Genomic DNA, 108,534 nt, shown 5'->3' on the forward strand with positions numbered 1-108,534 from the left:
AAAAAACCCTTTCCCCCCCCCCCCCCCCCTCCCTTCGGCGGGGGGCGGGGGGGGGGGGGGGGGGGCGGGGCCCGCGGCGCGCCCCCCCCCCCCCCCCCCGGGGGGGGGGGGGGCCCCCCGCGCCGGGTCAGACGAAGATGTCGAGGACCATCACGCAGGCGAAGCCGACCACCGAGATCACCGTCTCCATCACCGACCACGTCTTGATGGTCTGCCCGACGGTCATCCCGAAGTACTCCTTGACCAGCCAGAACCCGGCGTCGTTGACGTGCGAGAAGAACAGCGAGCCGCATCCGATCGCCAGCGCCAGCAGCGACACCTCGGGCTTGTCGAGCGTGGCCGCGAGCGGGGCCACGATGCCGGCGGCGGTGATCGTCGCGACGGTGGCCGAGCCGGTGGCGACCCGGATACCGACGGCGACCAGGAAGCCGAGCAGCAGCGCCGAGATGTTGGCGTCCTTGGCGGCGTCCGCCACCACGTTGCCGACCCCGGCGTCCACCAGGACCTGCTTGAACCCGCCGCCGGCGGCCACGATGAGCAGGATGCCGGCGATCGGCGGCAGCGACCCGCCGATGACCGACGAGGTCTGCACCCGGTCGAAGCCGGCCCGCTTGCCCAGCGTCCACATCGCCAGCAGGACGCCGAAGAGCAGCGCCACGACCGGCTCGCCGAGCACCTCGAAGGTGGTCCGCAGGCGGGTGCCCTCGTCGAGGACCAGCTCGGCGACCGCCCGCAGCAGCATCAGCACGATGGGCAGCAGCACGGTGAGCACCGCGGGCCAGAAGCCGGGGTTGCGCCGCCCGGCGGGCAGGCGGCGGTCGACGAGCTCGTCCGGTTCCCCGGTGCCCGCGTTGGCGAGGTCGTCACGGTCGACGAAGTCCTGACCGCCGGCCGGCCCCGCACCCGGGCGGTCGGCCACGGCGGTCCGCTCCCGGGCGGCGGCCGCGCGGGCGGGAAGCGCGACCGGCACCCGCTTGGCGATGAAGTTCCCGAAGACCGGGCCCGCGACGATCACCGTCGGGATGGCGCAGATCAGCCCGAACGCCAGCGTCAGGCCGAGGTCCGCGCCCAGGCTGGAGATCGCCACCAGCGGGCCGGGGTGCGGAGGGACGAGGCCGTGCAGCACCGACAGGCCGGCCAGGGCCGGGATGCCGATCTTCAGCAGCGGTACGTCGGTGCGCTGCGCGACCAGGAGCACGATCGGCACCAGCAGCACGACGCCGACCTCGAAGAACAGGGGCAGACCCACGAGCGCCGCGACGCCCGCCATGGCCCACGGCAGCGCCGAGCCCGAGACCTTGCGGACGATCGTGGCGACGATGCCGTCGGCACCGCCGGACTCGGCGAGCAGGGCGCCGATCATGGAACCGAGCGCGATCAGCAGCCCGACGTTGCCGGCGGTGCTGCCGACGCCGGTGGTGAACGACTTGACGGTGGCGCCGGGCGCGGCGCCGGCGACGATCCCCAGCACAGCCGCGCCGAGGATGAGGGCGAGGAACGGATGCCACTTTGCCCAGGCGATGAGCAGAATGACGACCGCGATACCGAGCACCGCGGCGAGGATCAGTTGGCCGGTACCGGCGGAGGTGATGGCCTCCGCCGCCAGCACGGGAGCGGCGTGCGCTGTCATGGGCGAGCCGTACCCTGATCGAAGGAAATCGAATCAGCCCCGGGGCGCCGAGGACAGGTTCCGCTTGACCGTACGCGTGAACTCGTCGGCCACGATCTCCGGCTGACCCTTCGCCACCGCGTCCAGCGCCAGCTCGGCCACGACCGCCGGGTCCGTCTTCTGCTCGGCCGGAATGGAGGACGCCATGTCCGTGTCCATCCACCCCACATGCAGGGCGGAGACCTGGACGCCGCGCGGGGCGAGGTGTTCGCGTACGGCGTCGGTGAGCGCCCACTCGGCCGCCTTGGCCGACGAGTACGCCCCCAGGCCCGCGGGGTGCGCCCAGGACAGCACGGACAGCACGTTGAGGAACGCCCCGCCCCCGTTGCGCTCGATGACCGGCGCGAAGGCCCGCGTGACGGCGAGCGTGCCGAAGTAGTGAGTCTCCATCTCCAGGCGGATCTGGTCGAGGTCGCCGTCGAGCAGCGTGGCGCCGGTGCTCGTACCGGCGTTGTTGACCACGAGGGTGGCGTCCGCGGCGATCTCGGCGGCTCGCGCGACCGACGCGGCGTCGGTGATGTCCAGCTGCACCGGGATCACGCCCGGCAGGTCGATCGTGTCGGGACGCCGGGCGGCGGCGTAGACCTTGGCGCCGCGCTCGACGAGCTGGGCGGCGAAGCGGCGGCCGAGGCCGCGGTTGGCGCCGGTGACGAGGGCGACGGAGTTCTCGATGTCCATGCCGATAGATTATGAACGTAATCTTATCCCGGCAAGGTTAGATGACGGACGTCATACAATGGTTCCCATGGCACGGGTCTCACAGGCACAGGCACAGGAGAACCGCGAGCGCGTGGTGCGTACGGCCGCCCACCTGTTCCGCGAGCGCGGCGTCCAAGGGGTCAGCGTGGCCGACCTCATGGGCGCGGCCGGGCTGACACACGGCGGCTTCTACAAGCAGTTCGCCTCGAAGGAGGCCCTTGTCGCCGAGGCCACCAGCCGTGCGTTCGCGGACCACGGCGAGCGTCTGACCGGCCTCGACGACGAGCATGCCGGCGACCATGACGCGGCGCGCCGCGACCTGGTCGAGCGCTATCTCTCCCCCGAGCACCGCGACGACGCCGGCAGCGGCTGCCCGGCGACCGGCCTCGGCCCCGACCTGGCCCGCGAGGATCCCTCGAGCCCGGCCCGGCAGCCGTACGCCCGAGGCGTCGAGGCGTTCGCCCGCTGGATGGCCCGCGAGAACGGCGACGAGGACCTGGCCGCGGTCGCCACGATGGTCGGCGCCCTGCTGCTCGCCCGTGCCACGGCCGGCACGCCGATCTCCGACCGCATCCTGGCCGCGGCCCGGCAGTCCCTGGCCTAGGAGCCCAGCGGTAGTCCCGCCTGCAGCAGGTCGAGGGCACGGTCCAGGGCGGCGAAGTCGTCGTCCTCGAAGACCCCGCTCGCGGGCAGGGCCGCCAGGCCCGCGCCCATGACCGCGCCGGCGAAGACCCGGACGGAGAAGTCGTCCGCCGGCAGGCCGGCCCATTCCGCGACCGCGGTGGCGAGCATCCCGAGCGTGTCCGTGTACTGGCGCAGCGCCCGGGCGCGAAGGTCGTCGACCGACTGCAGGATCTGCTGCCGGCGCCGCTCCGCGGCCCACTCCTCGGCGCTCATGCCGCCGAAGACCTGCCGGATGCTGCGCTTCACCGCTTCCACCGGGTGCAGGTCGGCCGGTTGCTCGCGCAGCGCGGCCAGCAGCAGGGGGTCGACGTCGTCGGTGAGGACGACGTCCTCCTTGGTGGGGAAGTACCGGAAGAAGGTGCTCGGGGAGACCTCCGCCGCCTCGGCGATCTGGTCGACCGTCGTGGCGGCGTAGCCCCGTTCCTCGAAGAGCCGCAGGGCGTGCTCGCGGATGGCGGCGCGCGTCCTGGCCTTCTTGCGTTCCCGTAGTCCCGGCGAGGTCATACCGTCGATTCTGCCGCCGGCTGGGGCGGAACCGGCGCGAGGGGGACCTCCTCCTGCGAGCGAGCCGGGCGCCCGGGGAGGAAGAGAGCCGCGAGGACCGCTCCGGCGACCGCCACCACGCCGGCCACCAGCAGCGCCGTACCCATGCCGTCGGTGAACGCGGACCGCACCGCCTCGAGGGCGCCCGGGTCACCGAGCCGGGACGCCACCGCCACGCCGGTGGAGACGCTGTCGCGGGCGGCGTCGGGCAGCCCGGCGTGGTCGATGCCGTCGCGGTACGCGGCGTTGAGCACCGTGCCGAGCACCGCCACCCCGATCGCGCTGCCGACCTGGCGCATGGCCTGGATCAGGCCCGAGCCGACGCCGCTGCGCTCCCGCGACAACGCGCCGAGGGCCGCGTTCATCGCCGGGGGCATGGCGAAGCCGAGGCCGATGCCGGTGAGGGTCACCCAGCAGGCGATGAAGGCGTACCCGGTGCCGGGGCCGGTGGCCGTACCGGTGAGCAGCCCGGCTGCCAGCAGCGCCATGCCGGTGGTGACGACCGGTTTCGCGCCGAGCCGCGGTTCGAGACGACCGGCGATCCGGGCGCCGGCCATCAGGCCGCCGATGACCGGCAGCAGGCGCAGGCCGGTGCCGAACGCGTCGTTGCCCTGGACCGCCTGGAACAGCAGCGGGAGCGCGAAGAGCAGGCCGAACATGCCGAAGCTGGCCAGGGTCGCGAGGACCGTGCCCCAGGTGAAGCCGCGGGAGCGGAACAGGTCCAGGTCCACCAGCGGCGCCGTCGAGCGCCGTTGCCAGAGCACGAAGGCGGCCATGAGGGCCGCGCCGGCGGCGACGGTGACCAGCGAGCGGGGTTCGGTCCAGCCGCGTTCGCCGACCTCGATGATCCCGTACGTGAGGGCGACCAGGCCGGCCGCCGACAGGGCGATCCCGGGGACGTCGATGCGCCGGGTGCGGTCGCCGTGCGACTCGGGCACCCACAGCGCGACGGCGACGATTCCGGCCACGACCAGCGGCAGGTTGATGAGGAAGACCGAGCCCCACCAGAAGTGGTCGAGCAGCCAGCCGCCGACCAGCGGGCCGAGCGGGATGCCGAGGGTGTTGGCGGTGATCCAGACGGTCAGCGCCCGGGTCCGCTCGGCCGGCTCGAAGATCACCGTGAGGACGGCGGAGCTGAGCGGCATGATCACCGCCGCGCCGAGGCCGAGCCCCGCGCGGGCGGCGATGAGCTGGCCGGAGCTGGTCGCGTACGAGCAGGCGGCCGAGGCCAGGCCGAAGAGGGCGAGCGCGCCGAGCAGCATGCGCTTGCGCCCGAAGCGGTCGCCGAGCATCCCGGCGGGGAGCAGCGCGGCCGCCAGGACCAGGAGGTAGGAGGTCGTGAACCACTGCAGGTCCCCGGTGGACGCTTGCAGGTCACCGGCGAGCGTGGGCAGCGCCACGGACAGCACCGTGCCGTCCAGGCCGATGGCGATCGTGCTGAGGGAGAGCGCTCCGAGCGCCCACCAACGCGAAGTGGAGGTAGCCATGAAATGAGAGTAACTGTCAAAAGCCAGAGTCAGTCAGAATGTGAGATGCGTCATCATCGGGACGTGACCGACTTCGCTGCGGCGCTCGGCCTCCCGGGCCTGGCCGACGTGCACACCCACTTCCTGCCCGAGCGGATGCAGCGGCGCGTCTGGGCACACTTCGACGAGGCGGGACCGCTGATCGGCCGCGACTGGCCGATCCGCTACCGCGGCACCGAGGCCGAGCGCGTCGCCGAGCTGGGCCGGCTCGGCGTCCGGGTCTTCTCCGCTCTCGCGTACGCCCACCGCCCCGGCATGGCGGCGGACCTCAACGCCTGGACGCTGGACTTCGCCGCGCGCACCCCGGGCTGCCTGCCCAGCGCCACGTTCTTCCCCGAGGCCTCGGCGGGCCGCGACGTCCGGTCGGCGCTGGACCGCGGCGCGCGGATCTTCAAGCTGCACCTTCAGGTCGGCGGCTTCGACCCCCGCGACGACGCCCTGCACGAGGCGTGGGGGCTGCTGGCCGAGTCCGGTACGCCGGTCATCGTGCACGCCGGCTCGGGTCCGGTGGCGCACGGCTTCACCGGACCCGGCCCGATCGGCGAGGTCCTGGCCCAGCACCCGCGCCTGACGATGATCGCCGCCCACCTGGGCGCCCCCGAGTACGCCGGCTTCCTCGAGCTCGCCGAGCGCTACGAGCGGGCGGGGCTGGACACCACGATGGCGTTCACCCGCTTCTTCGAGGACCTCGCGCCCTTCCCCCGCGACCTGCTGCCCCGCCTGCGCGACCTCGGCCTGGCCGGCAAGGTCCTGCTGGGCAGCGACTTCCCCAACATCCCCTACCCGTACGCCCACCAACTCGAGTCGCTGGCCGCCCTCGGCCTCGGCGACGCGTGGACCGCGGCGGTGTGCTGGCACAACGCGGCCCGGCTCCTCGGCCTCTGACGGCGCGTTGCGGCAGGCCGGGCGTGCGCGGCTGTGTCACGATGCCCTTCGACCGCGCCGGAGACCGGCGCGCCCGCACAGGAGGTGACCGGCGACGATGAAGAAGGCCGTCGGCTGGATCGTGCTCATCCTGGTCATCTTCTACATCGGCACCAACCCCGGCCCCGCCGCGGACATCGCGCAGGGCATCGGCAACGGCGTGGCGCAGGTGTTCCGCAACATCGGCGTCTTCTTCTCCGACCTGGCGTCCTGACCGCCGTGCGGGTGGTCTGCGCCGGGCTCGCCACGGTGGACCTCGTGCAGCGCGTGGAGCGGCTACCCGGCCTCGACGAGAAGGCGGAGGCGCTCTCCGCGGAGGTCGCCGCGGGCGGCCCGGCCACGAACGCGGCGGTCACCGCGGCGGCCCTCGGCGCCGACGTCACCCTGGTCACCGCCGTGGGGGCCCACCCGCTCGGCGACCTCGTCCGCGCCGACCTGGCCGCCTGCGGCGTGACGCTGCTGGACGCCACGCCGCACGCCACCGCGCCCCCGCCGGTCTCCGCGGTCACCGTTCTGGAGGGCACCGGTCAGCGCACGATCGTCAGCCGCAACGCCCGGGGCGCGGCTGTGGGCGTACCGGAGGGTCTCGAGGAGGCGCTGGCCACCGCGGACGCCGTGCTGGCCGACGGGCATCACCCGGCACTGGCCCGGGCCGCCGCGCGCAGCGGGCGGCCGCTCGTGCTGGATGCGGGCAGCTGGCGGCCGATCTTCGCCGAGCTGCTCCCCCGTGCCGCGTTCGCCGCCTGCTCGGCCGCTTTCCGCCCGCCCGGCGACTCGCCCGTGGAGGACTCGCTACGGGCGATGGGCGTGCACCGCGGCGCGATCACGCGCGGACCGGAACCGGTGCGGTGGTGGTCGGGCGACGCCGCCGGCGAGATCGAGGTGCCGCTGGTGGAGGCCGTCGACACGGCCGGCGCCGGAGACGCGTTCCACGGTGCCCTGACGGTCGCCGTCGCGCGCGGTGCCGACACCCCCGAGGCCCTGCGGTACGCCGTGACGATCGCCGGCATCCGTGTCCGCCACCGCGGCCCGCGCTCGTGGCTGGCGGCCTTAAACCGCTCGTGACCACACCCCGCACGCGCCTACCATCGGCGGCATGCACGCCAGGATGGTGACGACGACGCCGGGACACCCCGGCGTACGTTCGCGCTGATCCATTCTCGAGCGACGACACGGCCCCGGGCGAGATGCCCGGGGCCGTCGTGCGTCCCGGCCTCTCCCCGGCCACGAGACCAGGGGGACATCATGGCCATCGACCATCGCAGGCTCGGGCGCGAGCTCGACGTCTTCGACTCCGACCCGCTCATCGGCGCCGGGCTGCCGTTCTGGCTGCCGGAGGGCGCCGCGGCCCGGCATGAGGTGGAGGCGTACGTCCGCGACCTCGAGCGCCGCGCCGGCTACCGGCACGTGTACTCGCCGGCGCTCGGAAAACAGGAGCTGTACGAGCTCTCGGGCCATTGGGCCCACTTCGCCGGCGACATGTTCCCGCCGCTGCACCTCGGCGGGGGCGACGACGCGCTGATGCTGCGGCCCAGCCTGTGCCCGCACCACGCGCTGGTGTTCAGGTCCCGGCAGCGCTCGTACCGGGACCTGCCGCTGCGCATCGCCGAGCTCGGCACCATGTACCGCGCGGAACGCTCCGGCGTGCTGGGCGGCCTGGCCCGGGTCCGGTCCATCTCGCTCAACGACGGTCACGTCTTCTGCGCCGCCGAGCAGGCCGGCGCGGAGGTCGCCGGAGCGCTGCGGCTGCTGCGCCAGGCGCACGAGGCACTGGGCCTGCGCGCCTCGTCCTACCGCTTGTCGCTGCGCGGCGACGGCGGGAAGTACGCCGGGGACGACGAGTCCTGGGAGCGCGCCGAGCGCCTGCTGCGGGAGGCGCTCGACGAGGCGGCCGTGCCGTACGCGGTGGCGGCGGGCGAGGCGGCGTTCTACGGGCCGAAGATCGACGTGCAGGTCGCCGACCCGGCCGGCCGCGAGTCCACCCTGTCCACCGTCCAGGTCGACTTTCACCAGCCGGCCCGCTTCGGCCTGGCCTACTCGGACGCGTCGGGCGGGCGGTCCCGGCCGGTGCTGGTGCACCGCAGCCTCGTCGGCTCGTTCGAGCGGTTGTTCGCGCACCTCCTCGAGATCCACGCCGGCGCCTTCCCGGTGTGGTTCTCCCCCGTGCAGATCGCCGTCCTGCCGGTGGGCTCCGCCCAGCTGCCCGCCGCCGAGGGGTTCGCCCGCGACGCGGTAGCCGCCGGCCTGCGTGCCGAGGTGTGCGCCGACGGCACCGTCGGAGCCCGGATCCGGGATGCGGCCCGGCGCCGGATCCCGTACGCCGCGGTCATCGGCGACCGAGAGGAGCCCCGGGGTGCGGTGGCGCTGCGGCTGCGCGACGGCCGGCAGCTACCCGCCCGGCCCGGGGCGGAGGCGATCGCCATGGTCGCGGGCCTGGTGGCAGCGCGCAGCCCCGGGCTCCTGCCACCCGACGTGTCCGGCACCTGACGTCAGGCCGCCAGTGCGTCCAGGATGCGCTTGTGGTTCGCGTCCAGCTCCTCGGCGCTGACGTCGGCGTCCGCCCGGGCGAAGTCGAAGTCCGCCATGTCGCGGGCCGGGAAGACGTGGACGTGCGCATGCGGCACCTCGAACCCGGCGACGACCAGCCCGATCCGGGGCGCGTCGAAGGCCCGCTTGAGGGCGGCGCCGATCGTCCGGCTCACGGTCATCAGGTGCGCGACCAGCTCCGGTTCGAGATCCGTCCACTCGTCCACCTCGGCGCGCGGCACGACGAGGGTGTGCCCGGGCGTCAGCGGCGCGATGGTGAGGAACGCGGCCACCCGGTCGTCGGACCAGACGATCCGGCCGGGCAGCTCACCGTTGATGATTCTGGAGAAGATCGTCGGCATACGCCCATCACATCACGCCGCCCGGGCCCGGCGCCGGGCCCGGGCGGCGAGGTTCATGCTCAGACGGTACGGGCCAGCCGATCGGCGAGGAGCTTCGCGAACCGGGCGGGGTCGGTGAGGTCACCACCCTCGGCGAGCAGGGCGGTGCCGTACAGCAGCTCCGCCGTCTCGGGCAGGGCCGGGTCGTCGGCGCGCCGGCCGTACGCGTCCCGCAGGCCGGTGACCAGCGGGTGCTCGGGGTTGAGCTCGAGGATGCGCTTGACCGGCGGCACCTGCTGCCCCATCGCCCGGTACATCTTCTCCAGCGTCGGGGTGATGTCGGCGGCGTCGCTGACCAGGCAGGCCGGGGAGGTGGTCAGCCGGGTCGACAGGCGCACCTCCTTGACCTCGTCGAGGGTCTCGCCCAGCCAGGTCAGCAGCGGCGCGAACTCGCCGGTCGTCTCCTCGGAGGGCTTCTCGTCCGACGGCAGGTCGACGGTGCCGCGCGCGATCGACTGCAGCTTCCTGCCGTCGTACTCGGGCACGGCCTCGACCCAGATCTCGTCCACGGGGTCGGTGAGCAGCAGGACCTCGTACCCCTGGGCCTTGAACGCCTCCATGTGCGGGGAGTTCTCGACCTGGGCGCGGCTCTCGCCGGTCATGAAGTAGATCGCGTCCTGGCCCTCCTTCATCCGCGAGACGTAGTCGGCCAGGGTGGTCGGCTCGTCGCCGGCGGTGGAGGCGAAGGACGCGACGTCCAGGATGGCCTTCTGGTCGTCGGCCTCGCCGAGCAGGCCCTCCTTGACCGCGCGGCCGAACTCGCGCCAGAAGGTGCGGTACTTCTCCTGGTCCTTGGTCATCAGGTCCTTGACGGTGGAGAGGACCTTCTTGGCGAGCCGGCGCCGGATCAGCTGGATGTGCCGGTCCTGCTGGAGGATCTCGCGGGAGATGTTGAGCGACAGGTCCGCCGCGTCCACGACGCCCTTGACGAAGCGCAGGTAGTCGGGGATCAGCTCACGGCTGTCGTCCATGATGAACACGCGCTTGACGTAGAGCTGGATGCCCCGGCGCCCGTCGCGCTGGAACAGGTCGTGCGGCGCCCGCGACGGGATGAACAGCAGGGCCTCGTACTCGAAGGTGCCCTCCGCCTTGAGGTTGATGATCTCGAGCGGGTCGGTCCAGTCGTGGCTGATGTGCCGGTAGAACTCGGCGTACTCCTCGTCCTTGACCTCGGCGCGGGGCCGGGCCCACAGGGCCTTCATGGAGTTGAGGGTCTCCGGCTCGCCCTCGCTCTTGACCAGGCGGATCGGGAACGAGATGAAGTCCGAGTACCGCTTGACGATCTCCCGGATCTTCCACTCGTCGGCGTAGTCGTAGAGCGCGTCCTCCTCGTCCTTGGGGCGCAGGTGGACGGTGACCGCGGTGCCCACGGGCGCGTCCGGGACCTCCGCGATCGTGTACGTGCCCTCGCCGGCCGACTCCCAGCGCGTACCCGTGTCCTCGCCGGCCTTGCGGGTGACCAGGGTGACGTTGTCGGCCACCATGAAGGTGGAGTAGAACCCGACGCCGAACTGACCGATCAGCTCGGCGGACTCCTTGTTCTCCTTGAGCTGGCGCAGCATCTCGGCGGTGCCGGAGCGGGCGATCGTGCCGATGAGGCCGACCACCTCGTCGCGCGACATGCCGATGCCGTTGTCGCGCACGGTCAGCGTGCGGGCGTCCTTGTCGGCCTGGATCTCGATGTGCAGGTCCTCGCCGCGCAGCGCCTCGTCGTGCAGGCCGGCGAGGCGCCGCTTGTCCAGGGCGTCGGAGGCGTTGGAGATCAGCTCGCGCAGGAAGATGTCCTTGTTCGAGTAGATCGAGTGGACCATCAGCTGCAGGAGCTGGCGCGCTTCGGCTTGGAACTCCAGCGTCTCGGTGCTCATGTCATCCCTCCGTGCGTGCGGTGTCTTCCCGCTGCTGATCGTAGGACCCGCCGCGGACCTATCCGAAGGGGTTCCCGTCGGGCATCGCGGGCGGCCAGCTGACCGAGTCGGGTCCGGGCAGTCCGCCGGCGCCCGGCTCCCACGGGAAGTCCTGTCCGCCGTCCGCACCCTGCGGCTCCGACTTGGCCGGTTCCGGTTCGGCCGGCGGGGCCGGCTCCTCAGTGGCCGGTGTCGTCGCGGGAGTGGTCGCCGGGTCGGTCGCGGGGGTGGTCGCCGGGTCGGCCGCGGGGGTGGTCGCCGGGGTCGTGGGCTCGTGAGTGGCCGGCGTCGTGGCGGCCGGGGTGGTGGGCCGATGCGGCGCCGGGCGAGTGGTGGCCCGGGTCGGGGTCGGCACCGGTGGCTGCATCACGACCGGCGGCCGGGGCGCCGCGGTGGTGTCCTGCGGCGCGGCGGTGACCGGTGCCGGGGCCGGCCCGGTGGTCGCACCGGCCGTGGCGGCCGCCGTCGCGGCGGCCACTGCCGCGGTGCCGGCCACCACGTTCGCCGCGGGGGTCCAGGGGGTCAGGGTGCGGATCCGGGACGGGGCTCCGGTCTGCGGTGCGGGCAGCCCCGGGGCCGCGGTGCGCGTCGGCGCCGCACCGCCCGGCCGGGCCGCCGAGCCCAGCGCCTCCTCGGCACCCGCCACCACGGTCCGGTCCCGGGTCGCCGGTACGCCCTCCCGCTCATCCACCGCCCCGAGCACGACCGCGCTCGTTCCGGACACCAGGCACACCAGCGCCATGCACCCGATGATCTGCTTTTCCCGCCTCGTCAGTTCGACCATGAATCCGTCATACAGGCATGAACAGGACTTACGAGGCGGTTCGGTCGTATTTCCCTCCGTGTCGCCGCACCACCGTTTCCGCGACTTCACTACGCAGTGTGACAAATGTAGGTCTTGTCGGACTGCCGCTACTCTCTGTATCGTGCTTCACGTCCCGGCCGAGATGATGATGGAGTACGAGTGAAACTCAGCGAACTCGCCATGGCCGCGGCAATCACTGTGAGTGTTGTTGGCGTTTCTTACGCTACGTTGAACGTCGGCGGGACGAAGACCTCGGCCGTCAAGGTCGCGCAGCAGGTCTCCTGCCGCACGGTGGACGACGCGATCGTCGCGTACGTCGCCCAGCACAACCGGACCCCGGCGCGGACGGCCGACCTCAAGCCGTACGTGAAGGGCGACATCTCCGCGTACCGGATCGTCCGCGGCCAGGCTTCGGGACCCGGCTGCCGCTGACCCGCCGGGGCGCCGTCACGCCGCGGCCCGCGGCGCGTTGATCGGCTGATGAACAGACGCACCCTGCTGACCGGCGCGGCAGCCGCGACGGCCGTGGTCGCCGCCGGCGGCTACGCACGGTCCTGGTCCGCCGCCGAGCCGGTCGTCCCGGACGTGCCCGTGGGCGACGAGCGCCTGGAGCAGCGGCACTCGCGGGCCAGGGGCCGCACCGTCGACTTCTACACCGCGGTCCCGGCCGGGCACGGCGACGGCCGCGGCCTGCCGGTCTGCCTCGTCCTGCACGGCGCCTCGAAGACCGCTGCCGACTTCCCCGCGCTGGGGCTGGGCAGGTTCGTCACGGACTCGGCCCGCCGGGGCAACCCGCCGTTCGTCCTGGCCGGGGCCACCGGGGACCGGCTGGCATGGCGGCCCTCCGGCGCCGACGACCCGCAGCGGATGGTGCACGAGGAGATCCCGGCCTGGTGCGCCGAGCGGGGCTTCGACACCACGAAACTCACGGTGGCCGGCTGGTCGATGGGCGGCTACGGGTCCCTGCTGCTGGCCGAGACCTTCCCAAGGTTCGTGCGGGCGGTCGCCGCCCTCTCACCCGCCGTGCCGCTGGGGGATGAGGTGCTCACTCACGCGGCGGCGCTGCGCGGCGTCCCGGTCGGGTTGTGGTGCGGCACCGAGGACGGGCTGCTGCCCCGCGTACGGGAGCTGGAGCGCGCGTTGCCGCAGCCCAAGGCCGCAGGGAGCTTCAGCCGTGGCCGGCACAACTTCGCCTACTGGAGCACCTGCCTCCCCGCGGCCTTCGACCTCGTCGCGCGAGTGAATGCCTAGAGGCCTTTACCCGGGGAGGCCGGGATCCGTAGCGTCATTACTCAGTGCAACGGTTCCACAACGCTCGGAGGAAGCCATGCGTCGTGCCACCGTCCTCGTCGGATCCGTCCTCGCCGCGCTCTGGGTCGCCGCGCCCGCGCAGGCCTTCGCCCACAACGCCGTTCACAACGCGAACCTGCACGCCCTGCTCGACGGGCTGACCCTCGCCGTGGTCTCCGCGCCGGCCTGGACCGCCCTGCTGTGGCGTGGCCCCCGGCGGGTGCTGCTGGCCGCGCTCGTCGCGGTCGTCCAGGTGCCGGTGGCGGTCATCGGGTTCGTGCCGGCGGTGAACCCGTACGTGCACCTCACGCTCTTCGTCCTCGCACTGGCCCTGACCGGCGCCTCCCTGCGCCTGGCCCGCCGCGGGGTCAGCGTGCCGGCACCGGCCCCCGACCGGCGGTGACCCACTCGCCGGACGGCGCCCGGACGGCCAGTCCCGACACCGGGGCGTCCGGGCCCGGGCCGGCCCGCAGCACCCGCACCACCGGGCAGCCCGCCGTCTCCGGATGCCAGGAGCCGGCCGGGTCCCCGCACCGCCGACCAGCGGCAGTGCTCCTCGTCGGTCCAGCCCCAGGCGATCAGCAGCTCCCGGCCGCCCATCGAGTAGCGTCCTGCCGAGGCGACCCGCTCGCCCTCGCGGCGGCGGAAGAACTCGGCACGCAGTCCCGGGACCGCAACGCCCTCGAACTCGGCGTCCGTGACGGTCCGGTGCGGCGTGTAGGTGTCAAGATCAGGCATCGGCACGGGCCGACCCTGCCACGCCCGCCGGACCTGCACCGCGCGAGACACGCCGCCGGCGTGCGGCAGACTCCGTGGCTATGCGCCTGGTCTCCCTGCTCCCCTCCGCCACCGAGATCGTGTACGCCCTCGGCCTCGGCGACGACCTGGTCGGCGTCACGTTCGAGTGCGACGAGCCGCCGCACGCCCGGCGCGACAAGACGGTGGTGGTCGGGGGCCGGGACACCCGCGGCCTGTCCCCCGCGGAGATCGACGCCTATGTGAAGGCTCAGATGGCGGCGGGCGCCGACCTCTACACCCTGCACGCCGGCGCGCTGTCCGAGCTGGATCCCGAGCTGATCCTGACCCAGGACCTGTGCCGGGTGTGCGCGCTGCCGTCCGACCACGTGTCGGACGCGCTCGACCATCTCGGGTGTCGTGCCGACGTGGTGTCGCTCGATCCGTACTCCCTCGAGGAGGTCCTGGAAACGTTCCTCGAGGTGGGCGACCGCGCGGGAGTGCCCCAGCGCGCCGCGGCGCTGGTGGCGGGGTTGCGCGCCCGGCTGGACGCCGTGGCGGCGGCGGTGGCCGGGCGGCCCCGACCCCGGGTCGCGGTCGTCGAGTGGGTGGATCCGCCGTTCACCGCCGGCCACTGGGTGCCCGACCTGGTGACCGCCGCCGGCGGCGAGCCGGTGGCCGCCCGGCCCGGCCGGCGTTCGGTGGAGACGACGTGGGCCGAGCTGGCCGCCGCCCGCCCGGAGGTCGTGCTCGTCACACCGTGCGGCTTCCACCTGGCCGGTGCGGCCGAGCAGGCCGCCCGGGTGGTGCCGCACTTCCCCGATGCGCAGGTGTGGGCGATCGACGGCGACGGCCTGGTGGTGCGCCCCGGCCCGCGGCTGGTCGCCGGCGTCGAGGCGATCACGGCGATCCTGCACCCGGACGCGGTGCCCGCCGCGCCGCCGGACGCGATCGCCCGGATCGCCTGACGGACCTCAGGCGCTGACCGGTTCCGCCCGGCGAATCCGGCGGGCCGAACGGGTGCGGGCCCTGCGCGCGGCGGCTGCGACGGTCAGGCGGCGTTCCTGCTCCGCGCGCCACAACCAGGCGATGTCCAGGCCGAAGGACCAGATCAGCGAGAGCGTGACGGCGGCCACCGCGACGAGCATGACGGCGTCCGGCAGCAGCCGTGTGGTGGCGACCACGAGAACCACGCCCTGCACCGCGGCGACCGTCTTGCGGGAGAAGCGCGGCGGAAGGGCGCCGTTGAGCCACGGCGCCGCCCAGGACGCCACGACGAAGGCGTAGCGGAAGGCGCCGAGAGCCACCGCCCACCACCCGAAGACCCCGGCGACGAAGACGCTGAGCACGAGGGCGAGGAAGGAGTCGACCTCCATGTCGAAGCGGGCACCCAGGGCCGTCGTGCTGTTGGTGCGGCGCGCCACCTGACCGTCGACCGCGTCCAGGGCGAGCGCCACGGCGACCAGCGTGACGAGGACCGGCAGGTTCACCGCGCCCTCGAGGGAGGTGACCACCAGGGCGGTCACGGCGCCGACGAGGGTGGCGCGGGTCAGAGTCACCGTGTTGGCCGGGCCGAGCGCGCGCATCCCGGCGCGGCGGAGCCCGGTGCGCAGCAGGACGCAGAGCACGATGGCGTACGCCGTACCGGCGAGCCAGCCGGCGAGGCTGAGCCCGGTCGTGGCGGCCAGGACGGCCATGAGCGCGACCTGCACGGCCACGCCCACGAGCGGCCCCCGTCCCGAACGAGCCGTCATCGTGCCGATACTCATAGTCACCCTGCCTCCGGATCCGCAAGATCGGGTCCCGCGTATGGTTGCCGCAGTCCCTCCTGAACACGCGTCTTCGCCACGTTCGGTTCACCGGTCCGAGGAGAAAACCACCGCATGACACGTACGGCGGAAGCGTTCTGGGTGGCCGCACCCGGTTCCGGCGAGATCCGGCCGGTGACCCTGAGCGAGCCCGGACCCGACGAGGTGCTGGTCCGCGCGCTGCACTCCGGGGTGAGCCGCGGCACCGAGACGCTCGTGTTCCGCGGCGGCGTGCCGGAGAGCCAGCACGCCGCCATGCGGGCCCCGTTCCAGGAGGGCGACTTCCCCGCCCCCGTCAAGTACGGCTACCTCAGCGTCGGCGTCGTCGAACAGGGCCCCGAGCACCTGCTCGGCCGCACGGTGTTCTGCCTGTACCCCCACCAGACGCACTACGTCGTCCCCGCCGAGGCGGTCACCGTCGTGCCGGAGTCCGTACCGGCGTCGCGGGCGGTGCTCGCCGGCACTGTGGAGACCGCGCTGAACGCCCTGTGGGACGCGGCGCCCCTGGTCGGAGACCGGATCGCCGTGGTGGGCGCCGGCATGGTGGGCGCGAGCGTCGCGGCGGTGCTGTCACGCTTCCCCGCGGCGAAGGTGCAGCTCGTCGACGCGGACCCGGCGCGGGCCGAGGTGGCCCGGGCGCTGGGCGTGGGCTTCGCGCTGCCCGCCGACGCCACCGGCGACTGCGACCTGGTCGTGCACGCCAGCGCCTCCTCGGCCGGCCTGACCCGCTCCCTCGAGCTGCTCGCGCCGGAAGGTACGGTCATCGAGCTGAGCTGGTACGGCGACCGCCAGGTGGAGGTCCCGCTCGGCGAGTTCTTCCACTCCCGGCGCCTGACGATCCGCAGCAGCCAGGTCGGCGGCATCGCCCCGGCCCGGCGCGGACGCCGCTCGTACGCCGACCGCCTCGCCGTTGCCCTCGACCTGCTCGCCGACCCGGTGTTCGACACCCTGCTCACCGGCGAGTCGGGCTTCGCCGAGCTACCTGCCGTCATGCCCCGGCTGACCGGCGGGGAGCTGCCGGCCCTGTGCCACCTCATCACCTATCCGACAGGAGAGTGAATGTTCAGCGTCACCGTCCGTGATCACATCATGATCGCCCACAGCTTCTCCGGCGAGGTCTTCGGACCCGCCCAGAAGCTGCACGGCGCTACGTTCGTCGTCGACGCGACGTTCAAGCGCCCCGAGCTGGACGCGGACAACATCGTCGTCGACATCGGCCTGGCGAGCCAGGAGCTGCACGCGATCTGCGGCGCCCTGAGCTACCGCAACCTCGACGAGGAGCCGGACTTCCGCGGCGTCAACACGTCCACGGAGTTCCTCGCCAAGGTCATCGCCGACCGGCTCGCGGACAAGGCGGCGGGCGGCGGGCTGGGCGCCGGGGCGAGCGGGCTCACCGGCATCGCCGTGACGCTGCACGAGTCGCACATCGCGTGGGCGAGCTACGAGCGGGACCTGTGACCCGACCGCTGCATGTGGTGCTGCCGGGCGACATCGACGACCCGGCGGCACCCAGCGGCGGCAACACGTACGACCGCAGGGTCCTGACCGGCCTGGCCGCCACCCGCGAGGTGCACGAGATCGCGGTCGCGGGGCGGTGGCCGTACCCGTCGGCGCCGGACACCGCCCACCTGACCACCCGGCTGCAGGAGCTGCCGGATCGTTCCACCGTCCTGCTGGACGGGCTGGTCGCCTGCGCGGTCCCCGAGGTGGTCGAGGCCGAGGCCGGCCGGCTGGACCTCGTCGTGCTGGTGCATCTCCCGCTCGGCGACGAGACCGGCGCGCCGCCGGAGCTGCCCGCACGGGAAGGCCGGACGCTGCACGCGGCCCGGGCCGTTGTCGCGACCAGCACCGGCGCCGCCCGGCGCCTCGAGTTCCTGCACGGCCTGCCGGCCGGAAGCGTCCACGTGGCCCCGCCGGGTGTGGACCCCGCGCCGCTCGCCCCGGGTACCCCGGCCGGCGGGCGGCTGCTGTGCGTGGCCGCGGTGACGCCCCGCAAGGCCCAGGACGTGCTCGCCGAGGCGCTGCGGACCCTCGACGACCTGGAGTGGGAGTGCGTCTGCGTGGGCGCCCTGGACCGCGACCCGGAGTTCACCGCCCGCGTACGCGCCCGCGCCGGTGACCGGATCCACCTCGCCGGGACCCGGACCGGCGCCGCCCTGGACAGCTCGTACGCCGCCGCCGACCTGCTGGTCCTCCCGTCGCTCGCCGAGACGTACGGGATGGTCGTCACCGAGGCGCTGGCCCGCGGCATCCCGGTGCTCGGCACCCGGGTCCAGGGCGTACCCGAGGCGCTCGGCGAGGCGCCGGACGGCACCATGCCGGGTGGGCTGGTGCCGCCCGGCGACGTACAGTCCCTGGCCACGGCCCTGCGGCAGTGGCTGACCGACCCCGGCCTGCGCCGGTCCTGGCGGGCCGCCGCCCGGGCCCGCCGCACCGGACTGCGCGGCTGGGACGAGACGACCCGACGACTGAGCGAGGTACTGCACGTATGACCGGAGAGTTCAGCACCGACTGGCTGACCCTGCGCGAGCCGGCCGACGCGGCCGCCCGCGCCACCGACCTGCCCGGCCTGCTGCGCACCGACGGGACCCTGGTGGTGCGCGACCTCGGGTGCGGCACCGGGTCGATGGCGCGGTGGCTCGCCCCGCGGCTCCCCGGCCCCCAGCGGTGGGTCCTGCAGGACCGGGATCCGGCGCTGCTGGCGTACGCGGCCTCGCACGCACCCGTGGCCGCGGCCGACGGCAGCCCGGTGACCGTGGAGACCGTCGAGGGCGACGTGACGGCGCTCACCACGGAGGACCTGGCGGACGTGTCGCTGGTCACCTGCTCGGCGCTGCTCGACCTGTTCACCGCCGACGAGGTCATGGCCCTCGCCGACGTGTGCGTCTCGGCCGGCACCCCCGCCCTGTTCACCCTCACCGTCGTCGGGGAGGTGACGCTCGACCCGCCGCACCCGCTGGACGCCGCGGTGGCCGCCGCGTTCAACGAGCACCAGCGCCGGGAGATCGGCGGCCGCTGGCTGCTCGGCCCCGAGGCGGTCGGCGCCGCGGCCGAGGCCTTCGCCAAGGCGGGCGCCTCGGTCACCACCCGGCCCAGCCCGTGGCGCCTCGGCCCGGAGCACGCCGAGCTGGCCGCCGAGTGGCTGCGCGGCTGGGTCGCCGCGGCCGTCGAGCAGCGCCCTGACCTGCCGGTCGAGGACTATCTCGCGGACCGGCTGCGGGACGCGGCGGCCGGGACGCTGAAGGTCACGGTCGGGCATCAAGATCTTCTCGCGCAGAAAGACTGAACCGCCTCGCGCCGCCCGGACGTATTAGTCGCAGAAGGGTGACGGAGGGGACTGGGGAATGAATCGATCGATCTGGGCGTGGGTGCGGCTGCTCGGCGGGGTGGGGATCCTCGCCGTGCTGCTCTGGCGCCTGGGGACCGGGGCCTTCCTCGACGGGCTGCGGGTGATCGACGCGAGCGCGCTCGGCACCGCCTTCGCGATCGGCGTGGCGACCACCGTGCTCAGCGCCTGGCGCTGGTGCCTGGTGGCCCGCGGCCTGGGCCTGCGGCTCTCGCTGCGCGGCGCGGTCGCCGACTACTACAAGGCGCTGTTCATCAACGCGGCCCTGCCGGGCGGGGTGCTCGGGGACGTCGACCGGGCCGTCCAGCACGGCCGGGAGGAGGGCGACGTCGGCCGCAGCGTCCGGGCCGTGGTGCTCGAACGCACGGCGGGACAGATCGTGCTGCTGTCCGTGGGGCTCGGGGTGCTGGTGACCGTACCGTCGCCCGTCCTGGCGCAGCTGCGCGAGCACGGCCGCGCGGTCGCCGTGGCCGCGGCCGTCCTCGCGGGCGTCGCGGTCCTGCTGGTCGCCGCGGTGGGCCGGCTGCGCAGCGGAGCCTCCCGCTGGGCCCGCGCCGCCCGGACCGCGCTCGCCGAGATCCGCGCCGGCCTCCTGGCCCGCCGCAACTGGCCCGGAATCGTGCTCGCCTCCACCCTCGTGCTGGCCGGGCACCTGGCGACGTTCGTCGTGGCGGCCCGTGCCGCCGGCTCGCACGCGCCGGTGCTGCGCCTGATCCCGCTGATGCTGCTGGCGCTGCTGGCGATGACGCTGCCGGTGAGCATCGGCGGCTGGGGACCCCGCGAGGGCGTGACCGCGTGGGCGTTCGGCGCGGCCGGCCTCAGCGCCGCCCAGGGCCTCACCATCGCGGTCGTCTACGGGCTCTTCGCCTTCGTCGCCGCCCTGCCCGGCCTGGTCGTCATCGTGTCCCGGGCCGCCCGCGGACGCGCGAAGGCCCAGGCCCCGGGCGAGCCGGCCGCGGTGCCCGCGGAGCTGGTGACCGTACGCCCTCAGCCCGCGCCGCCCGTGCGGGAGCTGGTCGGCAGCGGTGCGTGAGGCTGCCGCCACGCTGCCCGCGCATTATGTTGGGACGGTGGAAGATCGCCCGTACGTGCTGCTCAGTTGCGGCATGTCCATCGACGGGTACGTCGACAGCGCGGACGACGAGCGGCTGCTGCTCTCCAACGACGCCGACTTCGACCGCGTCGACGAGGTCCGGGCCGGCTGCGACGCGATCCTCGTGGGCGCGGGCACGGTACGCCAGGACAACCCGCGGCTGCTGGTGCGCGACGAGGCGCGGCGGCGGGCCCGCGTCGCCCGGGGGCAGCGGCCCGACCCGGTCAAGGTGACCGTGACGGCGACCTGCGACCTCGACCCGCAGGCGCGGTTCTTCACCCTCGGGGAGTCGGAGAAGCTCGTCTACTGCACCACCCGGTCGATGCCCTCGGCCCGGCGCAAGCTCGCCGGGGTCGCCACCGTCGTCGACGGCGGCGAGCCGGTGGACCTGGTCCGGGTGACCCGCGACCTCGCCGACCGCGGCATCGGGCGGCTCATGGTCGAGGGCGGCGGCACCATCCACACCCAGTTCCTGACCGCCGGGCTCGCCGACGAGCTGCAACTGGTGGTCGCGCCGTTCTTCGTGGGCGACTCGAAGGCGCCCCGCTTCGTCGGCGACGGCGCGTTCCCGTGGGGGCCGCACCGGCGCGCCGACCTCATCGAGGTGCGCCAGATCGGCGACGTGGTGCTGCTGCGCTACGCGCTGTCCGACCGGTTCAGGGGTGACCGGTGACTCCGAAGGGGGAATCAATGCCGGAAGCGCCGGGCTGGAGAGACGTTCCGGAAGCCACGGTACGGACCCGCGTCACGGTCCCGCTGCGCTTCGCCGACGGCTACACGACGACCGCGCGCGTGCTGACCTTCGACGGCCTCGTCGACGGCCGCGAGCATCTCGCCCTGGGCCTCGGCGACTGGGAGCGCGCGATCGGCGACGCTCCCCTGGTCCGGCCGCACAGCGAGTGCCTCACCGGCGACGTGTTCGGCAGCCAGCGCTGTGACTGCGGCCCGCAGCTGCGCGAGGCCGTCGAGCGCATCACCGCCAGCGGCGGCCTGCTGCTCTACCTGCGCCAGGAGGGTCGCGGCATCGGCCTGTACGCGAAGCTCGACGCGTACGCGCTGCAGGAGGTGGGGCTCGACACGTACGAGGCCAACGTGGCGCTGGGCCGGGGCGAGGACGAGCGCGACTACACCGCCGCCGCGCAGATGCTGCTGGCCCTCGGCGCGGACAAGATCCGGCTGCTCAGCAACAACCCCGACAAGGCCGCCCAGCTGCAGGCGTGCGGCGTCGAGGTCAAGGAGCGGATCCCGACGGGCGTGCACCTGTCCGAGGCCAACCTGCGCTACCTCGCCACCAAGGCCACGCACACGGCCCACACCCTCGACCTCCCGGGGCTGTGAGGTCCCCACCGGAGGTGATTCCGCCCGCCGCGGGATGCGGCCGGGGCGCCGGGGCACCATGATGGCTGGCGGGCCGACGGGAAGCGCGGGTGGGATGGACGACGAACGGGCCGGCGATCCGGAGGTGATCACCTCCGCGGCCGAGCAGATGCCGTTCATCGTCATCGTGTGCGACGGGCCCGAGCTGCGGATCGCGTACGTCAACGCGGCGACCAGGGCCCTGCTGGGTGGCCGCGAGGCGGTGGGCCTGCCGCTCGGCGAGGCGCTCGCCGACGTCAGCGGCCAGCAGTGGATCGAGATGTACGCCGGCGTCTACGCCTCCGGCGTCCCGGTCACCGGCGCCGAGTGGCGGGCGACCCTCGACCAGCCGGACGGCTCGGTGCACGAGCTCTACGCCACCTTCACGATCTCGCCCTGGCGCCGGGCCGACGGCACGATCCGCGGCGTCATCGGCGCGGGCTTCGACGTGACCGACTCAGTACGCGCCCGGATGGCCGCCGAGAGCCGGACGGCCGAGCTGGAGGAGCGCTACCAGCAGACCCGCGACGTCGTCCTCGCCCTGCAGCGCGAGCTGCTGCCCAGCGGCCTGCCCGTGCTGCCCGGCGCGCAGATCTCGGCCAGCTACCTGCTGGCCGACGACGACCGGGCGGCGGGCGGCGACTGGTTCGACGCCGTGGTCCGCCCCGACGGCACCGTGGGCCTGGTGGTCGGCGACGTCGTCGGCCACGGCGTGACGGCCTCCGGGGTGATGGGCCAGCTGCGGGCGGTGCTGCGCGACCGGCTGGAGGACGGCGCGGACCTCGGTGAGGCGCTGGCCGCCGCCGACCGGTTCGCCCGGCGGCTGCCGGCGGCGCACGCCACCACGGTCTGCCTGGCGCTGCTCGACCCGGACGAGGGCACTCTGCGCTACTGCACGGCCGGACACCCACCCCCGCTGCTCGTCACCGCCGACGGTGGCTCCCGCTTCCTCGACGTGACCGGCGGGACGCCGCTCGGTACAGGCGGTGTCCTCCCGACCGGCACCGCCCATGTCGGCGTCGGCGACGTCGTGCTGCTCTACAGCGACGGCATCCTCGAACGCCCCGGGATGACGTTGCCGGAGAGCAGCGCCGAACTGGCCCGCACCGCCGCGAACGCCGCCGCCGGGCGGGCGCTGCACGCGCCGGCCGCGACGGCGGCCGAACGGGTGTGTACCCAGACCGTGGAGCTGATGGTCCGCGCCACCGGCCACCGCGACGACATCACCCTCCTGGCCGCTCAGCGGGTCACCGCCCCGGCCGACCTGGTCCTCGAGCTCCCGGCCGAGCTCGCCTCCCTGCGCACCGCCCGCGTGGTGCTCGCCGACTGGCTGGCTGCCGCGGGCGCTGCCGAGGAGGACGTCTTCCTGCTCCAGCACGCCCTGGGCGAGCTGGTCACCAACGCGATCGAGCACGCTTTCGACGGCGCGCTCGGCAAGGACGTCGTACGCCTGGCCGTGCGCCTGTCCCCCACCGGCCGGGTCGAGGCGGAGGTGACCGACCACGGGACCTGGCGGGAGCCGGCCCGGCAGTCGCTGCGCGGCCGCGGGCTCGCCCTGACCGCCCAGCTCGTCGGCGGGCTGCGGGTCGTGCCCGGCCCCGCGGGAACCGTGGCGACGATCCAGCACCCGCTGCTGCGCCCGGCACAGACACCCGGCCGGCCGGACCCGACGCCCCACGAACCGGTGGACGACATGCCGCTGCGCATCGACGAGGTGACCCCCTCGGAGATCCGGGTCAGCGGCACGGCCGACGCCGCCTCCGCCTCGATGCTGCGGCAGGACCTGCTGCGCCGTACGCGCGGCGGCCACCTCCCGGTCACCGTCGACCTCACCGGCGTCACGCACCTGGCCAGCGCCGGCGTCTCGGCCCTCCACCACGTCGCCGAACAGCACCGGGAGCAGGGCGCGGAGCTGGACCTGCACGCGGCCCGGGGCAGCGCCGCCCAGGCCGTGCTCGACCTGGTCGGGCTGCCCCACCGGGTGGATCAGGCCGGGCAGACGCTGCCCTCCTGAGGGACGACCAGGTCGACCAGGTACGCGTCGACCGCCGCCGTCATGCACGCCGAGCTGTTGTACGAGCCGTGCCCGGCACCGGCGTACGTCAGGAGCACCCCCGAACGCCCCAGCTGCCGCGCGACCGACAGCGCCCAGTTGTAGCCGCTGGCCGGGTCGTGCCGGGAGTTGATCTGCAGCACCGGGACCGGGGTGTGCACGTGCAGGCGGTGCTGAGGGTTCGAGACGCCGTAGGGCCACCCGAGGCACAGGCTCACGGCCATGGCACCGGCGGAGTAGCGCAGGTCACGGGTCTGCGCCCGCTTCATGAGGCGGGCGTACTGGCCGTAGTCGCGGACCTGCAGCGCCCAGTCGGCGCAGACGACCGGGGTCACCGGCAGCGGCACGGCCGCCGGTGTGAACGGTTCCCCGTCGAGCAGGGCCTTCAGCTGGCCGGCGAGAGCCTCGTACCTCGGCCCGTAGAGCATCGCGTGCAAGGTGGTGGTCAACGCCCAGAGCTGATCGGGCCCCGCCTTCGCCGTCAGCCGGTGCCACGCCTCGCGTGCACCCACGTCGTGCACGGCACAGGCCTGCCCCGCCTGCTCGCACCAGGCGGCGAACGCGTCGAACGAGTCCTGCAACGCCCAGCCCTGCGTCCGCAGGAACCCCGCCACGTCCTGACTGTGGTCGACCGCGCTCTCCAGCACGAGGGCACGGACGCGGTGCGGATAGCGCTCGGCGTACTGCTCACCCAGGAGCGTGCCGTACGAGCTGCCGTGGAAGGTCAGCCGTTCCTCGCCGAGGGCGGCTCGCAGGGCGTCGAGGTCACGGACCGTCTGGTCGGTGCCCGCGTGGCGGAACACATCGCTTCGGCAGGACGCCCAGTGCTCCCGGTTCGCCGCGACCCGCCGGTCGAACTCCGCGGGCCCGGTGATGATCGGGTTCGGGTTCGCCGGAACGCCGCAGACCACCGGGCTGCTCCGGCCCACCCCGCGCGGGTCGAAGCTGACGATGTCGAAACGACGCTTCAGGTCGGCGCTGAAGCGGCCCATGCCCGTCATGATCCGCTGGGTGCCGGAGTCACCGGGACCGCCGGGGCCGAAGACCAACGTGCCCACGCGCGCGGCCGGATCGGTGGCCGTACGGCGGGCGATCGACAGGTGGAACCGCTCGCCGTCCGGACGGTCCCAGTCGACGGGCAGCTCCAGCGAGGCGCACTGCGCCCCGGACGGATCGGTCGCCGCGCAGGGTTGCCAGTCGATCGGTGGCGGACCGGGCGAGGCCGATGCCGGTACGGCCACAGCAGCCACGGCGGCCACGGCCAGGACGAGTGCTCGAGAGATCAGCATGCCTCGATCCTGGTGCGACGCACGCCACAGGGACATCGGGCGCTTCCCGGAGCGGACCCGTAAGGAGTACGCCTATCGTCGGTGATATGACGACCGTCGACTTCTACTTCGATCCCGCGTGCCCGTTCGCCTGGATCACCTCCCGCTGGATCCTCGAGGTCGAGCAGCAGCGCGACCTCGACCTGCGCTGGCACGTGATGAGCCTGTACGTCCTCAACGAGAACCGCGACCTCCCGCCGTCCTACCGCGAGCTGATCGACCGGTCCCTGGGCACCGTACGGGTCGTCACCGCCGCCGCCCAGCAGCACGGCGATGAGATCCTCGGCCCGCTGTACACGGCGCTCGGCACCCGCATCCACAACCAGGGCAACAAGGACTTCGACGTGGTCGTCCGCGAGGCCCTCGCCGAGCTGGGACTGCCCGCCGAGCTGGCCGCGGCGGCGCAGACCGACGAGTACGACGCCGCCCTGCGCAAGAGCCACCACGAGGGCATGGACCCGGTCGGCGACGACGTCGGCACGCCCACGATCCACATCGACGGCGTGGCGTTCTTCGGCCCGGTGCTCAGCAGCATCCCCCGCGGCGAGCAGGCGGCCAAGGTCTTCGACGGTGCGGTGGCGCTGGCGAGCTACCCGGACTTCTTCGAGCTCAAGCGCACCCGTACGGGTGGCCTGAACTTCGACTGACGACCGCGGCGCCGGCTCCGGACGACGGACCCGGCGCCGCTGCGGTCGTCCGTGGCATCCGGGGAGCCGCCATGTCCCGGCGCCCGCGCCTTGTCCACAGGGTCCGGCCGCCCGTCGAGGGAGTCACTAAACTCGCGGGGTGACTTCCGCTCCCCCGCTCGCCGGCCCCGCCTACGACGTGCTCAGCCGGGTCTTCGGCTACTCCGGCTTCCGTGGCGGGCAACGCGAGATCATCGAGCACGTCATCGGCGGCGGCGATGCGCTCGTGCTCATGCCCACCGGCGGCGGCAAGTCGCTGTGCTACCAGATTCCCGCCCTGCTGCGCGACGGCACCGGGGTGGTCATCTCCCCGCTGATCGCGCTCATGCAGGACCAGGTCGACGCGCTGCGCACCCTCGGGGTGCGGGCCGGCTTCCTCAACTCGACCCAGGACCCGGACGAGCGGCGGCTCACCGAGCAGCTGTTCCTCGCCGGCGAGCTCGACCTGCTCTACATCGCTCCCGAAGGGCTCGGCGTCCCGGCCACCCAGCGGCTGCTCGACCGGGGCCGGATCGCCCTGTTCGCGATCGACGAGGCGCACTGTGTGTCGCAGTGGGGCCACGACTTCCGCCCCGACTACCTCAACCTGTCGATGCTGCACGAACGCTGGCCCGACGTGCCGCGCATCGCCCTGACCGCGACGGCGACGAGCGCCACCCGCGAGGAGATCGCGGTCCGGCTCGACCTGACCGGCGCCCGGCACTTCACCGCGAGCTTCGACCGCCCCAACATCCAGTACCGCATCGTCGCGAAGAACGAGCCCCGCCGCCAGCTGCTCGACCTGCTGCGCACCGAGCACCCCGGCGACGCCGGCATCGTCTACTGCCTGTCGCGAGCGTCTGTGGAGAAGACCGCCGAGTTCCTCACCCAGAACGGCATCGACGCGCTGCCCTACCACGCCGGCCTCGACGCGGGCACCCGCGCCGCCAACCAGAGCCGGTTCCTGCGCGAGGACGGCCTGGTCATGGTCGCCACGATCGCCTTCGGCATGGGCATCGACAAGCCGGACGTACGGTTCGTGGCCCACCTGGACCTGCCCAAGTCGGTCGAGGGCTACTACCAGGAGACCGGCCGGGCAGGCCGCGACGGGCTGCCGTCGACCGCCTGGCTGGCGTACGGGCTGCAGGACGTGGTGCAGCAGCGCAAGATGATCGAGACCTCCGAGGGCGACCTCGCGCACCGCCGCAACCTCGCCGGCCACCTCGACGCGATGCTGGCCCTGTGCGAGACGGTCGAGTGCCGGCGCGCCCAGCTGCTGGCCTATTTCGGTCAGCCCGCCGACCCGAAGTGCGGCAACTGCGACACGTGCCTGACCCCGCCCGAGTCCTGGGACGGCACGGTGGCCGCCCAGAAGCTGCTGTCCACGGTGCTGCGCCTGCAGCGCGAGCGCGGCCAGAAGTTCGGCGCCGGCCAGTCGATCGACATCCTGCTGGGCAAGACCACCGAGAAGGTGCTGCAGTTCCGCCACCAGGAGCTGTCGGTCTTCGGCATCGGCACCGACCTGCGCGAGCAGGAATGGCGCGGCGTCGTCCGTCAGCTCCTCGCCCAGGGCCTGCTCGCGGTCGAGGGCGACTACGGCACCCTCGTCCTCACCGACGCCAGCAGCGCCGTCCTGCGCAAGGAACGCCAGGTCATGATGCGCCGCGAGCCCGAACGCACCCGAGCACCGAAGGCCCGCCGCGCATCGTCCGCCGCGGCCACCCCGACGGCCGACCTCGACCCAGCCGCCGCCCCGGTCTTCGAGCGCCTCCGTGCGTGGCGCGCCTCGGCAGCCAAGGAGGCCGGCGTCCCGGCGTACGTGATCTTCCACGACGCAACCCTGCGCCAGATCGCGGCGCTGCGACCCGGCTCGCTGTCGGAACTGTCCACGGTGGGCGGCGTGGGCGAGACCAAACTGGCCCGCTTCGGCCAGCAGGTCCTGGACACCCTCGCCGCCGAGTGACCGTCAGTCCGGGTGGTACCGGGCCTTCACGCGGAACGAAACGACGTGGCGGTGATGCTCGTACGCCTGCCGGTAGACGCCCCCCTTGTCCACGGGCCGCTCGGCGAGGGTGACCTCGTCCCCGTACACCGGTCCGCGACGGCCCCGCTCGAACTCCGTGTACACCGGCGGCGCCGTCGGTCTCCTCCCGCTGCGGTCAGCGCCGGCCCACCGAGGCGGTCGTGCCTCGCGGAGCTCGACGGCGGCCAACCACGCGCTTCGTGTCCGTGTTGAGCTGCCGGAAATGCGATGCCGCATCCTCCGTGAGGTGTCATGCTTCGCGCTCACACCCGATCAGCAAAGGATCACCGCATGGATTTCGCCACAGCCCTCGAGCAGCATCTGGCCACGATCACCGCCCGCGACGCCGATGCGTTCCTCGCCACCGTGCACGACGACGTCGCGGTCATCGCGCCGAACGGGCGAATGCTGGCGGGCCGGGAAGAGGTCGGCGCCTTCCACCGGAGCTGGTTCGACGACCCGGACTGGAGTTGGAAGCTCGAACCGCTGCGGCACACGGAGGCCGGGGACACGGGTGTGGCGACTTACGCGGTCACCTACGACGATGTCGACGCCGAAGGCCGGCCGTATTCGATGAGCTATCTCCTGACATTGATCTTCGCCCGCATCGGCGGAACGTGGCTTCTGGTGCATGACCAGAACACGCCACGATAAGGCCGAATTCTGTCAGAAGAACGTAAGGAGTTGATCTCTTCCGGTCACGCAGCTCTCCCGGTTTACTCGAAGGCGTGATCCAGGCTCTCCTGACCTATCCCGTTTCCATGGCCGACGCTCGCCATTCTTGGCGTGATTTCCGGCGTCGGGGCGTTCCGGCTCGAGCCGTGACACCGGCGCCGGCCGCGGGCTCGGAACGTCGGCCTCCGCCGGCCTGTCTCGCGCAGAGCGCGGGGCGCCTCCTCCCGGCACCGGGTTCCTCGGCCCGGGCCCGCACGCCTCAGCCGGATCGTCCCCACCGGCGCTCCGGCCGGCTCTTACCGCCGGTCAGCATCCGCACTGCCGTCGACAGCCCGCACCAGCCGGCACCAGAACTCCACTTCACAGCGCTCACCAGACCGGGCCCGAACTCCAGTCCACAGCCCCCACCGGTCCTCAGTTCCCACCAGGCCGGACCGGCACTCCCGTGCACAACTCCGGTCCTCCGCGCGTTGCTGCTCGGGGCGCTGGCCGCCCGAATCGGCGCCCATTCCCGCCAAGCACTCCCGCGCACAGCCCCCACCAAAACCCCGGCCCTCAGCTCCCGCCAGGCCACACCGGCACTCCCGTGCACGGCCCCCACCAGAACTCCGGCCGTCGGTTTCCGCCAGGCCACACCGGCACTCCCGCGCACAGCCCCCACCAGAACTCCGGCCCTCAGCTCCCGCCAGGCCACACCGGCACTCCCCCGCACAGCCCCCACCAGAACTCCGGCCCTCAGCTCCCGCCAGGCCACACCGGCACTCCCCCGCACAGCTCTCACCGGCGCTTCCGTCGACGGTTCCCACCGGCGTCGCTCTGCCGGATGGCGGGCTGCCGGGCCGACCGGCGCCGGCCCTGCGCGGGATGGCCCGTCTCACGCGTCAAGCCGGCCCAGGCACGACCGCACATATGCCGTCTCATGATCGCGATCCTTCGTGACGTCGTTAGCGTCAGTATTTGGCGCAAACGATTTTTCTGTGCCTTTCGGTGCGGCGCTGCTTCGATGACCGCCCAAGCCGATGCACGACCCGCCGATATGGGTGCGATTGAGACACACGACACGTTGTCATTTTTCCGGCACTTTCCGTAATAAGAGGTGCCTAGGGTTGTGGACCCGCTGTCCGAACACCGTCACAGGGATCCGGAGGTGCCGCAGCTGTTCGATGATGAGGCCGAGACGCCGTACGAAGTCTTTGTCTTCACGGACGAGACCTACGAGAATCTCCTCGCCGCCGGAGTGAACCCGTTGTCGGTCATCGAGGTTTTGCACGCTCACGGGGTGGTACGCCGGCACATCGGGCCGGCGATGCAGGTGGCCGGGCCCGATCGCAAGGGAACGTGGCTGGTGGTGGCACTGATCGAGGACAGCGATGACACGTACACGGTCGCCTCGGCACGGTACCTCGACGACGTGGAGGTCGAAGCGATCGCGCGGATCAAGGGAGACACCCCATGAGCAGGTTCGACGATGCCGCTGCCTCCGTCAACGACCGGGACTGGGCCACCGCCCAGCGTGACAACCGCCCCCGGGCGAGCGGCGTGGTGCACGCGGTGACCATGTCGTACGAGATGACGGAGCGGCTCGTCACCTTGGCGCAGCGGCGGGGCATCAGCCCCAACGACCAGATCCGGGAGATCGTCGAGGACTATCTGGACGACGGTGTCGACGAGGTGGTCAGCATCCGCCGTTCCGACCTGCACCGGGCCATCGATCTTGCCGTGAAGAACGCCACCTGACCCGGCGCCTCCGGGGCCGCCGTGCAGATCCGGTCCGCCCCGGACGGCGCGACATGCCCCGCTCCTTCCTTGCGAGAGAGCAACGAGCTGACGGGGCCCGGTGGTCCCACAGGTATCAGGGACCTCCCGAGCCAGGACGGCTGCCGGCGACCGCACCGAAAGTGCCACTGACTTACGCCCCGCTCGCAGAAAGCTCAAGCGCAGCGGCGGGCGGCCGATCAGTCACGGCGTGAACCCCATGGTGCCGTTCCCGCTGCCGGGCACACAGCTCGTGCACGTCGGCCGGCAGCCGATCTTCGACGTGACGGGCGATGTCGTCGCGTACGAGCTGCTGTTCCGGGGCAGCATGGACTCGGTCTCCGCGGTTCGCCGGGACACCTATGCCACCAGCCAGGTGATCGTCAACACGTTCACCGAGTTCGGCATCGACGAGGTCGTCGGGGACCGGACCTGCTTCATCAACATGACGCGGGAGTTCCTCACCGGGGTGCTGGACCTGCCGTTCGGGCCCGAGCACGTGGTGCTCGAGGTGCTCGAGACCGTCGACGTCGACGACGAGGTGGTCGCCGGGGTCACCGCGCTCGTGGCTCAGGGCTATCGGATCGCGCTCGACGACTTCGTGTGGGGTTCCGGGCACGAACGGCTGCTGCCGCTGGCCGACTTCGTCAAGCTGGACCTGCTCACCACCGACCCCGGCCGCCTGGACGACATCGTCCAAGCCTGCCGGGCGTTCCCCCAGATCAAGATCGTCGCCGAGGGGCTGGAGACCGGTGAGCAGCTGGCGCTGAGCAACCGGTACGGCTTCGAGCTGCGCCAGGGCTACGTGCTCAGCCGACCGCAGGTGCTGACCGCGGCCAGCCTGACCCCGTCGAAGCTGCGCCGCCTGGAGCTGATCGGCGCGCTGAGTGCCACCGACGCCGACCTCGAGCAGATCCTGGCGATCATCGCCGGGGACCCGGCCCTGACACTGCGGGTGCTGCGGGCCAGCAACTCCGTCGCCGCCGGCGCCACGAGCCGTGTGTCGTCCGTACGCCAGGCCGTCGTCATGCTGGGCCTGGCGCACATCCGGCAGTGGGCGATGCTCATGGTCGTCGGCGACGTCGCCGAGGCCACCGAGTCGCAGATGGCGGACGCGCTGACCCGTGCCCGGCTGTGCGAGAACGTGGCCACGGCGTTCGGCGCCAAATCCGACGCCGCCTTCATGGCCGGGCTGATCACCGCCGTGGCCCAGATGATCGGGCTGAGCCCGGCGGCGATCGCCCACCAGCTGCCGCTGGACACCGAGATCTCCTCGGCGCTGGAGCGCGGGATCGGGCCGCTGGGCCAGGTCCTGCGGGTGGTCAACGCCTACGAGCGTGGCGACCTGGGCGAGGTCGCGGCCGCCTACGCGGGCGAGGACCTCTCCGGCACGGTCATGGCCGCGATGCGCTGGTCCACGATGGCGGTGGCGGCCACCCAGACCGCGGCCTGACAACTCCTTGCCGATATCCCACCATCTCTATAGGCTTTGCGAATGGTGAAGCTGTCGCAAGCCACCCGCCTCGCAAGCCCCGTCGACACTGCCACCTACGGCGAGTACCGCACCCCCCAGACCCCCGGCGAACCCCTCCTGCGCTTCACCGGACGCATCACCGCGGAGGGCGACTTCACCCCCCGCCCGTTCCGCTACCACCTCTACGGCGGCTGGTTCTGTCCGTGGTCCCATCGCGTCGCCATCACGCGTGTCCTCGCCGGGCTCGAGGACATCGTGACCATGTCCTTCGTCGACGGCGACCGTGACGGGCGCGGCTGGGCGTTCCGGGAACAGCACGGCCCCGACCCCGTCAACGGCTTCACCCTTCTCCGCGAGGTGTACGAGGCGACCGAGGAGGACTTCGACGGCCACGTCTGCGTGCCCGCCCTCTGGGACCGCGCGACCGCTCGCCTGGTCAGCAACGACTGCCACGGCATCGGCATCGACCTGGCCACCCGCTTCGGGCATCTCGCGACGCCGCTGGTCCGCACCTATCCCGACCATCTGCGCGAGGGCATCGAGGAGCTGGACCGGTGGCTCGGGCCGGCGGTGAACCACGGCGTCCGCGCGGCCGGGCGGCCGGGTGCCGCCCGCGATGCTCTGCTGGAGGCGTTCGAGCAGCTGGACGGGCGGCTGTCGGCGTCGCGCCACCTGCTCGGCGACGACCTCACCGAGGCGGACATCCGGCTGTGGGTCACTCTCGTCCGCTACGACGTCGGCCCCAACGCCGGGCGCACCATCAATCCCGGCCTGCACGTGTATCCGCATCTGTGGTCGTACGCCCGCGACCTGTACACGATTCCCGCCTTCCGCGACACGACGGACTTCGCGGCCTTCAGCCGCCCGGGCGCGGTGCTTCCCGACTGGTCGGCTCCGGCCGATCGCTAGCCGAGGTGCGCGCGGGCCTCGTCGATCCGCGCGCTGAGGAACGCGCGTTCCACGTCGTTCGCCGTCAGGATCAAAGCCTCCTCGTACGCGGTGAGCGCCTCGTCCCACCGCTGCAGCCGCCGCAGGAAGTCGGCGCGGGCGGCGCTGAGGTAGCCGTACGCGGCGAGCGCAGGCTCGTCGAGGAGCGGGTCCAGCGCCGCCAGGCCCGCACCGGGGCCGTCACGCATGCCCACCGCCACGGCTCGGTTGAGGTCCACGACCGGGCTCGGCCACAGGTCCCGCAGCACGTCGTAGAGGCCGCAGATCTCCGTCCAGTCGGTGTCCTGCCAGGTGCGCGCCTCGGCGTGGACCGCGGCGATGGCGGCCTGGACGGCGTACCGGGAGGGCGGCCGTCCGCTGAGCGCCTCGGTGAGCAGGGCCGTGCCTTCGGCGATCCGGGTGCGGTCCCAGCGGGAGCGGTCCTGCTCCTCCATCAGCGCGAGGCGGCCGTCCGTCGTCGTGCGGGTCTCGCGGCGGGCGTCGGTGAGCAGCAGCAGGGCGAGCAGGCCGGCCACGTCACCGTCACCGGGCACGAGCTCGTGCAGCATCCGGGCGAGGCGGATGGCGCTGTCGCCGAGGTCGTGGCGGGCGAGCCCGGCACCGACCGGCGCGGTGTGCCCGGTGGTGTAGACGAGGTGCACGACCTCGAGCACCGCGCCGACGCGCTCCGGCAGGTCGGCCGCGGCGGGCACCCGGTACGGGATCCGGGCCGCCGCGATCTTCTTCTTGGCCCGGGTGATCCGGGCGGCCATGGTCGGCTCCGGTACGAGGAACGCGCGCGCCACCTCGGCGGTCGACAGGCCGCACAGCAGCCGGAGGGTGAGGGCCACCTGCGCCTCGCGGGCCAGGGCCGGATGGCAGCAGGTGAAGATCAGCCGCAGCCGGTCGTCGGCCACCGCGCTCGGCGCGGGACAGTCCTCCGGCCCGGCCGTCACGTCGTCGGTCACGAGCAGCGGCAGGGTCCGGCGCAGCACGGTCTCGCGGCGCAGCAGGTCCGTCGCCCGGTTGCGGGCGACGGTGGTGAGCCAGGCCCCGGGACGGTCGGGGACGCCGTCGCGCTCCCACGCACCCAAGGCCTTGGCGTACGCGTCCTGGGCGCACTCCTCGGCGAGGTCGAGGTCGCGGGTGACGCGTACCGTCGCGGCGAGGACCCGGCCCCACTCGCGGCGGTACGCGTCGGCCACCGCCTCGGCGACGCCGGTCAGTTCCGCTCCACCAGGGGACGGATCTCGACACCGCCGAGGCCGGCGGTCGCCTCGCGCAGCCGGCTCGCCAGGGCGATGGCCGCGTCCAGGTCGGGGGCCTCGACGACGTAGTAGCCGCCGAGCACCTCCTTGGTCTCCAGGAACGGCCCGTCGGTCGGGGCGGGCCGTCCGTCGGCACCGACCCGCAGGCTGGTCGCCGTGCCGGCGGGCTGCAGCTGCGCTCCGCCCAGGATGGCGGGCCCGGCCGATGCGGCGAACGCCACGTGGGCGGCGTGGCGGGCCTCGAGCTCCTCCGGCGGCAGCGCGTCCCATGCCTGCTCGTCGCCGTAGATGAGGATCAGGTACCTGGCCATGTCGTGTCCGATCTCGTCGGGGCCCCTGCGGCCCGTTCCTCCCTGCGACGAACGGGCGGGACGCGGATCGACACTATCGCCGGAAGAAGCTCCCGCGGGTCAGGCGGCGTACCAGCGCAGCAGGGCCGCGCCGACCGACATGCCGCCGCCGAAGCCGGCGAGCAGGACCAGGTCGCCGGACCCGAGCGCCCCGGAGCGGGCGGCGGTGTCGAGCGCGACCGCCGCGGAGGCGCTGCCGGTGTTGCCGTAACGGTCCAGGACCAGATGGGTACGCGCGCTCGTGAGCCCGGCCGCGTCCACCAGCTCCTGGATCATGACGCCGTTGGCCTGGTGCGGCACGAAGTGGTCGACCTGCCCGGCGGCGACCCCGGCGCGCTTGAGCAGGGCCTCGAGCACCGGCGGGACCCCGGCCATGACGAAGTCGCGGACGCCGCGGCCGTCCATGCGGAAGAAGTGGTCCCCGTCGGCGACCGTCTCCATCGAGGCGGGCAGGCGGCTGCCGCCGGCCTTGATGTGGATCAGCTCGTGGGCGTCACCCCGGGTGACCAGCTCGACGTCGACCAGCCCGTACGGCGCGGGCACCGCACCGACGACGGCGGCGCCGGCCCCGTCGCCGAACAGGATCGCGGTGCGGCGGTCGCCGAAGTCGAGGATGCGCGAGTAGATGTCGGCGGCCACGACCAGCACCACGGCGTCCGGACGGACCGCCACGAGGCTGTTGGCCAGCGCGAGACCGAACACGAAGCCGGCGCAGACGACGTTGATGTCGAAGCAGGCGGCCCGGTGCGCGCCGATGGCGTGCTGCACCAGCGAGGCGGTCGGCGGCTGCGGCGAGTCGCCGGTCGACGTCGAGACGATGAGGTAGTCGACCCGGTCGGCGGCGATGCCGGCGTTCTCCAGGGCGGCGGCCGCGGCCCTGGTCGCAAGGTCGGAGGTGGCCTCCTCGGGGCCGGCGAAGCGGCGGGCCTCGATCAGGGTCTTGCGCGAGATCCACTCCGGGGTGGTGTCGGTCACCCGCTCCACCAGGGCCTCGTTGGTGACCTCGTGCTCGGGCACGTACGAGCCCGTGCCGAGGATCCCGACGCGCGGTATCGACTGCATGTCCGCACAGATCGGCTCCCGCGCCCCGGGGTTGAGGAGTCGGTGGCGCCCGCCCCTGTGGCATGTGACCCATATTTGTCACCGAAAAGCCTTCCCATTGTGCAAGATATTAATCAGGCTCTATCTCAACCCGGCCCCACCCCGGCCGGGAGGAGAGGAGAAACGGTGCGCACCAGAGCCATCGTCACGGCCACCACGCTCGCCGCGTCCGCGGCGTTCGCCGCCCCCGCGGCGGCCCAGGCCGCCGAGCCGCAACCGGTCACGCCCGCGCTCGCCGTGAGCCGCGCCACCGAGGCGATCGGCGCCCACGGTGCCGCCTTCGCCGCCGCCGGTTCCGACACGTTCGCCCAGCGCGGCGTGCTGGTCGAGAAGAGCGGCGCGAGCCACGTCCACCTGGACCGGGCGTACCGCGGCCTGCCGGTGATCGGCGGCGACGTCATCGCCCACCTCGGCAGCTCAGGCGCGCTCAGCGCCGTGACGAAGACCCAGCGGGCCCCCTTGACCCTGTCGGCGGTGCCGACCCTGAGCGCGGCCAAGGCGGCCGGTGCGGCGGCCCGGGCGCTGGGCGGCACCGCCACCCCGGGCGCCTCCACCACCCTGGCCGTCGACGCACTGCCGGCGACCCCGGTGCTGGTGTGGCGCACGGTGGTCACGGTGCCCGACCCGGCCGGCGGCGACGGCGTCACCCATGTGCTGGTCGACGCGCACACCGGCAAGGTCGTCGACAAGTGGGCCGACGTGCACACGGTCGAGGGTTCCGGCACCGGCTACAACGTGGGCACCGTGCCGCTGGACACCACGAAGTCCGGCTCGACGTACCAGCTGAAGGACCCGGTGCGCGGCGGCACGTACACCACCGACATGAACAACCGGCGGATCGGGCAGGGCACCCTCTTCACCGACGCCGACAACGTCTGGGGCACCGGCACGCTGAGCAACGACCAGACGGTGGCCGTGGACGCGCAGTACAGCGTCGCCGAGACCTGGGACTTCTACCTCGAGAAGTTCGGGCGCTCCGGCATCGCGGGCGACGGCAAGGGCAGCTACAACAAGGTGCACTACGGCAACCGGTACAACAACGCCGGCTGGTCGGACACCTGCTTCTGCATGATCTACGGCGACGGTGACGGCACCACCTTCGGCCCCTTCACCTCGCTCGACGTCGGCGGCCACGAGATGACCCACGGCGTCACCTCGCGCACCGCGGGCCTGGTCTACAGCGGCGAGTCCGGCGGGCTCAACGAGTCGATGAGCGACATCTTCGGCACCCTCGTCGAGTTCCACTCGAACAACACCAAGGACGTCGGCGACTACCTGATCGGCGAGAACATCGCGCTGGACCACACGCCGCTGCGCTTCATGGACGACCCGTCCAAGGACGGCTCTTCGGCGAAGTGCTGGAGCAGCAACGTCGGCAACCTCAACGTGCACTACTCCTCCGGCGTCGGCAACCACGCCTTCTTCCTGCTCGCCGTCGGCAGCGGGGCGCACACCGTCAACGGCGTCGCGTACGACAGCCCGACGTGCAACGGCAGCACCGTCACGGGCATCGGAAACGACAAGGCGGGTGCGATCTTCTACAAGGCGCTCACCACGTACATGAGCTCCGGCACCAACTACGCCCAGGCCCGTACGGCGACCCTGAACGCCGCGCGCGACCTGTACGGCACCGGCAGCACCGAGTACAACGCCACCGCGGCCGCCTGGTCCGCGGTCAGCGTCGGCTGACCGGACGACACCTCAGCGGGGCCGTACACCACGGTGTGCGGCCCCGCGTCGCGCAGAGATAATCATGAACGTGACCAACTGGGAGTACGCACGCCTCGAGTACCGCGCCGCCGGGACGTTCGGCGCCGACCGCTTCATGGACTGGACGGCCACGTTCCACCACCCGGGCGGGGTGCTGCGCTGGGGCACCGACGAGCGCTTCGACGACCTGCGGCACCTCAACCGGGCCGGCGCCGCGGGGTGGCAGGCCTACGACCGGGCCGCCATCCACGTGATCAACGAGCCGCACCGGCTGCACGGCGTCACGTACTCCATGCGCCGTCCGATCCCGTAGACCTAGACGTAGTCCTCGAGCAGGGCGGGGGTGAGGCCGGCCTTCTTGATGGCGCGCAGCGCGGCGAGGAAGTCCTTCACGAAGGCCTTCCGGAAGTGCATCAGGATGATGTCGCCGGGCTGCACCCGTTTGCCCTCCTGGAAGCGGACCTTGCCCTTGTGGACGGTCTCCTTCCACATGAAGCCCGCCTTCAGGCCGCAGTCGTGCGCCGCCCGCAGCGTGGTCGCGTCCTTGTTGCCGAACGGCGGGCGGAACAGCACCGGGCGACGCTGGTACAGGCTCGCGAGCTTGTCGGCCGAGCCGCAGAGCTCCCGCTTCTGGAACGCGTACGGCCGGCCGCGCAGGTTGGAGTGGGTGATCGTGTGGGCCTCCACCACCGCGCCGGCGTCGATCATCGGCCGGAAGTAGTCCGGGTCGTCCGCGATCGCGTCCGTGGTCAGGAAGAGCGTCACCGGTACGCGCGCCGCCGCGATCAGCTTCGGTGCCTCGGGATGCTTGACGAAGCCGTCGTCGATGGTCAGGAACGCCACCTTCTGCGTGGTCGGGATCCGCAGCAGGTACGGCGCGCTGCCCCCGGGCGGCACCGTGATCTTCTGCGGCGCCGGAGCCGGGCCGAAGGTGGGGATGTCGGAGTCCCGCCACCCGGCGTGCTGCCGGTCAGGCCGGCCACCGGCGGGCGCCGCGGCGGACGGGACGGCGGCGGGGCCGGACGACGCCGCGGAAGGCGCCTTCCGGTCGGGGCCGTCGGCGGCGGAACACCCCGCCAGCACCAGCACCGCCGTCACCGCCGTCACCGCACGCAAGATCGACATGGTCGGTCATCGTCGTCCTCACCGTGTCAGACCCCGGTGAAGTGCCCCTGGGCGCTCGGACCGGCACGGAAAGTGATCATCAGGAGTAACGCCATGTGACACTAGGCTCGCAGGATGACCACCGACGCTGCCGGCGTACGCATAGGGTTCATGTTCGACCGGGACCGCGCCCCTGAGGAGCTGCCGGGGTTCGCGCGCGACCTCGAGGCCGCCGGGGCCGACGACCTGTGGGTGGTCGAGGACCTGGGCTGGGCCGGTTCGGTCAGCGCGGCGGCGCTGGCGCTGGCCGCGACCGGCCGGCTGCGGGTGGGCATCGGGATCGCGCCGGTGCCGCTGCGCAATCCGGCGCTGCTGGCGATGGAGCTGGCGACGCTGGCCCGGGTGCATCCCGGCCGGCTGGTCGCCGGGCTCGGCCACGGCGTGCCGGAATGGATGCGCAAGGTGGGCGCCGAGACCTCCGGCAAGCTCGCGCTCCTGGAGGAGTCGATCCGGACGGTACGCGGCCTGCTCGGCGGCGAGAACGTCACGGAGCACGGCCGGGAGGTGACCGTCGACGGCCTGGCGCTGGTGCACCCGCCGGCCGAGCCGCCGCCGCTGGTCACCGGGGTGGTCCGCCCTCGGTCGCTGGAGCTGTCCGGGCGGCTCGCCGACGGCACCATCCTGGCCGAGGGAACCGGTCCGGCGGAGATCGCCGCCGCCCTCGGTCCCATCGGCCGGGGCCGAGCGGCGGGCGACCGCCCCGGGCACGAGCTGATCGTGTTCGCGTTCCTGCACGTCGGCAACGACCCCGCGGCAGCGGCAGCGGCGACCGGCGACCTGGTCGCCGGCCAGGCGGCCTGGCTGGGAGTGCCACCCGAGGAGGTGTTCACGCTGGTCGGCCCGGCCGCGACCGTACCGCAACGGGTCGCCGCCCTCCGCGAGGCCGGTGCCGACACGGTGGTCCTGCGCCCGCTCGGCGAAGACCCCGTCGGCCAGGCCCGGGCGGCGCTGACCGCGCTGGGCCGCTGAGGGGTACGCGGCCACGCGAGCCGCGTACCCCTCAAGCGGTCAGCTGCTGAACACCTGGAACTCCGCCGCGACCGCCGAGCCCGCAGCCGTCGAGCTCGTCGCGCAGTCCGTGCTCGAGCGCGGGTCGTTCTCCTGCTCACCCGCGTAGAGCGGGTTGCCCGTGCACTGGTTGCTGAGCACCCGCAGCCGGACGTGCGTGGCCAGGGTCGGGCGCACGGCGAAGGACTTCAGCACGAGGTTCGGCACCTTGGGGCGGAACCGCCCGGTGTCGAAGGCGTTCGCCGGGCTGGTGTACGCCACCTTGTAGCCGGCGTCGCTCGCGCAGTCCGCACCCGTCGTCGCGTTGCAGGTGAGGACCTCGAACTGGCGCACGGTGCTGTACATGACCGAGGTCGACGCGCCCGCGCCGGGGAAGGCGCTGAGCTGGACGCGGGACACCAGCTTGGCGGTGTCGGCCGGCAGGTCGACGGTGACCTGCCGGCCGGCGGCGCCGCCGCTCGCCGTCCACGCCGTGCCCTCGGCGTCGTCGGTGAGGCGGCCCGGGTTCGTGCCGTCGCCGGTGATCGTCGCGCCCGACGCCGCCGAGGCGAGGTTCGCCGGCATGACCACGCCGATCTGGCTCGTGACGCCCGGGTGGACGGTCTGGGTGAAGCGCTTGTGGCCGAATCCCGCACCGATCGCCAGGAACCGGTAGGTGCCCGGGGCCAGCGTCACCGTGTCCGGCAGCTCGGTGGCCGGGTCGGTGTCGGCGACGGGGACCGCGCCGTAGTCGTAGTCGCCGATGTAGAGGCGGACCGGCTTGCCGGCGGCCTCGCCCAGGGCCTTGAACGTCACCTCGGAGTTCTCCGCGTACGGCGACGCGAAGCTGGGCACCGGGTCGGCGTCGGACGGGCCGCTGGAGGCACCGGCGCCCATGCCGCGGGCGGCGAACGCGTTCCACAGCAGGTCTGCGTTCGCGCCGTCGAAGCGCAGCGCGTCGGCCGTGATCATGTTGTCGCGCATGTCCAGCATGCTGATCGACCCGGTGGCCGCGAGCAGGTACGAGTCGAAGACCAGCTGCATCCACCGCCGGTTGCCCGGGCACTCGGTCGCCGGGGTGGTGCCGGCCGCGCAGCTCTCCTGCTGCGTGCGGGTTCCGGAGCCGTACCGGGCGATGAAGGCGCGACGGACGTCGAAGTTCGTCGCGCTCCAGATCTCGCCGTCGGAGTGGACGGCCGAGCCGCGGTCGTAGCCGTAGTCGGAGTAGTTGAGCGGGCTGGCGCTCATGTCGTAGTTGCGGATGCCGGTCGCGAGGTCACCGGTCACGTAGCCGCCGGTGACCGAGTACGTGTTGCCGCGCGGGCTGTAGCCGCTCTCGAACAGGTACTCCATCGCCGTGAGGTCGGACCAGCTCTCCCCCATCGCGCCGCCCTGGGTGGAGCTGATGCCGGCGTCCGGGCCGGCGATCATGCGGTTGCTGATCGCGTGGGTGTACTCGTGGCCGATGACGGTCATGTCGAAGTCGCCGTCGACGCAGGGCGGGTACGCGGCCCCGGCGAACGGCTGCCACATGTACATGTTGGTGACCGGCTGCATCCCGTCCGGCGGGGTGTTCTGGTTCGCGTTGTTGCGGGTGGTCGCCGTGGCCGCGCCCTGCTGGGCGTTGCCGTGCTCGGCGTCGCCACCCCGGCCGTACGGCAGCGTGTTGACCTTCTGCAGGTTCCAGGTCGCCTCGGTGAACCCGAGCTTGTACGACCAGTCGTGCATCCGGTTGTGCATGGCGAACAGGTTGGCGGTGGCCGCGTCGACGTCCGCCTGCTCGGGCGAGGTGAGCGTCGCCGGGTCGCACTTGCTGGTGTTCCACTGGTTGGTGAACGGGTAGACGTACTCCCGGTCGGGCTTGGTGGTGGCGGGCACCGCCGGGGTGCCGTTGCCCCACAGCCGTACGGACTCCGCCGAGTTGCCGGTGGTGGTGAACGTCGGGGTGCCGGTGGTGGCGTCGACGTCCCACGGCTTGCCGGTCGCGGGGTCCAGCACCTGCCGGGAGCAGCCGGCCGCGGTCGTGGTGCACCACGTCTGCCGCGTGTCGGCGCCGTTGGCCGGCGGTGTGGCGGGGAAGACCTTCCAGTGCGGGTCGTCCCCGGCGAAGTTCACGAGGTTCTCCCGCAGCAGCACCTTGCCGTCGACCGCGTCGACGTAGGTGGTGTAGCCGAGCGGGTGGTCGACGTCCTTGGACAGGACCACGACCTGGTACGCGGCGCGCGGGTCGGCACCCGGCATCGGCACGGCCACGAGCCGGACGCGCGAGTCGGCGAGGTCGCCCCGGGCGATGCCCGCATCGGCGAGCGCGGCGGCGAGCGCGTCATCCGCCTGCAGGCGTGCGGCCTCGGGCGCGGCGGTCCGCGGGCTCAGCGAGGACGTGACGCGCAGGACGTCGCCGCCCTTGACCGCGACCGCGACGAGCCCGTCGTACGCCGCGGGCAGGCCACCGTACCGCTGGCGCAGCAGCACGACGGTGCCCTGGCCGACCTTCGTCTGGGCGACGGTCTCGAGGTCGTCGACGGCGGCCGTCCGCAGGGCGAACAGGCCGGTGCTCCTCTTCAGGTAGGCCCGGGCGACGGTCTGCGCGTCGCCCCGGAGCCCGGTCGCGAGCCGGCCCTTCGCGGGCGTGACCGAGGCCGGCGTGCCCAGCTTGTTCCAGCGGGTCACTTTGTCGTCGCGGCCCAGGGAGCGCTGGGCGGAGGACGGCGCGGCGGCCTTGCCGCGGTTGTCGACGAAGGCGTAGTCGTCATCGAGGTGCTCGCCGGTCAGCGGCGTGGCCGCGGCGGGCGAAGGGTTCGCGGGCGACGCGCTCGCGCCGATGGGCGCGCTCGCGATGATCGTGGTGACGGCAAGGATTCCGGCGACGGCGGACCGTCTGCGTATGCGCACGCAAGCCTCCTGAGATCGTCCTGGAGGGTCTCCCCAGACGATCGAGACCTTACGGGAGCATAGACGGCCATAGATGACGATTCTGTTGCAACAATGACGGAGATCAATGAGGCTCGACTCCCGGCGACGGCACCGCTAAGTTGGCGTTCAGGGAGGTCGCCGATGACTCCGCTGCAGGAGCTGGCCGCCACGCTGCGGGCCGCGCTGGGTGCCGACCGGATCGTCGACGACCGCCAGGAGCTGCGGACGTACGAGTGCGACGGCCTGGCCCACTACAAGGTCACCCCGGGGCTGGTCGTCCTGCCCCGCGACGCCGAGGAGTGCGCCCTCACCGTGCGGGCCTGCACCGCGCTCGGGGTGCCGTTCGTCGCCCGCGGGTCGGGCACCGGGCTGTCCGGCGGAGCCCTGCCGCACGCCGAGGGCGTGCTGGTGGTGACCTCGCGGATGCGGGAGATCGTCGAGATCGCGCCCGCCGACGAACGCGCCGTCGTCGAGCCCGGCGTGATCAACCTGCAGGTCACCAAGGCCGCCACCCCGCACGGCTACTACTACGCTCCCGATCCGTCCAGCCAGCAGATCTGCTCGATCGGAGGCAACGTCGCGGAGAACTCCGGCGGCGCGCACTGCCTCAAGTACGGGTTCACCACCAACCACGTGCTCGGCGCGCAGATCGTCACCCCGGACGGCGCCCTCGTCGAGCTGGGCGGGGCGGCTCCCGACACCCCGGGCTACGACCTGCTCGGCGCCTTCGTCGGCTCCGAGGGCACGCTCGGCATCGCCACGCGCGTCACCGTACGCCTGACGCGGCTGCCGGAGTCCGTGCGTACGCTGCTCGCCGCCTTCGCGACCACCGACGAGGCCGGCGCCGCCACCTCGGCCATCATCGCCGCCGGGGTCGTCCCGGCGGCGATCGAGATGATGGACGCGCTCGCCATCGAGGCCGCCGAGGCGGCCGTGGCGTGCGGATATCCCGCGGGCGCCGGCGCGGTGCTCATCGTCGAGCTGGACGGGCCCGCCGCCGAGGTCGCCGCCCAGTTCGGCGAGGTGCGGGAGCTGTGCGAGCGGAACGGCGCGTTCGAGCTGCGGATCGCCGCCGACGAGGCCGAGCGGGCGCTGTTCTGGAAGGGCCGCAAGTCGGCGTTCGCCGCGGTCGGCCGGATCAGCCCCGACTACATCGTGCAGGACGGCGTGATCCCGCGGACCGCGCTGCCCGAGGTGCTGCACCGCATCGGCGAGGTGGCCGCGGCGCACGGTGTCCGCGTGGCCAACGTCTTCCACGCCGGCGACGGCAACCTGCACCCGCTCGTGCTGTTCGACGCCGCCACCGAGGGCGAGGCCGAGCGCGCGGAGACGGTCTCCGGCGCGATCATCGACCTCTGCATCGAGTACGGCGGCTCGATCACCGGCGAGCACGGCGTAGGGATGGACAAGGCCAAGTACATGCCCCGCATGTTCACCGGCGACGACCTGGAGACCATGCACCTGCTGCGCTGCGCGTTCGACCCGGCCGGGCTGGCCAACCCCGGCAAGGTGTTCCCCACCCCGCGGCTCTGCGGCGAGGTTCCCCGGCAGCATTCCGCCACCGACGCTCCAGCCCCCGCGGAGATCTTCTGATGCGCTGGAGCAAGGCCGGCAGCGACGACCACGTCGGCGGCGTCCCGGCGCGCTACCTCGCCGCGCCCGCCTCCACCGAGGAGGCGGCCGAGGCTCTGCGCGCTGCCGCGGCCGACGAACTGGCCGTGGTGGTCCGCGGCGGCGGCACCAAGCTGCACTGGGGCCTCCCGCCGCGCCGGCTCGACCTGATCCTCGACACGCACCGGCTCACCGGCGTCGTCGAGCACGCGGCCGGCGACCTCATCACGGTCGTCCGCGCCGGCACCCGGCTGTCCGAGCTGGACTTCGGCACCCAGCAGCTGGCCCTCGAGTCGCCGCTGCCCGGCGCCACCGTCGGAGGAGCGCTCGCCGCGAACACCAGCGGCCCGCGCCGACTGCTCTACGGCACCGCGCGCGACCTGGTCATCGGCATGACGGTGGTCCGGACCGACGGCACGGTCACCCGCTCGGGCGGCAAGGTCGTGAAGAACGTCGCCGGGTACGACCTGGGCAAGCTCTTCACCGGCTCGTACGGCACCCTCGGGCTGATCACCGAATGCGCCTTCCGCCTGCACCCGGTGCCCCCGGCGCGGGCCGTGGCGCTGTGCGAGGCGGAGCCGGCCGAGGTGGGCCGGCTGCTGGCGGCGGTCCGCGCCGAGCAGGTCGTACCGTCCGCGGTGGAGGTCGACCGGACGGAATCCGGACCGGTCAGCCTCGCGGTGCTGCTCGAGGGGACGGCCGAGGGGGTCCGGGAGCGGGCGGCCCGCCTGGAGAAGGTGCTCGGCGGCACGACGGGTGACCTCCCGCCCTGGTGGGGCACCTACCCATGGCCGCCGGACGGCGTGGGAATGAAGCTCACCGCGCGCCTGTCCCGGGTCCCCGACCTGCTCGACACCCCGCCCGGCACCACCGTCCGCGGCTCGGCGGGCACCGGCGTCCTCTACGCGCACGTCACCGGGGACGTGGGCGGCGCGGTCGAGCGGTTGCGGGCCACGGCCGTCCGCGCCGGCGGGCACGCGGTCGTGCTGACCGCACCCGGCGAGGTCCGGCGGGCCGTGGACATGTGGGGACCGGTGCCCGGCCTGGAGCTCATGCGCCGCGTCAAGGACCGCTTCGATCCGCAGCACCGCTTCGCGCCCGGCCGCTTCGTGGGAGGCATCTGATGGTCGACGCCACCTGGGGTACGCACGACGCCCCGCGCGACGTGCTCGGCCCGGTCGCCGGCACACCGGCGTTCGACGAGCACCGCCCGCCCCGCACCGACCTGATCAGCGACTGCGTGCACTGCGGCTTCTGCCTCACCACGTGCCCCACGTACGCGCTGTGGGGCGAGGAGATGGACTCGCCCCGGGGCCGGATCTACCTGATGAAGACGGGGCTGGACGGCGAGCCGATGAGCGACTCGATGGTCCAGCACTACGACCGCTGCCTCGGCTGCATGGCGTGCGTGACGGCCTGCCCGTCGGGCGTCCGCTACGACCGGCTCATCGAGGACACCCGGGCCCAGGTCGAGCGGCGCTTCGAGCGGCCACCGCGGCAACGGGCCCTGCGGGCGGCCATCTTCGCCCTGTTCCCGTACCCGCGGCGGTTGCGGTTGCTGCGCGGGCCGCTGCGGGCGTACCAGGCTAGCGGTCTGCAGCAGCTCGTGGCGCGCAGCGCGCTGCTGACCCGGCTCGGGCCGACGCTGGCCACGCTCGAGTCGCTGGCCCCGCGGCTGAGCGCGGTCCCCCGGCCGCCCCGGCTCGTCCCCGCGGCCGGCTCCCGGCGGGCGGTCGTCGGCGTGCTGACCGGCTGCGTGCAGAGCGCGTTCTTCCCCGACGTCAACTCCGCGACGATCCGGATCCTCGCCGCGGAGGGGTGCGACGTCGTGGTCCCGCCGGCGCAGGGGTGCTGCGGCGCGCTCAGCGTCCACAACGGACGCGAGGCGGAGGCGCAGCGCTTCGCCCGGCGGCTCATCGACACCTTCGACCGCGCGGGCGTCGACCACGTCGTGGTCAACGCGGCCGGCTGCGGCTCTTCGATGAAGGAGTACGCGGACCTGCTGCGCGACGACCCCGCGTACGCCGACCGCGCCGCCGCCTTCGCCGCGAAGGTCCGCGACCTGTCGGAGATCCTGGTCGAGCTCGGCCCGGCGGCGAAGCGGCACCCCTTGCCGCTGACCGTCGCTTACCACGACGCGTGCCACCTCGGGCACGCCCAGGGGGTCCGCGCGCAGCCCCGCGCGCTGCTGGCGGGCATTCCCGGGCTGACCGTGAAGGAGATCGCCGACCCGGAGATCTGCTGCGGCTCGGCCGGCATCTGGAACGTCCTCAACCCGGAGCCCGCGGCCGAGCTGGGCGCCCGCAAGGCCCGGACGGTCCTCGACACGGGCGCCGAGCTGCTCGTCACGGCCAACCCGGGCTGCCTGATGCAGGTGGCGGCATCCGTGCGGCGCCTCGGCGGGGACATCGCCCTGGCCCACACGGCCGCGGTGCTGGACGCCTCGATCCGCAACCTGGGCACCGATCAGCTGCTGGCCCGCCGCTCCTGACTAGCGTGTGGGCGTGAGTGAACCCCTGGCCGCGACGATCGACTCCCTGTACGCCACGTTCGCCCCGGTGCCTCGGCCGACTGCCGTGGACTACTGCGACTGCTGCTTCACCGTCGAGGAGGAACGGGCTCTGCTCGCAGACGTCCCGCTACGCCAGCTGCCGGCGGACGCGCTGCGGCCCTACGCCGCGAACGTCATGTTCACCGTCGGCGGTGTCGACGACTTCCGCCACTTCCTGCCACGCCTGCTGGAGATCGCCTGCGGCGAGGGCTTCAGCTGGCCGGACCTGGAGTCGGTCGTCGGCAGGCTCCGCTTCGCCCGGTGGGACGGGTGGCCCGACGATCAGCGCAACGCGGTCCGGGACTTCCTCACCGCTCTCTGGAACCACGCCCTGACCAGTGAGCCGGAGGCGGAGGACGTCGACGCCGTCCTCTGCGCCATCGGGAACGCCGAGGTCGACCTCGAGCCGTACCTCACCGCGTGGACGTCGACCCTCAGCCGACCGGCGGCGGCGCAGCTGCGGTCCTTGCTCGAGGACGGCTGCCGGTCGGACCGTACCGGGCGAAGGCTCACCAACGCCTTCTGGCGGGACCGGGACGGCCAGGCCCGGCAGGTCCTCGGCTGGCTGTCGAGCACCGACCTGCATCTGGCGCTGGTTGCCGCGATCGAGGTCACCGACAGCGAGGAGACGCTCTCAGCGATCCTCGCTTCGCTGTGACGGATGGACCGTCACTCGACGGCGAGCTCGCCCAGCTCGGACCAGTCGTCCTGGTCCACGGTCTGGCTGATGATGCGCGGGGTGGACCGCAGGTGCGGCGGCAGGTCCTGCTGCGCCTGCTTGAAATGGTCCGAGCCGACGTGCGCGGCGCCCGCGTCGCCGTCGCGGAAGGCCTCGACCAGGACGTACTCGTTCGGGTCGTCGAGGCTGCGCGACCAGTCGAACCATAGGCATCCCGGTTCGGCCCGGGTGGCCCGGGTGAACGGGCCGGCGATCTCCGGCCACCGCTCCGCGGACTCGGGCTTGATCGCGAACTTCGCCGTAATGAAGATCATTTCTCATCCTTCCGTGCAATCCGGTGCAATGCTTCTCCCCGCCCGCGCGGCGGCCGATGCTGGGCCGATGAGCGGCCACCCCCACACCGGTCTGCTGCAGTCCGTCACGCGGGCCCTGCGCGTGCTCGACCACGTCGCCGCGGCACCCGGCCCGCTGCCCGCCCGGGAGATCTCCCGGGCCCTCGGCCTCACCCTTCCGACCACCTACCATCTGCTCAGCACCCTGGTGAACGGCGGTTACCTCGTCCATCTTGCCGACGAGAAGGCGTACGCGCTCGGTCACCGGGTGGACGACCTCGCCCGCGGGCTGCACCGGCAGATCGCGGTGCCGCCGGAGATCCGGCGGGTCGCGGCCGTCACGCATCGCCAGGCCCGCGCGGCGGCGTACTACGCGATGCTGCGCGACACCGAGATGATCGTGGCGCACGTCGCCGAGTGCCCGGAGCATCCCCGCATCCGGCCGCTGGACGTCGGCTTTCACCATGCTCCGCACGCCACCGCCTTCGGCAAGCTCATGCTCGCGATGCTCGAGCCCGGCGCGGCCGACGACGTGCTCGACGCTACGGGTACGCCGCGGGTCACCGCCGCCACCGTCACCGACCGGCGGATGCTGCGCCGCCAGCTGGACCAGATCCGCGCCACCGGGCTCGCCGTCGAGGTCGACGAGTTCCAGGCCGACCTCTCCTGCATGGCGGCGCCGGTCACCGACGCGACCGGCCGGTTCGTCGGCGCGGTGGCGATCTCCCTGCCCACCCGGGACCTGCGCGACCACCGCTGGGCGGCCGAGCGCGCGGTGCGCATCGGCGCGGTCCGGGCGACCAGGGCGGTGGCGCTCACCACGGCCGTCCGGACCGGCCGGTGTCAGGCGGACCGTGCCAGGCCGTAGCGCGTCTCCAGCAGGCCGCGGCAGAACACGGCATTGCCGTCGATGCTGACGCGTACGGTCCGGGCGAGCCGCAGCCAGCCGGGCAGCCGCTCGGCCGGGAACGGCTGCCCGGCGTCGTCGCACAGGGCGTAGGTGCTGGTGATCCCCAGGGCTGCCCGGCGGCGGCCGACCGCGGCGGCCGGTGACGGCGCGATCCGCAGGGCCTCCTCCATCGCAAGCCCGCCCAGGTCCTCGGCTCCGGCCGCCGCGAGGGCCCGGGCCAGCCGCTCCTGCGCGGCTGTGTGGGCCTTGCGCTCGAACGTCAGGCGCAGCTCGGCGAGGGCTGGATCGAGGCCGTCGCTGCGGAACGAGGCGGCGAAGTCGCCGGCCGCAGCGACGCCCGCGTTGATCTCCGCCGCCACGAAGTGCTCGAGCAGCACCACCTCGGCGACCCGCACGCCCGGTACCGCGGCGACCGCGTCCCGCGCATCGGCCACCATGAGCCAGGCGAAGTTCGGGGCGCAGAAGTACGTGGGCAGCCGCAGCTCCACGCGTACCCGATCGGTCGTGATCTCGATCGCCGCCACGAAGCCCAGCTCGGTGATCGGGCGGTCCAGCTCCGGATCCCGCACCGTGGCCAGGGCTGCCTGCACCGCGGACGCGTTCATGCGCTGGACGCCAGAGGTTCGGGGGCGGCGCCGACGGCCGGGCCGCTGTCCTGCGGGGCGGCGCTGACCTGGAACTCCGGCTTGACGTCGAGGTCGTAGAGGGCCGCGGCGTTGAGGCCCAGGATCTTCTTCTTGACGTCGGTGGTCAGCACGCCGTACTCGCCCTGCAGGTCCTCGGGGATCTGGAAGTCGACGAACTTCTCGACCAGCCACTTGGGCTGCCAGATCGCGTAGTCGCTGCCGAACAGGATGCGGTTCTCGTCGAGCCAGTACAGCAGCTCGCCGATGATCTGGGCGAAGTAGCGCGGCCGGCTGTGGATGAACGGCATCGCCACCGCGAGGCCGCCGTACACGTTGGGCTCCTGGGTGGCGATCCAGCAGAAGTCCTCGAGCCGCGGCAGGCCGACGTGCTCGACGATGAAGCGCAGGCCGGGGAACGCCGTCGCCGCGTCGTCCACGTCCGCCACGTCGAAGGCGTCGCGGTTCATCGGGTAGACCGTCGGCCCCTTGTGCACGTGGATGTTGCGGATTCCCAGCTCCAGGCACTTCTCCAGATACCGGTACGCCCACGGGTCGGACAGTTTCCAGCCCTTCGAGTCGCCCTTCCACTCGGCGGTGTAGACCTTGACGCCCTTGAGGTGCCAGCGCTCGTGCAGGCGCTCGAGCTTCTCCAGGCCGGCCTCGCCGTCGCGCGGGTCGAAGCGGCCGTTGACGATGAACCGGCCCGGGTGGCGCTCGGCCATCTCCCCGTTCTGCTCGGTGGTGTTGAAGCCGTTGACGTACCAGTCCGTCAGGTACGTCGACTGCAGGATCGCCACGTCGTCGTAGCCCACCTCGAACAGGTCGTGGATCATCCGCTCCTCGGGGTAGCGCTCGAACTCCTCGAGCGACCACCGGTACTCCTCCGGCGAGAGGTTGCTGTGGTAGTCGTAGAAGCACTTGATGAAGCCCTCGCCGTACCGGTTGATCTGGTTGGCGGGGCTGCCGTCCCAGAAGTGGGTGTGGCCGTCGACGATGTAGTAGCTCTGGCCGTCCTTGCTGTACACGTACGCCTCCTACGGCACGAGGATCCCGCGGCCCTGGAGCCGGCCGGCCTCCAGGTCGTCCATGGCTTCGTTGACCGCCGCCAGCGGGTACGTGCGCGTGTGCAGGCGTACCTTGCCCGCGGCGGCGAGGATCATCAGCTCGTCGAGGTCGGTGTACGAGCCCACGAGGTTGCCGATGATGTTGCGCTCGGTGGAGATCAGGTCGATGGTGGGGATGTCGACGCTGCCGCCGTACCCGATGACGAAGTAGCTGCCGGCCCGCCGCGTGACCGCCAGGCCGGTACGTTCGGCGCCCTGCTCCCCCACGAAGTCGAGGACCACGTGGGCGGTGTCGGTGAGCCCGTCCGCGGCCTCGACGACCTCGTGCGCGCCCAGGTCCCGGGCGAGCCGCCGGGCGCCCTCGCTCGGGTCGACCACGATCACCCGGGTCGCGGTCATGGCGAGCAGGCACTGGACGCCGATGTGCCCCAGCCCGCCGGCGCCGATCACCACGCAGGTCGTGCCCGGGTGCAGCAACGGCACCGCCTTGCGCACCGCGTGGTACGCCGTCAGCCCCGCGTCGGCGAGCGCGGCGACGTCGGCGGGTTCCAGCCCCTCGGCGAGCTTCACGCAGGCGCGGGCGTTGGTCAGCAGCAGCTCCGCCATCCCCCCCGTCGGAGTCGATGCCGGGGAAGCGCGAGTTCTCGCAGTGCACGTCGTCGCCGGACCGGCACGGCCGGCACAGCCCGCAGGTCGCCAGTGGATGCAGGATGACCGCATCGCCGGGAGCGACGTTGGTGACGGCGCTGCCCACCTCGCGCACCCAGCCCGCGTTCTCGTGCCCGATCGTGTACGGCAGCGCCACCCCCGACTTCTGCGCCCACTGCCCCTCGACGATGTGCAGGTCGGTGCGGCACAGCCCGGCGGCGCCGACCTCGACGAGCACGTCGAGCGGCCCGGCGACCGCGGGCTCGGGCACCTCGTCGAGCGACGGGCGTTTGCCGTAGGCGTGCACTCGGACGGCTTTCATCGGCCTCAGCTCCTCGGTCCGGCGTCTCCCCGCACTCTGGACCCGGGCCGGATGCCTTCGGCAAGGTGCCGTTCAGATGCTGACAACGCCGTGTTGACACCGCCTACCGGTGCGCGGAGGCTACGAGCAAGCCCGCTGGAATGCCTGCCATGGACCTCGCCAGAGCCGCGCAGATCACGCTGATCATGTTGTCGCCCACCCTCGCCGTGGGCGCGGCGATCTATGCCTCGCGCCTCGCCCGGGCCGTGTGGGAGAGGACCCGGCGGACCGACGAGCTGCAGTCCCGGTCCGCGCCGATCGAGCAGCTGGCCACGGATTTGAGGCGGCTGCTGCACCAGCACGACGCGCTGCGCGCCGGCACCGGACCCGGCCTGCGCCACGTGCGGCTGCGGGCGCTCGAGGCCGCCATCACCGACCTGGCCGTGCAGGCGGCGCGGGCGCTGGGCGTACCGGCCACCGCGCCACCCGGGCACGCCGGCCTGCGTCCCGCCGAGCTCAGCCGGCTGCTGCACGACCTGAGCGACGCGGGCCTGATGCTGCCCGCCGTCGGTCTGCTGGCGGACTAGAGACGTAGGCTCGCAAGGTCACGTGCGGCGCCTGGCGGGTCCGGGCCGAGGTGAGGAGACGGCCACGCCCAGGGAGACCGGTCGCAGGGTCATCGCGTCCAACAAGAAGGCGCGGCACGACTACGCGGTCCTCAAGACGTACGAGGCCGGCATCGTGCTCGCGGGCACCGAGGTGAAGTCGCTGCGCGCCGGGTACGCGTCGATCGCCGACGCCTTCGCCCAGGAGCACGAGGGCGAGATCATGCTCTACAACCTGCACATCGCCGAGTACGGCTTCGGATCCTGGACCAACCACGCGCCGCGGCGCACCCGCAAGCTGCTGCTGCACCGGGTGGAGATCGCGCGCATCCTCGACAAGCTGCGCGAGCCCGGCATCGCCCTGGTGCCGCTGTCCCTCTACTTCAACGACGGCTGGGCCAAGGTCGAGCTCGCCCTCGCCCGGGGCAAGAAGGAGTACGACAAACGGCAGGCGATCGCCGAGCGCGACGCCAACCGTGAGATCGCCCGCGCCCTCGGCCGCCATCTCAAGGGCCGTTCCCGGTCCTAAATGGTTTTTGCGCCGCAAAACCGGCGCGCGACGTGGAGAAATCTTTTTCGAGCCGGTTCTCGTCTCGCGGATCACTGCGTTATCTGACAGTCTCGATGAGTGACTTTGTGATCTGCGCCATATTTGGCGACTGTCTCTCCGGACGGAGGATCGCTGATGATTCCACGGCGGACGGGGGCGGCTCGGCGGCCGTCACGATGGGTGGCACTGGTCGGCGTGGCGGCGCTGGTGACACCGGTCGCGGCCTGCTCCAGCGGCCCCAAGGGCACGGTGGTGAACCTCTACGGCGGCGCCAGCGGCGTCGGCTTCGACAAGATCATCAATGACTGCAACCAGCGGGCGGCGGGCCGGTACACCATCGTAGGCAACCTGCTGCCCAGTGACGCCGACGGCCAGCGCGACCAGTTCGTCCGGCGGCTCGCCGCCCACGACGACGGCATGGACCTGCTCGGCATGGACGTCACCTGGACGGCCGAGTTCGCCGAGGCCAAGTGGATCCGGGAACTGACCGGCGACCAGAAGGCGCAGGCCATCAAGGACACCCTGCAGCCGCCGATCGACACGGCCACCTGGAAGGACAAGCTCTACGGCGTCCCGCGGACGACCAACGTCCAGCTCCTGTGGTACCGCAAGTCGCTCGTACCCACTCCGCCCAAGACGTTCGACGAGATGATCACGATGGCCCAGCAGCTCAAGGCCGCGGGCAAGCCGTACGAGATCGGCTTCACCGCGGCCCAGTACGAGGGCTACGTGGTCAACGTCAACAACCTGATCACCGCCGAGGGCGGCACCCTCGTCAACGAGGACAGCTCGGCCCCCACCATCGACGACAAGACCGTGCAGGCGCTGACCCTCCTCAAGCGGCTCTCCACCTCCGGCGTCACGAGTGCGTCGCTGTCGAACGCCCAGGAGCCCGAGGTGTTCGCGGACCTGCAGGCCGGCCGCTCGGCGTTCTCGCTCAACTGGCCGTACGTCCTCAGCGCCATGCGCGACGCGAACCCGGAGCTGGTCGACGACCTCGGCTACGCGCCGTACCCGTCGGTGGACGGGAGCCCGCCGAAGGTGACGCTGGGCGGGATGAACTACGCCATCAGCAGCTTCAGCAAGCACCCGCAGGAGGCGTTCGAGGCGGCGATGTGCCTGCGCGACCAGAAGAACGCCCTGAGCGCCGCCCTCGACGCCGGTGACGTCCCGGCCCTCGCCACGGTGTTCCAGCTGCCGGAGTTCCAGAAGGCGTACCCGATGGCCGACGTCATGAAGGCCGAACTGCAGGCAGCCGTCCCCCGGCCGGTGTCGCCGGTCTACCAGAACATCTCGACGCTCGTCTCGACGACGTTGTCACCCCCGCAGAAGATCGACCCGCAGAAGGCGGCCGACAAGCTACGGGACTCCATCCAGGATGCGATCGACGGCAAGGGGATCGTGCCATGACCGCCACACCGACGTCGGCGGCCGCGCAGGCGGCCGAGGACCGCATGGACGACGGCACCACCGAGATTGCGCGCCAGCGCTACACCGACGCGAAACGGGCAGAACGCAAGCTGGGTCTGATGCTGGTGGCTCCGGCCGTGGTGATCATGCTCGCCGTGGCCGCCTATCCGATCCTGTACGCGTTCTGGCTCTCGCTGAACAAGGCCGACCTGCGGCAGCCGGACGCCAACAAGTTCATCTGGTTCGACAACTACGTCACCGTCCTGTCCAGCCCGATCTGGTGGACCGCCTTCGGCGTCACGATGCTGATCACCGTGGTCGGGGCGACCCTCGAGCTGGTGCTCGGCATGTGTCTCGCGCTCGTCATGCACCGCACCTTGGTGGGACGCGGACTGGTGCGCACGTCGGCGCTGGTGCCCTACGCGATCGTGACCGTGGTCGCGGCGTTCTCCTGGCGCTTCGCCTGGACCCAGGGCATCGGCTGGCTCGCGCCGCCGGACTCGGCGCCGCTCACCCAGTTCTGGCCGTCGCTCTGGATCATCATCCTGGCCGAGGTCTGGAAGACCGTCCCGTTCATGGCCCTGCTGCTGATGGCGGGCCTGGCCCTGGTGCCCGAGGACCTGCTCAAGGCCGCATCGATGGACGGCGCGAGCTCGTGGAAACGGTTCTGGACGGTGACCGTACCGTTGATCAAGCCGGCCATCCTGGTCGCGCTGCTGTTCCGCACCCTGGACGCGTTCCGGGTGTTCGACAACATCTTCGTGCTGACCAGCGGCTCCAACAAGACCAGCTCGGTGTCGATGGTGGCGTACAGCAACCTGATCCGGGGTCTCAACCTCGGCATCGGGTCGGCGATGTCGGTGCTGATCTTCGTGACCACCGGGATCATCGCCTTCCTGTTCATCAAGTTCTTCGGGACGGCAGCGCCCGGGTCGGACGTCGAAGGGAGGCGGTAGTCATGCAGCCGGAGACCACCAACCGCAAGCTGATGTGGTGGGGCGTCAACATCCTCGTCCTGCTGTACGCGTTCATCCCGGTGGCCTGGATCCTCTCCCTGTCGCTCAAGGACGAGGCCACCCTGAACGACGGCAAGTACTTCCCGACGGAGCCCACCGACGACAGCTACTCGGCGATCTTCTCGAACTCGGACTTCCTCCGGGCGCTGATGAACTCGATCGGCATCTGCATCATCGCCACCCTCATCGCCATCGTCTTCGGCACGATGGCCGCGTACGCCATCGCCCGGCTCCAGTTCCCCGGCAAGCGGGCCATCGTGGCCACGGCGCTGCTCGTCTCGATGTTCCCCCAGATCGCGCTGGTGACGCCGCTGTTCAAGATCGAGACGGCGATCGGGCTCTTCGACACCTGGGGCGGCCTGATCATCCCGTACATCGCCTTCGCGCTGCCGCTGGCGATCTACACGTTGTCGGCGTTCTTCCGCGAGATCCCCTGGGACCTGGAGAAGGCGGCGAAGATGGACGGCGCCACGCCGTACCAGGCGTTCCGCCGGGTGATCACCCCGCTGGCGATGCCGGGCGTCTTCACGACCGCCATCCTGGTCTTCATCGCCTGCTGGAACGACTTCCTGTTCGCCCTGTCGCTGACCTCGACGTCGCGGGCCCGCACCGTGCCGGCCGCCATGAGCTACTTCACCGGCGCCACCACGTTCGAGAAGCCCACCGGCCCGATCGCGGCCGCCGCCGTGGTCATCACCATCCCGATCGTGCTCTTCGTGCTGGTCTTCCAGCGGCGCATCGTCGCCGGCCTCACCTCGGGCGCCGTCAAGGGCTGACCCACCCACCCACCGGACCTCGACACAGCAGAGGAGCTGAAGTGGCCGAGATCGTTCTGGACCATGTCGTGAAGCGCTACCCCGACGGCGCCCTGGCCGTGGACGACTTCAACCTCGACATCGCCGACGGCGAGTTCATCATCCTGGTGGGCCCGTCCGGGTGCGGGAAGTCAACCACGCTCAACATGGTGGCCGGCCTGGAGGACATCACCGCCGGCAAGCTCATCATCGACGGCCAGGTCGTCAACGACAAAGCGCCCAAGGACCGCGACATCGCCATGGTGTTCCAGTCGTACGCGCTCTACCCGCACATGACCGTCGGCGAGAACATGGGCTTCCCGCTGCGCCTCGCCGGCATGGACAAGGCCACCATCCGCCAGAAGGTGGCGGAGGCGGCCGAGATGCTGGAGCTGTCGCAGCACCTGGACCGCAAGCCGTCGAACCTGTCCGGCGGCCAGCGCCAGCGGGTGGCCATGGGCCGGGCCATCGTCCGCCAGCCCAAGGCGTTCCTCATGGACGAGCCGTTGTCGAACCTGGACGCCAAGCTGCGGGTGCAGATGCGCACCCAGATCTCCCGCATCCAGAAGACGCTGGGCACCACGACCCTCTACGTCACGCACGACCAGACCGAGGCGATGACCCTCGGCGACCGGGTCGTGGTCATGCGCGGCGGCGTCGTCCAGCAGGTCGGCTCGCCCGCCCACCTGTACGCCCACCCGGCGAACCTCTTCGTGGCCGGGTTCATCGGCAGCCCGTCGATGAACTTCCTGCCGGGACAGCTCAAGGGCCAGGGCACCGTGGTGACCGCGCTCGGCGAGGCGCAGCTGCCGGACCGGGTACGCCAGGCCCTCGACAACGCCAAGACGAACGGGCGCGACGTCATCATCGGCATCCGCCCCGAGCACTTCGAGGACGCGTCGCTCGTCGGGGACAAGCCGGGTGCGACGTTCGACGCCCCGATCGACATCGTGGAGGCGATGGGGTCGGACGTGTACGCCTACTTCGCGATGAAGGGCGACCAGGCCCACTCGGCCGACCTCGACGACCTGGCCAAGGACACCGGCAACGACCTGCACGGCGAGGGCGTCCTCATCACCGCCCGGCTGGACGCGGCGGCGGACGTGCGGCGCGGGCGCAGCGCCCGGCTCTGGTACGACACCGCCAAGATGCAGGTGTTCGACCCGGCCAGCGGCAAGAGCCTGGTGGCAGCCGACTAGCCGGCCGGCGGCAGCTCCGCCGCCTCGTCGGCCAGCGGCAGCTCCGCCGCCTCACCGGTCAGGGGCGGCGGAGAGTGCTCGGGTGCCGGCAGGTCGTGGTGCGAATACCGGCCCTGGTGGCGGGTGACCCGTAGCGGCACGACGTGGATCGGCGCGGGCGCCTCCGCGATGCGCCCGGGCCCCCACCGCACCCAGAACGGTATCCGGCCCTCCTCCGCCTCGGCCAGCAGCTTCTCGACCGTCCGCCGCCGGTCGGTGTGGTCGACCTCCACCACGATCGGCGGCGCGCCGGGCCGCGCGAGAGCCACGTCCAGCACGGAATGCTGCCGGTCCATCGGTGGCGGCAGCCGCATCACGCTGGGCGCCCGCCGGTAGACCCGCCACCCCTGGCCGGTGCCCCACGCGGCGACGGTGTCGATGATCAGCGCGGTCACCTGCTCCTGGGTCAGATCCCGGAACGTCAGCGCCGCGAGCCGTTCGCCCAGATCCTCCACCCGCGCAAGCTTAGAGCCTGCCCTTGACGCCTTGACTCACCAGCGGCGGGAACGTCGAGGATGCTGCACTGGCCGGCGACGGCCCTGCGAACAGGTGGCTAGGGCCGGGCCGAACCAGCGGCGCAGCGCCTCCTCCAGCCCTGCGCCCGTCGTTCCCTGCCACGCCACGTACGTGTCGGGACGCAGCAGCAGCGCCGACTCCAGCCCGGGAACCACCACCACGTCGACGCGGTCCTTCCACGCCCCCACGGTCAGGTCGCCGGTCGGGTCGAGCAGGAGCGGCCGGCCGGATCGGGTCAGCTCGCGCAGGCCAGGTGCGTCCGGAGCGGGCCGGCCGACGAACGCGCCGGTGTCCGTACCCATCGGATAGCGGACGTCGGATCCGGCCAGCAGGTCCGCCAGATGCTTGCGGGTCCCCGGCAGGTCCATCAGCTCCCCGAAGAGCGCGCGCAGCGCGGTGATCTCGCTGCCCGGCCCGATGAGGGCCGACTGCGCCTGGGTGTGCATGGTCACCCTCTCCGCGACCGGCCGGCGTTCCTTCTCGTACGTGTCCAGCAGCCCCTCCGAAGCCTGACCGTGCACCTCGGCGGCGAGTTTCCAGCCGAGGTTCATCGCGTCCTGCAGTCCGAGGTTGAGCCCCGGACCGCCGATCGCGGAGTGCACGTGGGCGGCGTCGCCGAGCAGCAGGACCCGCCCGGCGCGGTACCGCTCGGCGAGGCGGGTGTTGCCGCCGGCGAGGCGCCGCATCAGGTGGGGTCCCGCGCCGGTCGGTGGGGCAAGGGGAAGCGGCGCGGCGAGAACCCGGCTCGCGCTGGCCGCCAGCTCCTGCAGGGAGGCCTCCCCCTCGGCCGGCTGATCCCATTCCATCGTGCTCAGCAGCGGGTCCCGGCCGGGAACGACCGCCCACGTGATCACGCCGTGCTCGGTGCGGGTGTGCTGGAACGGCGGCACCTCGCCGTACCCGGGCACGACCAGTCCCCCGGTGTCGCTGATCATGCCGCCGGGCACGCTGACGTGCCCGGTACGCGACACCGACCGGCTGGTGGTCACGCCCGGGAAGCCGATGCCGGCCAGCTTGCGGACGACACTGTGCCCACCGTCGGCACCGACCACATAGGAGGCCCGAACGGGAGGGCGCCCCTCAAGCTGGACGGTCACCGACTCGTCGTCCTGGGTGAGCCCGACGACCTCATGCCCGCGCCGGATGTCGACACCGAGCTCGGTGGCGCGCCGCACGAGCATGGCCTCGATCTCCCGCTGCGGCACGAGCAGGGTGAACAGGGCGTTGCCCGGCACCTCGCGCAGGTCGAGCGGAAAGGCACCGAAGACGAAACCGTCCGCGGGTCGCGGCTCCTCGGAGCCCCCGGTGAGCCGTTCGTAGAGTCCGCGACGGTCGAGCATGCGGACCACCTGGCCGACGAGGCCATTGGCGCGCTGCTCGGTCGTCGGTGCGGTGAGGCGTTCCAGCAGGACCGGGCGGACGCCGGCGAGAGCGAGCTCGCAGGCGAGCATGAGGCCGTTGGGACCGGCGCCGGCGATGACGACGTCGTCCATGACGATCACCCTTTCTCGGGTACGGAGCACCGGCCCGGCGGCGCCGGGCGGACCGCCGGTGGTGATCAGGAAGGAGCCGGGAGGCCGGCAGCGACGAGGGCGAAGGCCTCGGTGAGCAGCCGGTTCACGGGTACGGGCGGGTCGGTGCGCAGGAAGTGGGCGGTAGCGGTGCTCGAGGCGGCCAGCACGGCGGCCGCCACCAGGTGGGGATAGAGGTCACGGGCGAGGTCGGTGCCGGTGCGCTCGGCGACCGCGGCCGCGAGCTCCGCCTCGGCGACGGCTCCCGCGCGCAGCACCTCGCCCTGCAGGACCGGCTCGGCGAGCATGATCCGCAGTCCGGCGGCCCATTCGGCCTGGTCGGTGACGGGGTGCTCGACGACCTCCGGCCCCGGCACCCACTGGGCCAGCACCGCCTGGGAGAGCGCCTCCCACAGAGGCTCGGCGGGCGGACGGCGGCGCAGTTCGGCGGCGATCCGCACCAGCCGGTCGAGGTGCCGCGCGGCGATCGCCTCGCCCTTGCTGGCGAAGTAGTTGTTGAACGTGCGGGGTGACACACCGGCCGCCTCGGCGATGTCCTCGACCCGGACCCGGTCGAACCCGCGCTCCACGGTGAGCCGGATCGCCGCCCAGCTGAGGGCGGCCCGCGTCTCGGCCTTCTTCCGTTCCCGCAGCCCCATGAGCCTCACCGTACAGGAACTTGCGCGCTCCGCAAAGATGCGTGGCACGCAACTTTGGTGCGGTGGGCAGTCCGTCCGGACCCGGCATACGTACCGCTTTCCGGCATCGACAGGAGGGAACATCATGCAGGGACCCACGTCACCGCCCGACTGGCCCGAGCCCGACGCCCCGCGCCCCGAGGAGGAGCCGACCGTCGAGCTGCCGGTGGTCACCGGAGCTCCGCCCCTCGCCCGCGCCGCCCTGTCCCTCGCCCTCACCAGGCGAGAACCACCGTCCGAGCCCGCGCCGCCCGAGCCTCCGCCGCCACTTCCCGAGAAGCCCCGGCCGGTCGAGACCCCTCCCCCGCCGGCCGCGGCCGAACCCGGCCGGCGTTGGCTGGTCGGCGCCGCGATCGCCGCCGCGGCCCTGATCCTGACCGGCGTCACGGTTGTCGCTCTCGGCCGCGACCGCGACGAGCCGGACGGTCGGCAGTGGACACCACCGGCGGCCGCCGGGGGGTCGGCGCCGTCCACGGATCCCGCGCCGGCGCCTGCGGGGCACACCGCGACGGGCGCGCGCGACGGGCGTACGGCGGCAGCCCTCGACCTGATCGACGGCGCCCGCACGATCAGCCTGCGCACCTCCGACCTCGGCGACGACCTGTACCGGATCAGCACCCCGGCGGGCGAGCCGCGCGCGGACGAGCAGGCCGGCCGGATCCGGGTACGCCTCGACGGCCGCCCCGACGCCGTCGACGTCGCGCTGAGCACGCGGGTGCGGTGGGACCTGCGGATCTCCGGGGGCGCCGACCTGAGCACCATCAATCTGACCGGCGGGCGCGTCGGCGGGGTGGACCTCACCGGCGGCGCCAGCCGGATCGACCTCACGCTGCCCGAGCCGGACGGCACCCTGAGCGTCCGCATGTCCGGCGGGGCGAGCCTGCTCGACGTGCGTACCGCCGGGTCGGCCCCGGTGCGTGTACGGGTCGGCAGTGGCGCCTCGGAGGTCGTTCTGGACGGGCGTACCCACCGGGGCGTGGCCGCGGGCCGGACGTTCACGCCCCGGTCCTGGGACGCCACGACCGACCGCGTGGATGTCGAGACCGTCGCCGGGCTGTCGGCACTCACCGTCGCGCCTACCGGCGGGTAATGACAGGATGCGGGCATGACGACACTCGATCCGGCGGCTGCCCGCGAAGCCTGGCGGCTGGCCGAGCCGCTGCACGCGATGGTCTACTTCGTGCCGGAGGCCACCGAACGCTTCGAGGCGCTGGGGATCTCCGCCCGGGCCGGCTACTTCGCCGCCCGCGGCGGCGTCTTCGGGCCGGTCGGGCCCGCCCCGGTCGTGGCGACCTTCTACAACTTCCGCCCCGACCTGGTCGCCCGGTTCCTCCCGTCCACCTGGGAGATCGTCAGCCCGGCCGCGGCGATCGAGGCGCGCCTCGCCGCGGCCGACGCCGCCCTCGAGCGCGGCCTGGGCGACACGCTACGCAGCGACGAGGTGGCCGAGGCGGCGTCCCTGGCCCGGCGCGCCGCCGAGTCCGCCACCGCGCACCTGGCCGGCCGTCCTCTGTACGCCGCCCACACCGAGCTCGAGTGGCCGAAGGAACCGCACCTCGTGCTGTGGCACGCCCAGACGCTGCTGCGCGAGTTCCGCGGCGACGGTCACGTGGCGGCGCTGCTGCTCGCCGGGCTCAGCGGCCTGCAATCGATGATCCTGCACACCGCATCGGGCCAGGCGAGTGGCGGGTTCCTGCGCGCCAGCCGCGGCTGGAGCAAGGAGGAGTGGGCCGCGGAGACGGAGACGCTGCGGTCGCAGGGCCTGATGACGGGCGACGAGCTGAGCGACGAGGGCCGGGAGCTGCGCGCCCGCATCGAGGCGGAGACCGACCGCCTCGCGGCTCCGGCCTACGAGGTGCTCGGGACCGACGGATGCGTACGCCTGGCCGAACTCGTCCGCCCCCTGAGCCGGACCCTGGTGAAGGCGGGTTTCCTGGCGAGCGTCGCCCCGGCACGCCCGAAGCAGTGAGCGGCCGCCGAGGGCAGGTCGACGCTGTGATGGGATCGACGGCGGTTCGTGTACGACCCGGGCGGAGGTCTCCCCTATGATGCGCGCTACATCTGCACCTGAAGCCGTCCGGAGGCAAGTCGTGGCATCGTTCCTCTTCCTCGTGGCCGGGCTCGTGGTCGGTGTCCTCGCCGGCTGGCTGCTGCGGGGACGCCAAGTCGCCGCCGGCCGGCCCGCCGGGGCGAGCACCGCCACGCCCGTCACCCCCGAACCCGCCGTACCCGACCAGCGCACGGAGGAGGCCGCGGAGCCCGTCGCGGCGCCGGCCGACGAGCCCGAGCCCGAGCACGAGCTTCCGGTCGCCGAGCCGGCGCCGGCCGCGGTGGAGGAGCCGCGCGAGGCGCCGGTCCCGGTGGCTCCCGCCCGCCCGGAGCCGACGCCGGTCGCGGTCGCCGCGGAGCCGGTCGCCGTCACGACCGAGCCGGTCGCCCCCGAGCCGCTCACGCCCGCACCCACGGCTCCTGCCGCCAACGGCTCGGCTCCCGCGACCATCGAAGAGCCGGTTCCCGCCGCGGCCGCCGAGCCCGAGCCCGTCGCCGCCGCGCCTGCCGCGGTCGCGCCTGCCGTTGCGGAACCCGAGCCGGTTCCGGCCGCGGTCGCCGTCGCGGAACCCGAGCCGGTTCCCGCAGCCGTCGCGGCGGACGAACCGGTGGCGACGATTCCCGTGCAGGGCGGCGAGCCGGCCGTCGCGCCGGTGCACGAGCCCGACGACCTGACGAAGATCGCCGGCATCGGGCCGAAGATGGCGATGGCTTTGGCCGCCGGCGGCATCACCACCTTCGAGCAGCTCGCCGCCGCCGACGAGGCCACCCTGCGGGCCGCGATCACCGGGGCCGGCATGCGGCTCGCGCCCAGCCTGTCCACCTGGCCGGACCGCGCCCGGGCGCTCGCCGCCCGCTGACCGCCCGGCTCGATTTCGCGCCGCACCCGCATGCCCGTCCGGTTCGCCGGGCGGGCATGACGCCGTTCGCCGGATCCCCTGAATCGACGACCACCTACCCGGTTCACCGCTGTGACCTAGTTGCCAATACTATGCAACAGCATCACGTGCCCAATATGCTGGCCGCGTTGCAGCCGTATGGGGAGGCACGATGGAGACAGTGGCGATGCACATCGCCAACGGGATCGTGGACGGCCCGGTGTCGGCGCTGTTCGCCGTGCTCGCCGCGCTCGCTCTGGCGTTCTGCGTCTGGCGGGCGCGCGCCGACCTCGACGACCGGCTGGCGCCGATGGCCGGCCTGGTGGCCGCGTTCATCTTCGCCGTGCAGATGCTCAACTTCCAGGTGCTGCCGGGCGTCTCCGGCCACCTGCTCGGCGGCACCCTCGCCGTGGTCCTGGTCGGACCGTGGGTCGGCGCCCTGTGCGTGTCGACCGTGCTGATCGTGCAGTGCCTGCTCTTCGCCGACGGCGGCCTCACCGCCCTGGGCCTGAACATCACCAACATGGCGCTGCTCGGCACCGCGGCGGGCTATCTGCTGGTCGCGGCACTGATGCGGGTCCTGCCGAAGACTCCGGCCGGGGTGGGTGCCACCGCCTTCATCGCCTCGGTCGTCGGGGTCGTGGTGGCCTCGCAGGGCTTCGTCCTCGAGTACTGGCTCGGCGGCACGACCGAGCTGTCCCTGTCCACGGTGGCCGGGACGATGGCCGGCGTGCACACCCTCATCGGCATCGGCGAGGGCCTGATCGCCGCCACGACGGTCGCGACCGTCGCCCGCGTACGCCCGGACCTGGTCTATGCCCTGCGCCGGTTCCGCCGGGCGCCGGTGGCCGAGCCGGTGACCGTCTCCGGAGGTGTCGGATGACCAAGCGACTCGGATGGTTCCTCGCCGGCGGCCTGCTGGTGGCGCTGCTGCTGGCCGGGGTGGTCAGCAGCTTCGCCTCGAGCAGCCCCGACGGTCTCGACGCCGCCGCGCGCCAGGGATGCACGTTCAACGCCGACGACGAGATCACCGGCGGCACGTGCATGGCGCAGAAGGAGCGGGAGCACCAGCTGGCCGGGAGCCCGCTGGCCGACTACGGCGTCCGCGGCCTGGGCGACGGCGCATTGTCGACGGGGGTCTCCGGCGTGCTCGGCGTCCTGGTCACTTTCGCCCTCGGCGGCGGCCTCTTCTGGCTGGCCCGGCGCCGTCCCGCCGGCACGACCCTCGCGCGCGACCGTGCGGAAGCCGAGGTCTAGTGGGGGCCGGTCACGCCCATCCCCTGTACCTCGACCGGCCGAGCGCGGTGCACCGCCTGGCTCCCGAGGTGAAGATCCTCGCGACCCTGCTCTTCACGATCGTGGTGGTGGCGACCCCCCGCGAGGAGCTCGGGGCCTTCGCCGGCTACGCGCTCCTGCTCGCCGGGGTCACCGCCCTCGCGCGGGTGCCGGCGTCGTGGCTCGCCAAGCGGGCCACCATCGAGCTGCCCTTCGTGCTGCTGGCCGTCGCCCTGCCGTTCGCCGGGCACGGTCCGCGGGTCGACTGGCTGGGGTTGTCGCTCTCGGTCGACGGCCTCTACGGCGCGTGGAACATCGTCGCCAAGGGCACGCTCGGGGTGCTGGCCTCGCTGCTGCTGGCCGCGTCCACCACGATGCGCGACCTCATCCTGGGGCTGGACCGGCTGCGCTGCCCGGCGGTGTTCACCCAGATCGCCACGTTCATGCTGCGCTACCTCGACATCCTGGCCGACGACGCGCGGCGGATGCGGATCGCCCGGCTGTCACGCGGCTACGATCCGAGGTTCCTGTGGCAGGTCAAGGCGTTCGCGGTCAGCGTGGGGTCGTTGTTCCTGCGGGCGTACGAGCGCGGCGAGAGGGTGTATCTGGCGATGGTCTCGCGCGGCTACGACGGGCGGCTGCCGCGGCCCGAGGCGGGCGGTGCGACCGCGGCGCAGTGGGCCCAGTCGGCAGTGCTGCCCGCGTCGGCGGCCGTGATCGCGCTGGCGGCGGTGCTGGGATGAGTCTGCGGATCACGGGGCTGACGTACGCGTACCCGGACGGAAGTGTCGCCCTCCGGGGCGTCGACCTGAGCGTCGCGGAGGGTGAGCGGGTCGCCCTGCTGGGGCCCAACGGCGCCGGCAAGACGACGCTGGTCCTGCACCTCAACGGGGTGCTGCACGGCGGCGCGGGCACGGTCGAGGTCGGCGGCCTGCGGGTCGACGCCGGTGACCGGTCGCGGCTCGCCGAGATCCGCCGCCGCGTGGGAGTCGTCTTCCAGGACCCGGACGACCAGCTGTTCATGCCGACGGTCGCCGAGGACGTCGCCTTCGGTCCGGCCAACCTGGGCCTGCGCGGCGCCGAGCTGGCGGCGCGGGTGGACGAGGCGCTGGCGGCGGTCGGCATGGGCGAGCACCGCGACCAGGTGCCGCACCACCTGTCGTTCGGGCAGCGCCGCCGCGTCGCGGTGGCCACGGTGCTCGCGATGCGCCCGGAGCTGCTGGTCCTGGACGAGCCGTCGTCCAACCTGGACCCCGCGAGCCGGCGGGAGCTGGCGGAGATCCTCGAGCGCCTGCCGGTGACCGTGCTGATGGTCACGCACGACCTGCCGTACGCGATGCAGCTCTGCCCCCGCTCGGTGATCCTCGACGGCGGCCGGATCGCGGCCGACGGGCCGACCGCCGACATCCTCGCGGACGACGGCCTGCTGCGTGCGCACCGGCTGGAGCTTCCCTACGGTTTCCACCCGGTACGGCCGTAGGACCGGACCTCAGGCCTTGGCGGCGCAGGCGCCCGGGGGCAGCTCCGCCTCGCCGAGGATGCCGAGCGACTGCTTGACCTCGGTGGTGGTGCCGAGCTGGCGGTAGCGCGCCCCGATCACGACGTCGACCACCTCGCCCTTGCGCTTGGGGTCGTAGGCGCGCTCGGCGTCGCCGAGGAAGTACGCCTGGAGCAGCTGAGCGTCGCCGACCGCCTCCGGCCCGTAGCGCAGGAGCGCGACACCGTCGAAGCGCTTCCTGTTCTCCCCGGGCTTCCTGACCTTGAACTCGCGGTTGGCGAACTCGGCGCTGACGCCCTTGGCCAGCCCCTGCGTCGCGGTGCCGTTGAGCACCTTCACCGTCACGTCCTTCGGCCCCGTGGGCAGCCGCAGGTGGGCGATCGGCGCCCCTGCGGGACAGCCGGCGGCGACGGCATCGGCCTGGGTGTCGCGGAGCACCGCCGTCACGACGACGACGATCGCCGCCACGGCGAGGACACCGACAAGGAGGAAAGCGCGGACGCGAGTGAAGCTCACGGTCCGCGAGAGTAGTGCCCGGCCGCAACGGTCACGCCGTCGGACGCCCCGCGGCAGTGGCAGCCTCGGGGTACGCCGCCTCCGGCTCGAACGGGTGCCGCAGCCGGTGCATGACCTCGTCGCTGGACCGGGCGGTGAAGGCCGCGGCCGCGCCCTCGTCGGTGGACTCGGCGCGGAACTGCGGGACGGCGAGAGCGTCGGGGATCATGCGGGTCCTGTCTGGTCGGTGATCGGGAGACCGCTGGCCTCTACCCGGCCGGGGCGCCGGTCAATCCGCCGGGAGCGGTCGCCCGATCGGGGGAACCGACGGCGCCCCATTGGTACAAAGGTGGCCATGCGCCCCGAGCACTTCCGCATCACCCGCGTCATGATCGACGGCGGCCGGGAGGTCTGCCTCCGCCTCTCCGGCGACCTCGACGGCGATGCCCGCGACGAGCTGCGACAGGAGCTCTTCGATGCCGCGCACGACAACGACGCGCCGCTTCTGGTCGTGGACCTGCACAAGACGCTCTTCCTCGACTCCGAGGCGATCGGGGCACTGCTGGACGGGTTGTTGCGGGCGCAGGAGGCCGGGAAGGCGGCCCAGATCGTCAACGCGCGCGGGGTGGTGCGGACGGTGCTGCAGGTCACCGGGGTGCTGGACCTCTTCGGGGCGACCGCCGAGTCGTCGGTCGGGCTCGGCGGCCCGGGCGGGGCGACGATCCTGCCGCTGCGCGCGCCGCGCGGCCGGCCGGATGCGGCGGCACGGCGGCGGCGCGTCACATAGGAGGGTCAGCCGCGAACGGCGGCGACGATGGCCTCCGGCGTGGTCCGGACGGCCGGGCCGGGACTCACCTCCACGAACCGCACGATGCCCTTGCGGTCCGCCACCACGACGGTGGGGTGCGGCAGGGTGGAGCGGCCGGTGCCGAGCATCTCGGTCGTCTCGGGGCTGCTGAAACCGATGCCGAACGCGTCGATGAGGGCGTGCCGGCCGTCGGAGGCGACGAGGTAGCTCAGCTCGTGCCGCCGCTTGACCGGGGCCAGCCGGTCGGCGCGCTGCGGACTGACCGCCACCAGGTGGGCGTCCAGGCCGGTCAGCACGGGGGCGAGCCGTTTCTCGTACGCGGCCAGCGCCGCATCGCACTCCGGGGACGCGGCGTGGCGGAAGAACACCAGCACCAGCGGGCCGGTGTCGAGGAGGCGGTGCAGGTGGACCGGGCCGAGGTCGGCCTCGACGAGCGCCAGGTCGGGAACCCGGCCCCCGGGGGCGATCATGCGGGTCCACACCGCGTCGCGCTCCAGCTGCCGCCGGAACGCGAGATCGGTGGCCGGCGACCGGTACGCGGAGGTGATGGTCATGTCCCGATATTACCTATCCAATTGATAGGTATTGGTTACAAGGTCACGACCGGCGGATGTGGTCCCGGTGTCGCCGACCCGCCCTCCCCAGCGTCAAAATGCTCATATCATGGCATTTCGTACAAGAGCGAGGGTCGGGATGAGCGCCATGACGCATGCAGTGCCGGATCCGCCGGTGCCGGAGGAGCTGGAATGGGCGCTGGACGAGGCGAACAAGGAGGTCGTCGCCATCGCGCCCGGCTGGTTCCGGGCATGGCCGACCGGTGACGAGAAGTGGTCGGCCGTCAACGTCCGCGCCGCCACGCAGGTGATCGTCAACCACAGCCGCGAGGACGACCGGCACCCGGACAGCTGGACCGTCCGTGCCCTGTTCGGCGACAAGGCGGTCGAGCTGCGCGTCGGGCCGTACGACAACAAGGCCCAGGCCATCTGGGTGGCGCACGCCATCCTCAGCATCGCCTTCGGCAACGACGGCCACTGATCGGTCCGGGGCCCGCCGCGGGGGTACGGTGGTCTGATCGCGGACCACGGAGGTGACGTCGTGGCCGACCCCGACGAGTCCCACCGCTTCGACGACATCGTCGCGCATCTGCACGAGGACGATCCCGGGTTCACCGCCGCCTTCGAGGAGACCAGGACGCCCGGCCGGCTGCCGTTGGCCATCGGCGCGGTGCTGTGCGCCGGGGCGCTGGCGCTGCTGATGTTCGGCGGGGTGACGGGTGCCGTGCTCGCCGTCCTCCCCTGGCTCGCCGGCATGGCGCTCGCCCTCAAGGGCCGCGGCTGACCCGCCGTCAGCCCGGACCGTACGCGGTCAGGCCGCACCAGGCGACATACTCCTCGGGACCGCCCCCGGCCAGCGCCTGCCGCGCATGCCACACCGCCGAGGCCAGCGAGTCACCCCGGCTGATCCGCTCGTGCAGCACCGCCATGCACCCCGCGCAGGCGCCGTCCGGGATCGGCAGGTCGGTGGCGGTGATGCCCGCGCTGCCGTTGGACATCATGGCGCCGACGAAGCCGAGGACCTCGCCGCCGCCGTACGACCGCTGCGCCCCCGAGTTGCAGGAGGCGAGGATGGTCCGGTGCGGCGCCACGCCCCTGGCCAGCATCTCGTAGAGGGTGAGCCGGCCGTCGCTGAGCTCCAGGGCCGAGAACAGCGGGCTGTCCGAGCGGAACAGCCCGTGGCAGGCAAGGTGCGCCAGGTCGGCGTCCTTGACCAGGGCGATCGTCGCGTCCACCGTGCTCTCCGGCGGCACCAGGGTGCGAGCGCCCGGGTGCGCCGCCGCCACTGCCCGCGCCTCGGCCAGCGCGCCCGCCAGGTCCGGGCCGGCCACCACGGCGACCCGGGTGCGCCCGTCGTCGTCCGGCGGCCCTTTCGCAGGCGTCCGGCGGGCCCGGGCCCACAGCGCGGCCGACGGCGACACCGAGATCGGCGCCGGGTGCAGTGCGGACCACGGCATGCCGAGGAACTGGGCGGACGGCACCACCACGAGCGGCACGTCCGCCGGTACGCCGACCGGCGTGATCAGCAGCCGGGTCAGCGCCTCCACGGCGTCGCGAGCCGCGCCGTGGGCGACCGCCGAGAACCGGGTGCCGTGCAGCAGCCGCCGCAGGCCGAACATCAGCGCCCCGGCCTCCTGACGGACGGGCTCCAGGGTGCCGAGCTCGACGATCCGGGTGCGCCTGGGCTCCAGCACGACGGCCAGCACGCGCTCGCCCACGACGGCGTACTCGACGAGCCACTCCCCGTCGAGAGCCCGCCGCAGCCCCGCGGTGCCGGCCGGGTCGGTCTCGCCGGCGGGGTCCTCGCCGGTCCAGGACCGGCGCCGGATCCGGGCCTCGAGCATGCTCTGCCGGGCCAGCAGGACGGCCGGCTCCTCGCCGCGCTCCAGCCGGGCGACGCGCAGTTCCTGGGCGATGCCGCGCAGCGCGATGACGTCGTCGTCCACTCCGGCCGGGGGTGGCTGCACGCGCAGCAACGCCGCCGCCCGCGTCCGTTCGAGCCATTCGAAGATGGCGGCGGGCGAGCCGGAGGGCAGCAGGCGGCGCAGCCCGACCTCGCCCAGCTCGGCGCCGTGACCGGAGGCGAGCACGCGCAGCTCCAGCGACGGCAGGGCGGCGCGGTGCCGGGCCAGGTCCCGCAGCCCGCGGACGCACTCGCGCAGCACGTCACCGGACCGGTCCGCCTCGGCGAGCAGCGCCCGGGCGAGGCGCCCGCGCAGACGCACCAGCAGGGCCTGGCCCTCGGCCAGCTCGCCCACCGCGGTCAGCTCGGCTCGGGCGACCGCCCGGCGGTCCAGGGCGAGGGCGGCCCGGCCCGCTGCGAGATGGCCGTACGCCGCCTCGGCACGCAGGCCCAGGCTCTCCAGCGTCGCCGCGGCCCTGCGCAGCCGGCGCAGCACCAGCGGTGAGTAGCCGTCGCGGCAGGCCAGGGCCTCCGCCTCCGCGACGGTCGCCCGGGCCGCCCAGGCCGGACGCCGCTGCCGCCGGAAGTCCTGCACGGCCGTGGTGGCCTCCGTGAGGGCGGTCGCCGCGTCCCCGAGCTCGAGGGCGAGCAGCGCCACCCGGAGCCGGGCCTCGGCCGCCATGAGCTTGGCGCCGTGCCGGTCGAAGTCGGCCGCCGCCGAGCGGGCCGCGGCCATGGCCTCGTCGAGCAGGCGCAGGTCCCGCAGGACGTCCGCGTACTCGAGGTGGTGCTCGCCCAGCGGCAGGCCGGCGGCGGCGTGCAGGCGCCCCGCCTCCTCGAAGCGGCGGACGCTCTCGGCCAGCCGTCCGGCGTGGAAGCTGGACCAGGCCCGGCTGTTGGCGATGACCGCCGGCAGCTGCGGCCCGAGGTCGTCGGCGAGGACCGCGGCCCGGTCGAGGTGCACCAGCGCCTCGTGCGGGCGGCCCAGCAGGGTCTGCGCGTTGGCCAGGTTGTTGGCCGCCTTCACCAGCACGATCGGCGGACAGTCCGGGTCCTCGAGCAGGTCCCTGTACGCCTGCGCGGCGGCGACGACCCGCCCCCGGTTGTGGTCCAGGACCGCGAGCTGGAAGCGCAGCTCGGGCCGGTCGGCGGGATCGATGAGCGGCTCGGCGTGGCGCAGGTCACGGGCGGCGGCGTCGTAACGGCCCAGCTCGTGCAGCGCCACCGACCGGGTGACCAGGACCTCGCCGAGCCGGCGCGACAGGCCGTGCCGGCGGGCGAGGCGGACGGCCTGGTCCAGCAGGCTCCGCGCGCCCTCGTTGTCCAGGGCGGCGTGCCGGGCCCAGGCCGCGGCGCGCAGTGCGGCCACCAGAGCCTCGACGTCCGTACCGGACCGGGCCCGCCGGAGGGTCACTTCTGCCGCCCCGGCGTATCTGAACGGATCGAGCGTGACTCTTCTGTAAGCGGCGTCGGCCTCCTCCCGAAGGCCCACCTCTGTGTCCACCTGGCACCACCCGGGGATCCGGCGGGAAGGTCGTCGTCAGCGTACCGACGAAAAGGGGGACATATCCATGACCATCGAGTCACATTGGCCGCTGGAGGACCGGCGTTCGGCCGAACAGCTGGCAAACGACCAGCGGGACGTCCGCCGCCAGGTCGAGGTGCTCAGGACCGCGCAGCACGACATCGTGGAACGCATCCGCGCCCGCCGCCGCACCGTGGGCCGGCCCATCGTGAGCTACGCGCCGGACGGCGGCGACCGCCGGATCCTCCTGGCCGAGAACCAGCTCGTGGTCGACACCGCACGGGCGGCGGACGGCCCGGTGCGGGAGGTACTGGACCGCTACCGCGGGGAGCAGGAGCACGAGGGGCCCGGCTGGCGGCGCCGGACCCGGGTCTTCACCAGCCGGGACCCGCGGCGGCTCGATCTTCTCCGCGCCGACGCCGACACGTTGCGCCGCCACGGCATCCCGGCCGGCGTCAACGTGATCGTCCCGCTCGGCTACGTGATCAAAGGCAACTCCTACCCGGGCGTCAGCACGGCCCCGGGTCCCTTCGCGACCAACGGCGCGACCGCACCCGTACGGGTCGCGATCGTGGACACCGGCCTGACCGACCAGCCCCGCACCGACGACTGGATGCACGAGGTGCGCAACGAGGGCACGGACCCGCTGGACGAGGTGGCCCCGTCGACGCGCATCGACTGGTTCGGCGGGCACGGCACCTTCGCGGCCGGGATCGTCCGGCAGATCGCCCCGGACTGCGAGGTCTGGGTCTACCGCTTCACCGGCCCCGACGGCCTGGGCTCCGACGAGGCGGCGGCCGACATGCTCGTCCGGGCCGCCGACGACGCCGCGGGACACCGGCTCATCATCAACGCCTCGTTCGGCGCACCCGCCGTGGACGGCATCCCGCCGCTGGCGATGAAGGAGGCCGTCGACCACATCCATGACACGTACGAGAACGCCCTGATCGTGGCCAGCGCCGGCAACGACGGCCTGGACGTGGAGCACTATCCGGCGGCCTTCCCGGGGGTGAAGGCGGTGGGCGCGCTGAACAGCGACCTGACCCCGGCGGCGTTCTCCAACCACGGGTCCTGGCTGGACTGCTCCGCGGTGGGCGTCGGCATCGTTTCCACGTTCGTCAAGGGTCTTCTGCCGCCCGAGCTGGACCTCTCCCCCACTATCGAGTTCGGTCCGGACTCCTGGGCGACGTGGAGCGGCACCTCGTTCACGGCGCCGCAGATCAGCGCCGCGGTGGCGGCCCTGTGCGGCGAGGACGCCGGCCTCAGCCCCCGGCAGGCGTTCGAGCAGCTCGTCGCCGGCCGGCCGGACCGGCCCGACTACGGCAAGGTGGTCCACCTGCTGCCCGGCACCCCGCTCTGACCGGGTGCTGGGCTCACACCAGGGTCCACTGTGTCGCGATGGCGGGCGCCCCGGCGCGGCGGCAGGTGAGGCTCATCGGTCCCGGAAGCACGTCGTCGATGACGAACAGGCCCCGGCCGTCGGCGTCGACGCGGCGGGCTTCCGGGGCGGCGGGCTGGCGTACCTCGATGCGGGCGGGGCCCTGGGGCGCGAGGTGGCCGGTGAGCCGGCGCCGCGTACCCACGGCCTCCACCTGCACCGCGATGATGACCTCGTCGGCGCCGTGCGGGCCGACGACCTGGAAGGTCAGCTGGCGCGGCTGGGGCGCCGTCCCGGGATCCCGGACGGCGACGGCCTGCCGGTGCACCGCGGCGTCACCGGTGGCCGCCTCGGAGTCCTCGACGAGCTCCGCGAGCTCGGCATCGAGGCCGCGCAGGCCGAAGCTCTGCCGGGCGAGCTCGACGGCGTCGGCGGGGGGCGGGTCGGCCTCCCGGAAGAGCTGACCGAGCCGGGCGAGGAGGCTGTCGTCGTGCGCGTCGTTCACGGTGTCTCCTCGGGCCGGTGGGAAAACCAGTTGCGTAGCGCGTCCATCACTGTCAGGAATTGCCACCGGCGCCGTGGATACCTTCTGTCAGGAATCGGCGGAGCTGGGTCAGGCACCGGCCCCGGGTCGGCCCCAGACTGCCGATCGGCATGCCCAGCGCAGCCGCGGCGAGCTCGTACGAGGGCCGGCCGTCCTCCGCCTCGACGACCAGCACCCGCAGCACGTCCCGGCACCGGCGACCGAGCCGCCGGAACGCCTGCCAGAGCTCGGCGTCGCGGTCGGCGACCAGGAACGGCAGCTCGGGGTCGTCCTCCTCCGGATCGCCGGGCCGGTCGACCAGCCACGCCTCGTCGACGGGCTGGGCGCGGCGGGCCCGCCGGATGGCGGCGAGCGCCTCGTTGCGGCAGGTGGTGCCGATCCAGCCGCCGAACTTCGCCGGGTCCCGCAGGGAGTCCAGGTTCTCCAGCACCCGCAGCCACGTCTGCTGGAAGACGTCCGCCGCGTCGGCCGGGGCCAGCCGGTGGACGCGGCAGATCGCCCAGACCCGGGCGCTGTAGCGCCGGACGAGCTCGTCCCACGCCGTCTGGTCCCCGCCCGCCGCCTTGCCCACGAGCGCCGCGTCGTCGACCGGTCCGCTGTCGCTCATCTCGCCTCCGATCGCCGAATCACCATGGACCACGGTGGAGCGCGTCACGGGTGCACGAGCAGCGCGTACGGATCGTCGGGATCCTCGTCCACCTTGAACCCGGCCGCGGTCAGGATCTCCGCGTAGCGCAGGATGCGCTCGGCGGGCGGGTCGAAGCCGCAGTACAGCACCCGCAGCGGCCGGCTGTTGCCACCGCCCGTGCCGAGATCCTGCACGACGAAGCCGTGCGGATGCCGGGCGGCGTTGAAATCCCGCAGGCGGGCCTTGCGCAACGCGGTGCGAACGGCCTCCGCATCGCGATCCCGGGCCGTGTGCAACGGCCGGCCGAACTTTCCATACCCGTACGCGGGGGAAGCGCCATTGCTCTCCATACCTGGATAATCGCGCTGCCGTCACCCGTTGGCTACAGCGTGTACGCACAGACTCGCTCATGCGCCCGGTTCGTGGGGTTTCCGCCGCTCCCCGATCTGCCGTTCGTCGAGGTAGGCCTCGCGTCGGTCGAGCCGCCGTTCCCGCTCGTCCGCCGCGCGCTGCCTGCGGTCGGCCGCCGTATCGCGCTGGTCGGCCAGCAGCCGGCGCCGGAACTGCCGCTCGTCCTGCAGGATCTCCCGCTGCTCCTGCAGGATCTCCCGATCGGTCAGGTCCGTCTCGCGCTCGTCGAGCAGCTCCTCCTGCTCGGACATGAGCTGTTCGCGCTGCGACAGCGCCGCCTCGCGCTCGGCCGTGGATCGCATCTCGTGCGCGGCGGTGTGGTCGTCGCCGAAGCGGAGCGTCGTCGCCGCCGGCGTCTCGTCCCGCCATACCCGCCACCATAGGCGCCTCACGACGATGATCGATACGGTGCCCGATCTTTGACGAGCACGTTATGCGGCGGCGGGCACACTTCCCCGCGTGCGAGTGCTGGTGGCGGACGACGAACGGCTCCTGGCGGACACCGTGGCACAGGGGCTCCGGCGCCTGTCGATGGCCGTGGACGTCTGCTACGACGGCGACACCGCGTTCGAGCGGATCACCGTCCACCGCTACGACGTGGCGGTGCTCGACCGTGACATGCCCGGGCGCACCGGCGACGACGTCTGCCGCTGGGTGGCGGGTACCGACGACGTGGAGACCCGGGTCCTGCTGCTCACCGCCGCGGCCGGGCTGCGCGACCGCGTCGAGGGCCTCGGCCTGGGCGCGGACGACTATCTGACCAAGCCGTTCGCCTTCGCCGAGCTGGCCGCGCGGGTCCAGGCGCTCGGCCGGCGATCGACGCCCGCCGTGCCGCCCGTCCTGGAGCAGGAGGGCATCGTCCTCGACGTGGCCCGGCACGTCGCCACCCGCGACGGCAAGGTGCTGAACCTGACGAACAAGGAGTTCGCAGTCCTGCACGTGCTGCTCGCCGCCCGCGGCCGGGTGGTCAGCGCCGAGGAGCTGCTCGAGCGGGCCTGGGACGAGAACACCGACCCGTTCACCCACGTCGTGCGGGTCACCGTCATGAACCTGCGCAAGAAGCTCGGGGAGCCGGGTGTCGTCCACACCGTCCACCGCTCCGGCTACCGGATCGGCGGCAGCTTCTGAGGCTTGTCCAGCACGTCGCGGAAGAGGTCGCCGCGTTCCCGCAGCCGCGGCAGGATGCTGCGCACGGTGAAGCCGTCCGGGCGCAGCGCCGGATCGTCCAGCTCGTCCCAGTCGATCGGCGCCGACACCGGGGCCCCGGCGGCCGGACGCGGACTGTACGGCGCGACGAGGGTCTTGTTGATCGCGTTCTGGGTGTAGTCGAGGCGGGCCAGACCGTTGCGGTCGCTCTTCTGCCACTTCCAGCTGACGAGGTCGGGTAGCACGGCGCCGACCGTCCGCGACAGCTGCTCGACCCACGCGCGGGTCTCGTCGAAGCTCGGCCCGGGCACGATCGGCACCCAGATCTGGATGCCGCGCCGGCCGGTGACCTTGGGGCGGGCGGTGACGCCGAGGTGCTCGAACGCGGTGCGGTGCAGCCGCGCCAGCGCCAGCAGGTCGTCCCAGCCCGTCGTGCCGCCAGGATCAAGATCGATGAGGGCGTACGTCGGCAGCCGCGGCGCCTCGGTCCGCGAGGTCCACGGGTGCCACTCGAGCGCACCGAAGTTCGCCGCCCAGACGAGGGCCGCGGGCTCGTCGACGACCAGGTAGGTGCGGGTCTCGCCGGGGTCCGCGTCGGGGTTGTCCCAGCGCGGCAGCCACTGCGGCGCGTGGTCCGGCACCTCCTTCTGCCAGAAGCCCTTGGTGCCCGCGCCGTCCGGGTAGCGGTGCAGGTTGAGCGCCCGGCGCCCCAGGTACGGCAGCAGCGTCGGCGCGACGGTGGCGGTGTAGCGCAGGAAATCCCGCTTGGTGACGGGCTCCTCGCCGGGCCGGGCCGGGAACAGCACCTTGTCCAGGTTCGTCACCCGCAGCCGGCGGCCGAAGATCGTCCAGGTGCCGGTGGAGCGGAAGCCGTCGAGCTCGGCCAGCTCGTCGTCCGTGACGGGCGCCGCCCTCAGCGTCACGGCGGCGCGCGCGGCGGGTTCGCCCGAGCGCCAGAGCCGGTCGGGATCGGCCTTCACCTCGTCGTTGGTGCGACCGCTGAGCACCGAGTGCGGATGGTCCTCGGCGTCCCAGCCGCTGACCGCGTACGCGTCCCGCTTGTGCAGCAGCAGCCACTCCTCCTTGCCCGACGCCGCGGTCCGGGTGCGGACCAGCACGAACCGGCCGTGCAGCTTCTCGCCGTCGAGGTCGAAGTGCAGCTCACCGGCGGCCACCTCGCGAACCGGGTCCACGCTGCGCCCGGCCCGGCGGGCGTGCGGCTCCCAGGTGCCCGCGTCCCAGACGATCACGTCGCCACCGCCGTACTGACCGGCCGGGATGACCCCCTCGAAGTCGAAGTACTCGAGCGGGTGGTCCTCGACGTGGAAAGCCGCCCGGCGGACCGCCGGGTCCAGGGTGGGCCCCTTCGGCACCGCCCAGCTGACCAGCACCCCGTCGATCTCGAGCCGGAAGTCGTAGTGCAGCCGGGTCGCCCGGTGCCGCTGCACCACGAAACGCCGGACCCCCTCCGCAGCGGTGGGCAGCGGGCGTCCCGCGGGCTCCGGGGTCCGGGCGAAGTCCCGCTTGCGCCGGTACGTCGTGAGCGGATCGGGCGGCACGGTCAGGAGGCGCGCTTCCTCGCGGTGGTCTTCTTGGCGGTCGTGGTCTTCTTCGCGGTCGTGGTCTTCTTCGCGGCCGTGGTCTTCTTCGCGGTCGCGGTCTTCTTCTTCGGCGCCGCCTTCTTGGCGGCCTTCTTGGCGGGCGCCTTCGCCGACTTCTTGGCGGCCTCCACGCTGCGGCGCAGCACCTCGAGCAGGTCGGTGACGTTCGTCGGCTCCGGCGCCTCGGCCGCGACGGTGACCTCCTTGCCCTTCTTCTTGGCCTCGATCAGCTCGTTGACCCGGTCGGTGTAGGTGTCGCGGTACTCCGCCGGCTTCCACGGGCCCGACATCGAGTCGATGAGCTGCGCCGCCATGCTCAGCTCGGCGGGCTTGGCCTTCGCCTTGCCGGGGATCCGGTCCAGCTCCGCCTTCGGGTCGCGGACCTCGTCGGCGAAGTACATCGTCTGCAGCACGAGCAGGTCGCCGTCCGGGCGGATCGCGGCCAGGTACTCCTTGCTCCGCATCACCAGCGTGCCGATCGCCGCGCGGTTCGCGTCGCTCATCGCGTCCCGCAGCAGCGCGTACGTCTTCATGGTCTCGTCGCTGCCCGGGGCCAGGTAGTAGGTCTTCTGGTAGTAGATCGGGTCGATCTCGTCCAGGTCGACGAACTGGTGGATCTCCAGGCTGCGGGACCGGCCGGGCGCCACCGAGTCGAGCTCGTCCGGCTCGAGCATGACCAGCTTCCCGCCGCCCACGTCGGTGCCCTTGACGATGTCGTCGAACTCCACCTCGTCGCCGGTGCGCTCGTTGACCCGCTTGTAGCGGATCCGGTCCGCCGTGCCCTTCTCGAACTGGTGGAAGGACACCTCGTGCTCGTGGGTGGCCGAGTACAGCCCGACCGGCACGGAGACCAGGCCGAAGGTGATCGAGCCGGTCCAGATCGGGCGCGCCATGACCCGTGCCCGCTCAGCGGCGCCCGAGCCGGCGCTCGCCCGACGCGCCCGGCTGGTACGTGAGGTTGTAGTGCGCGTACACGGCCGGCTCGTCGGCGGCGGTCAGCTCGCCGTCGAGGTCGATGGAGGGGGCCTCGCCGACCAGCTTCTTGTCGTAGCGCACCCGCACCGCGGACGGGCTGACCGTCGCGCCGCCCAGCGGCACGAACGCCAGCTTGTGGCGGCCGATGAAGCCGACCTTGACCGTCGCGAAGGCGGGTTCGTCGGTGGCGGTGTCCACGTACACCGCCTCCAGCTCGCCGATCTTGTCGCCGGCCGGGTCGATGACCTTCTCGCCGCGCCAGTCGCGCAGGTTCTCAGCGGGGAACATGCCCCTGTATCTTCCCGCACGCCGCGGGTCGAAACGGCCGCGGTTTGTGACCCGTGAGGCCGGGCAATCCCCGCCTATGTCGACCGGCCTCGATGATCCGCCGCTCCCCCGCCACCTGCAGCTCGAGATCACCTCGGCGTGCAACCTGCGCTGCATGATGTGCCTGGTGCGCTACCGGCCCCCGGTCAACAAGCTCGCCGGGGCGATGCGCCCGGAGTTGTTCCACCGGCTGGTGGCCGAGGTCCCGGGGCTGCGGCGACTGACCTTGCAGGGCCTGGGCGAGCCGCTGCTGTCGCCGTACCTGCCGGAGATGATCCGCACGGCGGTCGAACGGCACATCACGGTCGGCTTCAACACCAACGCCACCCTGCTCACCGCCCGCCGCGCCGCCGAGCTCGTCGAGAGCCGGGTGGACTGGGTGCACGTGTCGCTCGACGGCGCGCACGCGACGGCGTACGAAGCCATCCGCGACGGCGCCGACTTCGCCACCGTGGTGAGGAACCTGGCCGGCCTGGTCGCGGCGAAACGGGAAGCCGGCAGCGCGACGCCGTGGATCCGCGTCGTCTTCGTGGCCATGCGCGACACCATCGGCGAGCTGCCCGACCTGGTCCGATTGCTCGCCGACCTCGGCGTGGACGAGCTGCACGTGCAGAACCTCTCGCACAGCTTCTCCGACACCGACCCGGCCGGAGGTTACGAGGGCATCCGCCGGTTCACCGCGGACCAGGCCCTGTGGACCGGCGCCGACGATGACCGCGCCCGCCACGCGTTCGCGGCCGCGACCGAGGCGGCGAGGGAACGCGGCCTGAAGGTACGCCTGCCCGCCCTCGGCGTACCGGAGGCGGGCCCCGGGCCGGACCGGCGAGGCTGCTCGTGGCCATGGGAGGCCGCGTACGTCACGAGCGCCGGCGTGGTCCAGCCGTGCTGCATGGTCATGGGCGACGACCGGGTGTCGCTCGGGAACCTGACCGAGCAGACGTTCCCGGAGATCTGGCGCGGGCCGGCGTACCGTGACTTCCGCCGCCGCTTGGCGGGCGACGACCCGCCGGAGGTCTGCCGGGGGTGCTCGCTCTACCACCGCACGTTCTGACCGGTCAGCTCTCTGCGAGACCGAACAGATCCTCGAGGACCGCCTGCGACCTGGGCGGCAGAGGTTCGGCGGGAAAGAATCGTTCGCACAAGTCGAGGGCGGCCGCGAGAGTGCTGATGCCCATGATGGTGGCCAGCGTCCGCAGGTCCTCTTCGTCACGACTCCTGGCCGCGAACGCCTTCATCGCGGTTCGCGTCGTACGCGAGCGCCATGGCGGCACCGCCGACCACGAAGAGATCCGCCACGACACCTCTACGGACCAGACGTTCTCCGAGGGCGGTGAAGGCGCGTTCCAGCTCCGCGCGCCCCAGCAGGCCGTCGTCGCTCATGCGGCCTCGAGGTCACGCGAGGACAGGAAGACACCGTGCTTGCGAAGAGCTGCAGGCGCCCAGACGAGCGCCTCCATCCTCTTGGACGGAAGGTGCGAAGGGAACCACGGCGTAGCCAGGACACGCGAGCGTGACCAGGACGGCGGCGCAAGATCGAGCTGAGCGGCGAGGTGTTCCGCCAACGCGGCCAGCAGAGCGTCCCACTGCTCACCGACTCTGTCAGGCTCGTCGCGAAACAACCGGGGCTTGGCGTCGACCGGCTCCCAGCGATACTCCTCGAGGAACTCCCACACGTACTTCCATCGAACCTTGTCGTCGTGCTGACCGGCCAGCCGGACAGCCAGGTCAGCCATCGTCATTGCCTTATATTCCATGGTCACCGAACCGTCAACTCGCCGCGCGAAGACTCGGCACCCAGGATCTCACAGCACCCTCCGCACGGCAGGTAGGTGCCCCTGCCCCCAAGACCGGTCAGCGCACGAGCCGGTAGCGGCCGGGCTGGTAGGTGACGGTGCCGGCGTCGTCCAGCTCGTAGGTGCACGCCGGGTCGTCGCCGGTGACGCGGAGCCGGTGGGTGCCGAGCAGCTGGAACGTCGACACGCCGGGGAGCACGGCCAGCGACGGGAGCTGGACCCGTACGGTCGGCGCGGTGACCGGGCCGGAGTCCGCGCCGAGTCCCAGCCGGCGCACGGCCCAGCCGACGGAGGCGGGCGAGTCGCCGAGCCGGATCACGGCGTCCGGGCCGAGGCGCAGCGGGTCGTCGATGCCCGGCGGGGGCCCGTCCGCGGACGGGGTGCCGCTCTCCTCGGTGCGGCACGACCACTGGTCGTCCTGCCTGCTCAGGTGCAGGGTGCGGCGCCATCCGGCGCCGCTGCACGTGACCGTCAGCCGCTGGACCGTCCCGGCCTCGTCGATCTCCGCCCTCCACTGCGAGGCGTACGGGTGGGGGCCGGCGACCACAGAGCTGCCCTCCACCGACCCCGCGGACGGGAACACCAGCTCGGTGCCGACGGTGTCGGTGCGCTGCCACGCCAGGTGGGTGACCTGCGCCGGCGCGGCCGTGCGCGGTGCCAGCAGGTCCGTCGACGACGGGGTCACCGAGGTCCTCCCTCGTCGCCGGCCGGCCGCCGGCGCCGGCGGCCCTGGGTCAGCCCGGCCGCGATGGCCTCGACGGTCTGCTCCAGGTAGTTGAAGTCGGGGACGGCGACCGCCTCCGCCCGGGCGTGCAGCGTGCCCGGGGTGATGGTGTCGTCGATGCGAGCGACATGGTGTTCACCGTTGCTGTCCATTGCTACCCCCTTCGTGACTCCAAGGCATACAACCATCTTTGCACTATGCAAGGTTCTTGGCCAGGATGCGGCCTGCCGTCATGGGAGATCACGCGGAGGCCGGCTCGCCGGGGTCGCGGTCCTCGGCGTCCTCCTCGCGGTGCGCCGCCCAGCCGAGCCACCAGTCCGGCTCCGACGCCTCGCCCGCGGCGTCGGCGAAGGCGCTGAGCGCGTCGATCACCGCCGGCTGCCACAACTCCTCGGTGGCGGCGACCAGCCGTTCGAGCTCCGCCCGCCGCCGGACGAGCACCCGCTCCACCACGTCGTGACCGGCCGGCGTCAGGCGTACGCGCACCACCCGGCGGTCGGACGGCGATCGCATCCGGCGCACCAGCCCCTTGCGGATCAGCCGGTCCAGCATCCGCGTGCCGGTCGACGGGTTGACTCCCAGCTCCTCGGCGATGTCGATGCTGCGCTGCGTTCCCCGTACGGCCAGCACCACCAGCGCCCGGAACTGGGGCAGCGTGACGTCACCCTCGACGGCCGCGAGCGAGCGCGCGGTCATCCCCACGAACGCGCGGCTGGCCCGCATCAGCGCCTGGACCGTGGCGCTCGCGGCCCCTTCCGCAGATGCTTGCATAGGGACATGATTGCACGTTCGTACGGTGCGCCTACTCCTCCGTGGCGCCGACGTCCCGGTACGTGCGGCGCAGCACCTGGGCGGCGGTCCGGCCGTGCAGCGGCTTGCAGAAGTGGAAACCCTGGCCGAAGCCGCAGCCCATGGCGGCGAGGATGCGGGCCTGGTCGGCGGTCTCGATGCCCTCGGCCACGACGCTCATCCGGAACGCCATGCCCAGCCGCACGACCGCCTCGGCGACCGTACGAGCCTGCGGGTCGTCCGCGATGCCGGTGACGAACGAGCGGTCGATCTTGAGGATGTCCACCGGCAGGCGACGCAGGTAGCTCAGCGCCGAGTAGCCCGTACCGAAGTCGTCGACCGCGATGCTCACGCCCAGCCGGCGCAGGCTCTCGAGACGGGCGACGACGTGCGAGTCGGGTTCCAGGATGACGCCCTCGGTGAGCTCCAGGACCAGGCGGTTCGCCGGGAAGCCGGTCTCGGTGAGGATGGTGCGGATCGTGTCGACCAGGGCCGGCTGCTGCACCTGCGCCGGTGACACGTTGACGCTGAGCCGCATGTGCTCCGTGCCCGGGACGGTGTCACGCCAGCGGGCCGCCTCGCGGCAGGCCTCCCGCAGCACCCACTCGCCGAGCGGCACGATGGCGCCGGTCTCCTCGGCGAGCTCGATGAACTCGGCCGGCATCAGCAGGCCGCGCTCCGGGTGACGCCAGCGCACCAGCGCCTCCACGGCGACGACCGAGCCGTTGGACAGGTCGACGGCCGGCTGGAAGAGCACGACGAGGTCGCCGTCGTCGATCGCCTGCCGCAGCTCGGCGTCGCGGCCGCGGGTGTCCAGCTCCGAGGTGAAGAACTCGTAGCGGTTGCGGCCGGCACGCTTGGCCGCACCCATGGCCGCGTCGGCGTGCTGCAGGAGCAGCTCGCCTTCCCCGGTGAGCTCGTCGCGGACGGCCACGCCGATGCTGGCGCCGGTCGTGAGCAGGAACTCGCCGTGGATGACCGGCGTGTTCAGGGCCTCGACGAGGCGCTCGGCGATGCGGGCGGCGGCGGCCCGGTCGGGCAGGTTGGGCAGGATGACGGCGAACTCGTCGTCGCCGAGGCGCCCGGCGGTGTCGCCGGCGCGCAGCTCCGAGCGCAGGGCGCCGGCGACCGCGGCCAGCACGGCGTCGCCGGCGTCCTGGCCGTACCGGTCGTTGAGGGCCCGGAAGTGGTCCAGGTCGATGACCATGACGGCGGCGTGCCGGCCGTCCTGCACCGGCTGGGTGGACAGCTCCGCCAGGCGCTCGCTCACCAGGGTCCGGTTGGCCAGCCCGGTGAGCGCGTCGGTGAACGCCAGCTGCCGGTTCTCGCGCAGCGCGTACATCTGCCGGGCCACGACCAGGGCAGTGAGCAGCACGGCACCGACGATCATGCCGCCGAACGGGTACATCCCCTGCTCGCGGGCGAGGACGCCGAGCAGGCCGTAGGCCAGCCCGATGGCGCCGTACGGCAGCCAGTTGATCGTCGCCCGCCGCTCGGGCACCCCGTCGCGGGCGGCGCGGGACCGCCGGCACTGCCGGTGCGCGGAGAGTGTGAACAGGTAGCAGCCGGACAGCCAGAACAGGTCCGGCCAGGAGCCGCCGACGAAGCCGGCGTGCAGCTGGACGTAGCTGTAGTAGACGTCCGCGACGACGTAGACCGCGACACCGCCGGCCAGCAGCCGGATGGGGGCCTGCGTGATCTCCGTGCGCCGCAGCAGCACCGCCGCCAGGGCCACCACCAGCACCAGGTCCCCGACCGGCAGGGCGGCAGAGTAGAAGAGCCCGGCCGGCGAGGCGCCCTCGGTGACCACCAGCGGGCCGAGCACGAGGTACCACAGCACCATGAACGAGCTGGCCCCGACGATCAGCGCGTCGAGCGCCAGCTTGATCTTGTCGCGCCGGCTCCGGTGCACGCCGGGAAGCAGGACGAGCCCGATGAGCAGGAACGGCACGAAGGCCAGGAACCAGTAGTCCGCGAACGACGGGTACGCGTCGGTGTGCAGCACCGCGTCCTCGACGAACCACGACGTGTGCGCGACGAGCTGGCAGAAGAACGCGGCCGTGATGAAGCCCCAGGCCCGGCGCGCCCTCGGCTCGAGGCCGCCACGCCGGACCACCCGCACGCCCAGCACGGTGAACAGCAGCGCGATCGGCGGGTAGATGCCGTCGGTGACGTACGCCCGCAGCGTCTCGCCGCCCCACCCGCCGGCGTACCAGACGAGGAACGCCGCCAGCAGCAACCCACTGCCCGCCACGGCCGCATCGGCCGCGCGGTCCCCGAGCTCACGCCAGTTCTTCACGCCGGACCATCGACCGTGACGCAGGTCGCTTAAGAATAGAGACGTTTATCGATCCGGACGTGGTGGTAGTTCCGGGGCATGACGACGCAGCAGGCCCTCCGCCCGGAGAAGACGTTCTTCGGCCAGCCGCCCGTACTGGCCAACCTCTTCGGTGTCGAGCTGTGGGAACGGTTCTCCTTCTACGGCATGCAGGGCATCCTGCTGATCTACCTCTACTACAGCGCCGCCGACGGGGGCCTGGGACTGTCCGAGGCCACCGCCACCAGCATCGTCGGCGCGTACGGCGGAGCGGTCTACCTCTCCACCATCCTCGGCGCCTGGGTGGCCGACCGGCTGCTCGGCCCCGAACGGGTGCTCTTCCTCAGCGCGATCCTGGTGATGGCCGGGCACGTGAGCCTCGCGGTGCTGCCCGGCCTCACCGGAGTCACGACGGGGCTGATCCTCATCGCCGTCGGCAGCGGCGGCGTGAAGGCCAACGCCACCTCGCTGGTCGGCTCGCTCTACGACGAGCACGACGAGCGCCGCGACGCCGGCTTCTCCCTCTTCTACCTCGGCATCAACCTGGGTGCGCTGGTCGGCCCGCTGCTCACCGGCCTGCTGCAGAAGAACTGGGGCTTCCACTGGGGCTTCGGCCTCGCCGCGCTGGGCATGGCCGCCGGCCTCACGCAGTACGCCCTCGGCCGCAAGCACCTCACCGGCGCCGCCCGCGTCGTGCCCAACCCGCTGCCCCGCGGACGTCTCCTGCCGATCGCCGGGGTCGCCGCCGCGGTGGGCCTGCTCGTCGTCGTGCTGGCCGCGACCGGTGTGCTGCGCGCCGCGTACCTGTCGACGGTGGTGGTCGTGCTGAGCGCCCTCGCCGCTCTCGCCTACTTCGTGGTGATCCTGACCAGTCACAAGATCACCGGCGTGGAGCGCCGCCGGGTGTACGCGTTCATCCCCATGTTCGTCACCAGCGCCGTCTTCTGGTCGCTGTACCAGCAGCAGTTCACCGTCGTCACGATCTACTCCGACCAGCGCCTGGACCGCGACCTGTTCGGCTGGGAGATGCCGGTCTCCTGGGTGCAGTCGATCAACCCGGTCTTCATCATCGTGCTGTCCGGTGTCTTCGCCGCCCTCTGGACCCGCCTGGGCCCGCGCCAGCCGTCCACGCCGGTCAAGTTCGCCGCGGGCACCGTGATCATGGGCGTGGCCTTCCTGCTCTTCCTTCCCCTCGCCGGCGGCGGCCCGAACAGTGCGCCCCTGCTCGCCCTCGCCGGCATCCTGCTGGTCTTCACGGTGGCCGAGCTGCTGCTGTCGCCGGTCGGCCTGTCGCTGGCGACCAAGCTCGCCCCCGCCGCCTTCCACACCCAGATGGTGGCGCTCTTCTTCCTCTCGGTCGCCCTGGGCACCGCCGCCTCCGGCACGCTGGCGAACTACTACAGCGAGCAGCACGAGACGGCGTACTTCGGCATCCTCGGCCTGATCGCCATCGTCGTCGGCGCCGCCCTCGCGCTCGCGGCCAAACCGATCAGCCGGCTCATGAGCGGCGTGCGCTGACCCGGGCTCAGCGGCCCCGGACCGATCCGCGAAAATGGGGGTGAGCGTACGAGAACGGAAGTTGGGGATCGTGGCAGAAGCAGCAGGAGCCGTCGACTGGGTCAGCCGGTTCGCCGACGAGGTGATCGCCGAGGCGCAGCGCCGCTCGCCGGGGCAACCTGTGGTGTGCGCGTCCGGGCTCAGCCCGTCCGGGCCGATCCACCTCGGCAACCTGCGTGAGGTGATGACCCCGCACCTGGTCGCGGACGAGATCCGCCGGCGCGGCCACGAGGTGGTGCACCTCATCTCGTGGGACGACTACGACCGGTTCCGCAAGGTGCCGGCCGGCATCGACGCGTCGTGGGCCGAGCACATCGGCAAGCCGCTGACCGCCGTGCCCGCGCCGCCCGGCAGCCGCTTCCCCAACTGGGCCGAGCACTTCAAGGCCGCGATGATCGACTCGCTGGCCGAGCTCGGCATCGAGTACCGCGGCATCTCCCAGACGGAGATGTACACCTCGGGGGCGTACCGGGACCAGATCCTCCTGGCCATGCGCGAGCGGGAACGGATCGACGCCATCCTCGACCGCTACCGCACCAAGGGCCGCACCGCCGCACCGAAGGCGAACGCCAAGCTCGACGAGGCCGACGCCGCCGCTGCCGCCGAGGCGGCCGAGGGCTCCGGCGCCGCCGACGAGGACGACGGCCAGGCGAGCACGGGGTACTACCCCTACCGGCCGTACTGCGCCCAGTGCGGCAAGGACACGACGACGGTCACCGCGTACGACGAGACGACGACCGAGATGACGTACGAGTGCGCCGACGGGTTCACCGAGACCGTGCTGCTCAGCGAGTTCCACCGCGGCAAGCTCGTGTGGAAGGTCGACTGGCCGATGCGGTGGGCGTACGAGGGCGTGCACTTCGAGCCCTCCGGCGTCGACCACTCCTCGCCGGGCTCCTCCTTCGTGGTCGGCGGCCAGATCGTCCAGGAGATCTTCGGCGGCGCCCAGCCGATCGGCCCCATGTACGCCTTCGTCGGCATCAGCGGCATGGCCAAGATGTCCAGCTCCCGCGGCGCGGTGCCCACCCCGGCGGACGCCCTCGCCATCATGGAGGCGCCGCTGCTGCGCTGGATGTACGCCCGCCGCCGCCCCAACCAGGCGTTCAAGGTCGCCTTCGACGCGGAGATCCAGCGCCTCTACGACGAGTGGGACGCCCTGGAGGCCAAGATCGAGGCGGGCACGGCGGCACCGGCCGACGATGCCGCGCACGACCGCGCGGTGCGGACGGCCACGGTCACGCTGCCGGCGACGCCGGTGCCGGTCGCGTACCGCACTCTCGCCTCGATCGTCGACATCACCACCGGCCACGACGAGCAGACCCTGCGCATCCTGCGCGACCTCGACCCGCGGCGCCCGGTGACCGACCTGGACCAGGTCCGGCCCCGCCTCGACCGGGCTCAGACCTGGGTCACCACCCAGCTGCCCCCGGAGGCGCGCACCCAGGTCCTGGCCGAGCCCGACAAGGAGCTGCTGGCGTCCCTCGACGACGACCAGCGCGAGTCGCTGCGGTTGCTCGCGGCGGGGCTCGACGAGAGCTGGTCGCTGGACGGGCTGACGACGCTCGTGTACGGCGTACCGAAGGTCATGGCCGGCCTGCCGCCGGACACCAAGCCGACCCCGGAGCTGAAGGTCGCGCAGCGGTCGTTCTTCGTCCTGGTCTACCGCCTGCTGATCGGCAAGGAGACCGGCCCCCGCCTGCCCACGCTGCTGCTGGCGGTGGGCGCCGACCGCATCCGCAGCCTGATCGGCGCCTGACCCACGAACCCGCCCGGGCGAACCGCCGCGCCCGGGCGGCTGTCAGGAGTCCTGGCTGGCCAGGAACGCGATCAGGATGATCAGGGCGAAGGGGATCGCCAGCCCGATGATCGTCATGGGCCGCTGCAGCAGCCGCGGCCCGGGATCCATCGGCGGGCGGCTGGGACCGAACGGGTTCGGCTGCGGCGCGGCGAGGTTCGCGACCTTGCCGCGGCGGAACAGGTTCAGCAGCACGGTGATCGGCGTGATGATGAACGACGCCCAGCCGTACCACCCCTGCACCAGGGTGCGCGAGGTCATCGCACGGAAGGTGCCAAGCCCGCAGTCGCGGCAGAATGGCCCGTCCAGGCTCAGGAACCGCATGACGATGACGAATCCCTGATGACCACGGAACTTGGCCGGCGCGGCGGGCACACTGCCGCACAACCGGCAGGCGACCACGGCGAACTGCCCCGCCTGACCCGCCGTCACGCCGGCCGGCTGCACCGGACCGCTGTACGGCGCCGGCGCCGGCTCGCCGTAGGAGGCCTGAGCCGGCGGGGCGTAGGGCGCCCCGGGCTGCGGCGGCGCGCCGAACGAGGCCGGCGCCCCGTAGGGCAGCTCAGCGGGCTGCGGGCTGGAACCGGGCTGCTGCGGGTACGACACGACGGGATCCACCTCGGTGCTGGGAACGACGAGCCGCGTCAGGGTACTGGTCCGGTGATGATCTCCGCAGCCCCGCGGGTGCCGCAGCTTTAGCATGTGGCGCATGCGGGACATCGACCAGTCATCGGCCCACGCCCGGATCGAGGCCGCGCGCGCCGCGCAGTCACCGACCCTCGACCTGTCCCGGTGCGGGCTGCACGAGGTGCCGGACGCCGTCCGCGACCTCACCCACCTCGAGTCCCTCCATCTGCAGTTCAACAACCTCGACGACCTGCCCGACTGGCTGAGCGGCCTCGACCGGCTGGTGGACCTCAACGTGCAGAGGAACATCCTGGAACACGTCCCCGAGGTGGTCGGCTCGCTCACCGGCCTTCGCAAGCTCGACCTGAGCGAGAACAACCTCGAGGGCGAACCGCTCGACCTCCTCGGCCGCCTGACGAACCTGCGCGAGCTCGCCCTGATCGACACCAGGTCGGACCGGCTCCCGGAGAGCATCGGCAACCTGACCCACCTCACGGACCTCGACCTGTACCTGGGCTGGTTCCACAACTCGCCGGAGAGCCTGCCGGACACCCTGGGACAGCTCACGGGCCTGACCCGCCTGGAGCTGTCCCGTAACGGCCTGACCGAGGTGCCGGGCTGGGTCCGTCACCTGACCAACCTGCGGGTGCTCGGCCTCTGGATGAACGACATCCTGGAGATCCCCGAGTGGATCGGCGAGCTGACCGAGCTCCGGGAGATCTCGCTCCCCGGCGAGCCGGAGGAGCGGACCCTGGCCCTGCTGCGCAGGCTTCCGCACCTCCGGAAGCTCAGTTCCGACGAGGGGGACGTGGACCTCGGATGAGGCCGGGCGTCAGAACTTGATCGCCTTGCCGCCCACCCCGGTGAAGGCCAGGATCGCCGTACCCGGGGCACCCTGCACCGCGTCGTCGCGGCGGCCGGGCTGACCCAGCGAGTACGCCTCCGCCTTGACCGCCTTGAGCGCCGCGAAAGCGCTCGCCTCGTCGGTTGCCGCGCCGTAGAAGAGACGGAACCCGGCCGACTTCCCCTTGCCGAGCTTGCCGAGGGCGATGTCGACCAGTGCGCCGTGGTCCGCCGGGCCGTTGCGGACCGCCTCACCGGTGAACGACACGCTGCCACCCGCCGACAGGGGATCGGCCGACGCGAAGCCGTTGTCGCTGCTGAACCGGATCTTCTCCGCCGTGCCACGCTGGAGCGTCACGTACTCGCTGAAGGCGGTGGGCTCCATGTCCCAGTCGACCAGCCGGCGATAGACCACGTCCGGCAGCGTGTCCTTGCCGATGTTCTTGACCGTGACGTCGACCTGGAACAGCGCCTTCGTCTTCCTCACCGTGTGGAACTCGTGAGTGACCTGTAGCTTGTCGTCCACGGTCACCACCGACAGGGCCTTGTCGGGCCCGTGCGTGAACTTCGCCGCGGCCAGGTGGTCGGTGCCGCTGGCCTCGTCCGCGTACCCGGTCAGGCCGGTCCTGGTGTCGGCCACTCCCCAGCCCTCGCAGGCACAGCCCGGCGAGACGTAGTCGAAGTTGGGCTTGAGGAGCCGCAGGCCGTAGGTCGTTCCGCCCTCGGCGTCGGCGCGCTGGCCGGCGAGGTTGAGGTCGGCCAGCTGGTTGACGCCCAGGCCCACAGTGCCGTTGGTGATGATCGCTCCGTGCCGCAGCGCGGCCCGTGCCGCCGCCATGTCGAGCCGGGGGTACGCGACACCGGTCCGCGCGTCGGTGACCGGATGGCCGGTGGCGGCGAGCGTGGCGGCGATGGTCGACGCCGAGTCGGCAGGGTCCCCCGAGGCCAGCGCCGCGATCGCCCCGGACACGTGCGGCGCCGCCTGCGAGGTGCCGCTCATCTCCTCGATGCCCTTGCCCCCGGACTCCTTGCTTCCCGGGGCGAGCAGGTCGACGAGCGCTCCGCCCTGGCTGAAGCAGGTCACCTGGTCGGGAACGGTCCTGCTGTCCGTACAGGGCTCGAACGCCTGGTTCTTGAACTTGCCGTCGTAGACGGCGCCGACCACGAAGGCGCCGGGTACGCAGGCCGGCTCCCCCACCCCGTCGACGTACTTCCCGTCCACGGTGCCGTCGTTGCCGGCCGACACGACCGGCTGGACGCCGAGGTCGATGAGGGTCTGGAAGATCGGGGTGAAGGGCGACCCGGTGCATTCCGCCGTCTCGTGGGTGGCCTTGCCGAGACTGAGGTTGAGCGCCTTGACGTTGTGCTCCGCGGCGTGGTCGGCGACGTACTGGATGCCCTGGATCACCGTCTCGTCCGTGGCGCCTTTCCCGTCGAAGACGTCACCGGCGATGATCTTCGTCTTGGGCGCCACGCGCAGGACGAGGCTCGCGACGTTGGTGCCGTGACCGCCGTCGTCGCGCTTGTGGTCGTCGGGGGCGAACTCGTGCTCGTCGACGACGGCACACCCGGCACCCGGGCACTTGCCGAACACCGACTTCGACCTGGTGTAGTCGACGCCGCTGTCCAGCACGGCCACCGCGGTGCCCTCGCCGTCGTCGCCCTTCTTCACCACCTCCGGTTGCTTGATCAGCTTCAGGTCGTCCTTCCCGGTGTCCGTGTAGGAGCGCGGGCTCGAGACACTGGCCACGTCCGGATCGGCGGCGAGCTTCCGCAGGTCGTCCTTGCTGGACAGACGAACCAGCTCGACGGGGAACGCACCGAAGTCGTGCGTCACGGAAACACCGGAGGCGGACCGGTTCACGCCGGCCTTGCGCTCGGCGTATCCGGCTCGCGCCGTCCGCAGATAGGCCCGGTTCGCGGCATTGCGCTGGACCGTCAGGTCCGTCTCCGGATCCGGGCTCTGCGTGCCGGCGGACGCGTCGCCGCGCGCGTCGGCGGCGGAGTCCCGGGCCGCCGCCGTGAGGTCGTCGTGCCGGATCACCACGATCGCGTCGGCCGCGCCGTTCTCCACGGCCGCGGCGAGGACGGGGTCGATCGTCGCGGCCGGGGATTCCGAAGCCGGCATGACATCCGCGTCGGCGTGCACACCGGACACCAGCGCGACGGCGAGAATCAGACCTCCACCTGCCGTGGATATCCGAAATAGGCGAGTTCTCTTCATACGAAAACCATCGCAGCCGCCACCATGGACGGCCATCGTCCGGCACAGCACTGATGACGCGCCGCCCGAGCCGGCCCGGCAGCGATCGACCGACCCCGTTCGAGTGGAGATCGGACCGAGCGAACCGTACGCCAGCCCAGGGCCCCGTCTAGGCTCGTCCATGATGACGACTCTCGGTGTGGTCTTCCGCCCGCAGAACCCGCCCGAACGCCTGCGGTCCGTCGCGCGCGCCGCCGACGAGGCCGGCCTCGAGGAGCTGTGGCTCTGGGAGGACTGCTTCCGCGAAAGCGGTATCGCCTCCGCGGCCGCCGCCCTCGCCTGGACCGATCGCCTGACGGTGGGAATCGGTCTGTTGCCGGTGCCGTTTCGCAACGTCGCGGTGCTCGGCATGGAGGCCGCCACGCTGCACCGGCTCTTCCCCGGCCGGACGATCCTCACCCTCGGCCACGGCGTCCAGGACTGGATGGGCCAGGTCGGCGCGCGGGTCGGGTCGCCACTGACCCTGCTCCGCGAGCACATCGAGGCGCTGAGGGCGCTGCTGGCCGGCGAGACGGTCAGCACCTCGGGCCGCTACGTCAAGCTCGACAAGGTGAAACTGGACTACCCGCCGGCGGTTACCGCCCGGATCTACGCCGGAGCGACCGGAACCAAGACCCGCGCACTCGCCTGCGAGGTCGCCGACGGGATCCTGCTGACGGCCGGCACGTCACCGGAGGAAGTCGCCGCCGCCAGGCCCGCGGCCAGAGCCATCACGGTCTACGTGCACGCGGCCACCGGCCCCGACGCCGAGAAGCGCATGGCCCGTGAACTCGAGTTCTGGGGCGAGTCAGACAGAGCACACACGACGGCCGTCGGCGGCGCCGCGGACATCGCTTCCATGGTCAACCGCTACGCGGACGCCGGAGCCGACGCCGTGATCCTGCAACCGACCGCCGACGAACCCGACATCGAGGGCTTCACGCGCTTCACCGCACAGGACGTCCGCGCCCTGGTGCCGTGATGGCGTCGGGGCATCGCCCGCCTCAAGCACCAGGCGCCGTCGCCTCCGTCGCGACAGGCTCGCGGCGGAGGCGAATCCCGGCTCTTGCCGGTTGCTACTCGTAGCAGCCGGTCCGGTCGCTTTCCAGCTGTACGTCGGTGACCTTCTTCTTCTCGATGCTGATCCGGTAGTGCGCGCCGTCGCCCTTGACGGCATCCACCAAAGCGTCACCGCCGGTCCGCCGGGCGGCAGGGGTGTCATCGCCGTCAACGCGCCACGTGAGGTGAGGATAGGCGCGGCGCACCGCGGCCAGCGTGCTGCCGGGCTTGATGCCCTCGGGCGTCTTCTGGTCGCCGAACGAGTCGACGGCGCGCAGCCCGTACTTGCCGTTGAAGACCATCCAGACGTCCTTGGACTGGCCCTTCCAGTGCGCACTGACGCAGCCGTCAGGCCCGGCAGCGTCCTGGTCGGTGTTGACCACGATCAAGCCGGTCGCCTTGGCCGCCCGCAGACTCATGCCGATCTTCAACGGCCCGATCCGGTCCGGGCGAATGGTCAGGCGGGCCGAATCGGTGTGGTTCGTCTTGACCAGCTCAGGCGCCGGCGCCGTGCTCGACGACGACGGCCGGGGCGTCGCTGCGGCTTCCGCAGCATCACCGGCCGAGGCGGCGGGTACGGCCGAGGCGGCGGGTACGGCCGAGGCGGCGGGTGCGGCCGCGGAGGAAGCGGCACCGCCCGGTACGGCGGCGGCGTCCTCATGCCCGGTCGCGGTGTTGCTGCAGGCGGCAACCAGAGCCACCAGCGTGGTCGCACCCAAGACCTGGACGAGACGATGCATTGCAGTGTTCCTTCCCCGTGTGAGTTCATGCGGCGCGATGCGCCTTCCCCGGCGTCCCATGACCGTGACGCCCGGGCAGAAGTCAGCATCGCGGCTCCGCCGCCCCGGCAACTCACGGAAACGTGCCAACGGTGCTACGTCGAGTTGAACGGCACGACTGCGGTCGAGACGTTGCTGAAGGCCGGAATGACGTTCGAGGGAATGGCGGACAAGTACGAGGCAGATGGATCAGCCGCTGCGGTCTTCTCCAGCAGCGGCTGATCGTTGCCCGGCGAGGACGTCAGAACGAGTCCACCGCCGGGAATCACGGCATGAGAGTGAGGCGGGCCGCGCCCACGGACGGCGGCGTGACAGTGCGGTCGCTGCGGCGTCAAACTGCGCTAGCGGAGGCGTTCATCCACCGACTCCCCGTGCTGGCTGACACACTCGCGACATGAGCTCTTTGCCGGAGGCCTGCATTGCGGACTGGACCAAGTTGTGGCGCCTGGCCCAGCGGCTGGCTCTGGAAGAACGCGATGAACCGGCCTCCGTTTTCGAGCGGATCGGATTGTTCTTGGAAGATCCTGCTGAACAGCGCAGGTGCGACTACGACGTCACTCCGGCCAATAGCATCATGATCGCGTCTACCGGCGGAGACGGGGTCCACTTCTCCGCTTTGGTCACCGGCAGCGGCGGATCCGCACCGATTGTCATGACCGTCCCGATGGCCTTCGATACTCCTAACCACGTCCTGGGCAGCGATCTGCGCGAGTTCCTCGCCCTCGGTCGCGCACGCGGCTACTTCGGCCTGGAGCGGTTGGCCTACCAATGGGAGCGCCCAGAAGCGATCGCTCAACTACAAGCCGACTACGAGCCCACGGGGTCGCGACAAGCGGAGATGCTGCAGCTCCTCATCGAGGAATTCGACCTGCAGCCGTGGCGCGATGTCGGGGAACGCTTGGATGAGCTCGCTTCCGCGCACAGCGCACAGCTGTAGAAGCTCATCACCTTCACCCCTGATCCGCAAGATCCGTCATGGAGGCGGGACTGGGCCCCGGCGGACGCGCAATCGCGTCCGACCCCGTTCGAAGACCTGCCTCAGTCGGCGTTCATGGACGAACTTCCGCGTCAGCATCGTCTTCCAGCTCGGTGGAGTCGATTTCAGCCAGACCATGACCAACGGGCCGGTGAGCATCCTCGACTTCGTCCTGATGCTGCAGGCAGCGCGGACGACAATGCGGCGCGGGGGCACCTCGGAGATCGAACTGTCCGACCGGGGTGACCAGTGGTCGTTTTCGAGACAGCGCGGGACGGTGTGGTTGCGTATCCGAGGTGGACACGACGGCCGCGGCATCAACGGCTCGTGCCCCGCGGAGGAGTTCGACCAGCTCGTGGACCAAGCCCTGGCTGACGCCCTGAGACTGTTGTTCTGGCAACAGCCGGCGCTGAGGCGAAACAAGTACCTTCAGTCGCTGACCAGCCAAGCAGCCGGCACCTGAAGGGAAGGCCGACGACCGCAACCGGCGCGGTACGTCCGCCTGACCACCGACGAAGCCGGGCCTGCAGAACAACCCGACCCACCGCAACCACAACGCGGAAGCCAGACCACCCACCGCAAGGTGACCGCAAGCTGAAGTACGCACGAAGCAGCGAGCAACCCCTCACCCACCCGCCGCATGCCCCCACGCAAGGTCGGGGGCCGGGGTGACCAAGAACGGCGTAGAAACGCCCCACCAGCCGTCTTGGTCACCCCGGCCCCCGACCGTCCCACCGCAAGCAGAACCCTCAAGCATGCGACAACCCGAAAGCGACGAGAAACCCGGCCACAGTGACAAGCCCGATCAACAGATGAGCGTTCTCAAACGCCTCGGGAATCATCGTGTCGGCCACCATGGCAAGAATCGCCCCGGCGGCCACAGCGGTCACCCCGGCCAGCACGGCATCCCCAGCCCCACCCAACAGGCTGTACCCGGCCAACGCCGCCAACCCACTGACCAGAGCGATCCCGCCCCACAGCCCGAAGACATACCGCCGACCCCGCTCGGCACGACGCATACCGGCCGCACTGGACAACCCCTCTGGCACATTGCTGATGAACACCGCCGCGACGGTGACCGCCCCGACCGCACCCCCGCCGAGCAGACTCGCCCCGATCACGATCGACTCGGGGATGCCGTCGAGCAGGGCGCCGAGGGCGATGGCCGTACCGGATCCGGAGTCCTCGCTCTCGGAGGGCTGCTGGTCCCCGGAGCGTTTGCGATGCCGGGCCCCGTGCCGCGCCAGCAGGATGTTGCAGGCGGTGTAGACAACGGCACCGCTGACGGCGCCGATCACCGTCGGGGTCAGGCCGCCGCGCTCGTCGGCCTCCTCGATGAGCTCGAACGCGACCGCGGAGAGCAGAACGCCGGCGCCGAAGCCCATGACGGCCGCCACGACGTGCCGGGGTACGGGCGCGAGGTAACCCACGGCTGCCCCGATGAGCAGGGCGGAGCCCGCCAGCAGTCCCCATCCTCCGGCTTGCAACCACTCTGGCATGGGCTTCTTGTGCCCAGTTTTCCGTGGATCACCCCTTCACGGCGCCGGCGGTGAGGCCGGTGACGATGTAGCGCTGCAGGATCTGGAAGACGAGGACGGTCGGTACGGCGGTCAGCAGCGTCCCCGCGCAGAACATGCCGAAGTTGTTGTTGCGTTCGCCGGCCACCAGGCCGTACATGCCGACCGAGAGGGTTTTGGCGCCAGTGTCGGTGAGGAAGACGTTGGCGATCAGGAACTCGTTGATGGTGCCGATGAACGCGAGCAGGGCCGTGACCGCCAGGATCGGCGCCACCAGCGGCAGCAGGATCCGGAAGAAGGTCTGGGCGTGCGAGGCGCCGTCCATGGTGGCCGACTCGTCCAGTTCCCGGGGCACGGTGTCGAAGAAGCCTTTCATCAGCCAGGTGTTCACGCCGAGCGCGCCACCGAGGTACAGCAGGATCAGGCCCGACGCCTGGTTGAAGCCGATCGCCGGCCACAGGTCGGTGATGGTGGAGAACATCAGGAAGATAGCCACGATCGCCAGGAACTGCGGGAACATCTGAATGAGCAGCAGGGCCAGGAGGCCGGTCCGGCGGCCGCGGAAACGCATGCGGCTGAACGCGTACGCGGCCAGCGCCGACAGGAACACCGACGCCGCCGCCGACACACCGGCCACCAGCACGGAGTTGAGGAACCAGCGCGGGAAGCGGGTCTCGGTGAGCAGCCGCGTGACGTTGTCGAGGGACGCGCCGGTCGGCACCACCGACGTCGACGACAGGGTGCCGAGGGGGTTGAGGGCGGCCGACACCACGAAGACGATCGGGAACAGCGAGAAGATGAGGGCGAGGACGGCCACCGCGTGCCGCCACCCCACCCGCGTCAGCCACGTCATGCGTAGACCTCTTCCTGGCGGCGGGTACGGCGGAAGCTGACCGCCGAGATCACCGCGACGATGACGAAGATGAAGATGGACACCGCGGCGGCGAAGCCGTACTGGGCGCCGGAGCCACCGAAGGCCAGCCGGTAGGTGTAGGTGATGAGCAGGTCGGTGGCCCCGTTCGCGGGGTTGTCGGCGGCGAACGGCGCCCCGTCGGTGGTCAGGTAGATCGCGTTGAAGTTGTTGAAGTTGAACGCGAACGACGAGATCAGCAGCGGGGTGAGGGCGACGAGCAGCAGCGGCAGGGTGACCCGGCGCAGCGACTGCCACGCCGATGCGCCGTCGAGCCGGGACGCCTCGGTGAGCTCGGCCGGGATCGCCTGCAGCGCTCCCGTCGCGACGAGGAACATGTACGGGTAGCCCAGCCACAGCTGCACCAGGATCACCGCGATCCTCGCGGTGGTGGCGCCGCCGAACCAGTCGACGTCGAGCCCGAACAGGTTGTTGATCAGGCCGAAGTCGGTGTTGAACATGTCGCGCCAGACCAGCAGCATGGCGAAGGACGGCATCGCGTACGGCAGCACCAGCAGCGTGCGGTAGAGCCGCCGCCCCCGGACCCGCGGCGAGTGCAGGGCGAGCGCGCAGACGAGGCCGAGCACGAACGTGCCGCCGGTCGAGGCGAGGGCGAAGAGCAGGTTCCAGACGAGGGTACGGGCGAACGGCCCGGAGATCGCCGGATCGGTGACGAGCCGGGTGAAGTTGGCGAGCCCCACGCCGACCTTCCAGCCCTGCGCCAGCCGTTCGCCGTCCGCGGCGACGAACGCGCCCGCGGACTCGTCGGCGGTCCAGGTCTTCCCGGTGGCCGCCTCGCGGATGCAGTCGCACCCGGCGTCGTACGCGCGCCCGGCCTTCCCTTCGTACGCGCGCGACAGCCCCTGGGAGCGGATCGCGCCGCCCGGGGTGGGCACGGCCAGGTCGGTGATCTCGCGGCTGCGGGCGCTGGCCTGGCCGCCGTTGAGGATCGTGTAGCCGGCGGCGGCGGTCACCCGTCCGGCGGCGTTCACGGACGCGCCGCCGGAGGGCAGGTCCTTGAGCCCGTCGGTGGTGCCGGCGGAGACCTTACCGGTGGCGGGGTCGGTGACGAGGAAGGTGAGCGGGCCGGTGGCCGGGTCGCCGGTGGTGGCGACGGTCAGCGCGTACTCGGCGGATCCGGGCACCCGGGTGACCGAGGCGGTCTGGATGGCCACGACGGCGTCCTGCTTGTCGCCGCGGTGCCCGTCGCTGAAGTTCGTGAACGCGGTCGAGGCCGTGTAGAGGACCGGGAACAGCTGGAACACGACGAGGAACAGGGTGCCGGGCACGAGGTACTTGGCGGGTATGTGCCGCGGTCCGGCGTACAGGTAGAACAGCCCGGCCGTGGCCGCGACGAGGATCGCGAGGCCGGCCCACTGCCGCTGCTCGACCAGGGGGAAGGCCGCCCACAGCGCGATGGCGGCGGTGAGGCCGAGCAGCAGGATGGTGAGGAGCCGGCCGCGGGAGCCGCTCCGGCCGGGCCGGGGGGCCTGGGCCGGAGCGGTCTCCCGTTCGAGGAGCGCGGTCATTACTTGATCTGTCCGGAGATGGTCTTCGCGGCCGCGGTCAGGGCGGTCTTCGGGTCGGCGCCGCCGACGACGGCGGACTCGGCCTTGCCGAACGGGTCCCAGATGGTCGCCATCTCGGGGATCGCGGGCAGCGGGACGGCGTTCTTGCCGGCATCGAGGAACTTGGCGAGGTCCGGGTCGGCGCCCTTGACCTGGTCGAAGGCGGCGGTCAGCGCCGGCGGCCGGGGTTCGGCCTGGTAGAGGGCGACGGCGAGCTCGGGCGTGGTGACGTAGTTGGTGACGAACTCCTGGGCCAGGGCCTTGTTCTTGCCCTTGGCGGCCACGTAGAAGGTCTGCACACCGAGGAACGGCTGGGCGGGCTTGCCGCCCGCGAAGCCGGGTACGGGCGAGATGTCGTACGCGATCTTGGCCTTCTTGGCGTCGGTGATCGCCCACGGTCCGGAGACCAGGAAGGCGCACTTGCCGGCGGTGAACGTGGCGATGGAGTTCTCGACGGTGATGGAGCGCTTGAGCGCGCCGTCGCCCTTCTCGCCCAGTCCGGCGATCTTCTGGAACGCCGCGATCGACTCGGGCTTGCCGACGCCGAGGTCCTTCTTGTCGTAGTCGCCGTTGGCGGCGCGGCCGAACAGGTAGCCGCCGGCCGAGGTGAAGAACGGGTAGAGGTGGTACGCGTCGCCGTTCTGGCCGACCTGCAGGCAGAGGATCTCGCTCGCCTTCTTCTCCGCCTTGAGCTTCTGCCCGGTCTTGACGAGGTCCTCGACGGTGGCGGGTGCCTCGGGGGCGAGCTTGGTGTTGCGGATCAGGGCGAGGTTCTCGGTCGCGTACGGCACGCCGTAGGTCTGGCCGTTGAAGGTGACCGCCTTGAGCGCGTTGGGCGCGATGCCCTGCTGCTGCTCGGCGGTGAGCTGGACCGGGTCGATGGCGCCGTTCTGCACGAGGTTGCCGATCCAGTCGTGCGCGCCGACCATCACGTCGGGGCCGCTGCCCTGCTGGGAGGCGGTGACGAAGGTGGTCTGCTGGTCCTTGGAGATGGCCTGGACCTCGACGGTGACGCCGTTCTCCTGCCCGAACCGGTCGGCGAAGGGCTTGAGGGCGGCGGCGCGCTTGTCGTCGCCCCAGATCACGAGCTTGCCGCCCGCGGCCGGTGCCGCCGAGCCGGCGGTCGTGGGGGTGTCGTCGGTGCCGCTGCACCCGGCGGCGAGGGCGATCAGGGCGACCGCCGTTATGGCACGAATGCGCATGTTCTACTCCTATTGGGCAGCACGGGGCCGCCCGCTGCACAGAGTGGGTTCGAGGGGAGAAAGGTGCCCGAGGAGCACGTTGCCGGGACGTTAGCAAGGAGTTTCGGCGAATGGAAGACCTTGCAAGTGTTCCGCAAGAACTTCCAAGGTCTAAAGTGACGCCCATGCGCGCACGACTCTCCGATATCGCGCGCCAGGCCGAGGTCAGCGAGGCGACGGTGTCGCGGGTGCTCAATGACCGGCCCGGCGTGTCCGCCGACACCCGGCAGGCGGTCCTGACCGCCCTCGACGTCCTGGGCTACGAACGCCCCGAAAGACTGCGCAAACGCAGTGCGGGACTCGTCGGCCTGATCGTGCCGGAACTGGAGAACCCGATCTTCCCGGCCTTCGCCCAGACGATCGAGTCGGCACTGTCGCAGTCCGGCTTCACGCCCGTGCTGTGCACCCAGACGCCGGGCGGCGTGACCGAGGACGAGTACGTGGAGATGCTGCTCGACCGGCAGGTGTCAGGCATCGTGTTCGTCTCCGGCCTGCACGCCGACACCACCATGGACCACGACCGCTACCGGCGCCTGGTGGACCGGCCACTGCCGATCGTGCTCATCAACGGCTTCGCCGAGGGCCTCGACGCCCCGTTCATCTCCTGCGACGACCGGCTCGCCGGGGAGCTCGCGGTCAACCACCTCGTCGCGCTCGGGCATCAGCGCATCGGCTTCATCTCCGGCCCGGACCGGTTCCTCAATGTGCAGCGCAAGCTCGACGGATACCGTACGGCCATGCGCCGCGAGCTCGGCCTGCGCGACCGGGATCTCGACGAGATGGTCGCGTTGACACTGTTCGGCGTCGAGGGTGGCGAGGTGGCCGCCGGCCAGCTGCTCGCCCGGGGGGTCACGGGCATCGTCTGCGGTTCGGACCTGATGGCCCTGGGCGCCATCCGGGCGGCGCGCCGGCGCGGCCTGAGCGTTCCGCGGGACGTGTCGGTGGTCGGCTTCGACGACTCACCGCTGATCGCCTTCACCGACCCGCCGCTGACCACCCTGCGGCAGCCGGTGTCCGCCATGGGCAACGCCGCCATCCGCCAGCTCGTGGACGAGATCAACGGGCACGGGGCGCCCCGCTCGGAGTACGTCTTCCCGCCCGAGCTGGTGGTCCGCGGCTCCACGGCCATCAACAAGAGTGACCACGGCCCGGAGAGTATGAAGTTTTCCGCGGCGTAAGACGAACCTGTTAAATCGATCTTTGAAAGTTGTTGCGGGCCTTCCGATGAAGGCCCGCTGCTGCTGCCTGGGACTTTCGGAGGACCTCGGTCCCGGTAAGTAAACCTCACTGTAAGCGAAACCGAGCATTTCGGGCATCACGCCCCAGCGCATCGAGACCTTTCTCTTTACGATGCTGAAACACGCTGCTAACTTTCCTCCACTTGCGCAAGGAGTTTCACCCACTCCCGCGTCCCTGGAGGCACGCCATGCGTATCCGTCCGGTCGCCGCCGCCGCGGTGACCACCCTGCTCGCCGCGAGCCTGCTCGCCGTGGGCGTCGTTCGCCACGGTGACCAGGCGCAGGCCTCCACGGCCTCCCCCGGCACCAAGGACGTCATCGTGCACCTCTTCGAATGGCCCTCGGCGTCGGTCGCGAACGAGTGCACGACCGTCCTCGGCCCCAAGGGTTTCGGTGGCGTGCAGGTCTCGCCGCCCCAGGAACACGTCGTCCTGCCGGCCAGGGGCCACCCGTGGTGGCAGGACTACCAGCCGGTCAGCTACCAGCTCACCAGCCGCCGCGGTGACCGCAGCGCGTTCGCGGCCATGGTGCGGACCTGCCACGCCGCCGGGGTGAAGATCTACGTCGACGCGGTGGTGAACCACATGGCCGGCGGTTCCTCGACCGGCAACGGCAGCGGCGGCTCGACGTACTCGCAGTACGCGTACCCCTCCGTCCCGTACGGCAGCGGCGACTTCCACCACTGCGGCCGCAACGGCAACGATGACATCGTGAACTGGGGCGACCGCTGGGAGGTCCAGAACTGCGAGCTGGTCGACCTGTCCGACCTCAAGACCGAGTCCTCGTACGTGCGCGGCAAGCTCACCGCGTACCTGAACGACCTGGTGTCCCTGGGTGTCGACGGCTTCCGGGTCGACGCGGCGAAGCACCTGCCGGCCGCCGACCTCGCCGCGATCGTCGACCCGGTCACCGGCGACCCGTACGTCTACAGCGAGGTCATCGAGGGCGGCAGCGGCGAGCCGTCGCCCGAGGAGTACACCGGCACGGGCGACGTCACCGAGTTCCGCTACGGCGACGTCGTCGGCGGGGCTTTCAAGGACGGTAACCTCGCCAACCTCACCAACCTGGCCTCCCAGATGCGCCTCGCTTCCGGCGACGCGGTGGCGTTCGTGGACAACCACGACACCCAGCGCAACGGCCGCGCGAAGCTGACCTACAAGGACGGCGCCGCGTACGCGCTCGCCGAGGCGTTCATGATCGCCTGGCCGTACGGTGTCCCGCAGGTCATGTCGAGCTTCACCTTCACCGACCCGCAGGCGGGTCCGCCCGCCGCGACCAACGGCACCACCAACGCCGTGAGCTGCGGCAACGGCTGGCAGTGCGAGCACCGCGCCCGCACCACGGCGAACATGGTGGCGCTGCGCAACGCCGCCGCGAGCGCCGCGGTCACCAACTGGTGGAGCAACGGCTCGAACCAGATCGCGTTCGGGCGCGGCAGCGCGGCGTACGTGGCGTTCAACCGCTCCGGCTCCGCGCTGACCCGCACCTTCCAGACCTCGCTGCCGGCCGGCACCTACTGCGACGTGATGGCCGGGGACTTCGCGAACGGCTCGTGCTCGGGGCCGGCGTACGCGGTGAACGCCGCCGGCCAGCTCACCGCCACCGTGGCCGGAAACTCCGCGCTGGCCCTGCACATCAACGCCCGCGGCACCGGCAACCCCGGCTGCTCGTCCGCCTCGGTCTCCTTCGCCGCGACCGTCACGACCACCTGGGGCCAGAACGTCTACGTCACGGGCAACACCGCGGCGCTCGGCAACTGGAACCCGGCGTCCGCGGTGGCGCTGTCCTCCGCGTCGTACCCGGTGTGGACGGCGACCGTGCCGCTGCCGGGCACCACGGCGGTGCAGTACAAGTACATCAAGAAGGAGGGCTCGACGGTCATCTGGGAGAGCGACCCCGACCGCACCCGGACCACGCCCTCGGCGTCGCCGTGCAGCGCGACCTGGACCGACTCCTGGCGCTGAGCCGGGCGTTCGAAGAAAGTTCCGGGCCGGCCGATGAGTTCGGCCGGCCCGGCGAGTCTTCCCGTCATGACAATCATCGACACCACCCCCGCACCGCGCGCTCGTGGCCTGCACCGCACGCTGTGGGTGCTCCAGGTGCTCCTCGCCGCGTTCTTCATCGTCGCGTCCGCGGGCCCCAAGCTCTTCGGCGAGGCGTACGCGGTGCAGACCTTCGAGGACATGGGCGCCGCCCCATGGTTCCGCTACTTCATCGGCCTGGTCGAGCTGGCCGGCGGCATCGGCCTGCTCGTGCCGCGCCTCGCCGGAGCGGCCGCGGCCGGGCTGGCGCTGCTCATGGTGGGGGCCGCGGTCACCCAGGCGGTCATCCTGCACGGCGGCGCGCTGGTGCTCACGCCGGTGGTGCTGTTCGTGCTCTTCGTGGTTCTCGCCTGGGGCCGCCGGGACTCGTTCACCCGGCTCCTCAAGCGGTGACAGAATCCGACAGATGCAGTACCTGGTATCCGTCATCGCCGACGACACGACCCGCCTTGCCTCCCCGGAGGAGGCGGCAGCCATCGACGCGTTCAACGACCGGCTCCAGGCGGAGGGCCACTGGGTCTTCGCCGCCGGCCTGGCCGAGCCCGCCTCCGCCGCGGTCATCGACAACCGGGGCGGGGAGCCGCTGGTCACCGACGGGCCGTTCGTCGAGTCGAAGGAGCACTTCGCCGGCTTCTGGGTCCTCGAGGCGCCCGACCGGGAGGCGGCGCTCCGGCTCGCGGCCGAGGGCTCGAAGCACTGCAACCGCAAGGTCGAGGTGCGGCAGATCCTGTGAACGAGGTGAACGCGCGGGAGGCGGTCACCCGGGCGCACCATGAGGAGTGGGCTCGGGTGGTCGCCGCCCTCACCAGGCGGTTCGGCGACCTCGACGTCGCCGAGGAGGCGGCGGCCGAGGCGTTCGCCACCGCGGTCGAGCGGTGGCCGGCCGACGGCGTGCCGCCCAGCCCCGGCGCCTGGCTGACCACCACCGCCACCCGCAGGGCCATCGACCGGATCAGGCGGGAGAACAAGCGCGAGGACAAGCAGCGCCAGGCGGTTCTGGTGTACGACGACGGCCCGCCCGAGCCGACCGGCGCTGTCGACGACGAGCGGCTCCGGCTGATCTTCACGTGCTGCCACCCGGCACTCGCGATGGAGACCCGGGTGGCGCTGACCCTGCGGATGGTCGCCGGCCTGACCGTGGCGGAGATCGCCCGCGCCTTCCTGGTCCAGGAGTCCGCCATGGGGCAGCGCATCACCCGGGCCAAGGCCAAGATCAAGGCCGCTCGGATCCCCTACCGGGTGCCGGCCGCGGAGGACCTCCCGGCGCGCGTGTCCGGCGTCCTCGCGGTCCTGTTCCTCGTGTTCAACGAGGGCTACCTGGCGACCGGTCCCGGCACCTCTCCCCTGCGCCACGACCTCACCGCCGAGGCGATCCGGCTGACCCGCCTGCTCCGCACCCTCCTGCCCGGCGACGGTGAGGTGGCCGGGCTGCTGGCGCTGATGCTGCTCACCGAGGCCCGCCGCGGCGCGCGCGTCTCGGCGAGCGGCGAGCTGGTGCCCCTCCCCGACCAGGACCGCGGCGTCTGGGACGCCGCTCTGATCGCCGAGGGCCATCGGCTGGTGCGTGAGCGCCTGGCCACCGGAGCCGCCCCGGGCCGCTATCAGATCCTTGCCGCCGTCAACGCCGTCCACACGTACGCGCGCGACGTCCGCGACACCGACTGGTCGCAGATCCGCGCTCTCTACGATCAGCTCGTCCGCCTCGACCCCTCGCCGGTCGTCGCCCTCAACCGCGCCGTGGCGGTCGCCGAGCTCGACGGCCCGCAGGTGGCGCTGGCCACGGTCGACCGGCTGAAGGGCCGGCTCGCCGGCTACCACGCCTTCCACGCGACCCGGGCCGAGCTGCTGCGCCGGATGGGACGCGACGAAGAGGCCCGCACGGCGTACGACGAAGCCATCTACCTCGCCGGCAACTCCGCGCAGATCGCATATCTGACGCGCCGCCGGGACGAGCTGAGGTCACCCTAGTTCGACGTAGCGCGTGGTGCCGTCGGTCCGCGCGCGGAGGACCTCGCTCATCAGGCCCCACTGGGCGGTGGAGAGCATGGGGCGGGCCTGCTCGGCCGTCACGAACGCGTGGTCGGCGAGCTCGCCGGGGCTCAGCGTGATGGCCGCCCGCTGATCCGCCGGCAGGACGCCGCCGTCGAAGACGAAGTAGAGCTTCGCCGGCGTCCAGGCCGTCACCAGCAGCCGGCCGATCGGCGGGGTCAGGCCCAGCTCCTCGCGCACCTCGCGCACGCACGCCTGCAACGGGGTCTCACCGGCGTCGACCCCACCGCCCGGCAGGTTCCAGAAGTCCTTGTAGGTGGGGTCGACCAGCAGGACGCGGCCCTCGTCGTCGCTGAACAGGGCGCCCGACGAGACGCGCGGGCGGGCGGGCTCGGGCTCGGTCACACTGCTGCTCCAGCTTCGTGTGCGGGGGCGATCCGGGCGTACGAGCGGCTGACGGCGACGAGCCAGTCGAGGCTCCCGTCCACCTCACCGGGCGCCGGGCCCGTACCGGTGGGCGGTGCGCCGTCGGCGCGGCAGTGCAGCGCCGCGAGGATGGACCGGGCCTCGGCGTCGGCGTCGGCGTCGCCCGGTTCGCTTTCGGCTTCGGCACGGTACGGCCGCAGCGCGAGCTGCCCGTCCCAGATCTCCACCATCCGCCGGTAAAGACGGTAGTCGAGGTCGCCGACGGCGGCCGCCTCGCCCCGGGCCGGCGAGTGCAGGGCGATGTCCGGGAACGCCGCCCGCAGCGCCGACCACAGCGGCTCCAGCGCCCGGTACGCGGCGAGCTGGTCGACCCGGGTCTGCGGCCCCCAGCTCGGCATCGTCAGCCCGGCGACGAACAGCACCTGGCCCAGGCCGGCGAACGGCATGGCGATGTCGACGAGCGCATCGACCCGGACCCCCGCGCCGAGCAGGATGAGATAGGCGCCGCGGCAGGCGCAGTAGCCGAAGCTGACCAGCGCGCCGGCCGTGGTCAGCCGCAACCCGCGCCGCAGCCATGGCAACGGGCCGGCGAGCCCGGAGAACCGCCACGCGCGGTAGGTGATCGCCACGAGCCCGACGCTGAGCGCCACGAGGAAGATGGTCAGGTACCACAGCATCGACGTCCGGCCCGCGTGGGTCTTCCAGAAGTCCACCGTGTACCGGTCGTGCACCGGCGCCAGCAGGATCAGCGCCGCCATCGCCGCCACCACGACGAGGCCCAGGACCATGACCCCGCGGGCCCGCCCCCGCGCCCGCCGCGCCGGCCACTGCCAGAACGCCAGCAACTGCAGCACGAAGACGCTGAACAGCACCATGAAGGCGTGCACGAACAACTTCGTCAGGTTGGGCACGCCGAGGGCGGCGTCCACCGGCTGGTAGACCGGGCCCACGGTCAGGGTGAACGCCACCGCGGAGAACCCGAACGCCGCGCACATCGCCCGCAGTGCCGGGTTCGCCCAGTCGCGGCGCAGGTGGTTCATCTTGTAGACGAACGCGATCCAGCTCGCCAGGGCGCCGGCTCCATAGACCAGATCATGCATCGGTACGCCCTCCGCGCCGCGGCGGCAGGAGCGCCTGGGCGAGCCGGGACGTGACCCCGGCCGGACCGTCGGGAGCAGCCGGCGGGCGGCTCAACCGGCTCAACAGCATCGATGCCATGACTTCGGCTTCCTGTTCCTGGTCGTCGGAGTAGTGACTGCGTTGCAGCAACGCCCGTACGAGCTTCGGGTCGAGGTCGGGGAACAGCGCCCGGGTGTCGAGTCCCGGGCCGCCGGAGAGGTTGGCGTGGCCGCAGATCAGATGAGCGAGCTCGTGCGCGACGATGTGCTCCTGGTGCAGCCGGTTCGTGCCGGACTCGTACGCGATGAGGTCCACATCGGGCAGTGCGAGCCAGAGACCGCACGGCCGCGCCTCGGACAGCGGCATCGGCAGCAGGCGGATCGGCCGTCCCCGGCGCCGCGCCAGGTGCTCGCAGAGAACGGTGAGATCGGCCGTCGCCGGCAGCTCGAGCGCCGCCAGCCGCGAGGCGCAGTGTCGCCGCAGTCGCCGGAACCGCCGCGACGGGAGGACCATGGTCGTCAGCCTCGTCCCAACCTGAAGGGTGATGGGCTCTCGTCCTGCGCGGGGAAAAGATGTAGCCGGCTCCCACGGGGGAAGGAGTCGGCTACATCGACGCTCACCCTACAGCAGGGATTCACAGCGGACAATCGACCCCTGCGGCGCGCCGACCCCATCGGACACCCCCGTGTTGCCGATGCCGGTCGGCGCGCCACAGGGGTGGCTGGCGCCGCCCGGCCCCGGGCGGTGGGCGATTCCGTCCACACCAGTTGACGACTGCCGTCCACAATAGCGAGACGCCTTCGCGTGTCAACCGAAATGCTACGGTGCCACCGCAGGAGCAACGTCCACGACAGCGAACGCAGGGAGTCACCGTGGCGGCGGAAGCGAAGGGCGGCTCGCTGGCACAGCGAATCGACCATCTGTTCAAGTCGGTCCAGCCGCACGGCCGCGAGTACAGCTACGACGAGGTGGCGCGCGGCTGCGAAGCCCTGACGGTGGGCACGTTCTCCAAGACGTACGTCTGGCAGCTGCGCACCGGCCAGCGCGACAACCCCACCAAGCGGCACCTCGAGGCGCTGGCGGCGTTCTTCGGCGTCCCCGTCGCCTACTTCTTCTCCGACGAGGTGCTCGACAGCGTCAACTCGCAGCTCGCCCTCGCCGCCGCCCTGCGCGACGCCGACGTCCGGGAGATCGCCCTGCGGGCGCTGCGCATGGACGACGCGACCCGCCGGTCCGTGGCCCGCATCGTCACCGAGATCAGCGAGATGCAGCACGGCAAGGCTCCGGACGACGGCAAAGCCTGAGCGGGCCTATGATGGCCCCTCACAGCAGCCGTCGTACGGGGGTGACATGGACCTGTCAGGAGGCGCGAGTCCTCTGCTGGAGCCCGGCGAGGCGGTCGAGCGGATGGCGGCCTGGAAGGACCGGATCGACCGGCTCGCCACCGACACGAAGGCGATGAGCGACCGCCTCGGCGAGCTACGCGTCACCGCCGCCGACGACAACCGCATGGTCGAGGTCACCGTCGACGCCCAGGGAGCGCTGGTGGACATCCACCTCGGCCGCCGCATCCAGCAGGTCGAACCCGACGTGGTGGCGCGCACCATCATGGCGACGATCCGCGCGGCCCGGCTGCGCACCGCGGACCGGGCCCAGGAGATCATCGCCGAGACGGTGGGCACCGACTCCCCGGCCGCCCGGGCGATCGCGGCCCAGGTCGGCGACCGCCTGCGCGACACCGCTCCCGGCGACCGGCCCGAGTGGTCCTGATGTCCGAAGGATTCCTCGCCGACGCCGCCCAGATCCGCCGCCACGCCGGCAACCTCGAGGAGGTTCGCGCCCGCTTCGCCGCGATCCGGGCGGCGAGCGCCCACATCGCCCAGGACGACGGGGCGTACGGGCTGCTGTGCAGCTGGCTGCCCGCGGTGCTCGAAGGACGGCACCAGCGCCAGGACAGCCTCGTCGCGTACGTGGAGGAGAACCTCGCCATCGCGGCGGACGAGCTGGCCGCGGTGGCCGGCGCGTACGAGGATGTCGACGCCGGCGCCGCCGACGCCATCCGCAAAGCCGGCAGCGCCCTCCGCGGAGATCCGCGATGAGCGACGGATCGCTGGTCGCCGACGTCGTCTCCACCCGCGAACCGTGGACCGGCGCGGCTCTGGCCGACAGCTTCCAGGGCCTGGTCAGCGCGATCGAGAGCGGAGGCTGGGTCGACGGCGCGCTCGCCGGCGGCGCTTTCGCGGTCGAGGTGGCGGCGACAGCCCTCGACCCGCTCAGCGCGCTGCTGGCGAACGGCCTCGGCTGGGCGATGGAGTACTTCGAGCCGCTGCGCTCGATGCTCGACGAGCTCACCGGCATGCCCGACGTGGTCGCGTCCCACGCGGCGACCTGGCGGAACATGGCCGCCGAGCTGAGCGACATGGCCGCCACCCTGCAGGGACACCTCAACGGCGACCTCCCCGACTGGCAGGGCCGAGCGGCCGAGGCCTACACGAACCTGATGGGCCACAACGTCGACGCGATCGGCGGCCTGGGCGCGGTCGCGGCAGCCATGGCGGCGGCGACCGAGGCCGCGGGCAACCTCGTCCAGTTCACCCGGGACATCGTCCGCGACCTGATCGCCGACCTGGTCGCCCGCGTCATCGTCTGGGCCGCCGAAGCGATCTTCGTGGTCACGATCCCCGTCATCGCCGAACAGATCGTCGCGGCGGTGGTCAAGTGGGCGGGCCGGATCCTGACGTACACCACCGCGCTGGTCACCAGCCTCACCAACCTGACCCGCCTGTTGAACGGTTGATCCTCCGACCCTGGACATCCCGACCGGGGCGCCCTGCCGGATATCTGATCTGCCTTACCGAACGCGAGGATTCCGATGTTCGATGACGAGCCATCTGCCGAGGCAACGGCACGGATCGACGAATGGGAGCAAGCATTCCAACGCCGCGCAGAGCGGGCGCAGTTGCTCGCGCGGCGTACTGAAGGGCTTGGGGCCTCCGCTCGCAGCGCTGACCACCTTGTCCAGGTCACCGTGAACGGCAATGGACAGCTCACGGATCTGCGATTGGACGAGGGCATCAGGCGCCAGTCGGCAGCCACCACGGCCGGCGCGATACTCGCGACACTGCGACGCGCCAGGGCGGATCTGCTGCGGCAGTTCGACGAGGCGACCGCCGAGACCGTCGGAGCGGACAGCGAAACTGGCCGGGCACTGATGCGGTCAATGAGGGACCGGCTCGGCTCGGTCGATGCTCCGATCGACGACCGAGGCGGACCCGGAGCGATTCTGTGAGTCAGCCGGGCGGCGAATTCCAGGTTGATGCGGCGGCTCTGGTCACGCATGCCCGTGAAGTGGACGGCATCGGCGACGGCCTCGCCACAGCGGCTGAGGCCGCCGAAACGGTCCGGACGGACACCGGGGCATACGGCCAAGTCTGCCAGCTTGTTCCCGTGATGCTGAATGGTCTGCAGCAGTTCATGGTGGACGGAATCTTGACCGCAGCCGCTTCCGCCCATGACACGGCTGACGCCCTTCGATCCGTAGCGGCAGACTACGACGAGGCCGACCGCAGCGCAGCCGAGAGATTGAAGAACTCGGTGAGGGACCGATGACCACTCCGAATCCGCTGGTCGCAGCTGACGCGGGCGGACCCGTCAGCCCTTGGGCAGGAGTGTGGATCGCCGAGGACATCGAGGCGATCATGGCCGGTGTCGAGAGCGGCAGCTGGATCGACGCCTCCATCGGCGCGGTCTCGGCCGGACTGGACGCACTCGCTTTCGTCTCCGATCCGATCGGCTCCCTGTTGCAGTACGGCGTCGCCTGGATCATCGAGCACGTCAAGCCGCTGTCGGAGGCGTTGGACTGGCTCGCCGGAGATCCCGGTCAGATCGCCGCGCATGCCCAGACCTGGCGGAATGTGGCCTCGACTCTGCAGGACCGGGCCGCCGATCTCGATCGTGCGGTGCGGTGGAACACCGCCGACTGGAGCGGCAACGCCGCCGATGCATACCGCACCTGGACAGGTCAGCAGCGGGATGCGGTGGGGGGAATGGCCGCCGCGGCTCAGACCATGGCAGCCATCACCGAAGGCGCCGGTGTGCTCATCGCCGGCGTCCGCATGATGGTGCGCGACGCGATCGCCGTGCTGGTGTCCCGGCTGATCACCTACGCCGCGGAGGAGGTCTTCTCCCTCGGGGTGGCGACCCCTCTGGTGGTCGAGCAGGTGAGC

Annotated in this window: 119 protein-coding genes and 1 pseudogene (1 of these 120 only partly in view); 69 read left to right on the forward strand and 51 right to left on the reverse strand. The window is 72.1% G+C overall.

Going from position 1 to position 108,534, the window contains the following annotated elements; genetic code table 11:
* Window positions 1-127: 127 nt before the first annotated feature.
* The gene (locus tag AB0J80_RS32320; protein ID WP_364712645.1) at window positions 128-1,630 is read right to left on the reverse strand and encodes an SLC13 family permease; all 1,503 of its coding nucleotides are present in this window, start codon (window positions 1,628-1,630) and stop codon (window positions 128-130) included.
* Window positions 1,631-1,663: 33 nt separating this feature from the next.
* Entirely contained in the window at window positions 1,664-2,347 is a 684-nt protein-coding gene (locus AB0J80_RS32325) for an SDR family oxidoreductase (protein ID WP_364712648.1), read from the reverse strand.
* Between the two features lie 67 nt (window positions 2,348-2,414).
* Between AB0J80_RS32325 and AB0J80_RS32330 the strand changes: the two genes are divergently transcribed.
* A complete protein-coding gene (locus AB0J80_RS32330) occupies window positions 2,415-2,972 on the forward strand; it encodes a TetR/AcrR family transcriptional regulator (RefSeq protein WP_364712651.1) in 558 nt (185 codons plus the stop codon).
* Here the strand turns inward: AB0J80_RS32330 and AB0J80_RS32335 are convergent.
* Together AB0J80_RS32335 and AB0J80_RS32340 are read right to left on the reverse strand one after the other, a co-directional pair.
* The gene (locus AB0J80_RS32335; protein ID WP_364712654.1) at window positions 2,969-3,556 is read right to left on the reverse strand and encodes a TetR family transcriptional regulator; all 588 of its coding nucleotides are present in this window, start codon (window positions 3,554-3,556) and stop codon (window positions 2,969-2,971) included. The genes AB0J80_RS32330 and AB0J80_RS32335 overlap by 4 nt on opposite strands.
* Complete coding sequence (locus AB0J80_RS32340; protein WP_364712657.1) at window positions 3,553-5,082, reverse strand: DHA2 family efflux MFS transporter permease subunit; 1,530 nt, start codon at window positions 5,080-5,082, stop codon at window positions 3,553-3,555. The genes AB0J80_RS32335 and AB0J80_RS32340 overlap by 4 nt, the downstream gene beginning before the upstream one ends.
* A 45-nt stretch (window positions 5,083-5,127) precedes the next feature.
* Here AB0J80_RS32340 and AB0J80_RS32345 point away from each other — a divergent pair, with 45 nt between their 5' ends.
* The 4 genes from AB0J80_RS32345 (at window position 5,128) to thrS (ending at window position 8,532) form a co-directional block, all read left to right on the forward strand.
* Window positions 5,128-6,006, forward strand: coding sequence for an amidohydrolase family protein (locus AB0J80_RS32345; protein WP_364712659.1), 879 nt, complete (start codon window positions 5,128-5,130; stop codon window positions 6,004-6,006).
* 97 nt (window positions 6,007-6,103) lie between these two features.
* The gene (locus tag AB0J80_RS32350; protein ID WP_364712662.1) at window positions 6,104-6,259 is read left to right on the forward strand and encodes a hypothetical protein; all 156 of its coding nucleotides are present in this window, start codon (window positions 6,104-6,106) and stop codon (window positions 6,257-6,259) included.
* A 5-nt stretch (window positions 6,260-6,264) separates the two neighbouring features.
* Complete coding sequence (locus tag AB0J80_RS32355) at window positions 6,265-7,110, forward strand: PfkB family carbohydrate kinase (protein WP_364712664.1); 846 nt, start codon at window positions 6,265-6,267, stop codon at window positions 7,108-7,110.
* 180 nt (window positions 7,111-7,290) lie between these two features.
* The gene (thrS, locus tag AB0J80_RS32360; RefSeq protein ID WP_364712667.1) at window positions 7,291-8,532 is read left to right on the forward strand and encodes a threonine--tRNA ligase; all 1,242 of its coding nucleotides are present in this window, start codon (window positions 7,291-7,293) and stop codon (window positions 8,530-8,532) included.
* Window positions 8,533-8,534: 2 nt separating this feature from the next.
* On the opposite strand, the gene AB0J80_RS32365 is transcribed toward thrS, so the two are convergent.
* From AB0J80_RS32365 to AB0J80_RS32375, 3 genes are read right to left on the reverse strand one after another with little or no spacing between them, the layout of a single operon-like run.
* Complete coding sequence (locus AB0J80_RS32365; RefSeq protein WP_364712670.1) at window positions 8,535-8,933, reverse strand: HIT family protein; 399 nt, start codon at window positions 8,931-8,933, stop codon at window positions 8,535-8,537.
* A gap of 59 nt (window positions 8,934-8,992) precedes the next feature.
* Window positions 8,993-10,837, reverse strand: a complete 1,845-nt coding sequence (htpG, locus tag AB0J80_RS32370; RefSeq protein WP_364712672.1) for a molecular chaperone HtpG — start codon at window positions 10,835-10,837, stop codon at window positions 8,993-8,995.
* Between the two features lie 58 nt (window positions 10,838-10,895).
* Complete coding sequence (locus AB0J80_RS32375; RefSeq protein WP_364712675.1) at window positions 10,896-11,660, reverse strand: hypothetical protein; 765 nt, start codon at window positions 11,658-11,660, stop codon at window positions 10,896-10,898.
* 249 nt (window positions 11,661-11,909) lie between these two features.
* On the opposite strand from AB0J80_RS32375, the gene AB0J80_RS32380 reads away from it, so the two are divergent.
* The 4 genes from AB0J80_RS32380 to AB0J80_RS32395 all read left to right on the forward strand — a co-directional run bounded on the left by AB0J80_RS32380 (window position 11,910) and on the right by AB0J80_RS32395 (window position 14,674).
* The gene (locus AB0J80_RS32380; protein WP_364712677.1) at window positions 11,910-12,113 is read left to right on the forward strand and encodes a hypothetical protein; all 204 of its coding nucleotides are present in this window, start codon (window positions 11,910-11,912) and stop codon (window positions 12,111-12,113) included.
* A 45-nt stretch (window positions 12,114-12,158) separates the two neighbouring features.
* Entirely contained in the window at window positions 12,159-12,932 is a 774-nt protein-coding gene (locus AB0J80_RS32385; RefSeq protein ID WP_364712980.1) for an alpha/beta hydrolase-fold protein, read from the forward strand.
* Window positions 12,933-13,008: 76 nt separating this feature from the next.
* Window positions 13,009-13,374 carry a hypothetical protein gene (locus tag AB0J80_RS32390; RefSeq protein WP_364712680.1) on the forward strand — a complete coding sequence of 122 codons (366 nt, stop codon included), beginning with the start codon at window positions 13,009-13,011 and terminating at the stop codon, window positions 13,372-13,374.
* A 415-nt stretch (window positions 13,375-13,789) separates the two neighbouring features.
* A complete protein-coding gene (locus AB0J80_RS32395) occupies window positions 13,790-14,674 on the forward strand; it encodes an ABC transporter substrate-binding protein (protein WP_364712682.1) in 885 nt (294 codons plus the stop codon).
* A gap of 6 nt (window positions 14,675-14,680) precedes the next feature.
* Here AB0J80_RS32395 and AB0J80_RS32400 read toward each other — a convergent pair whose 3' ends face one another.
* A complete protein-coding gene (locus AB0J80_RS32400) occupies window positions 14,681-15,460 on the reverse strand; it encodes a CDP-alcohol phosphatidyltransferase family protein (protein WP_364712683.1) in 780 nt (259 codons plus the stop codon).
* A 129-nt stretch (window positions 15,461-15,589) separates the two neighbouring features.
* Between AB0J80_RS32400 and AB0J80_RS32405 the strand changes: the two genes are divergently transcribed.
* The 8 genes from AB0J80_RS32405 to AB0J80_RS32440 all read left to right on the forward strand — a co-directional run bounded on the left by AB0J80_RS32405 (window position 15,590) and on the right by AB0J80_RS32440 (window position 23,323).
* Window positions 15,590-16,573 (forward strand): zinc-binding alcohol dehydrogenase, encoded by a 984-nt coding sequence (locus AB0J80_RS32405; RefSeq protein WP_364712686.1) that lies wholly within the window; start codon window positions 15,590-15,592, stop codon window positions 16,571-16,573.
* Complete coding sequence (locus tag AB0J80_RS32410; protein WP_364712688.1) at window positions 16,574-16,972, forward strand: 6-carboxytetrahydropterin synthase; 399 nt, start codon at window positions 16,574-16,576, stop codon at window positions 16,970-16,972.
* On the forward strand, window positions 16,969-18,006 hold the full coding sequence (locus AB0J80_RS32415; RefSeq protein WP_364712691.1) for a glycosyltransferase family 4 protein: 1,038 nt from the start codon (window positions 16,969-16,971) through the stop codon (window positions 18,004-18,006). Before AB0J80_RS32410 ends, AB0J80_RS32415 begins: the two co-directional genes overlap by 4 nt.
* Entirely contained in the window at window positions 18,003-18,800 is a 798-nt protein-coding gene (locus tag AB0J80_RS32420; protein WP_364712694.1) for a class I SAM-dependent methyltransferase, read from the forward strand. Before AB0J80_RS32415 ends, AB0J80_RS32420 begins: the two co-directional genes overlap by 4 nt.
* A 58-nt stretch (window positions 18,801-18,858) precedes the next feature.
* A complete protein-coding gene (locus AB0J80_RS32425) occupies window positions 18,859-19,893 on the forward strand; it encodes a lysylphosphatidylglycerol synthase transmembrane domain-containing protein (protein ID WP_364712697.1) in 1,035 nt (344 codons plus the stop codon).
* Window positions 19,894-19,930: 37 nt separating this feature from the next.
* The gene (locus AB0J80_RS32430; RefSeq protein ID WP_364712700.1) at window positions 19,931-20,626 is read left to right on the forward strand and encodes a dihydrofolate reductase family protein; all 696 of its coding nucleotides are present in this window, start codon (window positions 19,931-19,933) and stop codon (window positions 20,624-20,626) included.
* 17 nt (window positions 20,627-20,643) lie between these two features.
* Complete coding sequence (ribA, locus tag AB0J80_RS32435) at window positions 20,644-21,291, forward strand: GTP cyclohydrolase II (RefSeq protein WP_364712703.1); 648 nt, start codon at window positions 20,644-20,646, stop codon at window positions 21,289-21,291.
* A gap of 94 nt (window positions 21,292-21,385) precedes the next feature.
* Window positions 21,386-23,323 carry a SpoIIE family protein phosphatase gene (locus AB0J80_RS32440; protein WP_364712706.1) on the forward strand — a complete coding sequence of 646 codons (1,938 nt, stop codon included), beginning with the start codon at window positions 21,386-21,388 and terminating at the stop codon, window positions 23,321-23,323.
* Here the strand turns inward: AB0J80_RS32440 and AB0J80_RS32445 are convergent.
* Complete coding sequence (locus AB0J80_RS32445) at window positions 23,296-24,651, reverse strand: alpha/beta hydrolase (protein ID WP_364712709.1); 1,356 nt, start codon at window positions 24,649-24,651, stop codon at window positions 23,296-23,298. The genes AB0J80_RS32440 and AB0J80_RS32445 overlap by 28 nt on opposite strands.
* A gap of 86 nt (window positions 24,652-24,737) precedes the next feature.
* Here AB0J80_RS32445 and AB0J80_RS32450 point away from each other — a divergent pair, with 86 nt between their 5' ends.
* Window positions 24,738-25,337 carry a DsbA family protein gene (locus tag AB0J80_RS32450; RefSeq protein ID WP_364712711.1) on the forward strand — a complete coding sequence of 200 codons (600 nt, stop codon included), beginning with the start codon at window positions 24,738-24,740 and terminating at the stop codon, window positions 25,335-25,337.
* A 139-nt stretch (window positions 25,338-25,476) separates the two neighbouring features.
* On the forward strand, window positions 25,477-27,318 hold the full coding sequence (gene recQ / locus AB0J80_RS32455) for a DNA helicase RecQ (RefSeq protein WP_364712714.1): 1,842 nt from the start codon (window positions 25,477-25,479) through the stop codon (window positions 27,316-27,318).
* Between the two features lie 3 nt (window positions 27,319-27,321).
* On the opposite strand, the gene AB0J80_RS32460 is transcribed toward recQ, so the two are convergent.
* Window positions 27,322-27,483: a hypothetical protein gene (locus AB0J80_RS32460; RefSeq protein WP_364712717.1), complete on the reverse strand. Its 162-nt coding sequence runs from the start codon at window positions 27,481-27,483 to the stop codon at window positions 27,322-27,324.
* A gap of 186 nt (window positions 27,484-27,669) precedes the next feature.
* Between AB0J80_RS32460 and AB0J80_RS32465 the strand changes: the two genes are divergently transcribed.
* From AB0J80_RS32465 to AB0J80_RS32485, 5 genes are all read left to right on the forward strand, one after another.
* Window positions 27,670-28,032, forward strand: a complete 363-nt coding sequence (locus AB0J80_RS32465) for a nuclear transport factor 2 family protein (protein ID WP_364712720.1) — start codon at window positions 27,670-27,672, stop codon at window positions 28,030-28,032.
* Between the two features lie 1,168 nt (window positions 28,033-29,200).
* Window positions 29,201-29,509 (forward strand): hypothetical protein, encoded by a 309-nt coding sequence (locus tag AB0J80_RS32470; protein WP_364712723.1) that lies wholly within the window; start codon window positions 29,201-29,203, stop codon window positions 29,507-29,509.
* Entirely contained in the window at window positions 29,506-29,790 is a 285-nt protein-coding gene (locus tag AB0J80_RS32475) for a hypothetical protein (protein WP_364712725.1), read from the forward strand. Before AB0J80_RS32470 ends, AB0J80_RS32475 begins: the two co-directional genes overlap by 4 nt.
* Window positions 29,791-30,028: 238 nt before the next feature.
* Window positions 30,029-31,261: an HDOD domain-containing protein gene (locus AB0J80_RS32480; protein ID WP_364712983.1), complete on the forward strand. Its 1,233-nt coding sequence runs from the start codon at window positions 30,029-30,031 to the stop codon at window positions 31,259-31,261.
* 42 nt (window positions 31,262-31,303) lie between these two features.
* The gene (locus AB0J80_RS32485) at window positions 31,304-32,191 is read left to right on the forward strand and encodes a glutathione S-transferase C-terminal domain-containing protein (protein ID WP_364712728.1); all 888 of its coding nucleotides are present in this window, start codon (window positions 31,304-31,306) and stop codon (window positions 32,189-32,191) included.
* Here AB0J80_RS32485 and AB0J80_RS32490 read toward each other — a convergent pair.
* From AB0J80_RS32490 to AB0J80_RS32500, 3 genes are all read right to left on the reverse strand, one after another.
* A complete protein-coding gene (locus tag AB0J80_RS32490; RefSeq protein ID WP_364712731.1) occupies window positions 32,188-33,414 on the reverse strand; it encodes a sigma-70 family RNA polymerase sigma factor in 1,227 nt (408 codons plus the stop codon). The two genes, AB0J80_RS32485 and AB0J80_RS32490, sit on opposite strands and share 4 nt — an antisense overlap.
* A gap of 17 nt (window positions 33,415-33,431) precedes the next feature.
* Window positions 33,432-33,788, reverse strand: coding sequence for a YciI family protein (locus AB0J80_RS32495; protein WP_364712734.1), 357 nt, complete (start codon window positions 33,786-33,788; stop codon window positions 33,432-33,434).
* 99 nt (window positions 33,789-33,887) lie between these two features.
* A complete protein-coding gene (locus AB0J80_RS32500; protein ID WP_364712736.1) occupies window positions 33,888-34,889 on the reverse strand; it encodes a ketoacyl-ACP synthase III in 1,002 nt (333 codons plus the stop codon).
* 165 nt (window positions 34,890-35,054) lie between these two features.
* On the opposite strand from AB0J80_RS32500, the gene AB0J80_RS32505 reads away from it, so the two are divergent.
* Entirely contained in the window at window positions 35,055-36,617 is a 1,563-nt protein-coding gene (locus AB0J80_RS32505) for a M4 family metallopeptidase (RefSeq protein WP_364712738.1), read from the forward strand.
* 64 nt (window positions 36,618-36,681) lie between these two features.
* The gene (locus AB0J80_RS32510) at window positions 36,682-36,951 is read left to right on the forward strand and encodes a hypothetical protein (RefSeq protein WP_364712740.1); all 270 of its coding nucleotides are present in this window, start codon (window positions 36,682-36,684) and stop codon (window positions 36,949-36,951) included.
* 2 nt (window positions 36,952-36,953) lie between these two features.
* Here the strand turns inward: AB0J80_RS32510 and AB0J80_RS32515 are convergent, their stop codons facing one another.
* The gene (locus AB0J80_RS32515; protein WP_364712743.1) at window positions 36,954-37,763 is read right to left on the reverse strand and encodes a polysaccharide deacetylase family protein; all 810 of its coding nucleotides are present in this window, start codon (window positions 37,761-37,763) and stop codon (window positions 36,954-36,956) included.
* A 114-nt stretch (window positions 37,764-37,877) separates the two neighbouring features.
* On the opposite strand from AB0J80_RS32515, the gene AB0J80_RS32520 reads away from it, so the two are divergent.
* Complete coding sequence (locus AB0J80_RS32520; RefSeq protein WP_364712746.1) at window positions 37,878-38,771, forward strand: LLM class flavin-dependent oxidoreductase; 894 nt, start codon at window positions 37,878-37,880, stop codon at window positions 38,769-38,771.
* Between the two features lie 39 nt (window positions 38,772-38,810).
* Here the strand turns inward: AB0J80_RS32520 and AB0J80_RS32525 are convergent, their stop codons facing one another.
* Complete coding sequence (locus AB0J80_RS32525; protein WP_364712748.1) at window positions 38,811-41,681, reverse strand: M36 family metallopeptidase; 2,871 nt, start codon at window positions 41,679-41,681, stop codon at window positions 38,811-38,813.
* Between the two features lie 162 nt (window positions 41,682-41,843).
* Between AB0J80_RS32525 and AB0J80_RS32530 the strand changes: the two genes are divergently transcribed.
* The 4 genes from AB0J80_RS32530 to AB0J80_RS32545 are packed head-to-tail and all read left to right on the forward strand — an operon-like array spanning window position 41,844 to window position 46,522.
* Complete coding sequence (locus AB0J80_RS32530) at window positions 41,844-43,295, forward strand: FAD-linked oxidase C-terminal domain-containing protein (protein WP_364712749.1); 1,452 nt, start codon at window positions 41,844-41,846, stop codon at window positions 43,293-43,295.
* Window positions 43,295-44,437, forward strand: a complete 1,143-nt coding sequence (locus AB0J80_RS32535; protein WP_364712750.1) for an FAD-binding protein — start codon at window positions 43,295-43,297, stop codon at window positions 44,435-44,437. Before AB0J80_RS32530 ends, AB0J80_RS32535 begins: the two co-directional genes overlap by 1 nt.
* Window positions 44,437-45,804, forward strand: a complete 1,368-nt coding sequence (locus AB0J80_RS32540; RefSeq protein ID WP_364712751.1) for a heterodisulfide reductase-related iron-sulfur binding cluster — start codon at window positions 44,437-44,439, stop codon at window positions 45,802-45,804. The genes AB0J80_RS32535 and AB0J80_RS32540 overlap by 1 nt, the downstream gene beginning before the upstream one ends.
* A 13-nt stretch (window positions 45,805-45,817) precedes the next feature.
* Window positions 45,818-46,522, forward strand: a complete 705-nt coding sequence (locus AB0J80_RS32545; protein ID WP_364712752.1) for a hypothetical protein — start codon at window positions 45,818-45,820, stop codon at window positions 46,520-46,522.
* An 11-nt stretch (window positions 46,523-46,533) separates the two neighbouring features.
* On the opposite strand, the gene AB0J80_RS32550 is transcribed toward AB0J80_RS32545, so the two are convergent.
* Window positions 46,534-46,857 (reverse strand): putative quinol monooxygenase, encoded by a 324-nt coding sequence (locus tag AB0J80_RS32550; protein WP_364712754.1) that lies wholly within the window; start codon window positions 46,855-46,857, stop codon window positions 46,534-46,536.
* A gap of 67 nt (window positions 46,858-46,924) precedes the next feature.
* Here AB0J80_RS32550 and AB0J80_RS32555 point away from each other — a divergent pair, with 67 nt between their 5' ends.
* Window positions 46,925-47,743, forward strand: a complete 819-nt coding sequence (locus tag AB0J80_RS32555) for an IclR family transcriptional regulator (protein WP_364712755.1) — start codon at window positions 46,925-46,927, stop codon at window positions 47,741-47,743.
* Here AB0J80_RS32555 and AB0J80_RS32560 read toward each other — a convergent pair.
* The 4 genes and pseudogenes from AB0J80_RS32560 to AB0J80_RS32575 form a co-directional block, all read right to left on the reverse strand.
* Window positions 47,719-48,390, reverse strand: coding sequence for an iron-sulfur cluster assembly protein (locus tag AB0J80_RS32560; protein ID WP_364712985.1), 672 nt, complete (start codon window positions 48,388-48,390; stop codon window positions 47,719-47,721). The two genes, AB0J80_RS32555 and AB0J80_RS32560, sit on opposite strands and share 25 nt — an antisense overlap.
* The gene (locus AB0J80_RS32565) at window positions 48,387-49,436 is read right to left on the reverse strand and encodes an amidohydrolase family protein (RefSeq protein WP_364712757.1); all 1,050 of its coding nucleotides are present in this window, start codon (window positions 49,434-49,436) and stop codon (window positions 48,387-48,389) included. The genes AB0J80_RS32560 and AB0J80_RS32565 overlap by 4 nt, the downstream gene beginning before the upstream one ends.
* A 9-nt stretch (window positions 49,437-49,445) precedes the next feature.
* A complete protein-coding gene (locus AB0J80_RS32570; RefSeq protein ID WP_364712759.1) occupies window positions 49,446-50,081 on the reverse strand; it encodes a zinc-binding dehydrogenase in 636 nt (211 codons plus the stop codon).
* 61 nt (window positions 50,082-50,142) lie between these two features.
* Window positions 50,143-50,445, reverse strand: a pseudogene (locus AB0J80_RS32575) (alcohol dehydrogenase catalytic domain-containing protein); the annotation flags it as partial.
* A 149-nt stretch (window positions 50,446-50,594) separates the two neighbouring features.
* On the opposite strand from AB0J80_RS32575, the gene AB0J80_RS32580 reads away from it, so the two are divergent.
* The 6 genes from AB0J80_RS32580 (at window position 50,595) to ugpC (ending at window position 55,998) form a co-directional block, all read left to right on the forward strand.
* Complete coding sequence (locus AB0J80_RS32580) at window positions 50,595-51,011, forward strand: hypothetical protein (protein WP_364712761.1); 417 nt, start codon at window positions 50,595-50,597, stop codon at window positions 51,009-51,011.
* Between the two features lie 31 nt (window positions 51,012-51,042).
* A complete protein-coding gene (smpB, locus tag AB0J80_RS32585) occupies window positions 51,043-51,558 on the forward strand; it encodes an SsrA-binding protein SmpB (protein ID WP_364712987.1) in 516 nt (171 codons plus the stop codon).
* A gap of 156 nt (window positions 51,559-51,714) precedes the next feature.
* Window positions 51,715-52,989 (forward strand): ABC transporter substrate-binding protein, encoded by a 1,275-nt coding sequence (locus AB0J80_RS32590; protein WP_364712763.1) that lies wholly within the window; start codon window positions 51,715-51,717, stop codon window positions 52,987-52,989.
* 44 nt (window positions 52,990-53,033) lie between these two features.
* Window positions 53,034-53,945, forward strand: a complete 912-nt coding sequence (locus AB0J80_RS32595) for a sugar ABC transporter permease (protein WP_364712989.1) — start codon at window positions 53,034-53,036, stop codon at window positions 53,943-53,945.
* A 2-nt stretch (window positions 53,946-53,947) separates the two neighbouring features.
* Entirely contained in the window at window positions 53,948-54,781 is an 834-nt protein-coding gene (locus AB0J80_RS32600; protein ID WP_364712766.1) for a carbohydrate ABC transporter permease, read from the forward strand.
* 41 nt (window positions 54,782-54,822) lie between these two features.
* Window positions 54,823-55,998, forward strand: coding sequence for a sn-glycerol-3-phosphate ABC transporter ATP-binding protein UgpC (gene ugpC / locus AB0J80_RS32605; RefSeq protein ID WP_364712769.1), 1,176 nt, complete (start codon window positions 54,823-54,825; stop codon window positions 55,996-55,998).
* Here ugpC and AB0J80_RS32610 read toward each other — a convergent pair.
* The 3 genes from AB0J80_RS32610 to AB0J80_RS32620 form a co-directional block, all read right to left on the reverse strand.
* The gene (locus AB0J80_RS32610; protein ID WP_364712771.1) at window positions 55,995-56,492 is read right to left on the reverse strand and encodes a hypothetical protein; all 498 of its coding nucleotides are present in this window, start codon (window positions 56,490-56,492) and stop codon (window positions 55,995-55,997) included. The genes ugpC and AB0J80_RS32610 overlap by 4 nt on opposite strands.
* Window positions 56,493-56,528: 36 nt before the next feature.
* Complete coding sequence (locus AB0J80_RS32615) at window positions 56,529-58,046, reverse strand: FAD-dependent monooxygenase (protein WP_364712774.1); 1,518 nt, start codon at window positions 58,044-58,046, stop codon at window positions 56,529-56,531.
* A gap of 65 nt (window positions 58,047-58,111) precedes the next feature.
* A complete protein-coding gene (locus AB0J80_RS32620) occupies window positions 58,112-58,723 on the reverse strand; it encodes a TetR family transcriptional regulator (protein ID WP_364712777.1) in 612 nt (203 codons plus the stop codon).
* Window positions 58,724-58,847: 124 nt separating this feature from the next.
* On the opposite strand from AB0J80_RS32620, the gene AB0J80_RS32625 reads away from it, so the two are divergent.
* The 7 genes from AB0J80_RS32625 (at window position 58,848) to AB0J80_RS32655 (ending at window position 64,444) form a co-directional block, all read left to right on the forward strand.
* Window positions 58,848-59,852, forward strand: coding sequence for a hypothetical protein (locus tag AB0J80_RS32625; RefSeq protein ID WP_364712779.1), 1,005 nt, complete (start codon window positions 58,848-58,850; stop codon window positions 59,850-59,852).
* 15 nt (window positions 59,853-59,867) lie between these two features.
* Window positions 59,868-60,731, forward strand: coding sequence for a hypothetical protein (locus AB0J80_RS32630; protein ID WP_364712782.1), 864 nt, complete (start codon window positions 59,868-59,870; stop codon window positions 60,729-60,731).
* 121 nt (window positions 60,732-60,852) lie between these two features.
* Complete coding sequence (locus tag AB0J80_RS32635) at window positions 60,853-61,671, forward strand: helix-hairpin-helix domain-containing protein (RefSeq protein WP_364712784.1); 819 nt, start codon at window positions 60,853-60,855, stop codon at window positions 61,669-61,671.
* A 190-nt stretch (window positions 61,672-61,861) separates the two neighbouring features.
* Window positions 61,862-62,572 (forward strand): energy-coupling factor ABC transporter permease, encoded by a 711-nt coding sequence (locus AB0J80_RS32640; protein ID WP_364712786.1) that lies wholly within the window; start codon window positions 61,862-61,864, stop codon window positions 62,570-62,572.
* The gene (locus tag AB0J80_RS32645) at window positions 62,569-62,946 is read left to right on the forward strand and encodes a PDGLE domain-containing protein (RefSeq protein WP_364712787.1); all 378 of its coding nucleotides are present in this window, start codon (window positions 62,569-62,571) and stop codon (window positions 62,944-62,946) included. Before AB0J80_RS32640 ends, AB0J80_RS32645 begins: the two co-directional genes overlap by 4 nt.
* Window positions 62,946-63,707 (forward strand): cobalt ECF transporter T component CbiQ, encoded by a 762-nt coding sequence (gene cbiQ, locus AB0J80_RS32650; RefSeq protein ID WP_364712789.1) that lies wholly within the window; start codon window positions 62,946-62,948, stop codon window positions 63,705-63,707. The genes AB0J80_RS32645 and cbiQ overlap by 1 nt, the downstream gene beginning before the upstream one ends.
* The gene (locus tag AB0J80_RS32655) at window positions 63,704-64,444 is read left to right on the forward strand and encodes an ABC transporter ATP-binding protein (protein ID WP_364712791.1); all 741 of its coding nucleotides are present in this window, start codon (window positions 63,704-63,706) and stop codon (window positions 64,442-64,444) included. The genes cbiQ and AB0J80_RS32655 overlap by 4 nt, the downstream gene beginning before the upstream one ends.
* Window positions 64,445-64,453: 9 nt before the next feature.
* Here the strand turns inward: AB0J80_RS32655 and AB0J80_RS32660 are convergent, their stop codons facing one another.
* Window positions 64,454-64,978 (reverse strand): LytR C-terminal domain-containing protein, encoded by a 525-nt coding sequence (locus tag AB0J80_RS32660; RefSeq protein ID WP_364712793.1) that lies wholly within the window; start codon window positions 64,976-64,978, stop codon window positions 64,454-64,456.
* A gap of 31 nt (window positions 64,979-65,009) precedes the next feature.
* Window positions 65,010-65,186, reverse strand: a complete 177-nt coding sequence (locus AB0J80_RS32665) for a hypothetical protein (RefSeq protein ID WP_364712795.1) — start codon at window positions 65,184-65,186, stop codon at window positions 65,010-65,012.
* 126 nt (window positions 65,187-65,312) lie between these two features.
* Between AB0J80_RS32665 and AB0J80_RS32670 the strand changes: the two genes are divergently transcribed.
* Complete coding sequence (locus AB0J80_RS32670; protein ID WP_364712798.1) at window positions 65,313-65,744, forward strand: STAS domain-containing protein; 432 nt, start codon at window positions 65,313-65,315, stop codon at window positions 65,742-65,744.
* Window positions 65,745-65,749: 5 nt separating this feature from the next.
* Here AB0J80_RS32670 and AB0J80_RS32675 read toward each other — a convergent pair whose 3' ends face one another.
* A complete protein-coding gene (locus AB0J80_RS32675) occupies window positions 65,750-66,319 on the reverse strand; it encodes a redoxin domain-containing protein (RefSeq protein WP_364712800.1) in 570 nt (189 codons plus the stop codon).
* Window positions 66,320-66,467: 148 nt separating this feature from the next.
* On the opposite strand from AB0J80_RS32675, the gene AB0J80_RS32680 reads away from it, so the two are divergent.
* Both AB0J80_RS32680 and AB0J80_RS32685 read left to right on the forward strand, forming a co-directional pair.
* Complete coding sequence (locus AB0J80_RS32680) at window positions 66,468-66,800, forward strand: hypothetical protein (RefSeq protein ID WP_364712802.1); 333 nt, start codon at window positions 66,468-66,470, stop codon at window positions 66,798-66,800.
* A 60-nt stretch (window positions 66,801-66,860) separates the two neighbouring features.
* Window positions 66,861-67,103 carry a DUF3040 domain-containing protein gene (locus AB0J80_RS32685; RefSeq protein WP_364712805.1) on the forward strand — a complete coding sequence of 81 codons (243 nt, stop codon included), beginning with the start codon at window positions 66,861-66,863 and terminating at the stop codon, window positions 67,101-67,103.
* Window positions 67,104-67,110: 7 nt separating this feature from the next.
* Here the strand turns inward: AB0J80_RS32685 and AB0J80_RS32690 are convergent, their stop codons facing one another.
* The gene (locus AB0J80_RS32690) at window positions 67,111-69,636 is read right to left on the reverse strand and encodes a CHAT domain-containing protein (protein WP_364712807.1); all 2,526 of its coding nucleotides are present in this window, start codon (window positions 69,634-69,636) and stop codon (window positions 67,111-67,113) included.
* A gap of 157 nt (window positions 69,637-69,793) precedes the next feature.
* On the opposite strand from AB0J80_RS32690, the gene AB0J80_RS32695 reads away from it, so the two are divergent.
* On the forward strand, window positions 69,794-71,107 hold the full coding sequence (locus tag AB0J80_RS32695) for a S8/S53 family peptidase (RefSeq protein ID WP_364712809.1): 1,314 nt from the start codon (window positions 69,794-69,796) through the stop codon (window positions 71,105-71,107).
* Between the two features lie 13 nt (window positions 71,108-71,120).
* Here the strand turns inward: AB0J80_RS32695 and AB0J80_RS32700 are convergent, their stop codons facing one another.
* From AB0J80_RS32700 to AB0J80_RS32715, 4 genes are read right to left on the reverse strand one after another with little or no spacing between them, the layout of a single operon-like run.
* On the reverse strand, window positions 71,121-71,630 hold the full coding sequence (locus AB0J80_RS32700; RefSeq protein ID WP_364712811.1) for a hypothetical protein: 510 nt from the start codon (window positions 71,628-71,630) through the stop codon (window positions 71,121-71,123).
* 52 nt (window positions 71,631-71,682) lie between these two features.
* Window positions 71,683-72,276: a sigma-70 family RNA polymerase sigma factor gene (locus AB0J80_RS32705; protein ID WP_364712814.1), complete on the reverse strand. Its 594-nt coding sequence runs from the start codon at window positions 72,274-72,276 to the stop codon at window positions 71,683-71,685.
* Between the two features lie 44 nt (window positions 72,277-72,320).
* Entirely contained in the window at window positions 72,321-72,647 is a 327-nt protein-coding gene (locus AB0J80_RS32710) for a hypothetical protein (RefSeq protein ID WP_364712815.1), read from the reverse strand.
* A 57-nt stretch (window positions 72,648-72,704) separates the two neighbouring features.
* The gene (locus AB0J80_RS32715; RefSeq protein WP_364712818.1) at window positions 72,705-73,100 is read right to left on the reverse strand and encodes a hypothetical protein; all 396 of its coding nucleotides are present in this window, start codon (window positions 73,098-73,100) and stop codon (window positions 72,705-72,707) included.
* A gap of 67 nt (window positions 73,101-73,167) precedes the next feature.
* Here AB0J80_RS32715 and AB0J80_RS32720 point away from each other — a divergent pair, with 67 nt between their 5' ends.
* A complete protein-coding gene (locus AB0J80_RS32720; RefSeq protein WP_364712819.1) occupies window positions 73,168-73,836 on the forward strand; it encodes a response regulator transcription factor in 669 nt (222 codons plus the stop codon).
* On the opposite strand, the gene AB0J80_RS32725 is transcribed toward AB0J80_RS32720, so the two are convergent.
* From AB0J80_RS32725 to AB0J80_RS32735, 3 genes are read right to left on the reverse strand one after another with little or no spacing between them, the layout of a single operon-like run.
* Entirely contained in the window at window positions 73,812-75,413 is a 1,602-nt protein-coding gene (locus tag AB0J80_RS32725; protein ID WP_364712821.1) for a DNA polymerase ligase N-terminal domain-containing protein, read from the reverse strand. The two genes, AB0J80_RS32720 and AB0J80_RS32725, sit on opposite strands and share 25 nt — an antisense overlap.
* Before the next feature lie 2 nt (window positions 75,414-75,415).
* Window positions 75,416-76,348 (reverse strand): Ku protein, encoded by a 933-nt coding sequence (locus AB0J80_RS32730; RefSeq protein ID WP_364712823.1) that lies wholly within the window; start codon window positions 76,346-76,348, stop codon window positions 75,416-75,418.
* A gap of 13 nt (window positions 76,349-76,361) precedes the next feature.
* Complete coding sequence (locus AB0J80_RS32735) at window positions 76,362-76,718, reverse strand: PRC-barrel domain-containing protein (RefSeq protein ID WP_364712826.1); 357 nt, start codon at window positions 76,716-76,718, stop codon at window positions 76,362-76,364.
* A gap of 76 nt (window positions 76,719-76,794) precedes the next feature.
* On the opposite strand from AB0J80_RS32735, the gene AB0J80_RS32740 reads away from it, so the two are divergent.
* Window positions 76,795-77,808, forward strand: a complete 1,014-nt coding sequence (locus tag AB0J80_RS32740) for a radical SAM protein (RefSeq protein WP_364712829.1) — start codon at window positions 76,795-76,797, stop codon at window positions 77,806-77,808.
* Between the two features lie 155 nt (window positions 77,809-77,963).
* Here the strand turns inward: AB0J80_RS32740 and AB0J80_RS32745 are convergent, their stop codons facing one another.
* The 6 genes from AB0J80_RS32745 to AB0J80_RS32770 all read right to left on the reverse strand — a co-directional run bounded on the left by AB0J80_RS32745 (window position 77,964) and on the right by AB0J80_RS32770 (window position 82,362).
* On the reverse strand, window positions 77,964-78,137 hold the full coding sequence (locus AB0J80_RS32745) for a hypothetical protein (protein WP_364712831.1): 174 nt from the start codon (window positions 78,135-78,137) through the stop codon (window positions 77,964-77,966).
* Complete coding sequence (locus tag AB0J80_RS32750; RefSeq protein ID WP_364712834.1) at window positions 78,134-78,490, reverse strand: hypothetical protein; 357 nt, start codon at window positions 78,488-78,490, stop codon at window positions 78,134-78,136. The genes AB0J80_RS32745 and AB0J80_RS32750 overlap by 4 nt, the downstream gene beginning before the upstream one ends.
* Before the next feature lie 118 nt (window positions 78,491-78,608).
* Window positions 78,609-79,235, reverse strand: coding sequence for a putative glycolipid-binding domain-containing protein (locus AB0J80_RS32755; protein ID WP_364712836.1), 627 nt, complete (start codon window positions 79,233-79,235; stop codon window positions 78,609-78,611).
* Complete coding sequence (locus AB0J80_RS32760; protein WP_364712838.1) at window positions 79,232-79,426, reverse strand: hypothetical protein; 195 nt, start codon at window positions 79,424-79,426, stop codon at window positions 79,232-79,234. The genes AB0J80_RS32755 and AB0J80_RS32760 overlap by 4 nt, the downstream gene beginning before the upstream one ends.
* An 88-nt stretch (window positions 79,427-79,514) precedes the next feature.
* Window positions 79,515-80,045, reverse strand: coding sequence for a MarR family transcriptional regulator (locus tag AB0J80_RS32765; protein WP_364712840.1), 531 nt, complete (start codon window positions 80,043-80,045; stop codon window positions 79,515-79,517).
* Between the two features lie 31 nt (window positions 80,046-80,076).
* The gene (locus AB0J80_RS32770; protein ID WP_364712843.1) at window positions 80,077-82,362 is read right to left on the reverse strand and encodes a bifunctional diguanylate cyclase/phosphodiesterase; all 2,286 of its coding nucleotides are present in this window, start codon (window positions 82,360-82,362) and stop codon (window positions 80,077-80,079) included.
* A gap of 78 nt (window positions 82,363-82,440) precedes the next feature.
* On the opposite strand from AB0J80_RS32770, the gene AB0J80_RS32775 reads away from it, so the two are divergent.
* The gene (locus tag AB0J80_RS32775; RefSeq protein WP_364712844.1) at window positions 82,441-83,898 is read left to right on the forward strand and encodes a peptide MFS transporter; all 1,458 of its coding nucleotides are present in this window, start codon (window positions 82,441-82,443) and stop codon (window positions 83,896-83,898) included.
* A 70-nt stretch (window positions 83,899-83,968) separates the two neighbouring features.
* Window positions 83,969-85,693, forward strand: a complete 1,725-nt coding sequence (gene lysS / locus AB0J80_RS32780) for a lysine--tRNA ligase (RefSeq protein WP_364712846.1) — start codon at window positions 83,969-83,971, stop codon at window positions 85,691-85,693.
* A gap of 42 nt (window positions 85,694-85,735) precedes the next feature.
* Here lysS and AB0J80_RS32785 read toward each other — a convergent pair whose 3' ends face one another.
* Window positions 85,736-86,338 carry a hypothetical protein gene (locus AB0J80_RS32785; protein ID WP_364712848.1) on the reverse strand — a complete coding sequence of 201 codons (603 nt, stop codon included), beginning with the start codon at window positions 86,336-86,338 and terminating at the stop codon, window positions 85,736-85,738.
* Between the two features lie 103 nt (window positions 86,339-86,441).
* Between AB0J80_RS32785 and AB0J80_RS32790 the strand changes: the two genes are divergently transcribed.
* Window positions 86,442-87,182, forward strand: coding sequence for a leucine-rich repeat domain-containing protein (locus AB0J80_RS32790; protein ID WP_364712850.1), 741 nt, complete (start codon window positions 86,442-86,444; stop codon window positions 87,180-87,182).
* 9 nt (window positions 87,183-87,191) lie between these two features.
* On the opposite strand, the gene AB0J80_RS32795 is transcribed toward AB0J80_RS32790, so the two are convergent.
* On the reverse strand, window positions 87,192-89,330 hold the full coding sequence (locus AB0J80_RS32795) for a S8 family serine peptidase (protein WP_364712853.1): 2,139 nt from the start codon (window positions 89,328-89,330) through the stop codon (window positions 87,192-87,194).
* Window positions 89,331-89,589: 259 nt separating this feature from the next.
* Between AB0J80_RS32795 and AB0J80_RS32800 the strand changes: the two genes are divergently transcribed.
* Window positions 89,590-90,426: an LLM class flavin-dependent oxidoreductase gene (locus AB0J80_RS32800; protein ID WP_364712856.1), complete on the forward strand. Its 837-nt coding sequence runs from the start codon at window positions 89,590-89,592 to the stop codon at window positions 90,424-90,426.
* A gap of 94 nt (window positions 90,427-90,520) precedes the next feature.
* Here AB0J80_RS32800 and AB0J80_RS32805 read toward each other — a convergent pair whose 3' ends face one another.
* Together AB0J80_RS32805 and AB0J80_RS32810 are read right to left on the reverse strand one after the other, a co-directional pair.
* Window positions 90,521-91,243: a hypothetical protein gene (locus AB0J80_RS32805; RefSeq protein ID WP_364712858.1), complete on the reverse strand. Its 723-nt coding sequence runs from the start codon at window positions 91,241-91,243 to the stop codon at window positions 90,521-90,523.
* A gap of 134 nt (window positions 91,244-91,377) precedes the next feature.
* The gene (locus AB0J80_RS32810; protein WP_364712861.1) at window positions 91,378-91,551 is read right to left on the reverse strand and encodes a hypothetical protein; all 174 of its coding nucleotides are present in this window, start codon (window positions 91,549-91,551) and stop codon (window positions 91,378-91,380) included.
* A gap of 125 nt (window positions 91,552-91,676) precedes the next feature.
* Between AB0J80_RS32810 and AB0J80_RS32815 the strand changes: the two genes are divergently transcribed.
* Both AB0J80_RS32815 and AB0J80_RS32820 read left to right on the forward strand, forming a co-directional pair.
* Window positions 91,677-92,219, forward strand: coding sequence for a hypothetical protein (locus tag AB0J80_RS32815; protein WP_364712864.1), 543 nt, complete (start codon window positions 91,677-91,679; stop codon window positions 92,217-92,219).
* 190 nt (window positions 92,220-92,409) lie between these two features.
* Window positions 92,410-92,721 carry a hypothetical protein gene (locus AB0J80_RS32820; RefSeq protein ID WP_364712867.1) on the forward strand — a complete coding sequence of 104 codons (312 nt, stop codon included), beginning with the start codon at window positions 92,410-92,412 and terminating at the stop codon, window positions 92,719-92,721.
* 286 nt (window positions 92,722-93,007) lie between these two features.
* Here the strand turns inward: AB0J80_RS32820 and AB0J80_RS32825 are convergent, their stop codons facing one another.
* The 4 genes from AB0J80_RS32825 to AB0J80_RS32840 all read right to left on the reverse strand — a co-directional run bounded on the left by AB0J80_RS32825 (window position 93,008) and on the right by AB0J80_RS32840 (window position 97,455).
* The gene (locus AB0J80_RS32825; protein ID WP_364712869.1) at window positions 93,008-93,655 is read right to left on the reverse strand and encodes a ZIP family zinc transporter; all 648 of its coding nucleotides are present in this window, start codon (window positions 93,653-93,655) and stop codon (window positions 93,008-93,010) included.
* A 130-nt stretch (window positions 93,656-93,785) separates the two neighbouring features.
* Complete coding sequence (locus AB0J80_RS32830; protein ID WP_364712871.1) at window positions 93,786-94,628, reverse strand: sugar ABC transporter permease; 843 nt, start codon at window positions 94,626-94,628, stop codon at window positions 93,786-93,788.
* The gene (locus AB0J80_RS32835; RefSeq protein ID WP_364712874.1) at window positions 94,625-96,214 is read right to left on the reverse strand and encodes an ABC transporter permease subunit; all 1,590 of its coding nucleotides are present in this window, start codon (window positions 96,212-96,214) and stop codon (window positions 94,625-94,627) included. Before AB0J80_RS32835 ends, AB0J80_RS32830 begins: the two co-directional genes overlap by 4 nt.
* Window positions 96,214-97,455 (reverse strand): maltose ABC transporter substrate-binding protein, encoded by a 1,242-nt coding sequence (locus tag AB0J80_RS32840; protein WP_364712877.1) that lies wholly within the window; start codon window positions 97,453-97,455, stop codon window positions 96,214-96,216. The genes AB0J80_RS32835 and AB0J80_RS32840 overlap by 1 nt, the downstream gene beginning before the upstream one ends.
* A gap of 164 nt (window positions 97,456-97,619) precedes the next feature.
* On the opposite strand from AB0J80_RS32840, the gene AB0J80_RS32845 reads away from it, so the two are divergent.
* The 5 genes from AB0J80_RS32845 to AB0J80_RS32865 all read left to right on the forward strand — a co-directional run bounded on the left by AB0J80_RS32845 (window position 97,620) and on the right by AB0J80_RS32865 (window position 102,742).
* On the forward strand, window positions 97,620-98,672 hold the full coding sequence (locus AB0J80_RS32845) for a LacI family DNA-binding transcriptional regulator (RefSeq protein ID WP_364712879.1): 1,053 nt from the start codon (window positions 97,620-97,622) through the stop codon (window positions 98,670-98,672).
* Window positions 98,673-98,920: 248 nt separating this feature from the next.
* On the forward strand, window positions 98,921-100,696 hold the full coding sequence (locus AB0J80_RS32850; protein ID WP_364712882.1) for a carbohydrate-binding module family 20 domain-containing protein: 1,776 nt from the start codon (window positions 98,921-98,923) through the stop codon (window positions 100,694-100,696).
* 66 nt (window positions 100,697-100,762) lie between these two features.
* A complete protein-coding gene (locus AB0J80_RS32855) occupies window positions 100,763-101,167 on the forward strand; it encodes a DoxX family protein (protein WP_364712884.1) in 405 nt (134 codons plus the stop codon).
* Between the two features lie 13 nt (window positions 101,168-101,180).
* On the forward strand, window positions 101,181-101,507 hold the full coding sequence (locus AB0J80_RS32860) for a YciI family protein (RefSeq protein WP_364712887.1): 327 nt from the start codon (window positions 101,181-101,183) through the stop codon (window positions 101,505-101,507).
* On the forward strand, window positions 101,504-102,742 hold the full coding sequence (locus AB0J80_RS32865) for a sigma-70 family RNA polymerase sigma factor (RefSeq protein WP_364712889.1): 1,239 nt from the start codon (window positions 101,504-101,506) through the stop codon (window positions 102,740-102,742). The genes AB0J80_RS32860 and AB0J80_RS32865 overlap by 4 nt, the downstream gene beginning before the upstream one ends.
* On the opposite strand, the gene AB0J80_RS32870 is transcribed toward AB0J80_RS32865, so the two are convergent.
* The 3 genes from AB0J80_RS32870 to AB0J80_RS32880 are packed head-to-tail and all read right to left on the reverse strand — an operon-like array spanning window position 102,734 to window position 104,821.
* Window positions 102,734-103,168 (reverse strand): NUDIX hydrolase, encoded by a 435-nt coding sequence (locus tag AB0J80_RS32870; protein WP_364712892.1) that lies wholly within the window; start codon window positions 103,166-103,168, stop codon window positions 102,734-102,736. The genes AB0J80_RS32865 and AB0J80_RS32870 overlap by 9 nt on opposite strands.
* Entirely contained in the window at window positions 103,165-104,289 is a 1,125-nt protein-coding gene (locus AB0J80_RS32875) for an MAB_1171c family putative transporter (RefSeq protein ID WP_364712895.1), read from the reverse strand. The genes AB0J80_RS32870 and AB0J80_RS32875 overlap by 4 nt, the downstream gene beginning before the upstream one ends.
* Entirely contained in the window at window positions 104,282-104,821 is a 540-nt protein-coding gene (locus AB0J80_RS32880; RefSeq protein ID WP_364712898.1) for a hypothetical protein, read from the reverse strand. The genes AB0J80_RS32875 and AB0J80_RS32880 overlap by 8 nt, the downstream gene beginning before the upstream one ends.
* A 359-nt stretch (window positions 104,822-105,180) precedes the next feature.
* Between AB0J80_RS32880 and AB0J80_RS32885 the strand changes: the two genes are divergently transcribed.
* From AB0J80_RS32885 to AB0J80_RS32915, 7 genes are all read left to right on the forward strand, one after another.
* Window positions 105,181-105,612, forward strand: coding sequence for a helix-turn-helix domain-containing protein (locus AB0J80_RS32885; protein ID WP_364712900.1), 432 nt, complete (start codon window positions 105,181-105,183; stop codon window positions 105,610-105,612).
* Window positions 105,613-105,658: 46 nt separating this feature from the next.
* On the forward strand, window positions 105,659-106,078 hold the full coding sequence (locus tag AB0J80_RS32890) for a YbaB/EbfC family nucleoid-associated protein (RefSeq protein WP_364712903.1): 420 nt from the start codon (window positions 105,659-105,661) through the stop codon (window positions 106,076-106,078).
* Window positions 106,078-106,407, forward strand: coding sequence for a hypothetical protein (locus AB0J80_RS32895; RefSeq protein WP_364712905.1), 330 nt, complete (start codon window positions 106,078-106,080; stop codon window positions 106,405-106,407). The genes AB0J80_RS32890 and AB0J80_RS32895 overlap by 1 nt, the downstream gene beginning before the upstream one ends.
* Window positions 106,404-107,105: a hypothetical protein gene (locus tag AB0J80_RS32900; RefSeq protein WP_364712907.1), complete on the forward strand. Its 702-nt coding sequence runs from the start codon at window positions 106,404-106,406 to the stop codon at window positions 107,103-107,105. Before AB0J80_RS32895 ends, AB0J80_RS32900 begins: the two co-directional genes overlap by 4 nt.
* A 75-nt stretch (window positions 107,106-107,180) precedes the next feature.
* Window positions 107,181-107,597: a YbaB/EbfC family nucleoid-associated protein gene (locus AB0J80_RS32905; RefSeq protein WP_364712909.1), complete on the forward strand. Its 417-nt coding sequence runs from the start codon at window positions 107,181-107,183 to the stop codon at window positions 107,595-107,597.
* The gene (locus tag AB0J80_RS32910) at window positions 107,594-107,917 is read left to right on the forward strand and encodes a type VII secretion target (protein WP_364712911.1); all 324 of its coding nucleotides are present in this window, start codon (window positions 107,594-107,596) and stop codon (window positions 107,915-107,917) included. The genes AB0J80_RS32905 and AB0J80_RS32910 overlap by 4 nt, the downstream gene beginning before the upstream one ends.
* A 59-nt stretch (window positions 107,918-107,976) precedes the next feature.
* Window positions 107,977-108,534 carry the 5' end (the start) of a hypothetical protein gene (locus AB0J80_RS32915; protein WP_364712914.1) on the forward strand. It continues 588 nt past the right edge of the window, so 558 of the gene's 1,146 nt are visible here — the first part of the coding sequence; it begins with the start codon at window positions 107,977-107,979; its stop codon lies beyond the right edge, outside the window.

This window comes from Actinoplanes sp. NPDC049548, from assembly GCF_040676695.1.
Classification (GTDB): domain Bacteria; phylum Actinomycetota; class Actinomycetes; order Mycobacteriales; family Micromonosporaceae; genus Actinoplanes.

What these genes read in the sequence shown, in the direction of transcription:
- AB0J80_RS32320 (WP_364712645.1), bottom strand. Translation starts at nt 1,630, where the DNA reads ATGACAGCGCACGCCGCTCCCGTGCTGGCGGCGGAGGCCATCACCTCC.
- AB0J80_RS32325 (WP_364712648.1), bottom strand. Translation starts at nt 2,347, where the DNA reads ATGGACATCGAGAACTCCGTCGCCCTCGTCACCGGCGCCAACCGCGGC.
- AB0J80_RS32330 (WP_364712651.1), top strand. Translation starts at nt 2,415, where the DNA reads ATGGCACGGGTCTCACAGGCACAGGCACAGGAGAACCGCGAGCGCGTG.
- AB0J80_RS32335 (WP_364712654.1), bottom strand. Translation starts at nt 3,556, where the DNA reads ATGACCTCGCCGGGACTACGGGAACGCAAGAAGGCCAGGACGCGCGCC.
- AB0J80_RS32340 (WP_364712657.1), bottom strand. Translation starts at nt 5,082, where the DNA reads ATGGCTACCTCCACTTCGCGTTGGTGGGCGCTCGGAGCGCTCTCCCTC.
- AB0J80_RS32345 (WP_364712659.1), top strand. Translation starts at nt 5,128, where the DNA reads ATGCGTCATCATCGGGACGTGACCGACTTCGCTGCGGCGCTCGGCCTC.
- AB0J80_RS32350 (WP_364712662.1), top strand. Translation starts at nt 6,104, where the DNA reads ATGAAGAAGGCCGTCGGCTGGATCGTGCTCATCCTGGTCATCTTCTAC.
- thrS (WP_364712667.1), top strand. Translation starts at nt 7,291, where the DNA reads ATGGCCATCGACCATCGCAGGCTCGGGCGCGAGCTCGACGTCTTCGAC.
- AB0J80_RS32365 (WP_364712670.1), bottom strand. Translation starts at nt 8,933, where the DNA reads ATGCCGACGATCTTCTCCAGAATCATCAACGGTGAGCTGCCCGGCCGG.
- htpG (WP_364712672.1), bottom strand. Translation starts at nt 10,837, where the DNA reads ATGAGCACCGAGACGCTGGAGTTCCAAGCCGAAGCGCGCCAGCTCCTG.
- AB0J80_RS32375 (WP_364712675.1), bottom strand. Translation starts at nt 11,660, where the DNA reads ATGGTCGAACTGACGAGGCGGGAAAAGCAGATCATCGGGTGCATGGCG.
- AB0J80_RS32390 (WP_364712680.1), top strand. Translation starts at nt 13,009, where the DNA reads ATGCGTCGTGCCACCGTCCTCGTCGGATCCGTCCTCGCCGCGCTCTGG.
- AB0J80_RS32395 (WP_364712682.1), top strand. Translation starts at nt 13,790, where the DNA reads ATGCGCCTGGTCTCCCTGCTCCCCTCCGCCACCGAGATCGTGTACGCC.
- AB0J80_RS32400 (WP_364712683.1), bottom strand. Translation starts at nt 15,460, where the DNA reads ATGACGGCTCGTTCGGGACGGGGGCCGCTCGTGGGCGTGGCCGTGCAG.
- AB0J80_RS32405 (WP_364712686.1), top strand. Translation starts at nt 15,590, where the DNA reads ATGACACGTACGGCGGAAGCGTTCTGGGTGGCCGCACCCGGTTCCGGC.
- AB0J80_RS32410 (WP_364712688.1), top strand. Translation starts at nt 16,574, where the DNA reads ATGTTCAGCGTCACCGTCCGTGATCACATCATGATCGCCCACAGCTTC.
- AB0J80_RS32420 (WP_364712694.1), top strand. Translation starts at nt 18,003, where the DNA reads ATGACCGGAGAGTTCAGCACCGACTGGCTGACCCTGCGCGAGCCGGCC.
- AB0J80_RS32425 (WP_364712697.1), top strand. Translation starts at nt 18,859, where the DNA reads ATGAATCGATCGATCTGGGCGTGGGTGCGGCTGCTCGGCGGGGTGGGG.
- ribA (WP_364712703.1), top strand. Translation starts at nt 20,644, where the DNA reads ATGCCGGAAGCGCCGGGCTGGAGAGACGTTCCGGAAGCCACGGTACGG.
- AB0J80_RS32440 (WP_364712706.1), top strand. Translation starts at nt 21,386, where the DNA reads ATGGACGACGAACGGGCCGGCGATCCGGAGGTGATCACCTCCGCGGCC.
- AB0J80_RS32445 (WP_364712709.1), bottom strand. Translation starts at nt 24,651, where the DNA reads ATGCTGATCTCTCGAGCACTCGTCCTGGCCGTGGCCGCCGTGGCTGCT.
- AB0J80_RS32450 (WP_364712711.1), top strand. Translation starts at nt 24,738, where the DNA reads ATGACGACCGTCGACTTCTACTTCGATCCCGCGTGCCCGTTCGCCTGG.
- AB0J80_RS32465 (WP_364712720.1), top strand. Translation starts at nt 27,670, where the DNA reads ATGGATTTCGCCACAGCCCTCGAGCAGCATCTGGCCACGATCACCGCC.
- AB0J80_RS32475 (WP_364712725.1), top strand. Translation starts at nt 29,506, where the DNA reads ATGAGCAGGTTCGACGATGCCGCTGCCTCCGTCAACGACCGGGACTGG.
- AB0J80_RS32480 (WP_364712983.1), top strand. Translation starts at nt 30,029, where the DNA reads ATGGTGCCGTTCCCGCTGCCGGGCACACAGCTCGTGCACGTCGGCCGG.
- AB0J80_RS32485 (WP_364712728.1), top strand. Translation starts at nt 31,304, where the DNA reads ATGGTGAAGCTGTCGCAAGCCACCCGCCTCGCAAGCCCCGTCGACACT.
- AB0J80_RS32495 (WP_364712734.1), bottom strand. Translation starts at nt 33,788, where the DNA reads ATGGCCAGGTACCTGATCCTCATCTACGGCGACGAGCAGGCATGGGAC.
- AB0J80_RS32500 (WP_364712736.1), bottom strand. Translation starts at nt 34,889, where the DNA reads ATGCAGTCGATACCGCGCGTCGGGATCCTCGGCACGGGCTCGTACGTG.
- AB0J80_RS32510 (WP_364712740.1), top strand. Translation starts at nt 36,682, where the DNA reads ATGAACGTGACCAACTGGGAGTACGCACGCCTCGAGTACCGCGCCGCC.
- AB0J80_RS32515 (WP_364712743.1), bottom strand. Translation starts at nt 37,763, where the DNA reads ATGTCGATCTTGCGTGCGGTGACGGCGGTGACGGCGGTGCTGGTGCTG.
- AB0J80_RS32520 (WP_364712746.1), top strand. Translation starts at nt 37,878, where the DNA reads ATGACCACCGACGCTGCCGGCGTACGCATAGGGTTCATGTTCGACCGG.
- AB0J80_RS32530 (WP_364712749.1), top strand. Translation starts at nt 41,844, where the DNA reads ATGACTCCGCTGCAGGAGCTGGCCGCCACGCTGCGGGCCGCGCTGGGT.
- AB0J80_RS32535 (WP_364712750.1), top strand. Translation starts at nt 43,295, where the DNA reads ATGCGCTGGAGCAAGGCCGGCAGCGACGACCACGTCGGCGGCGTCCCG.
- AB0J80_RS32540 (WP_364712751.1), top strand. Translation starts at nt 44,437, where the DNA reads ATGGTCGACGCCACCTGGGGTACGCACGACGCCCCGCGCGACGTGCTC.
- AB0J80_RS32550 (WP_364712754.1), bottom strand. Translation starts at nt 46,857, where the DNA reads ATGATCTTCATTACGGCGAAGTTCGCGATCAAGCCCGAGTCCGCGGAG.
- AB0J80_RS32555 (WP_364712755.1), top strand. Translation starts at nt 46,925, where the DNA reads ATGAGCGGCCACCCCCACACCGGTCTGCTGCAGTCCGTCACGCGGGCC.
- AB0J80_RS32560 (WP_364712985.1), bottom strand. Translation starts at nt 48,390, where the DNA reads ATGAACGCGTCCGCGGTGCAGGCAGCCCTGGCCACGGTGCGGGATCCG.
- AB0J80_RS32570 (WP_364712759.1), bottom strand. Translation starts at nt 50,081, where the DNA reads ATGGCGGAGCTGCTGCTGACCAACGCCCGCGCCTGCGTGAAGCTCGCC.
- AB0J80_RS32580 (WP_364712761.1), top strand. Translation starts at nt 50,595, where the DNA reads ATGGACCTCGCCAGAGCCGCGCAGATCACGCTGATCATGTTGTCGCCC.
- AB0J80_RS32590 (WP_364712763.1), top strand. Translation starts at nt 51,715, where the DNA reads ATGATTCCACGGCGGACGGGGGCGGCTCGGCGGCCGTCACGATGGGTG.
- AB0J80_RS32595 (WP_364712989.1), top strand. Translation starts at nt 53,034, where the DNA reads ATGGACGACGGCACCACCGAGATTGCGCGCCAGCGCTACACCGACGCG.
- AB0J80_RS32600 (WP_364712766.1), top strand. Translation starts at nt 53,948, where the DNA reads ATGCAGCCGGAGACCACCAACCGCAAGCTGATGTGGTGGGGCGTCAAC.
- AB0J80_RS32615 (WP_364712774.1), bottom strand. Translation starts at nt 58,046, where the DNA reads ATGGACGACGTCGTCATCGCCGGCGCCGGTCCCAACGGCCTCATGCTC.
- AB0J80_RS32620 (WP_364712777.1), bottom strand. Translation starts at nt 58,723, where the DNA reads ATGGGGCTGCGGGAACGGAAGAAGGCCGAGACGCGGGCCGCCCTCAGC.
- AB0J80_RS32625 (WP_364712779.1), top strand. Translation starts at nt 58,848, where the DNA reads ATGCAGGGACCCACGTCACCGCCCGACTGGCCCGAGCCCGACGCCCCG.
- AB0J80_RS32630 (WP_364712782.1), top strand. Translation starts at nt 59,868, where the DNA reads ATGACGACACTCGATCCGGCGGCTGCCCGCGAAGCCTGGCGGCTGGCC.
- AB0J80_RS32640 (WP_364712786.1), top strand. Translation starts at nt 61,862, where the DNA reads ATGGAGACAGTGGCGATGCACATCGCCAACGGGATCGTGGACGGCCCG.
- AB0J80_RS32645 (WP_364712787.1), top strand. Translation starts at nt 62,569, where the DNA reads ATGACCAAGCGACTCGGATGGTTCCTCGCCGGCGGCCTGCTGGTGGCG.
- AB0J80_RS32655 (WP_364712791.1), top strand. Translation starts at nt 63,704, where the DNA reads ATGAGTCTGCGGATCACGGGGCTGACGTACGCGTACCCGGACGGAAGT.
- AB0J80_RS32665 (WP_364712795.1), bottom strand. Translation starts at nt 65,186, where the DNA reads ATGATCCCCGACGCTCTCGCCGTCCCGCAGTTCCGCGCCGAGTCCACC.
- AB0J80_RS32670 (WP_364712798.1), top strand. Translation starts at nt 65,313, where the DNA reads ATGCGCCCCGAGCACTTCCGCATCACCCGCGTCATGATCGACGGCGGC.
- AB0J80_RS32675 (WP_364712800.1), bottom strand. Translation starts at nt 66,319, where the DNA reads ATGACCATCACCTCCGCGTACCGGTCGCCGGCCACCGATCTCGCGTTC.
- AB0J80_RS32680 (WP_364712802.1), top strand. Translation starts at nt 66,468, where the DNA reads ATGACGCATGCAGTGCCGGATCCGCCGGTGCCGGAGGAGCTGGAATGG.
- AB0J80_RS32695 (WP_364712809.1), top strand. Translation starts at nt 69,794, where the DNA reads ATGACCATCGAGTCACATTGGCCGCTGGAGGACCGGCGTTCGGCCGAA.
- AB0J80_RS32705 (WP_364712814.1), bottom strand. Translation starts at nt 72,276, where the DNA reads ATGAGCGACAGCGGACCGGTCGACGACGCGGCGCTCGTGGGCAAGGCG.
- AB0J80_RS32710 (WP_364712815.1), bottom strand. Translation starts at nt 72,647, where the DNA reads ATGGAGAGCAATGGCGCTTCCCCCGCGTACGGGTATGGAAAGTTCGGC.
- AB0J80_RS32730 (WP_364712823.1), bottom strand. Translation starts at nt 76,348, where the DNA reads ATGGCGCGCCCGATCTGGACCGGCTCGATCACCTTCGGCCTGGTCTCC.
- AB0J80_RS32735 (WP_364712826.1), bottom strand. Translation starts at nt 76,718, where the DNA reads ATGTTCCCCGCTGAGAACCTGCGCGACTGGCGCGGCGAGAAGGTCATC.
- AB0J80_RS32740 (WP_364712829.1), top strand. Translation starts at nt 76,795, where the DNA reads ATGTCGACCGGCCTCGATGATCCGCCGCTCCCCCGCCACCTGCAGCTC.
- AB0J80_RS32745 (WP_364712831.1), bottom strand. Translation starts at nt 78,137, where the DNA reads ATGAGCGACGACGGCCTGCTGGGGCGCGCGGAGCTGGAACGCGCCTTC.
- AB0J80_RS32750 (WP_364712834.1), bottom strand. Translation starts at nt 78,490, where the DNA reads ATGGCTGACCTGGCTGTCCGGCTGGCCGGTCAGCACGACGACAAGGTT.
- AB0J80_RS32760 (WP_364712838.1), bottom strand. Translation starts at nt 79,426, where the DNA reads ATGGACAGCAACGGTGAACACCATGTCGCTCGCATCGACGACACCATC.
- AB0J80_RS32765 (WP_364712840.1), bottom strand. Translation starts at nt 80,045, where the DNA reads ATGCAAGCATCTGCGGAAGGGGCCGCGAGCGCCACGGTCCAGGCGCTG.
- AB0J80_RS32775 (WP_364712844.1), top strand. Translation starts at nt 82,441, where the DNA reads ATGACGACGCAGCAGGCCCTCCGCCCGGAGAAGACGTTCTTCGGCCAG.
- AB0J80_RS32790 (WP_364712850.1), top strand. Translation starts at nt 86,442, where the DNA reads ATGCGGGACATCGACCAGTCATCGGCCCACGCCCGGATCGAGGCCGCG.
- AB0J80_RS32795 (WP_364712853.1), bottom strand. Translation starts at nt 89,330, where the DNA reads ATGCCGGCTTCGGAATCCCCGGCCGCGACGATCGACCCCGTCCTCGCC.
- AB0J80_RS32800 (WP_364712856.1), top strand. Translation starts at nt 89,590, where the DNA reads ATGACGACTCTCGGTGTGGTCTTCCGCCCGCAGAACCCGCCCGAACGC.
- AB0J80_RS32805 (WP_364712858.1), bottom strand. Translation starts at nt 91,243, where the DNA reads ATGCATCGTCTCGTCCAGGTCTTGGGTGCGACCACGCTGGTGGCTCTG.
- AB0J80_RS32815 (WP_364712864.1), top strand. Translation starts at nt 91,677, where the DNA reads ATGAGCTCTTTGCCGGAGGCCTGCATTGCGGACTGGACCAAGTTGTGG.
- AB0J80_RS32830 (WP_364712871.1), bottom strand. Translation starts at nt 94,628, where the DNA reads ATGACGTGGCTGACGCGGGTGGGGTGGCGGCACGCGGTGGCCGTCCTC.
- AB0J80_RS32835 (WP_364712874.1), bottom strand. Translation starts at nt 96,214, where the DNA reads ATGACCGCGCTCCTCGAACGGGAGACCGCTCCGGCCCAGGCCCCCCGG.
- AB0J80_RS32840 (WP_364712877.1), bottom strand. Translation starts at nt 97,455, where the DNA reads ATGCGCATTCGTGCCATAACGGCGGTCGCCCTGATCGCCCTCGCCGCC.
- AB0J80_RS32845 (WP_364712879.1), top strand. Translation starts at nt 97,620, where the DNA reads ATGCGCGCACGACTCTCCGATATCGCGCGCCAGGCCGAGGTCAGCGAG.
- AB0J80_RS32850 (WP_364712882.1), top strand. Translation starts at nt 98,921, where the DNA reads ATGCGTATCCGTCCGGTCGCCGCCGCCGCGGTGACCACCCTGCTCGCC.
- AB0J80_RS32855 (WP_364712884.1), top strand. Translation starts at nt 100,763, where the DNA reads ATGACAATCATCGACACCACCCCCGCACCGCGCGCTCGTGGCCTGCAC.
- AB0J80_RS32860 (WP_364712887.1), top strand. Translation starts at nt 101,181, where the DNA reads ATGCAGTACCTGGTATCCGTCATCGCCGACGACACGACCCGCCTTGCC.
- AB0J80_RS32875 (WP_364712895.1), bottom strand. Translation starts at nt 104,289, where the DNA reads ATGCATGATCTGGTCTATGGAGCCGGCGCCCTGGCGAGCTGGATCGCG.
- AB0J80_RS32880 (WP_364712898.1), bottom strand. Translation starts at nt 104,821, where the DNA reads ATGGTCCTCCCGTCGCGGCGGTTCCGGCGACTGCGGCGACACTGCGCC.
- AB0J80_RS32890 (WP_364712903.1), top strand. Translation starts at nt 105,659, where the DNA reads ATGGACCTGTCAGGAGGCGCGAGTCCTCTGCTGGAGCCCGGCGAGGCG.
- AB0J80_RS32895 (WP_364712905.1), top strand. Translation starts at nt 106,078, where the DNA reads ATGTCCGAAGGATTCCTCGCCGACGCCGCCCAGATCCGCCGCCACGCC.
- AB0J80_RS32900 (WP_364712907.1), top strand. Translation starts at nt 106,404, where the DNA reads ATGAGCGACGGATCGCTGGTCGCCGACGTCGTCTCCACCCGCGAACCG.
- AB0J80_RS32905 (WP_364712909.1), top strand. Translation starts at nt 107,181, where the DNA reads ATGTTCGATGACGAGCCATCTGCCGAGGCAACGGCACGGATCGACGAA.